Below are 115,343 nucleotides of genomic sequence, written 5' to 3' on the forward strand. Positions count from 1 at the left end.
CCGCGAGATCGGCATCGCCGACGAGCGCATCCATGTCGAACGCTTCGTGTCGGAATTCGGCGGCAAGCCGCGGGCGAAGGTCGTCGTTCCGGCCGGCGCGCCGCCGAAGGCGATTGCCGGGCTGATCATCGACGGCAAGCGCCGCGAGGTCCCGGTGGCCGACGGCGAGTCGATCCTCGACGCTGCGCTGCGGGCCGGCATGGACCTGCCGTTTGCCTGCAAGGGCGGCATGTGCTCGACCTGCCGCGCCAAGCTGGTCGAAGGCGAGGCGCCGATGGACCTGAACTATTCGCTGGAGCCGTGGGAGCTGAAGGCGGGGTTCATCCTCACCTGTCAGGCCAAGCCGTGCTCTGAGAAGGTCGTGGTCGACTACGACCACGTCTGAGATTGTCGTCATTCCGGGTTCGCTGCTGCGCATCGCCCCGGAATGACGGAAGTAGCGTTGACGCCTCGTGCGTCGCGCTTGAAATTGAAGTTCGGCACAAGAGGCCCTCCGCAACGGGCCCGCGCACAGGGAGTTCGATGTGAACGTGAAGGCCACGCTATCGCCCGAGGACGTTGCCCGCGCCTGCGCGGACGCGATGTGGAAGGAAGACGACGCCAGCAAGGGCCTCGGCATGGAGCTCGTCGAGATCAGGCCAGGGCAGGCGGTGATGGCGATGACGGTGCAGCCGCACATGGTCAACGGCCAGCGCATCTGTCATGGCGGCTACATCTTCACGCTGGCCGATTCAGCCTTCGCCTTTGCCTGCAACAGCCGCAACGATCGCGCGGTGGCGGCGCAGGGCAACGTCACTTTCATCCGGCCCGGCAAGCTTGGCGACCGCCTGGTGGCGACCGCGCGCGAGATCTCGCGCAATGGCCGCTCGGGAATCTACGACGTGAGCGTGACCTCCGGCGACAGCGTGATCGCCGAATTCCGCGGGCATTCGCGCGTGATAGCGGGCACCTGGCTGCCCGACACGGACATCAAGGCATAAAGGCTTCAGGGGAAACGTCGATGGCAACGGCAAAGCTCAAGGTCAAGGACAGCGGTTATCACGCCGAGCTCGATGCGGCCGAGCGCGCCTCGCGCGACGAGATCATGGCGCTGCAGACCAGGCGGCTGGCCTGGTCGCTCAAGCATGCCTATGACAATGTCGCGCACTACAGGAAGGCGTTCGATGCCGCCGGCGTGCAGCCGTCCGACTTCAGGCAGCTTCCCGATCTCGCCAAATTTCCGTTCACGGTGAAGACGGATCTGCGCGACAATTATCCCTTCAACATGTTCGCGGTGCCGCGCGAACAATTGGTGCGGGTCCATGCGTCCTCCGGCACGACCGGCAAGCCGATCGTGGTCGGCTATACCAAAGCCGATATTGACACCTGGGCGGACGTGATGGCGCGCTCGATCCGCGCCGCCGGCGGCCGCACCGGCATGCTGATGCACAATGCCTATGGCTATGGCCTGTTCACCGGCGGCCTCGGCGCGCATTACGGCGCCGAGCGGCTCGGCTGCACGGTGATCCCGATCTCCGGCGGCATGACCGAGCGGCAGGTGCAGCTCATCAACGACTTCCGGCCCGACATCATCACGGTGACGCCGAGCTACATGCTGGCGATCCTCGACGAGTTCAAGCGACAGGGCCTCGACCCGCGCAAATCGTCGCTCAAGTTCGGCATCTTCGGCGCCGAGCCCTGGACCAATGCGATGCGCGTCGAGATCGAGCAGGCGTTCGACATGGACGCCACCGACATCTATGGCTTGTCGGAGGTGATCGGTCCCGGCGTCGCGCAGGAATGCGTGGAGACCAAGGACGGCCTGCACATCTGGGAGGACCACTTCTATCCGGAGGTGATCGATCCCCTGACCGGCAAGGTGCTGCCCGACGGCGAGAAGGGCGAGTTGGTGTTCACCTCGCTGACTAAGGAAGCCTTTCCGATCATCCGCTACCGCACCCGCGACCTGACGCGGCTGTTGCACGGCACGGCGCGGCCCGGCATGCGGCGGATGGAGAAGGTGACCGGCCGCTCCGACGACATGATCATCCTGCGCGGCGTCAACGTGTTCCCGACCCAGATCGAGGAAGCGCTGCTGGCGACCGACTGGTGCGGCGGTCACTTTGTCATCGAGCTGACCCGTGAGGGCCGCATGGACGAGATGACGGTGCTCGCCGAAGCCCGGCCGGAGAGCTGGGACGGCGAGGGGCTGACTGCACACGCCGAGAAGGTCTCCGCCTTCATCAAGAACACGATCGGCATCTCCACCCGCGTCCGCGTCGTTGCGCCCGAGACGCTGGAGCGTTCGCTCGGCAAGGCGAAACGTGTTTACGACAAGCGGCCGAAAGAATAGCCTAATCCCTGCAATTCAACAGGGCGCAGGGTATGGCCGACACCAATGAAACGACCGCTGCGGAGATCCTGGCTGATATCCGCGCCGGCAAGGTAACGGCGGTCAGTGTCGTCGAGGCCGCGCTCGATCGTGCGGAGCGGCTCAAGCACCTCAACGCCTTCATCGTGCTGAACCGCGACGGCGCGCTGGCCGCGGCGCGCGAGGTCGATGCCGGGACGCGGACCGGCGTGCTGGCCGGGCTTCCGATCGTCGTGAAGGACAATATCAACACATCAGAACTGCCGACATCGGGCGGCACGCCGGCGCTGCAACACGCGCGGCCTGCGCGCAATGCGCCGTCGCTGCAAAAGCTGCTCGATGCGGGTGCCGTCGTCATCGGCAAGACCAATCTGCACGAGCTTGCCTTCGGCATCACCAGTACCAATCTCGCACCGTTCGCAGGACCGGTGCGGAATCCATACGACACCAGCCGGATCCCGGGCGGGTCGTCCGGCGGAACGTCGGCGGCGATCGCCGCGCGCATCGCCACCTGTGGCCTCGGATCGGACACCGGCGGCTCGACCCGCGTGCCCGCGGCGTTGACCGGGACCGTGGGCCTTCGGCCTTCAGTCGGCGATGGCGGCGCCGAGCGGCGTTATCACGATGACAACCAGGTGGTTCCGATCAGCCATACCCGCGACACCGTCGGCCCGATGGGACGCACCGTCGCCGATGTCGCGCTGCTCGATGCCGTGATGACAGGCACGCCGCTGGCAACGAGCATCCCGCTACGCGGCGTGCGTCTCGGCATTCCCGCCTGTTTCTGGAGCGGCCTCGATCGCGATGTCGAAGCCGTCGCCCGCGCAGCCTGCGCCCGGCTCTCGGCGGCCGGCGCGGTGCTGGTCGATGTCGACATGCCCGATCTGTTTGAGCAGAACGGCAAGGTGTCGTTTGTGGTCGCGTTGCACGAGCCGATCGCCGATATCCCGGCCTGGCTCGCCGCCTCCGGGATTGAAGGGATCACGCTGTCCGACATCGCGGCCGGCGTCGCCAGTCCTGATGTCGTCGGCGCATTCGGTGCCATCACTACGGACGCCTTCGGTGCCGCCTATGATGATGCAATCAAAGTGCAGCGGCCGGTGCTGCAGGCGATCTATGCCACCTACATCAGGGACAACGGGCTGGATGCGATCCTGTTTCCGACCACGATCGCGCCTGCACCGGTCATCGACGAAAACAACGGATCCGGCGAGATGTCGGTCAATGGCGGCGCGCAGGTGCCGACCTTCGGCACCTTGATCCGCAACACCGATCCCGGCAGCAATGCTGGCCTTCCCGGGCTGTCGCTCTATGCCGGCTGACGTCCGATGGCCTGCCGGTTGGGCTCGAGCTCGACGGTCCGGTCGGCAGCGATGCAAGGCTGCTCGGGCTCGGCCTGTCGATCGAGGCGATCCTGGGCACGGCCCCGCCGCCGAAGCTCTGACTCGGCCGGCCGCAACAAGCCCCTTGAATTGATCGGTCAGTCGATTAGTCATGGCCCGAGGCCATCCGGCCGCCACCATCCGCGTGCCTTGCGGCGCGCTCCATGACCGAGACTGGAACGCTGATGCCGCCGGCCCCGCAAGCAAACCGTCATCCTGTCGACGCGCGCTGCGTCCGCCTGCTGACGAAGGCGGAGAACGCGGCGGCGGTGGCGCCAGCGGTCGAGACCCTTGCGTTGTCGCGCGCGGCGGACGATCTGCTCATCGAGGTGAGGGCCGCCGCGGTCAATCCGTCCGACGTCAAGGCCGCGACCGGGCTGATGCCCTATGCCATATTCCCGCGTACCCCGGGCCGCGACTACGCCGGTGTCGTAATCGATGGTCCCGCTGAATTCATCGGGCGTGAGGTGTTCGGCTCGTCCGGCGACCTCGGCATCCGCCGCGACGGCACCCATGCCACGCATCTGGTGGTCGAGCGCGATGCCGTGGTGGAAAAACCCGCGGGCATTTCCTGGGACGAAGCCGCCGGGATCGGCGTGCCCTTCGTCACCGCGATGGAGGGCCTGCGCCGCGCCGGCCTGCCGAAGGCGGGCGAGACCGTGCTCGTGATGGGCGTCAACGGCAAGGTCGGGCAGGCCGCGGTGCAGATCGCGAGCTGGCACGGCGCGCGCGTGATCGGCGTGGTGCGCAAGAGCGAGCCCTATGAAGGCCACAGCAATTCGCCGGTCGAGGTGATCGACGCCTCGACCACCGACGTCGCCGCTCGCGTGCGCGAGCTGACCGGCGGCAAGGGCGCCAACATCGTCTACAACACGGTCGGCGATCCCTATTTCCAGGCCGCGCACAAGTCGCTGGCGCTGCGCGGCCGCCAGATCCTGATCGCGGCGGTCGACCGCATCGTGCAGTTCAACATCCTCGAATTCTACCGCGGCCAGCACACCTATGTCGGCATCGACACGCTTGCGCTGTCGTCGGTTGCGACCGGCGAGGTGTTGCGCGAGCTCGCGCCGGGCTTTGCCGGCGGACATCTGAAGCCATTCCCGATCAAGCCGAGCGCGATCTACCCGCTGGAACAGGCCAAGGCGGCGTTTGTTGCCGTGGCAGGCTCGTCGCGCGACCGCGTGATTTTGCGACCCTAGTTCACCGTCATTGCGAGGAGCGAAGCGACGAAGCAATCCATTTCTCTCCAGCGTGATAGTATGGATTGCTTCGCGTCGCTCGCAATGACGAACGTAATTGAAGGACTATTATGGACCCCGCCACGATCGTCATCATTGCCGCCCTGACCATCGGCCTCATCTATGGCTCGGTCGCGCTGCTCAGCGGCTTCTGCATGATGAGCGGCCTGCGCGGCTGGTGGGCGGAGGGCGACGGCCGCCTGGCGCGCACCTATGCGCTGGCGATGGGCGTCGCGATCGCGGCCTCGCAGCTGTTGGCGGCGGCAGGCCTCGTCGATCTCGGCAAGTCGATCTATCTGCAACCGTCCTTCTCGGCGCCGGTGATGTTCCTCGGCGGGCTCCTGTTCGGCTACGGTATGGTGCTGTCGAATGGCTGCGGCTCGCGGGCGCTGGTGCTGCTCGGGCGCGGCAATCTGCGCTCCTTCGTGGTCGTGATCGTGCTCGGCATTTTCGCCGAGATGACGCTGAAGGGCCTGATCGCCCCGGCGCGGATCGCGATGGTGCAGGCGTCACAGGCCACAGTGTCAGCCAATTCGGTGCCGGCGCTATTGGCGGACATCGGCCTCGGCGCGGTGCCGGCGCGGATGGTGGCGGCCTCGGTTCTCGCAGCCCTCTTGATTATTTTCGCCTTTGCCCATGCGCCATTCCGCAAGTCACCGGGCCAGATCGCGGCCGGCCTGATCGTCGGCCTGCTGGTGGCGGGGGGCTGGTACGCGACCGGCTATCTCGGCGCCGATGATTTCAATCCGGTGCCGGTGACGTCGCTGACCTTCATCGCGCCGATCGCCGACGCCCTGCAATACGTCATGCTGTCGACCGGCTCGACGCTCAATTTCGGCATCGTCACCGTGTTCGGCGTGTTCGCCGGCAGCCTGATCACGGCCATCGCCACCGGGCGCTTCCAGCTCGAAGGCTACCGGTCGCCGCAGCATATGCTGCGCTCGGCGAGCGGCGCCGCGTTGATGGGCGCGGGCGGCGTGATGGCGTTCGGCTGCTCGGTCGGGCAGGGGCTGACTGGGCTGTCGACGCTCTCGCTGTCGTCCCTCATCGCGATCGCCGGCATCATGCTCGGCACCGGCGCCGGCCTGCGCGGGAGCTTGCGGGTCAGGCCGCTTGCGACGGCCTAGGCGTGTACTCATAACCGTCGGCTTCCCGTCATAAAGCGGAAGTTGCCCGGTTCGGTAGTTATCGGCGGCTTATGGCCCCTCAGCAGACATTCCGTTCGTGCCGATGCTCCGTTTTGGAGATAATATGCAGCATTGCGACGCGAGGGAAGAGAATGAATGAAGATCAAACCATTCGAGCGGCTTTGGATCATCACTGGGCAGCCTCAGATGCAAATGACTTCGAGGCGGAGCATGAGATTTACCGTGATGATGCCGTGCTTGAGTACCCTCAATCCGGGGAGAGAATCCGCGGTCGACGCAATATTCAAGCGTCTCGTTTTGCGCAGCCGAACAAGAAGCGCTTTACGGTGCGACGCATACTCGGCGCTGCCGACCTTTGGGTTACTGAATTTGTCCTCACATACGACGGCTTGCCATCTTACACGGTGAGCATCATGGAATTCAGAGGCGGGAAGGTCGTTCGTGAAACCCAGTACTTCGGTGATCCCTTTGAGCCGGGGCCGTCGCGCGCCCAATGGATCGAGCCAATACGTTGAGATGTCTTTGCATTCAATCTCACCACCGCAGCGTGCTCCGGCTCATCATTCTCGTGCGTTGCCTGCCAATGCCGACGAGGTGATCGAGTAGGATGGTCATCGCACGCATGAGTCCGGGATGGCCCTAAGCTGATGGTCTGCATGATCCCCGAGAGGTTGGCTCTTCGAGGGTAACCGGAAGTCCCTCGCGCTTTTATCGAAGTTGAGTGCGGCTGCCTCTCACCCTACTCTCGCCCGGCCGGTTATCGGCGAGCTGGAGGAAATCATGAGAACTCAATACTTGATGGCATTGTCACTGCTCAGCGGCATCGCAATCGGCGGGTTCGCGTTCCAAGGTTTGCACGCTCAAACCAAGCTGAAGGCCTACAGTATCGGTGAGATCGAACCAATTGCTGGTGCAACTGTTTCGCCCGCTTATATCGAGGCAGCGAGAAGGGCACTGGCCGAGGCCGGTGGCCGCTCAATGGGGACTTTGAAAGGCAGAGTTTTCCACGCGGAGGGCGGGCCTGCTCCAATCAGTGTGGCCATGACCGAGTGGGATAGCGCAGATGCCGCCATAGCATTTTTCCAGTCCAAGGTCTGGCAGGACCTTGCACCTGAGGGCGCGAAAACCGCGAAAACGATACGGCGATACATCGTGGAAGTTGAGAAGTGACCACCAACTTTGGTCACATGACTAGGCCGCCTCAGTTGGCGGCCTAATTCATGTGTGCCGAGTATGAACGACAGCTTGGAGGTGGAAGTCCTCTATCCAGCCTGATGACGGCGAAGGATTAGCGAAGCGCAAGGGCGTCATCGCGAGGTGGGGTCTGAAGACAGCGTGGAGCAAAGCCGCGGCTCGATGGACAATTACCGGATAACGAGGCCTACCCGGCCGGACGAGCGAGCATGTGATCGCGAAGTCCATAGTCATCAAGGGTCGGGGTGGTAAATCCGGCGAGCGTGCGGTGAAGGCGGTCGGTCTTACCTCGGGAGGTCTGTGCTGTGTCCCGGTAACGGGACTGAGGTCGTCGTAAGGCGACTTGACCGCAGCGCAGAAGTCAGCAGCGGGCATAGTAGGCGGTGGCGTGCCGTCGAAGGCCCAAACGGTGGAAGTGGCCAGTAGAACGGTGATCTCGCGCGAGCCATGCGGCAGAAGAATCAGGTCGAGCTGAACTTGGGCACCGGAGCGAAGGGTGAAGCCCCGAACGCCGCCGCCCAAGAGTCCGAAGCGCGCGCGGCGGCCACCGCCCTCGAACGCCCGGCGGCCGCAGGGCCGTCGATGGAAGCGGTAATCGAGCGTGAGAACCTGAAGACGGCGTTGGCGCAAGTGACGCGCAACAAGGGCGCGGCGGGCGTCGATGGGATGACCGTCGATGAGTTGCCGGCCCACCTGAAGGAGCACTGGCTAGCGATCCGAGCCCAGTTGCTTGAGGGCACCTACAAGCCGCAGCCGGTGCGGCGGGTGGAGATACCGAAGACGTCGGGCGGCCTGCGGCCGCTCGGCATCCCGACGGTGCTCGACCGCTTGATCCAGCAGGCGGTGATGCAGGTGCTGCAGGCGGATTGGGACGGGACGTTCTCCGAGACCAGCTTCGGCTTCCGGCCGGGGCGCTCGGCGCATCAGGCGGTGGAACGGGCGCAGACGTACATTGCGGCCGGCCGCAGCTTCGTGGTGGACATCGACCTGGAGAAGTTCTTCGACCGGGTCAACCACGACATCCTGATGAGGCTCGTTGCCAAGCGGGTGACTGACAAGCGCCTCCTGAAGCTGATCCGCGGATTCCTGAATGCGGGTGTGCTGGAGAGAGGGCTGGTCAGTCCGACGGAAGAGGGTACGCCGCAGGGCGGTCCGCTCTCGCCGCTATTGTCGAACCTGATGCTGGATGTGCTGGACAGGGAACTGGAAAGACGCGGCCATCGCTTCGTGCGCTACGCCGATGACTGCAACATCTATGTGCGCAGTCGGAAGGCGGGCGAGCGGGTGCTGGCGGGCATCGAACGGTTCCTCGAAAAGCGCCTCAAGCTCAAGGTCAACAAAGCCAAGAGCGCGGTCGCCAAACCGAGCGTTCGCAAGTTCTTGGGCTTCAGCTTTATCGGTGGGAAAGAACCGCGTCGGCGCATCGCGCCGCAGGCACTTGCCCGCTTCAAGGCGAAGGTCCGAGGACTGACACGACGCACCTGCGGCCGAAGCCTCGCGCAGATTGCCAAGGAACTATCGCGCTATCTGATCGGATGGCGCGGCTACTTCGGCATCTGCCAAACCCCGTCGGTGTTGCGCACACTTGACGAATGGCTCAGGCGGCGGTTGCGCGCCATCGCCTGGAAACAATGGAAGCGCGGTGACACTCGCTTTGCCGAGCTGCGACGCTGCGGCGTCGGCCGGGATCTGGCGGCACAAACCGCCGGCAGCCCGCATGGCCCTTGGCGGCTCGCGAACAGCCCCGCGCTCACCATCGCCATGCCAATCGCGTTCTTCAGGGCACTCGGCTTGGCTTCCGTCGCGGCACAGCAGCCCGCATAATCCACCGAACCGCCGGATACGGACCCGTATGTCCGGTGGTGTGGGAGTTGCGCCTTGCAAGCGCGTTGAAGTCTGCCGTCTGAGATGACGGCCGCGGCAAAGCCTAGCGAGCAGCCGCGAACCGAGTCTTGCGTGGCGTCCGGTAACGGCCGTTGCGAAGCGTAGACAGGGAGGTTGTAGGCCGGAATGAAGTGAACGGGAAAATAGCCCCGAAATCGAACGTGATCGGAGTAGCCGACCCTGTCTCTCAAAGGGGAAGGCGGAACCGCAGGCCGCGACAACGCGAGCGGTCAGAGGTGCTCCCGGGGTTCGTACCGCCAGCATGCAATCAAAGGAAGCAGCGTGAACAAGGGAGATCCATCCGGTTCAAGCGCAAGCTTGTAAGACCTGCCAAGCCGCTGAGGTGAGAAGGGTCTGACGACCGGGTGGAAGTCAGACTGACCGATAGTACTCCGAGGACGGGAGAGCCGGCCACATGGGGAAGCGGTCAGCGGTAGTTGAATTGTTCTTGGGCGACATGGGCTCCATTCAACGGGAGTTACGGCCTTCTATGCAAAGAGAAGATCAGCTGACCATGGAAACGAAACTTGAACAAATAGCAGTGAAAGCTCGGCGCGAGACAAATCTTCGCTTCACCTCGTTGGCCCATCACATCACGCGCGACCGAGTGCAAAAGAATCTATTACAGATTCCGAAGCGCTCCGCCGCCGGGGTGGACGGACAGACGGTGGAGGCGGCGAAGGAGAGCTTCGAGGACTGGATAGGGCCAATGCTCCAATCCATCCATCGCCAGGGATATCGGGCGCCGAACATTCGGCGGGTCTATATCCCCAAGCCCGGTAAGACGGAGAAGCGCCCCCTCGGGGTTCCAACTGTCGCCGACCGGGCGCTCCAGCGCAGCACGGCTGAGGTGCTGGCCGCTATTTACGAGCAGGACTTCTTACCCTGCTCGTTCGGCGGCAGGCCGAAGCTCAGCGCCCATCATGCCTTGGCGACCCTCAATGAGGTGATCGCCGGCGGCATGATCAGCTGGGTGTTGGAGGCGGATTTGAAGAACTTCTTCGGGAGTCTCGATCATGATCGGGTCCTCCGGTTTGTCGAACATCGAGTCGGTGATCCGCGCCTGATCAGCTTGATCCGGCGCTGGTTGAAAGCGGGCATCCTGGAAGACGGAGCGGTGCACCCGAGCGAACAAGGAACGCCACAAGGCGGATCGATCAGTGTGCTTTTGAGCAACCTCTACCTTCATTACGTTCTCGACCTCTGGTTCGAACGCGTGGTGAAGGGTCGGTTGCGGGGCGAAGCCCGACTGGTGCGCTATATCGACGACTTTGTGATCTGCTTCCAATATCGATCGGACGCCACCCGCGTACAGGAGGCCTTGCGTCTTCGGTTGGGGAAGTTCGGCCTCACTCTAGAGCCGACCAAGACCAAGTTGGTCGAGTTTGGTCGGTTCGCGCAAAGACATGCGGGCAAACGCGGCAGAAACCGCCCGGAAACAATCTACTTTCTGGGGCTGACGCTCTATTGCACGCGAAACCAAAAAGGCAACTTCAAGGTTGGGATGCGCACCGAGAAATCTCGGCTAAAGCGCAGCCTTATGTCTCTGCAGGAGCTGATGCGGCAAATACGGCATTACAAGATCAGTGACCAGGCCGATGAAATCAACCTCGTCCTGCGCGGCCACTATGGCTATTACGGCGTCGCCGGAAATCTCCGGAGCCTCGTAAAAGTCTATCGGGCCGTGGAGCGTTACTGGCGCGGAATGCTGCGCAGCCGCAGCTGGGCAGGCCGACGCCTCACTTGGGACGCCTTCAACCAAATCAAAGAACGGACACCGTTGCTGAAGCCTAAGCTGCGCCTCCCTTATCGGGAGCTGCAAGCGCTTGCAGTGCTGTGAACCAACTGTCGAAGAGCGTCGGTGCGGGAAATCCGCACGCCACGTTCTGTGGGAACCGGGGGCGGGCGACCGCCTCCGGTGACCCGGTGGGAGAAGCCGCGAGGCTTCCCCCTATCCCGATTTCGATGTTGCCTGCTAGCCCTAAGCTGACGGTCTGCATGTCTAGCGCTCATTCCCTGCGATGTCGGTATGCGCCTCTTGGCGATGATGTTAAAGAAAGGGTGTTCGCGAAGCCCGCAAATACTCGCATTCTGCGGCATCGTCGGCGCACTGGTAAGGAGCCGCAGGATCACTTCTGCTCCCGCATGGTCGATGCGGCGCGCACACCTGAGGGCGTCTCGCCGAAGTGCCGGCGGAACGTGCGATTGAAATTAGAAACGTCACCAAAGCCGACTGCATACGCGATGTCGATGATGGCCAAATGCAGATGGTGCGGGTCAGTCAACATCGCGAAGGCACGCTCGAGCCGGCGTCCTGCAAGATGCTCGGTGAAAGACTTTCCGGTCCCCTCCTCGAGCAATTTTTGCACGTATCGCCGCGACATGCCGATCGCCCCAGCGACCTTGTTCAAATCGAAATTGGGATCGCTGTAGCGTCTCGCGACTTCCGCTAGGATCGCCTGCAGCTTTGCTGCCTTCACACCGCGCTCCGTAATGATGTCTGTTGCTTGGTCGGTCGGCCCGAGCGTCGCGGCGATAAGATCGAGGAGATGTACGCCGACGGTGGCGGCTAGCTCTGATGACGGAGGTTCTTTGAAGGATGCGAGCGACCGCAGGTAGCGGTTGAGAAGTCTCAGCGCCGGTCCGGAACGCGCTGGCCGGCCTGATAGGTCTTCCGGGTTGGCCACCAGAGACCTAAGGGCGGCAGCCTGCACGGTTACGAATTTGACGCTCCCCCCACGCGGCCCAAATACTCGCAGCGTCCTTCCCCGATCGACCAAACAAGCGGAGCCGACGTCATAGCCATACTCTTGGCCAGCATTTGCAAATTGGACCGGTCCAGCCTCGACGAGGTTCAGTCCGAATTGCTCACGGCTATCCTTGAGGTGGTGTTTGTGACGAATAAACTCCACCGGCGTCGTGACAAGGCTACAAACGCCAACCGCACCGAGCGACAAGCAGGTGACGTCGATACGTGGGCGGCCACCGCTGTGGTCTATCACGTCCAACGCGAGGTTCAGCCGCGCAAACTCCTCACGGAACGTGGAGAACCGCACGCGCTCCGGCAGCATCTCGGTCGACCATCGCAAAAGGTGAGATGACGTTGGCATCTCGACCTCCCGTTTTGGGGGCAGTCCCTCAAGTAATCATAATGGGCGGCGCTTCGCTACTGTGTGAAATGGCTTACAAAGGGAAGCCGGCTGCGCGACATTCGTCCTGTTGAGGACCGCTTGTGTGAAGGGTTTCGGATGCCGGCCGCATGACTGACGGCGCGGCACATTCGGGCGGTCGGCGTCCGAAAGCCTCCAAGGGAGATGCTATGGTGCGGGCGGCGGCGGTGAGGACGGTGAGGATATGGCATTCATCGGCGCTGATGTGAACCGATGGAGCACCCCATGCAGAAGTTGAACGACCTGAGCCGATCCCTCACACCCCTCAAACCGGACGGTACGCTGATCGCTGTGATCGAGATGAGCCTGTCGAGCTGGCTCGTTGCGGGGATTGTGCCTGGTGTCGAGCGCCAGCCGTCGAAGAAGCTTGAGGTCGACGAGAACGCCTTGCTGAAGCTGCTCAATCGCTGGCGAGAAGAGGCGCGGAAGGCAGGACACCGCATCGAACGCATCGCGGTCGCTTTCGAGGCCGGCCGTGACGGTTTCTGGCTGGCCCGCTGGCTCAGGGTGCGCGACATCGAGGCGCATGTCATTCACGCATCGAGCATAGCGGTATCGCGCGAGCACCGGCGCGCCAAGACCGATCGTCTCGACACCGAACTGCTGAAACGCTCTTTTCTCGGCTGGTTGCGGGGCGAGCGTGATCACTGCAAGATGGTCGCGATCCCGACAATCAAGGACGAAGATGCCAAGCGCCCCACCCGTGAGCGCGAGAGCCTTGTCGGAGAGCAAAGTCGGATCGTCAACCGAATGAAAGCAGCGTTGATACGGCTCGGCATCCGCGGCTTCAATCCCAAGCTGAAGAAAGCCGCCGAACGCCTTGACGGCTTGCGCACCCCCGAAGGAGAGCCGATCCCGCCCAACACCCTGGCTGAGCTGCGTCGCGACATGGCGCGCCGGCGGCTCGTCAGCGATCAGATACGGCAGATCGAGGAGGCTCGCCTGGAGCGTCTCAAGCAAACGCCCAGTGATGGACCACACGCAATGGAGCGCCTGTTGGCGCGGGTAATCGGGGTTGGTGTCGAGACCGGCGACATGCTGGTGCAGGAGGTACTATCGCGAAGCATGCGCGACCGAAGGGCGATAGCGCGTTATGCCGGCCTCACTGGCTCGCCTGACGAAAGCGGCAGAAAACGCCGGGAGAGAGGGCTGACCCGTTCCGGCAATGCCCGAGTGAGACGAGGCATGATCGAATTGGCGTGGCGATTTCTCAGATTCCAGAAGGACAGCGTCTTGGCGCAGTGGTTTCGAACTCGTACCGAGAATGCCCGCGGGACGCGCAAGACCATGATCGTGGCCTTGGCGCGCAAGCTCCTGATCGCTCTGTGGCGACTCGTGCGGGAGGGCGTAGTGCCGGACGGCGTCGTTCTGCGGCCGGCATCATGAACGGAGGAAGGACACCCCAACAGTTTCGGCCTTCCGTCCGCCTGTGACGGTGTCGCCGATGACGGTTCGAGGTGGCGGGGTCCCGACGTGTTTCCTTGGCTTCGATGCCGAAAGGGAGAATGGGTCCGCCGCTTCGGAGCTTCGCTGCCGATGCGCATGACTGCATCATGGTTCGGGGTCCTTGGACCCACCGGATACAAGGTTGTGGCGCGATTGATCGCGCCCGCAAGCGGGCTCCCCTCCGATCGTCATCCCGATCGCACCAAGCGATGCCGTCGTGCTCGAAGCTGTCAAGGTGTGGCCTGGCAACGGCGGAGCCTGTCGTACGATTCGTGCGGCGGCCAACCTTGACAGCTTCTGCGCGCGCCAGCGCAAGCGAAGTGCGGGTCGGGACGAAGAAACGGCCTCAGATCGAACAAAGAAACTGACGAAGGAAAAGATGCGCCGACCTATCGCCTATTTAAACGCCTCCCTTGACAAAGCCCATACAAGGAAACCGCGCATGGTGGGCAGGAAAGTGCGGCGGGCTCTATGGGGATTTGAGCTCTGCAGGCGACCTGGCCGATGGAGTTCGAACCGGTGCAGCGGTCGGCACGACGCTGTCGCTATCATTGAATGGGCGGTGGGCGGCGTCGAACGCGATCAATGATGGACGGATGGGCGACGACCGATGAGCGTTCAGGTGCGCTCCGCCGTGGCCGGTCGATGAGCGGCGGGCATGGCGAGCAGCTTTGCAGAATGACGGTTGCGCGCTCATGACGTATCGATCCTGATGGCGCGGGTTGGCGCGGTCTGTTGATGGCTGGGCGTTGCGCCTCGCTCAAAGACCTCGATGACGATCATGCGACCGCCGCAGCATGGGCACGGCGGCTTGCCGGCGGCGATGGTCTCGGTGGGCTCATTCTCACGATCGCTGACGGCGAGCAGTTCGCGCGCGCGTGCGATATTGTCGGCGCAGGGGCCCCGCGCCAGCAGGCCGTAGTGGCGGATGCGGTGCAAGCCCTTTGGCAACACGTGGATGAGGAAGCGGCGGATGAACTCGAAGGTGGCGAGCGTCATCCGCTTGTGACGATTGCGGCCATCGACCCGATAATCCTTCCATCTGAAGGTGACGCCTTGCTGGTCGAGGGCGATCAGGCGGCTGTTGGCGATGGCGACGCGGTGTATATAGCGCGACAGATAGGCCAGCACGGCCTGTGGCCCGCCGAACGGACGCTTGGCATAAACGACCCATTCCGTCTTGCGCGACGCTGCAAGCAATGCGGCGAATGATTGTGCTCCGGCGAGATGAGCGTCGTTACCGAAGAAGCTGAGGCGCCCGGCCTGGTGGAGGGCAGCAAGGCGACCCAGGAACAGGCGCCGGAACAGTCGTGAGAGCACGCGCACCGGCAGGAAGAAGCCCGGCCGGCAGGGTACCCAGCTCCGACCATCGAGGGAGATACCGCCGCCCGGCACGATCATGTGCACATGGGGGTGGTGGGTCATGGCCGAGCCCCAGGTGTGCAGCACCGACGTGATGCCGATCCTGGCCCCTAAATGCTTCGGGTCGGCGGCGATCGTCAGCATGGTCTCGGCCGAGACCTTGAACAGCAGGTCGTAGATGGCAGCCCTGTTGTGATAGGCGATGTCGGCGATCCGAGCCGGCAGCGTGAACACGACGTGATAATACGGCACCGGCAGCAGCTCGGCTTCGCGATCGGCGAGCCACTGCTTCGCCGCAGCGCCCTGGCACTTCGGGCAGTGCCGATTGCGGCATGAGTTGTAGGCGATCGACGTGTGGGCGCAGTCCTCACAGCGCGCGACATGGCCGCCGAGGGCTGCCGTGCGGCAGCGCTCGATCGCCGACATCACCTTCAACTGGTCGAGGCTGACGTGGCCGGCATGGGCCTTGCGCCACGCCGGACCATGGCTGCGGAGGATATCCGCAACCTCCAGAACCGGGCGGGACACGGGCGCCGTCAGCCGGGTGGCCGAGCCTCCTTCATCTTGATCGCGATGTGTTCCAGCGGACTCATCACTTCGCTGATCGTCTTGGTGGCGACCCGGGTATAGAGCGCCGTGGTGTCGAGCTTGGCGTGACCGAGCAGCACCTGGATCACGCGCACGTCGATGTTCTGCTCCAAGAGATGGGTGGCGAAGCTGTGCCTCAGGGTATGCAGCGACACGCGCTTGTTGATCTCCGCCATCTGCACGGCGGCATGACAGGCACGATTGAGCTGGCGCGTGGTCATCGGCTGCGCCGGATCGCGGCCGGGGAACAGCCAGCCCTGCGGCCGCGCCGCCTTCCACCAGGTCCGCAGCAGATCAAGCAGGTGCGGCGACAGCATGACGTTGCGGTCCTTGCCGCCCTTGCCCTGCTCGACGCGGATAATCATCCGCTTGCTGTCGATGTCGGCGACCTTGAGCGAGACCACCTCGGCGGCGCGCAGGCCGGCGCCGTAGGCCACGCTCAGCGCCGCCTTGTACTTCAGCCCCGGTGCCGCATCGAGCAGCCGCGCCACTTCCTCTGGGCTCAGCACCACCGGCAGCTTGCGCGGCTCGTGAATGACGTGGGTGTGCTCGACGATCTCGTGGCGCTTGAGCGTGACCCTGAAGAAGAACCGCAGCGTCGAGACGGTCTGGTTGATGGTCGGCACGCCAACGCCGCTCGATGCCAGATGCAGCTGGTAGCGCCGCACGTCCTCAAAACTCGCCGTATCAGGTGATCGTCCGAGAAACGCCGCGAAGTTCTTGACCCGTTGCACATAGTCATGTTGGGTCTTCGGCGCGAACTTCCGGATCGTCATGTCTTCGATCATGCGCCGGCGCAGCGGGCTCACTGCCTCGTCGGTCATGGGGATGCTCCTGTTTTGAGTGAAGGTTGCGAACCCCTCATCTCAAGACAGGACGCCTCGTTGCGCTATCCTCTCAGCCGTGCTGCCAGCCGTCGTGCCCTACCGCGCGAGCGGTTTAGTCCTTTGGCCCAAGGCCGACATGCAGCGCGTCGGTTTCGACGTCAGCTTCCGAGACCGAAGCGGACGTGACGAATCTATGAGCACAGGTCCTAATTACGCACGCGACGGCGCATCCGCGAGCGAGCTCAGCGCGATCCCACCGACGATCAGGGCCGCGGCAATCGCCAGCGAGAGATCGATCGGCTCGCCGAGCAAGAGGGCTGCGGTCACGATACCGACGATCGGCGTCGCCGTGGTGCCGAGCGAGGTGGTCAGTGCCGGCAGGCTCTTGTTGACCATGGACATCGCCCAATAGGCCAACGCCGTACCGATGAAGCCGGAATAGAGGAACAGCAGCAGGAGGTGTGGCGACCATTTCACCTCGGGCACGCCTTCGGTGACGAGCGCCGACATCGTCAGCACCAGCGTCGCGACCAGCACCTGCCACAGCAGCAATTGCAGCGGCGTCGCGATCCAGCGGTGCGAGCGGATATAGATGATGTTCGCGGCCCAGCAGATCGCGGCGATGATGATCATGCCGGCGCCGGCGAGGACATGCAGATTGCTCCAGTCCAGCGACGCCGGGTTGAGGATCACGCCGAGCCCGGCGAGTCCCAGCGCGACGCCGACAGGCTTGAGCGTCCCGAGCCGTTCGGTGCGCGCGGCGGCCGCGGCAAGCGCGACCCAGAGCGGCGTGGTGTAGCCGAGCACGACGCCCTTGCTGGCCGGGAGATAGCGCAGGCCGGCGGCGACCAGCGTCGAGAAAAACGTCATGTGCAGCAGCGCCACGCTGAGCACGACCGGGACATCGGCGATCCGCGGAATGATCAAATTGCCGCTGGCGCGCAGGATCACCAGCAGCGCGATCAGGGCGACCCAGCTGCGGATCGATGCGGTCCACAGCGGGGGCACCGCCTCGACCAGCGATTTCGTGACCGACCAGTTGATGCCCCAGGCCAGCACCACGACGATGAACAGGGCGGCGGCCTTGGCGGGGGAGAGTGACTGGTTCACGGCAGGATCCTTGCAGGCAATACCGCTTGTGAATAGGATCATGCTGGCTCTCTCGAAAGAGCCAGATTTGGTAGAATAGTGGAGCCAGATTGATCCTCGCCGAATTGCTCGCGCTGAAGCGATCGGACGATGCCGGGCTGGCCGCGCAGTTGACCCAGCAGCTGCGCGCGCTGATGGCGAGCGGCCGGATCAGGAGCGGCGCCATGCTGCCATCGAGCCGCAGCCTTGCGGCCGAGCTCGACGTGGCGCGCAACACCGTGACGCATGCCTATGAGCAGCTCGTCGCCGAAGGGTATCTGCGGGTCGCGGCGCGGCGGCGGCCGGTTGTGACCGACGATATCGAGGCGCGCTTCGCCAAGGCTCTGCCCGCGCCACGCCGTGATGCCGCCCGCAAGCCGCTGCTGTCGCCTTGGGCGTTGCAGCTCTCCGATACGGATTGGCCGCTGTCCTACCAGGCCGATTTCCGGCCGCTGCGTCCCGGGCTTGCGGATGCACGGGAGTTTCCGCACGAGATCTGGGCGCGCTGCCTGCGTCGCAGCGCATTGCGCCGCCGCTTCAATGACCAGACCGTGGTCAACCGGCCGAGCCTGCGCGAGGCCTTGCGCGATTATCTCGAAGTCAGCCGCGGCGTGCGCGCCGAGGCCGATCAGATCCTGGTGCTGCCGACGGCGCAGGCGGCGCTGACGCTGATCGCCGCGACCACCATCGTCGCCGGCGATGCGGTGTGGACCGAGGATCCCGGCTATCCCGGTGCGGCGGCGGCGTTTCGTGCCGCCGGTGCAAACGTCGTCGGTGTCAGCCTCGATCAATGGGGCATGATGCGGACGCGCGCGACGCGCGCGCCGAAGCTGATCTTCACCACGCCCTCGCATCAGCACCCCACAGGGCGCGTGATGCCGGTCGCGCGCCGCACCGAGCTGTTGGCTTCTGCCGAGCCCGGCAAGACCTGGATCGTCGAGGACGATTACGACGGCGAGTTTCACTATGACAGTCGCCCGATGCCGGCGCTGCAGGGGCTCGATCGCGAGGGACGCGTGCTCTATCTTGGCACCTTCGCCAAGGCGATGACCGCCGATATCCGCATCGGCTATCTGGTGGTGCCGCCATCACTGGCGCGGACGATGGAGATCGCGCAGCGCCATCTCGGGCTGATCGCCTCCGTGCATGTCCAGGAGGCGCTGGCCGGCTTCATGGCCGACGGGTATTTCCTGGCGCATGTCAGGCGGATGCGGCGGATCTATCGCGCGCGCCGCGATCACCTCGCGGCGGCGCTGGCGCGGCAGCTCGGCGAGGTGCTCACCGCCGAGGTGCCGCCGGGCGGCATGCAGCTGATTGCCCGTTTCAAGGATGGCCGTGCGGACCGGGATGCTGTGACGCGCCTGGTGGTCGCCGGCGTCGAGGTGCGCGCACTGTCGAGCCTTGCGCTGGAGCGGCCGCGCGACCACGGCCTGTTGCTCGGCTTCGCCGCCTGGCGCGAGAACGAGATCGGCGCCGCGGTGCGGATCATGGCGAACTGCCTGACCGGCAAGCGCGCGGCGCGCGGGCAAAGGGACGCTCGCACGATTTCGGAATAATGGAAGATATCCCTGAGTTGCCCGACGTGTCAAGTTGCCTTGTCGAGCGCCGGCGGCCGCCGGCACCTTTGCATGGGGTTGTTTTCGATATTTTTTAGCACGCCCCTGCGACGGCCCTCGTGCGGGAGAGGGACGCCGCCCAGATGCTGCTACGGCACGACCCGTCTCGCTGTGTCGCAGGCTTACTCCGCGGCCTTGGTGACGATCCGCACCTCCGACGTCAGCGTCTTGTGCACCGGGCACTTGTCGGCGATCTCCATCAGCCGCTTGCGCTGGTCGGCGTCGAGGTCGCCCTCGATCCTGATGACGCGGTCGATCTGGTCGAGCATGCCTTCGCGCGTCTCGCACTCCTCGCAATCCTTCGCGTAGATCTTGCTGTGCGTCAGCGTTACGGTGACGCGACCGAGCGGCAGCGACCTGCGGTCGGCATACATCCGCATCGTCATCGAGGTGCAGGCGCCTAGCCCGGCCAGCACGAAGTCGTACGGCCCGGGGCCGGAATCCTGACCGCCGACGGCGATCGGCTCGTCGGCCAGCATGCGATGCGGGCCTGCCGTGATGATCTGCTGAAACTTGCCGGCGCGGGTCTCCTGCACCACGACGTTGCGCGGCGCACTGCCGGTATCCGCCGCCGGCTGCGGCGCGATATCGATGTAGCGTTCGGCCCAGGCGCCGATCACGTCGGCGACATAGTCGGCATCCTGTTTGCCGCTCAAGAGATGGTCGGCCTCGGCCAGCGAGACGAAGCTCTTGGGGTGCCTGGCGGCGCTGAAGATGTGCGTGGCGTTGTCGATGCCGACGGTGTCGTCGGTCGGCGAATGCATGATCAGCAGCGCCTTGTGCAGCTGCTTCACCTGCGCCATCAACTTCTGCTCGGCGACGTCGTCGAGGAATTCGCGCTTGATGCGGAACGGGCGGCCCGCGAGCGAGACTTCGCCTTCGCCCTGCGTGCGAATGTCCTCGATCCGGTCTCTGAAGAAATGCGTGACATGGACGGGATCTGACGGCGCGGCGATGGTCGCGACCGCCTTGGCCTCGGGGATTTGACCCGCGGCGGCGAGGATCGCGGCGCCGCCCAGGCTGTGGCCGATCAGGATCGCGGGTGCTGTGCGCATCTCGCGCAGATGGTCGGCGGCGCGGACGAGATCGGCGACGTTCGACGAGAAGGTCGAGTTGGCGAACTCGCCCTCGCTGGAGCCGAGGCCGGTGAAGTCGAAGCGCAGCGTGGCGATGCCCTTGGCCGCGAGCGCGACCGCGATGCGCTTTGCGGCCAGCACGTCCTTGCCGCAGGTGAAGCAGTGCGCGAACAGCGCATAGGCCTTGATCGGCCCGTCGGGCGTGTCAAGCGCGGCGGCCAGCTGATGGCCGCCAACACCGGTGAATTGAAAGCGTTCGTGCGGCACGGGCAGGCTCCATCATTCTGTTGGTGTGTCAGTCGCCAGAATAGCGCTGTTCGGCCCAGGGATCACCGCGATTGTGATAGCCACGGACCTCCCAGAAGCCGGGCGCGTCCTCGGTGAGGAATTCGATGCGCTGCAGCCACTTCGCGCTCTTCCAGAAATAGAGGTGGGGCACCACGAGCCGCACCGGGCCGCCATGCTCCTGCTCCAGCGGCTTGCCCGACCAGCTATGGGCGAGCAGCGCGTCCTCGGCGGCAAAGTCTTCGAGCGGCAGGTTGGTCGTATAGCCGTCATAGGAATGCAGCGCGACGAAGCGCGCGTCCTCGCGCGGCTGGCAGGCGGCGAGCAGGTCGCTTGTGGCGAGCCCCTCCCACTGGTTGTCGTAGCGCGACCAGGTCGTGACGCAGTGAATGTCGGAGACGAATTGCGTTTGCGGCTGCGCCATGAAGTGCTGCCAGGTCCAGTAGATGGTCTGCTCGACCGCGCCGTAGACGTCGAGCCGCCAGCGCTCCTGGGAGATGTTCGGCATCAGCCCGAGATCGAGCACCGGCCAATCCGCCGTCAGATGCTGGCCCGGCGGCAGGCGCTGCTCCTCCGGGCGGGTGACCTTGCCGGTGAGGAATCTGCCTTCGCGTGCCCAGCGCTGCTTGCTGCGCGTCAGCTTGCTCTCGGGCGGTTCGTTATCGTCGGTCATGGCGTCGTGCGATCATTCGTGGCGATGCATCGCGGAGTCGCGCTTGGTATCGCGCATCGTCGAGTAGATCAGCAGCGACAGGAAAATCATGCCGCTGAGATAGTAGTAGAACCAGTCCTCATGCCCGATGCTCTTGAAATAGAGCGCGACCGCCGGCGCGGTGCCGCCGAAGATCGACACCGTGATGGCGTAGGGCAGGCCGACGCCGAGCGCGCGGACGTTGGTTGGAAACAGCTCGGCCTTCACGATCGCGTTGATCGAGGTGTAGCCGGCGACGAAGATCCAGGCGCCGCAGATCAGAAGGAAGGCCATGAACGGCGACTTGGTATCCTTCAGCGCGGTCAGGATCGGGATCGTGCCGAGCGTGCCGGCGATGCCGAAGAAGATCAGCAGCGGCTTGCGGCCGATCTTATCGGAGAGCCCGCCATAGATCGGTTGCAGGATGGTCGCGAAGATCAGCGAGCCGAAGATCACGAAGGTGGTCTGGTCCTCGGTGAGGCCGACCGACAGCTTCACGAAGGTCTGCATGTAGGTGGTGAAGGTATAGAACGCCGCGGTGCCGCCGGCGGTGAGGCCGACCACCAGCAGCAATTCGCGCGGATAGTTCAACAAGCCGACGATCGAGCCGGTCGGTTTGGAAACCTTCTTGGCCTCCTCGAAGGCCTCGGTCTCATGCAGGCTGCGGCGCATCACCGCCGCGACGATCGCGAGCATGGCGCCGATCACGAACGGAATCCGCCAGCCCCAGGCCTTCAGCTCGTCGGGCGTCAGGAACACCTTTTGCAGCAACAGCAGCACGATGATCGCGGTGAGCTGGCCGCCGATCAGCGTGACGTACTGGAAACTGGAATAAAAGCCGCGGTGCTTGGGATCGGCGACCTCGCTGAGATAGGTGGCGCTGGCGCCATATTCGCCGCCGAGGCTCAGGCCCTCGATCACGCGGGCCAGCGCCAGGATCGCCGGGGCCGCGATGCCGATCGAGGCATAGGTCGGCGTCACCGCGATGATCAGCGAGCCGAAGCACATGCAGACCACCGAGAGCGTCAACGACAGCCGCCGGCCATAGCGGTCGGCGATGAAGCCGAACAGCCAGCCGCCGAGCGGACGCATGAGGAAGGTCGCGGCAAACAGCACGGCGGCATTGAGCTGCTGCACCACCGGGTCGCTGTGCGGGAAGAACGCCGGCGCGAAATACAGCGCAAACGCCGTGTAGGCGTAGAAATCGTACCACTCGACGAGATTGCCGACCGAGCCGATGAAGATCGCCTTCACCCGCCGCTCGACGTCGTGGATGTCGAGATGATCGCTCGCGGGCTGAGCGGTTTGTTCGGTCATTGCATTGCTCCCGGACTCGTCGGTTCGATTCCGGGGCAAGCTACCTCATTGGGTGACGCGATGTAACCGCTGTCGGGTTCCTCAGGCGTTGTTGCCGAACAGAACGGGCAGTTGACGCGGGCCGCGGACCGTGCCTTCCGACCAGGTGACCTTGCCGGCCGGATCGAGCCGGAAATCAGGGATTCGCTTCAGCCATTCCTCGATCGCGACCTGCATCTCCATCCGCGCAAGGTTGGAACCGACGCAGCGGTGGATGCCGAGGCCGAAGGCGGCGTGGCGGTTCTCCTTGCGGTCGATCACCACCTTGTCGGCATCGGGGAACATGGCGGGATCGCGATTGGCGGCGGGGAAGGACAGCAGCACCATGTTGCCTGCCTTCACAGGGCAGCCGGAGATCGTGGTCTCCTTCATCACCTCGCGCGCCATCGTCACCGGCGAATACGCGCGCAGGAATTCCTCGATCGCGGTCGGGATCAGCGCCGGCTCCGCAATCAGGCGCTCGCGATCGGCCGGCGTCTTGGCGAGGTGCCAGAGCGAGGAGCCGATCGCGCACCAGGTGGTGTCGATGCCGGCGATCAAGAGCAGCCGCAGCGAGCCGAGCACATGCTCGTCGGTGAGCGGCTGGCCGCCGGGGCCCTTGGCCCGCAGCAGCTGCGAGATCAGATCGTCGCCCGGCTCGAGCTTGCGCTGCTCGAGATGGGCCACGAAGTAGCCGGTCATCTCGCGCACGCCGTTCATCAGCTCGTCTTCGTTCTTGATGCCGAGCTCGAGGATCTGGTGGATCCATTTGATGAACAGGTCGCCGTCCTTCTCGGGAATTCCCAGCATATGGGCGATGGCGCGCACCGGGATGTGCTTGGTGTAGCGCGCGGCGGCGTCGCAATGGCCATCGGCGATGAATTCGTCGATCAGCTCGTTGCAGATCGCGCGCACCCGCGGCTCCAGCCGCTTCATCGCGTCCGGCGTGAACGGCGGCAGCAGCACCTGCTTGGCGGGCTTGTGCTCCGGCGGATCGGAGGTGATCGGCGGCGCGCGAGCGGTGATCTCGGGGCGGATGTCGCGCACGATGACGCGGCGCGAGGAGAAGTGCTCGGTGTCGTAGGCGATCTCCTTCACCGCCTGATAGGTGGTCGGCATGTAGCAGCCGAGGAAGCGCTCGGTATGCACGACGGGCGAAGCCGCGCGCAGCGTCTCCCAGATCGGGAACGGGTCGTCGGTCCAGACCGGATCGGTATGGTCGAAATCATGGACCCAGTCGGAGACCGGGGGATGTTCGGGCAAATAGCTTGCGGACGGGGAATCGGACATCAGCTCGTTTCCTTCTCGTTCGATCAAACGCTGGTTGGCTCAACGGGCGGCGCACGGCCGTCCCCGGCTGGCCGTCATTCCTCGGTGACTTCGATCGCGATTTCCGGGCAATTGGTCTGCGCGAGCCAGGCCTTGTCCTCGAGCCCGGCCGGGACCGTCCCGTCGCCGACCTCATGGGCGTTGCCGTATTCGTCGAGCTCGAACAGTTCGGGGGCGAGTGATTTGCAGCGGGCGTGACCCTGGCACTTGTCCTGGTCGACGCGGATTCTGAGCTTGGACATGCAAGCACCTCCCTCGGCTCTGGCGCATTGTGGGTTGCGCCGGGTTCCTCATTCCGGTTTATGCAAGCCTTGTTTAGGCAAGTTCTTGTTTAGGCAAGCTCTTGGCTTGCTTGGGCGGCCGGCCCTCTTAACCGGATCGCCAAGTTATAGTATATTACATTATCGTCGCGCTTGCGCGTCAAGCGAAAATTCAGCGATCATTGCCGCAATGGGACAAATCGTTCGTAAGCCGTTCAAAACCTACCACCATGGCGACCTCCGCGAAGCCCTGATCCAGGCCGCGTTACGCGAGGTCGAGCTCGGTGGTCCCGAGGCGATCAGCATCAAGGCGCTGGCCAAGCAGCTCGGCGTCTCGCAGCCGGCGCCGTACCGGCATTTCGCCGACCGCGAGGCGCTGCTGGAGGCGGTGACCGCGGAAGCATTCCGGCAGTTCAACGTGATCATGCGCGAGGCGATCGAGCAGTCGAGCAAGGGCTCGAAGCTGTCGCGCTTTGCCCAGGCCGCGCTCGCCTTCGGGCTCGAGCGCCACGGCATCTACCGGCTGATGTTCGCGTCGCGCACCATGGCCTGCGCGCCCAAGGGCAGCGAGTTGCACACCGCGGCGATGGAAACGCTGGCACTGCTGATCGAGTCGTTCGAGGCGCCGGCGGTCGGGCTGCTGCGCGAGCGGCAGGCGCTGAAGATCTGGGCCGGGCTGCACGGCATCGTGATGCTCGCCGAGCAGGGCCTGCTGACCGGCGAGTCCGCGCAGATCAGCCGCGAGGAGTTGCTGGACGAAATCGTCGAGCAGACCAAGGCGGCACTCACTGTGGCGCTGCAGGCGATGGAGGATAAGGCGTAGGGCAGATCGTCTGCAGCCTATCCCTTCGTGCCATAGAGATAGATAGCCCTGTCATTGCGAGGAGCTCGCGACAAAATTGCAGAGCAATTTTGCGCTGAAGCGACGAAGCAATCCATCGTTCTGCGCGCTCGGTGACAGATTGCTTCGCTTCGCTCGCAATGACGAAATGGAGGGTATCGCCCGCCTCTCCACCATAAGGGTCAGGATCGCGGCGGCCGCGGATCGATCGGGGTGGTGCCGCGCACGCCCAGAATGTCCTCCAGCACTTTCGCGCCGGCCAGAAGCTGCGCCTCGGCGCGCGGCTTTGCGACCATCTGCAGGCCGACCGGCAGGCCCGAGGCGGTGAAGCCGCAGGGCAGCGACAGCGCCGGGCAGCAGGCCAGCGTGATCGCGTAGACGATGCCGAGCCATTCGACGTAGTTGTCGAACTTCTTGCCGTCGCACTCGGCGACATAGCGGTTCTCGACCGGGAACGGCGCCACGATGGTCGCGGGCGCCAGCAGCAGGTCGTACTTGTCGAAGAATTCGAGCGTACGCGCCGTCATCGCGACGCGCTGCGCCTCGGCGCGTTCGAGCTTCTCGACCGTGAGCTTCAACCCTTCCTCGATATTCCAGATCACCTCGGGCTTCAGCAGATCGCGTTTGGTGCGCAGCAGTTCGGCCTTGCTGATTGCGAAATCGAACGCGCGCAGCACGTGGAAGCATTCATGGGCTTCGCTGAAATCGGGATGCGCCTCCTCGACGATCGCACCGGCTGCCGCGAACCGCTCCGCCGCCTTGCGGGTCACCGCCTTGACCTCGGGATCGACCGGCGTGATGCCGAGATCGGGCGAATAGGCGATGCGCTTCGGCCTGCTGCCTGACCGCGCCGCCGACAGGAACGACGTCGGGAGTGCGGGCAGCGACAGCGGATCGGCGGCATGCTCGCCGCTCATCGCGTCGAGCAGCAGCGCGAGGTCCTCGACATTGCGTGCCATCGGTCCCTGCTGGCCGAGCGTGCGGTCGACGCCGAATTTCGGCGTCTGCGCGACGCGGCCGATCGACGGCCGGAGGCCGACGATGCCGCAGAAGCTCGCCGGGTTGCGCAGGCTGCCGCCCATGTCGGAGCCGTGCGCCAGCCACGCGGTGCCGCTCGCAAGTGCCGCCGCGGCGCCGCCGGAGGAGCCGGCGGCCGAGCGCGATGTGTCCCAGGGATTGCGGGTCGGGCCGAACACCTCGTTGAAGGTGTTGGCGCCGGCGCCGAATTCCGGCGTGTTCGACTTGGCGTAGATCACGCCGCCATTCTCTTCGAGACGCTCGACCAGGATGTCCGACTTCGCCGGGACGTTGTCCTTGAAGATCGGCGAGCCCAGCGTGGTCAGCACGCCGGAGACGGCGGTGAGGTCCTTGATCGGAACCGGAAGGCCCGCGAGCAGGCCGCGCTCGCTGACCGGTTTCTGCATCAGGGCCTTGGCGTGGGTGCGGGCGCGGTCGAAGCACAGCGTCGGCAGTGCGTTGACCTTGCCGTCCACCTCGGCGATGCGCGTCTCCAGCACGTCGAGCAGATCGAGCGGCGTAACGTCACCGGCCTTCAGCTTCTCGACGACGGCACACGCCGTTTCCTTCACCAAGCCCTGATCAGCCATGCGCCGTTGCTCCTATGCCTTCTGTTTGCTTGTGCTGTAGAACATTTCCTGCCGTCGTGGCAATGCGACGAGAACCGAAGGGACAGGGATGGCAGCGTTGTTTTCCGCGCTGGACTGGCGCGCGATGAGCCAGCAGGAGCGTGACCTCGGCTTGAACAACGGCGTTGCCGTCAAGGGCAGCGCCGAGATCGCCGCCGGCTGGGAGCAACGCTCGGCGGCACTGCGGCAAAAGCACGCCGGCCGTCTCGACCTCAGATACGGCTCGCGCGAGCGCAACCGGATCGACTTCCTGAAAGTTCGCGACGGCGCGCCGACGCTGCTGTTCATCCACGGCGGCTATTGGCAGACCCGTGCCAAGGAAGTGTTCACGACCTTCGCCGAGGGGCCGATGGTCCACGGCATCAATGTCGCGCTGATCGGCTATACGCTGGCGCCGGATGCGACGCTCGACGACATCGTCGCCGAGATCCATGCCGGCATCGACTTTCTGGCCGGGCAGTTGCCCGCGCTCGGGGCCGCTGCCGAGGGCATCGTGGTGTCGGGCTGGTCGGCCGGCGGACATCTGACATCGATGGCGCTGTCGAACGGCCATGTCCGGGCCGGCATGGCGATCTCGGGCATCTACGACCTCGAGCCGATCAGGCATTCCTACCTCAACGAAAAGCTGAGGCTCGACGAAGCGGCGTCGCGGCGCAACTCGCCGATGATGGCGGAGGGCGGCACGGCAAAGCCGCTGTCGCTGGTAGTCGGCAGCGCCGAATTGCCGCTGCTGCGCAAGCAGACCGCCGATTTCGCCGGCCATCGCGCCCGCTACGGCTTGCCGGTGACCTATGAGGAGATCGCCGGCGCCGATCATTTCTCTATCATGAACCAGATGCTGGCGCCGCAGGGCCGCATCACGACGCTGATCCGGCAGCTGTTCGAGCGGACGGCGTCGTCCTGAGGTGCGAGCCTCTTCGGCGAGCCTCGAAGGATGGCGCAGCCCGTGGCCCATCCTTCGAGACGCCGCGCTACGCGCGGCTCCTCAGGATGACGGCGGTACAAGCGAAGGGGCGATTTCTAACCCCATCCCGACGTCAGCCCGCCATCCACCGTGTAGATCACGCCCGACGTATAGCCCGCGCGGTCGGAGGCGAGGAACGCCATCAGGTCGCCGATCTCGCGTGCATGTGCGGGCCGGCCGAGCGGCAGGCCCTTCTGGAATTCCTTGTAGCGGTTCTCGTCGCCGAACTGGTTCTTGGCGCGGGTCTTGAGCAGCGTGACGTGGCGGTCGGTCCCGACCGGGCCGGGATTGATGCCGACGACGCGGATATTGTCGGCGAGGCTCTTGCCGCCGAGCGCGCGGGTGAACGCCATCAGCGCGGCATTGCCGGCGCTGCCGCAGATGTAATTGGCGTCGAACTTCTCGCCGGCCGCGCCGATGTCATTGACGATCACGCCTCCGCCGCGCGCCTTCATCTGGGCGTAGATCGCGCGCGTCAGATTGACGTAACCGAACACCTTGAGCTCCCACGCATGCCGCCAGGTCGCCTCGTCGATCTTGTCGATCGAGCCGCCGGGGATATCGCCAGCATTGTTGACAAGGATATCGATGCCGGCGGCCTCCCCGGCGAGGCGCGCGAGATCCTCGGACTTGCGCAGATCCACCACGCTGGTCGCGGCAGATATCTGGTGCGCGGAGCGCAGCCGCTCGGCGAGCGCCTTGAGCTGGTCGCCGTTGCGGGCGGCGAGCAGGAGGTTGGCGCCTTCCTCGGCAAAGGCTTCGGCGGCGGCCGCGCCAATGCCCTTGGAGGCGCCGGTGATCAGGACACGCTTGCCGCGCAGATGCAGATCCATGGGATGTCTCGCTTGGTATGAGGAGTGGGTGTCGGCGAATTTGGTGGGGCAGGGTCGCGCCGCCTTCAACACTGCACTGCAGCGTTGCGCTCGCGCAAAGTTTGGTCCATTGCAGGACCATCAGAATAGGCGGCATTGCCGGCCGGGCAAATCACAAGGGTGTTCTCGATGAGCAGCGCAAAGAAGCAGTATCGGATTGCGGTCATTCCCGGCGACGGCATCGGCAAGGAAGTGATGCCGGAGGGCCTGCGCGTCATCGAGGCGGCGGCCAAGAAGCACGGCGTCGACGTGAAGTTCGACCATTTCGACTTCGCTTCCTACGACTATTACGAGAAGCACGGCGAGATGATGCCGGCCGACTGGAAGAACCAGATCGGCAAGCATGATGCGATCTATTTCGGCGCGGTCGGCTGGCCGGCGAAAATACCCGACCATATCTCGTTGTGGGGATCGCTCATAAAATTCCGCCGCGAGTTCGACCAGTACGTCAATTTGCGCCCGGTGCGGCTGATGCCCGGCGTGCCGTCGCCGCTGGCGAACCGCAAGCCCGGCGACATCGATTTCTGGGTGGTGCGCGAGAACACCGAGGGCGAATACTCGTCCGTCGGCGGCCGCATGTTCCCGGACACCGACCGCGAATTCGTCACCCAGCAAACCGTGATGACCCGCACCGGCGTCGACCGCATCCTGAAATTTGCGTTCGATCTGGCGCAGTCGCGGCCGAAGAAGCATCTGACCTCGGCGACCAAGTCGAACGGCATCTCCATCACCATGCCCTATTGGGACGAGCGCGTGGAGGCGATGGCCAAGAAATATCCCGGCGTGAAGTGGGACAAATACCACATCGACATCCTGACCGCGAACTTCGTGCTGCATCCGGACTGGTTCGACGTCGTGGTCGGCTCCAACCTGTTCGGGGACATCCTCTCCGATCTCGGCCCGGCCTGCACCGGCACGATCGGCATCGCGCCGTCGGGCAACATCAATCCGGAAGGCGACTTCCCCTCGGTGTTCGAGCCGGTCCATGGCTCGGCGCCTGACATCGCCGGGCAGGGCATTGCCAACCCGATCGGCATGATCTGGTCGGGCGCGATGATGCTGGAGCATCTCGGCGAGAAGCAGGCGGCGGCTGCGATCGTCGGCGCGATCGAGCGCACGCTCGGCGAACGCACGCTGCGCACGCGCGATCTCGGCGGCAATGCCGACACCACGGCATGCGGCAAGGCCGTCGCGGAGATGGTGGATTAGGCTGCGCCGTCAAGCACGGGGTCGTCCTGGCGAAAGCCAGGACCCATTACCCCGAGTGCTTGTTGTGTTGCTGGGTCTGACCACCGCCCTGCGCGATGACGCAGGCCGGTGGTAATGGGTCTTGGATCGCGCTCGCTACGCTCGCTTGTCCAGGACGACGTCGTTATTGATTGCTTCGCAATCTGCGTAGGGCGGGTTAGCCACCCTACGGCCACTGTCGTCCATGCGAAAGCAGGGACCCATAACCACAGGGTCTCGTTGTTGGGGCTCGCTGTGCCCCCAGCCTTCGTGACAATGGGCAGTGATGGTTATGGGTCCCGGCTCGCGCGGAGCTTGTCATCGGGCGGCGCTTTGCGCCGACCCGTTGGCTTGGCCGGGACGACGGTGAAATTACCCCTTCACGATCCTTCGGCAGTGCTCCCACGCCGCGTGGATCAAATTCTCGCTCGCCTCGGGCGTGCGGAAGGCGGAGTGCGCCGACAGCGTCACGTTCGGGATCCTGGTCAGCGGGTGATCCTTCGGCAGCGGCTCGATGTTGTAGACGTCGAGGCCGGCGTGGCGGATGTGGCCCGAATTGAGCGCATCGATCATCGCCAGCTCGTCGACGATCGCGCCGCGCGCGGTGTTGATCAGCACCACACCCTTTTTCATCTTCGCGATCTTGTCGCGCGTGATCAGGCCGCGGGTCTCGTCATTCAGCAGCAGGTGGATCGAAACCACGTCGCTGCTCGCCAGCACGGTGTCGAGATCGACGAATTCGACACCCGGATGGCTCTTGGCCGACCGGTTCCAGGCGATCACCTTCATGCCGCTGCCGAGTGCGATGCGGGCGACCTCGGCGGCGATGCCGCCGAAGCCGACCAGGCCGAGTGTCTTGCCGGAGAGCTGCATGCCGTCCTCTCGCAGCCAGTTGCCGGCGCGCATCTCGCGGTCCATCTGCGCGATCACGCGCGCCGACGACCACATCAGCGCGATCGCTGACTCCGCGACCGCGGTGTCGCCATAGCCCTTGATCAGGTGCACGGAGATACCGAGCTCGGCAAGCTCTTCCGGGTTCATGTAGCTGCGCGCGCCGGTGCCGAGGAACACGACGTGCTTCAGGCCGGCGCACTTTTTCGCAATGTCGGTCGGCAGCGCGGTGTGGTCGACCACCGCGATCTCGGCGCCGTCGAGGAGCGCCGGATAGTCCTCGGACTTGATGTCCGGGTCGCGGTTGATCCGCATCCTGGGATCGCCGGGCTTTTCCAGGCGCTCCGTGATGACAGCAAGCGATTCATTGGCGTCGACAAACACTGCGCGCACGAAAGCCTCCATCGATGAGGAGAAAGGAAGATCAGGACGCGACGCCGGCGAGCGCCAGCACCGTATGCATCAGGACGTTGGCGCCGGCGGCGCAATCGGTCTGCGTGGCGTCTTCCAGCTCGTTATGGCTGATGCCGTCCTTGCAGGGCACGAACACCATCGCTGCCGGCATCACCGTGTTGAGGTTGCAGGCGTCGTGGCCGGCGCCCGAGGTGATGCGGCGGTGCGAATAGCCGAGCTGCTTGGCGGCGTTCTCGACCGCGTCGACCAGCTTCGGATCGAAGTGCGTCGGCGCCTTGCGCCAGACGAGATCGAGCTGCACCTCGACCTTGCGCTTTGCTGCGATCTCGCTCACAGCGGCACGCAGGTCGCGATCCAGCGCATCCATGATCCCAGCGTCGGCGCTGCGGCAATCCACCGTGAAGCTGATCTCGCCGGGGATGACGTTGCGCGAGGGCGCGGCGATCACGGCCTCGCCGATGGTGCCGACCGCCTTCGGGCCGTGCTTCTTCGCGATGCTCTCCATCGCCAGAACGATCTCGGACAGCGTCGCCAGCGCATCGCGGCGCAGCGGCATCGGGGTCGAGCCGGCGTGGCTCTCGAAGCCGGTGATCTTGCCGTCGTACCACAACACGCCCTGGCCGGAATCGACCACGCCGATGGTCTTGTTCTCGGCCTCCAGGATCGGACCCTGCTCGATATGCAGCTCGACGAAGCTGGTGAACTTCTGGCGGCCGACGGGGGCGTCGCCGCGATAACCGATCGTGTCCAGCGCCTGCGCCACCGTGACGCCCTCGGCGTCCTTGCGCGACAGGATGTCGTCGGTGGTGAAATCGCCGACATAGGCGGCCGAGGCCATCATCGCCGGCGCAAAGCGCGAGCCTTCCTCATTGGTCCAGTTGCAGATGCAGATCGGAAGCTCGGTCTCGATCCCGGCATCGTTCAGCGTGCGCACCATTTCGAGCGCCGCCAGCGTGCCGAGCACGCCGTCATATTTGCCGCCGGTCGGCTGGGTGTCGAGATGCGAGCCGACGCCGATCGGCGGCTTCGACATGTCCCGTCCTTTCCTCAACCCGAACATCGAGCCGAGCGCGTCGACCTGCACCTCGAGGCCGGCGTCCTCGCACGCCTTGCGGAACCAGTCGCGCACCTGTTTGTCTTCGGCGCTCAAGGTCAGCCGCCGCACACCGCCCTTGGGCGTTGCACCGAACTGCGCGGTTTCGTGGATAGTGCCCCAGAGGCGGGCGGAATCGATCTGCAGGTTGGTGGCGGCTCGGCTCATGCTGACATTCCATTTGTATTCGGTCATTCCGGGATGGTCCGAAGGACCAGACCCGGAATCTCGAGATTCCGGGTTCGATGCTCGCGCATCGCCCCGGAATGACAGTTCATCTCCGGCAATCGTTCAATGACGCGCCACTCTCGCGCCGTCAACCGCCACGCTCGTCTGCGCGATCTGCCTGGCGAGATTGGCGACGCGCTCGATGGCGACCGCATCGGGCGAGGCGAGCCAGCTCGCGGTGAAGGTGAGGGGCGGCAGCTTGAGGTCGGTGTCGAGCAGCAGCAAGCGCCCGTCGGCAAGCTCGTTCTCGACGATCGCCGCGGGGATCACCGCGATGCCAAGCCCTTCATTGGCCATGTGGATCACGGTCGCGAGCGAGGTCGAGGCGTGCAGCCGGATCGGCGGCAGATCGGGGGCGTTGAACAGCGCGCGTACGGTCTCGTAGGGCTGGGTCTTGCGCGGAAAGGTGATGATCGGAAACCGCGCCAGGTCCTGCCGCGCCACCGGGCCGTCGCCGAGGCCGAGCGCCGGGCTCGCCAGGAAACCGATCGGGTAATCGCACAGCACGTGGTTGTGCGCGCCGGACGCCGAGACCGGTCCAAGCACGAAGGCGAGCTCGATCTCCTGCGCCAGCAGCCGCTGCGTCAGATTGGGCGTGATGTCGACCTCGATCTCCAGCGACAGGTTCGGGTAGACCTCGTTGACGCTTTTGACGAGGCGCGGCAGCCAGGTGTGCACGATAGTCTCCGCGACACCGAGCCGCAGCGCGCCGCGCATCGCCGAACGGTCGCCGACCTCGGCCATCATCTCCGAACGCAGGCCGATCAGCTTCTCGGCATAGATCATCATCAGCCGCCCGCTCGGGGTGGGCGAGGCCACCCGGTGGTCGCGGTTGAGCAGCTTGACGCCCATTTCGCGCTCGAGCTGGGCAATGCGCTGGGAGATCGCCGGCTGGGTGGTGTTGAGCCGCTGGGCGGCGCCGCGGAAGCTGCCGAGCTTGACGACCCAGAGAAATGTCTCGATCGAGCGGAAGTCCGTCATTGGAAGCATTTTCCCGATCGATAAATCTGCTTTATCGATTTTGATTAGAAAGGACGATTAGACATTATATCACGCTTGGTGTTGGTTTGTCCTTGTCGAGATTATGGGCAGGAGAATCCCATGACTGTTTTTGCGGCAGTGCAGCGATCTCAGGGGGAGCCAGTGCTGGCGAGCGTCGAAGCGCGCCGCGCCTGCCGTGACGGCGTGGCCTCGGCCACCACAGCCGGCCTCGCCAACGGTTTCGTCCAGGGCAATCTCGCGATCCTGCCGGAAAAGCTCGCCGGCGCCTTCCACCGCTTCTGCCAGCTCAATCCGAAGCCGTGCCCGATCATCGGCATGTCTGACGTCGGCGATCCCCGCATTCCGGCCCTTGGTCTCGACCTCGACATCCGCACCGACGTGCCGCGCTACCGGGTCTGGCGCGACGGCGAGGTGGCGGACGAGCCGACCGACATCACCAAATACTGGCGCGACGATCTCGTCACCTTCGTGCTCGGCTGCTCCTACTCTTTCGAGGAGGCGCTGCTGGATGAGGGCCTGCCGATCCGTCACATTGAACGCAATCTGCGTGTGCCAATGTACCGCACCAATATCGCCTGCAGCCCGTCGGGACCGTTCGCGGGACCCATGGTGGTGTCGATGCGCCCGTTCAAGCCGGCGGATGCGATCCGCGCGGTGCAGATCACCTCGCGCTTCCCGTCGGTGCATGGCGCGCCGGTCCATCTCGGCCATCCGCATGCGATCGGCATCAAGGATATCGCCAAGCCCGATTACGGCGATGCGGTACCGGTCGCCGATGACGAGATCCCGGTGTTCTGGGCCTGTGGCGTCACGCCGCAATCGGTGATCGCAAGTGCGAAGCTGCCGTTCGCGATCACGCATTCGCCGGGCCTGATGCTGGTGACCGATCTCAGGAACAAGCAGCTCGCTGTGCTCTGAATAGGCAATTCGTGCAATTCATTGAGGCTTTACTGCGCGCTACAAGCGTCACATCGATAATAACAAGCTGACCAAGGGGAAATTTCGATGACGATCTCTCGCCGTAACGTGTTGCTGGGTGCCACTGCCGCTGCTGCGCTCGGTCCGATGGCCGCGCGCGCGCAGACCAGTGAAGTGGCAATCGGCGTGATCTATCCGCTCTCGGGCGCCAGCGCCCAGATCGGCGTCGATGCGCAGCGCGCGTTCGAGACCGCGGCAGACATCATCAACAAGAACTATGACTTCGCATTGCCGCTCGCCAAGGGCGAGGGCCTGTCCGGCCTCGGCGGCGCCAAGGTCAAGCTCGTGTTCGCCGACCACCAGGCCGATCCGCAAAAGGGCCGCGCCGAAGCCGAGCGCCTGATCACGCAGGAGAAGGTCTGCGCCGTGATCGGCACCTATCAGAGCGCGGTCGCCGTCACCGTCAGCCAGATCTGCGAGCGCTACGGCGTTCCGTTCCTCTCGGCGGACAATTCCTCGCCGAGCCTGCATCGCCGCGGCCTGAAATACTATTTCCGCGCCTCGCCGCATGACGAGATGTTCTCGACCGCGATGTTCGACTTCTTCGATGCGATGAAGAAGAAGGGCCAGAAGATCGAGACGCTGGCGCTGTTCCACGAAGACACCATCTTCGGCACCGATTCGGCGAACGCGCAGACCAAGCTCGCCGGCGAGCGCGGCTACAAGATCGTGGCCGACATCAAGTACCGCGCCAACTCGCCGTCGCTGACCGCGGAGGTGCAGCAGCTCAAGGCGGCGAATGCCGACGTGCTGATGCCGTCGAGCTACACCACCGACGCGATCCTCCTGGTGAAGACCATGGCCGAGCTCGGCTACAAGCCGAAGAACATCATGGCGCAGGACGCCGGCTTCTCCGAGAAGGCGACCTACGACGCGGTCGGCGACAAGCTCGAGGGCGTGATCTCGCGCGGCAGCTTCTCGCTCGACCTGGCGCAGAAGCGGCCGATGGTCGGTCTCATCAACGAGATGTACCGCGCCAAGTCGGGCAAGGACTTCAACGACTATTCGTCGCGCCAGTTCATGGGCCTGATCGTGATGGCGGACGCCATCAACCGCGCCAAGTCGACCGACGGCGACAAGATCCGCGAGGCGCTGGTCGCCACCGACATGCCGGGCGATCAGACCATCATGCCGTGGCGGCGCGTCAAGTTCGACGAGATGGGGCAGAACAACTTCGCCGATCCGGTGCTGTTGCAGTACTCCGCGAAGAACTTCGTGACGATCTTCCCGGAACAGGCCGCCGTCTCCGAGGCGATCTGGCCGATGAACAGCTGATCGGTCGGGCGCCAGAGCGTCCGTTCCGATCGTATCGGAGCGGAGCTCTGGATTCTTGTTGCGACGCGTTTTCCTAGCGCGAACCGGTATCCACTTCGCTCGAAAACGCTATTGAGGGGGCAGACGGCGGTGACAGCCGAAGACATCATTCAGAGTCTCGCATGTTCCGTCATTGCGAGCGAAGCGAAGCAATCCACGTCTCCGCGAAAAGGAAGCATGGATTGCTTCGTCGCTTCGCTCCTCGCAATGACGGGGGCTAAAGACAATGGTCGGAACATGGAGCGTCGACCGTGACAGCCGAGACCATTATCCAGAGTTTGGCGAGCGGCCTGTTGATGGGGCTGCTCTACGGACTGATCGCCGCAGGCCTCGCATTGATCTTCGGATTGATGGACGTCGTGAATTTCGCGCACGGCGAGTTCCTGATGATCGCGATGTACGCGACCTTCTTCCTGTTCGCGTTCTTCGCGATCGATCCCTTGCTCGCGGCGCCGCTGGTCGCCGCGGCGCTGTTCGTGTTCGGTGCGGTGGTCTATTTGTTGATCGTCCGCTTCGCGATGCGCGCCAAGGCCAATGCTGGCATGGTGCAGATCTTCTCGACCTTCGGCCTCGCGATCGTGATGCGGGGCCTCGCCCAGTTCTTCTTCACGCCCGACTACCGCAGCGTCACCAACTCCTGGGTCGGCGGCAAGACGGTGTCGATCGCCGGCATCTATCTGCCGGAGCCGCAGCTGATCGGCGCGATGCTGTCGATCGCGGCCTTCGTCGCGCTCTACTTCTTCATCAATCGCACCGATTTCGGCCGCGCGCTCGAGGCGACGCGCGAAGACGCCGGCGCGGTGGCGCTGGTCGGCATTGACAAGAACCGCGTGTTCGCGCTCGGCTGGGGCCTTGGTGCGGCGCTGGTCGGCCTCGCCGGCGCCATCATGGCGATCTTCTTCTACGTCTACCCCGACGTGGGCGCGTCGTTCGCCCTGATCGCCTACGTCACCGTGGCGCTCGGCGGCTTCGGCAGCGTGTTCGGCGCCTTTGCCGGCGGCATCATCGTCGGCCTGGTGGAAGCAACCACCGCGCTGATCCTGCCGCCGTCGCTGAAATCGGTCGGCATCTATGCCGTTTACCTGCTGGTCGTCTTCATCCGCCCGCGTGGCCTGTTCGGATCGATGTGATGGACACCCAGTTCGCCCAACGCCGCAGGCGTGACCTGATCGTGGCGGCCTGCCTCGCGGTGATCGCCGCGCTGGTGCCGCTGTTCGTCAAGGACGTCTACGTCCAGAACATCATGGTGCTGACGCTGATGTATGCGGCGCTGTCGCAGAGCTGGAACATCCTGTCCGGCTATTGCGGCCAGATCTCGCTCGGCCATGCGCTGTATTTCGGGCTCGGCGCCTATACCACCGCGCTCTTGTTCACCAAGTTCGGCGTGCTGCCGTGGTTCGGCATGCTGGCGGGCGGGGCGATCTCCGCATTGATCGCGTTGGCGCTCGGCTATCCCTGCTTCCGCCTGCGCGGGCATTATTTCGTGATCGCGACCATCGTGATCGCCGAGATCGCGCTGCTGTTGATCCAGAACTGGGATTGGGCCGGCGCCGCGCTCGGCATCGACATCCCGGTGCGCGGCGACAGCTGGCTGAAATTCCAGTTCACCCGCTCGAAGCTGCCTTACTTCTATTTCGCGCTGGCGCTGGCCTGCATCGCCTGGTTCGTCACCTGGTGGCTGGAGGATTCCAAATGGGGCTATTGGTGGCGCGCGGTGAAGGACAATCCCGATGCGGCCGAAAGCCTCGGCGTGGTCGTGTTCAACTCCAAGATGGGCGCGGCGGCGGTTTCGGCCTTCCTCGTTGCGGTCGGCGGCAGCTTCTACGCCCAGTTCGTCTCCTACATCGATCCTGAGAGCGTGATGGGCTTCCAGTTCTCGCTGCTGATGGCGCTGCCTGCGGTGCTTGGCGGCATCGGCACCTTGTGGGGCCCGGTGCTGGGCGCGGTCATCCTGATCCCGCTCACCGAGCTGACGCGCTCGTTCATCGGCGGCTCCGGGCGCGGCGTCGACCTCATCGTCTACGGCACGCTGATCGTCGTGATCTCGCTGGCGCTGCCGCGCGGACTGGTCAGCGTGTTCTCCCTGCGCAAGGGAGCTGCACGATGACGGCGCTGCTGGAAACGCGCGGAGTATGGCAGCGCTTCGGCGGCCTCGTCGCCAACAGCGATGTCTCGATCTCGGTCGGGCGCGGCGAGATCGTCGGCCTGATCGGCCCCAACGGCGCCGGCAAGTCGACGCTGTTCAACCTGATCGCGGGCGTGCTGCCGCCGACCCAGGGCTCGATCATCTTCGACGGCGAGGACGTGACCAAGCTGCCGGCGGCGGAACGCTGCCAGCGCGGCGTCGGGCGTACCTTCCAGGTCGTCAAGAGTTTTGAGACCATGACCGTGATCGACAACGTCATCGTCGGCGCGCTGATCCGCAACACCAAGATGCGCATCGCGCGGCAGAAGGCCTACGAGGTGCTGGAGTTCTGCGGCCTTGCGGCGCGCGCCGACAAGCTCGCCGCCGACCTCGTGCCGTCGGAGAAGCGCCGGCTCGAGGTGGCCCGCGCGCTCGCCACCGAGCCGAAGCTGCTGCTGCTCGACGAAGTCCTCACCGGACTGACGCCGGTCGAGGCACAGACCGGCGTCGAGCTGGTGCGCAAGGTCCGCGCCGCCGGCATCACCGTGCTGATGGTCGAGCATGTGATGGAGATCGTGATGCCGCTGGTCGATCGCGCCATCGTGCTGAATCTCGGCAAGGTGCTGGTCGAGGGCAAGCCGACTGAGGTCGTCCGCAATCCGGAAGTCATTTCTGCCTATCTCGGGGATCGTCATGCTGTCGGTGCGTGAAGTCACCACCGCCTATCAGGGCCTGGTCGCGATCTCCTCGGTGTCGATCGACGTCACCAAGGGCGAGATCGTCTGCGTCGCCGGCGCCAACGGAGCGGGCAAGTCGACGCTGTTGAAATCGATCGCCGGCGCCGAGCGGCCGCGCGCTGGCACCGTCACCTTCGACGGCAAGCGCGTCGACGGCCAGCCGCAGCACGTCATCACGTCAAGCGGCATTGCTTACGTGCCGGAGAACCGCCGGCTGTTTCCGCGGCTGTCGGTGCGCGACAATCTGCGCCTCGGCAGCTATCTCTATCGCAGCCAGTCCGACCGCGACGCGCCGCTCGATCTGGTGTTCAAGCTGTTTCCGCGACTCGGCGAACGGCTCGACCAGCGCGCCGAGACGCTGTCCGGCGGCGAGCAGCAGATGCTCGCGATTGGCCGTGCGCTGATGACGCGGCCGCGGCTTCTGATGCTCGACGAACCGTCGCAGGGCATCATGCCGAAACTGGTCGACGAGATCTTCCAGGCCGTGAAGCGCATCCGCGACGCCGGCATGACGGTCCTGATCGTCGAGCAGCGCATGGCCGAATGCCTCGAGATCGCCGACCGCGCCTACATCCTGCAGACCGGCCGCGTGCTGATGCAGGGCACCGCCGCCGAGATCAGCGGCAATCCCGACGTGCGCAAGGCGTATCTGGGGCTGTAGCGACGGAATCTCCACGCTCGTACCTCCAGCGACAAAGGCTTTGCCTTTGCGCGGGGATGACGCCAGTGCATGCGGTGCGCGCAATCCAGCCCGTAGCCCGGATGAGCGCAGCGACATCCGGGGCGTCCCGCATATCGCTGCGCTCATGCGGGCTACTGATCCAGCCCACGCAGCCTACTTGCTCTCGTCGATCTTCTCGACCTTGGCGGCGAGGTCCGGCACGCGGCTGACGCGATAGGTCGCGTTGCTGCAGGTCAGCGTCCAGGCCTCGTTGTCGGGCTTCGAGAGCTTGTCGTCCCGCTCGGCCTTGAGCGGCTTGTCGCAGGCATAGCCTTGCGCGCGCAGCTGGGTTGCCAGCATGCCTTGCAAGGTCTCTTCGGTCCGTCCGTCCGACGCCGCAAGGCCGACGGCGAACGGAATCGCTAACGCCAAGCCTGTGAACCTCATCATGACTGTCTTCCGCATATCGATCCTCCGCTTGATCTAGTGAGGGTGATCCGGCAGCACGAGCCCGAACGTCCTGGTCAAATCCGCCACCTGGTCGGGCGACAAATAGCGCGGGTTCAGGCCGCGCAGCAGCAGATAGAGCTTTGCGGTTTCCTCCAGCTCCTCGGTCGCGAACACCGCCGTTTCCAGCGTATCGCCCGACACGACGGGCCCATGATTGGCGAGCAGCACCGATGAATATTTCCCGGCCAGTCCCCGGATCGCGTCGGCAACGGCCGGATCGCCGGGGCGATAATAGGGCACCAGCGCGGTCTGGCCGCACTTCATGACGTAATAGGCGGTCATCGCCGGCAGCGCGGCGCGCGGGTCGATCTCGGGCAGCATCGAGAGCGCGACCGAATGAGTCGAGTGCAGGTGCACCACGGCGCCGGCGGAGGCGCGCGTCTGGTAGAGCGCGGTGTGCAGCGGCACTTCCTTGGTCGGGGCGTCGCCGGAGACGAGCCGGCCGTTGCCGTCGAGCCGCGACATTTTCGCCGGATCGAGGAAGCCGAGCGAGGCGTTGGTCGGCGTCACCAGCCAGCCGCCGTCCGCGAGCCGGACGCTGATATTGCCCGAGGAGCCCGGCGTCAGGCCGCGCTCGAACAGCGAGCGGCCGAAGCGGCAGATGTCCTCACGAAGCTTTGTTTCGCTCATCCGGTTTCGCTCGCCGCGCCATCTTTGGCGCTATCCGTTTTCCGCTTTGTCTCATGCTTTGGCAGCGCGGCCAAGCCGTGATAGGCAAGCAGCAACGAGCATGAACCGGGCCCGGAAGGCCGCGCTGGCGCAAAGTGGCAGCCGGTTTTCCGAAAAGGTCATGCTCAAACAACTAAAAATGTTCAGGGATCGCCAAATGTCCAGTTCCGCAACATCACGTGTCGCCGTCATCGGGCTGGGCTCGATGGGATACGGCATGGCGACCTCACTCAGGCGGGCCGGTTTCGAGGTGACCGGCTGCGACGTCACGGCCGATGCGGTGGCGCGCTTCGTCGCCGACGGCGGCAAGGGCGCCAAGTCGCCGGCCGAGGCGGCCCGGGATGCCGACATTGTCGTCAGCGTCGTCGTCAACGCGGCGCAGACTGAAGGGATCCTGTTCGGCAAGGACGGCGTCGCCGAGACCTTGGCCAAGGACGCGGTCTTCATCTCCTCGGCGACCATGGACCCTGATATCGCGCGGCGCCTCGCAAAGCAGCTCGAGGCGACCGGCCGGCACTATCTCGATGCCCCGATCTCCGGCGGCGCGCAGCGCGCGGCGCAGGGCGAATTGACGATTCTCGCCTCCGGCAGCGCCGCGGCATTTGCGAAGGCGCGGCCGGCGCTGGATGCGATGGCGGCAAAGCTCTACGAGCTCGGCGATGCCGCGGGGCAGGGCGCCGCGTTCAAGATGATCAACCAGCTGCTGGCCGGCGTGCATATCGCGGCCGCCTCCGAGGCGATCGCCTTCGCCGCCAAGCAGGGGCTCGACATCCGCAAGGTCTATGAGGTGATCACCGCCTCCGCCGGCAATTCCTGGATGTTCGAGAACCGCATGCCGCATGTGCTCGACGGCGACTATGCGCCGCGCAGCGCCGTCGAAATTTTTGTGAAGGACCTCGGGCATTATCCAGGACATGGCGCGCAATGCACGCTTCCCGGTGCCGGTCTCGGCCGCGGCCTTGCAGATGTTCCTGATGACCGCGGCCGCCGGCATGGGCCGCGACGACGATGCGTCGGTGGCGCGGATGTATGCGCAGGTTACCGGCACCAAGCTTCCAGGCGAGAAATAAGAGGATCCTGCAATGCCCCGTTTTGCCGCCAACCTCACCATGATGTTCAACGAGGTCCCGTTCCTCGACCGCTTCGAGGCGGCCGCGAAGGCGGGCTTCACCGCGGTCGAGTTCCTGTTTCCTTACGACCATCCGGCCGAGGAGGTCGGCAAGCGGCTGAATGGCAATGGGCTGACGCAGGCGCTGTTCAACCTGCCGCCGGGCGACTGGAACGCCGGCGAGAAGGGGTTTGCCGCGCTGCCGGACCGTTTCGCCGACCTCCAGCAAAGCCTGAAGACCGCGCTGCCCTATGTGCAGGCGACCGGCGTCAAGCGGGTGCATCTGATGGCGGGAATAGCCGACCGCAGCGATGCCAGGGCGGTCGCCGCGTTTCGCAAATCGGTCGCCCATGCCGCAGAGTTCTTCGCGCCGCACGGCCTCGACGTCGTGATCGAGCCGATCAATCCGCGCAACGTGCCCGGCTACTTCCTCAACGATTTCATCTTCGCGCGCGATCTGATCAACGAGCTTGGTATCGCGAACCTGAAGCTGCAGTTCGACATCTACCACTGCCAGATCATCCATGGCGACGTCACCATGCGGCTGCGTGAAATGATGCCGATCATCGGCCACGTCCAGATCGCGTCGATCCCCTCGCGCAACGAGCCCGACGGCGAGGAGCTGAACTATCCGTTCCTGTTCGGCGAGCTCGACCGGCTCGGCTACGGCGGCTTCGTCGGCTGCGAGTACAATCCGCGCGGCAAGACCACCGACGGTCTCGCCTGGTTCAAGCCCTATGCCGGAGTGAAGCCGTGACGCGAGCCGGAAAACTGTCTCTCGGTTGCATCGCCGACGACTATACCGGCGCCTCCGACCTCGCCAACACGCTGACCCGCGCCGGCCTGCGCACGGTGCAGACCATCGGCGTGCCTGCGGACGATCTCGCGCTGCCCGAGGTCGACGCCGTCGTGGTGTCGCTGAAGAGCCGTTCGATCGAGGCCGGCCTCGCCGTGACGCGTTCGCGCGCAGCGGAGGCCTGGCTGCGCGGCCGCGGTGCCAAACATATCCTGTTCAAGATCTGCTCGACCTTCGATTCAACCGATGCCGGCAACATCGGCCCCGTGATGGACGCGCTGCGCGCCGATTCCAGGGATGCCATCGTGCTGGTGACTCCGGCATTCCCGGAGACCGGCCGCACCGTCTACCAGGGCAATCTGTTCGTCGGCTCGGTGCCGCTGAACGAGAGTCCGCTGAAGGACCACCCGCTCAACCCGATGCATGATTCCAATCTGGTTCGCGTGCTGGCGCGGCAAAGCACGACCAAGGTCGGCCTGGTCGATCTGGCGACGCTGAGCCGTGGCGCGGACGCCGTCCGGGCAAAGCTCGCCGAGCTCACGCAAAGCGGCATCGGCGCCACCATCGTCGATGCGGTGTTCGACCGCGACCTCGAGACCATCGGGCAGGTCGCGCTGGATCACCGTCTTTCAGTCGGCGCTTCCGGGATCGGGCTTGGCCTGGCGCGGGCGCTGGTCGCCGCGAGCAAGGCCAAACCGGACAGCGCGGATGCGATGCTGGCGACGCCGGTCGGCGGCCCGGCGGCGTGCCTTGCCGGCAGTTGCTCGCAGGCGACCCTGCGCCAGATCGCAAACGCCGAGAAAGTGATGCCGGTCCTGCACCTCGATCCCGAGCAGGTGGTCGCCGGCAAGGACGAAACGCAGCGTGCGCTCGCCTGGGCCAGAGACCGGCTCGGGGCGGGGCCAATCCTGATTGCGAGCAGCTCGACCCCGGATCAGGTGGCAGCTGTGCAATCCCGTCATGGTCGCGATGCAGCCGGGCATGCCATCGAGCAGGCGATGGCCGACATCGCGGATGGTCTGGTGCAGTCGGGCGTGCACAGGCTGGTGGTCGCCGGTGGTGAAACTTCGGGCGCCGTGGTCGATCGCCTGCGCATTCCTGGATTCCTGGTCGGTGCGGAAATCGCCGCCGGCGTGCCGGTTCTGCGAGCGGTCGGCGCCGGGAGAGGCGAGATGGTGCTTGCCCTGAAATCAGGCAATTTCGGCGGGCCGGAGTTTTTCTCGGATGCGCTCGTGTTGATGCCTTGATGCGGCTGGCGCGCATCATGCCACGGTGTCGAAGAGCGCCTCCGTAGTTCAACGGGGAACCAAATTAACCCTACTTAAGGAGGGGGGCTGGCTTTGATGTCTGCGGCGTCCCGCCACGCCCCCAGCCATTCGATCGGGCTTCGCGAGCCCGATATCAAGAGACCCCCACGATGTTCGCCAAATTCTCGATCCGCGCCAAGATTATTGCCGTGGTTGCGTTCCTGCTTGTCGCGATGACGGGCATGGGCCTGCTCGCGGTCGTGAATTTACGGTCGATCAACGCCAACACTGTCGACATCACGACGAGCTGGCTGCCGAGCGTGCGTGCGCTCGGCGATCTGCGCGCCGGCGTCATCACCTATCGCAACGTGATCCGCGAGCACATGCTGTCCGAGACGCTAGAGGACAAGCTCGCGCAGGAGAAGACCCTGACCTCGGTGGTCGACGCCAACCTCAAGGTCCGCGCGATCTACGAGCCGCTGATCGCGACCCCCGCGGAGCGCGCGCTCTACGATCAATGGGTCGATGCCTGGACCCGTTACAAGAAGGGAACCGAGGAGGTGATGGCGCTGTCGCGCAGGGATGTCGGCAAGGCCCCGCACGATGCGCATGAGCTGAACGCCAAGACCGTCAACAAGATCGGCCTCGAGGCCGACGAGATCCTGCGCAAGGACATCGAGCTCAACAATGCCGGCGCCGACAAGGCGGCGCAGGAGGCGGCAAACAGCTACGCGTCGGCCGTCATGCTGCTTGCGATGATCCTTGGCGCCGCCATCATCGTCGGCGTCGGCGTCAGCTTCCTGATGATCCGCGACGTCTCGGCCGGCATCGCCTCGATCGTGAGCCCGATGCAGGCGCTGGGCCGCGGCGACCTGACCGCAAACGTCCCGCATCAGGGCGAGAAGACCGAGATCGGCGCGATGGCCGATACGCTGCAGGTGTTCAAGGAAGCCCTGGTCGCCAAGAAGGCGGCCGATGAAGCCGCGGCTGCCGACGCCGAAGCCAAGATCGAGCGCGGCCGCCGGGTCGACACCATCACCCGCAATTTCGAACAGATGATCGGCGAGATCGTGCAGACCGTGTCGTCGGCCTCGACCCAGCTCGAAGCCTCCGCCGGCACGCTGTCGTCGACCGCCCGGCGTTCGCAGGAGCTGACCACCTCGGTTGCCGCGGCGTCCGAGGAGGCCTCGACCAATGTCCAGTCGGTGGCGTCGGCGACCGAGGAGCTGTCGTCGTCGGTGACCGAGATCAGCCGCCAGGTGCAGGAGTCGGCACGGATGGCCGGCGATGCCGTCGGCCAGGCGCGCACCACCAACGATCGCGTCAGCGAGCTGTCGAAGGCCGCCGCGCGGATCGGCGACGTCGTCGAGCTGATCAACACCATTGCCGGCCAAACCAATTTGCTGGCGCTGAACGCCACCATCGAGGCGGCACGCGCCGGCGACGCCGGCCGCGGCTTCGCCGTGGTGGCGTCCGAGGTGAAGGCGCTGGCCGAGCAGACCGCCAAGGCGACCGGCGAGATCGGCCAGCAGATCGCCGGCATCCAGACCGCGACCCAGGAGTCGGTCGGCGCGATCAAGGAAATCTCCTCGACCATCGAACGGCTGTCGGAAATCTCGTCCACCATTGCGGCCGCGGTCGAAGAGCAGGGCGCGGCGACGCAGGAAATCTCCCGCAACGTGCAACAGGCGGCGCAGGGCACCCAGCAGGTCTCGGCCAACATCACCGACGTCCAGCATGGCGCCAACGAGACCGGCTCGGCGTCGAGCCAGGTGCTGTCGGCGGCCCAATCGCTCTCGGGCGACAGCAGCCGCCTCAAGCTCGAGGTCAGCAAGTTCCTCGACGCCGTCCGCGCCGCCTGATCCGGCGGCGCCGCTCGGGCGGCCGCTATCCTTCGCCTAACCGATGCCGACGTGGTGGGCTGACCCGGCCCACCACGTTTTACATTTTCGCAGAGCAGCGATGCGTTAACCTCGCGTCGGCCGAAATAGCATCCTCGGCCGGCTCGCATTCGCAGCAGAGCCGTCTCTTTTTGACGATGATCCGCACGCGATCGGCGGCACTGCGCCCGGCATGGTCGCTCGGAGCGCGCAGCCTCACGCACTATGCCGAGGAAGTGAAAGCCGCCGCGGCTCCGCGGGTTGGCGTTTTGCCCGGCATCGGGTAAATCGGCCGCTACGGAACGGCTTTTGCAATGTCGATTCCTCTGCCTGGGCGGGCTTCATTTCGGGAACGCTTGTTTTATGATCGCACTGGTCCGTATCGCGCTGAGCCGGCCATATACTTTCGTCGTGCTCGCGATCCTGCTGTTGATTATCGGACCGCTGGCGGCGTTGCGCACGCCGACCGACATCTTCCCAGACATCCGCATCCCCGTGATCGGCGTGGTCTGGCAGTACACCGGCCTGCCGCCGGACCAGATGTCCGGCCGCATCACCACGCCGTTCCAGCGCGCGCTGACCACGACCGTCAACGACATCGAGCACATCGTCGCCAATTCCTATAACGGCGTCGGCATCATCAAGATCTTCTTCCAGCCCAACGTCGACATCCGCACCGCCAATGCGCAGGTCACCGCGATCTCGCAAACCCTGCTCAAGCAGATGCCGCCGGGCGCAACGCCGCCGCTGATCCTGAACTACAGCGCCTCGACGGTTCCGATCATCCAGGTCGCGCTGTCGGGCGAGGGACTGACCGAGCAGAACCTCGCCGATATCGGCATCAACCAGCTGCGCACGCCGCTGGTCACGGTGCCTGGTGCGGCGATCCCGTATCCGTTCGGCGGCAAGCAGCGCCAGGTCCAGATCGATCTCAATTCGACCGCGCTGCAGGCGCGCGGCCTGTCGGGGCAGGACGTCGCCAACGCGCTCGCCGCGCAGAACCTGATCACGCCGGTCGGCACGCAGAAGATCGGCAATTTCGAATACACCATCAACCTCAACAACTCGCCGCTGCGGCTCGAGGAGCTCGGCGACCTGCCGATCAAGCAGGTCAACGGCGCGATGGTCTATGTGCGTGACGTCGCCTCGGTCCGCGACGGCAACCCGCCGCAAACCAACATCGTCCATGTCGACGGCAACCGCTCGGTCTTGATGATGGTGCTGAAGGCCGGCGCCACCTCGACGCTCGATATCATCTCCGGCATCAAGCAGAAGGTGATCGAGGTCAAGGACCAGATGCCGGATGCGCTCAAGATCGGCTTCATCGGCGACCAGTCGGTGTTCGTCCGCGGCGCGATCACCGGCGTCGCCTTCGAGGGCGTGATCGCCGCGCTGCTCACCAGCATCATGATCCTCTTGTTCCTCGGCAGCTGGCGCTCGACCGTCATCATCGCGGTGTCGATCCCGCTGTCGGTGCTCGGCGCCATCATCATGCTGTCCCTGATCGGCGAGACGCTGAACATCATGACGCTCGGCGGCCTCGCGCTCGCGGTCGGCATCCTGGTCGACGACGCCACGGTGACGATCGAGAACATCAATTATCACCTTGAGCAGGGCAAACCGGTCGAGCAGTCGATCCTCGACGGCGCCAACCAGATCGTGACGCCGGCCTTCGTCTCGCTGCTCTGTATCTGCATCGTGTTCGTGCCGATGTTCTTCCTCACCGGCGTGGCGCGCTTCCTGTTCGTGCCGATGGCCGAAGCGGTGATGTTCGCGATGATCTGGTCGTTCATCCTGTCGCGCACCCTGGTGCCGACCATGGCGAACTATCTGCTGCAGGCGCATGTGCATCACGATGGCGCGCCGCCGAAGTCGCGCAATCCCCTGGTCTGGTTCCAGCGCGGTTTCGAGGCGCGGTTCGAGCGCATCCGCGCCGGCTATCGCGGCCTGCTCGCGATGGCGCTCGGTCATCGCACGGTGTTCGTGAGCTGCTTTCTCGCAGTCGTCGCCGCGTCGTTCCTGCTGGTGCCGTTCCTCGGGCGCAACTTCTTCCCGTCGGTCGATGCCGGCAACATCCTGATGCATGTCCGCACCCAGGTCGGCACCCGCGTCGAGGAGACCGCCAACCAGCTCGCCGACATCCAGAAGGCGATCCGCAAGCTGGTGCCCGGCGAGATCGAGACCATGACCGACAACATCGGCATGCCGATCTCCGGCATCAACATGACCTACAACAACACCGGCGTGATCGGTCCGCAGGACGGCGACATCCAGATACGCCTCAAGGAAGGCCACAAGCCGACCGAACAGCATGTCCGCGCACTGCGTGAGCAATTGCCGCGGCTGTTCCCGGGCACCAGCTTCGCGTTCCTGCCGGCCGACATCGTCAGCCAGATCCTGAACTTCGGCGCGCCGGCGCCGATCGACCTGCAGATCCGCGGCGCCAATCTCGAGGCCAACTTCGCCTATGCCAACAAGCTGCTGGCCGGGATCAAGCGCATCCCCGGCATCGCCGATGCACGGATCCAGCAGTCGCCGAACAACCCGACCTTCAACATCGATGTCGACCGCACCCGCGCACAATATGTCGGCCTGACCGAGCGCGACGTCACCAACTCGCTGGTGGTCAACCTCGCCGGCTCCTCGCAGGTGGCGCCGACCTATTATCTCAATCCCGATAACGGCGTGTCGTATTCGATCGTGATGCAGACGCCGCAATACCAGATCGACTCGCTGAGCGCGCTGCAGACCCTGCCGATCACCGCGACCGGCAACACCCAGGCACCGATCCTCGGCGGCATCGCCGACATCAAGCGCGCGACCTCGAGTGCGGTGGTGTCGCAATATGACATCCAGTCGCTGGTGCAGATCTACGCCACGACGCAAGGCCGGGATCTCGGCGGCGTCGCGACCGACGTGCGCAAGCTGATCGCCGACACTGCCAAGGAGGTGCCGAAGGGCTCGTCCGTGGTGCTGCTCGGCCAGGTGCAGACCATGAACTCGGCCTTCACCGGCCTCTTGTTCGGCCTGCTCGGCGCCGTCGTGCTGATCTACTTCCTGATCGTCGTGAACTTCCAGTCCTGGTCGGACCCGTTCGTGATCATCACGGCGCTGCCCGCTGCGCTCGCCGGCATTGTCTGGATGCTGTTCACGACGGAGACCACGCTGTCGGTTCCGGCGCTCACCGGCGCCATCATGTGCATGGGTGTGGCGACGGCCAACAGCGTGCTCGTGATCAGCTTCGCCCGCGAGCGCTATGAGGAACTCGGCGATCCCGTCGCGGCGGCCCTGGAAGCCGGCTTCGTCCGGTTCCGCCCGGTGCTGATGACCGCGCTTGCCATGATCATCGGCATGGCGCCGATGGCGCTGGGGCTGGGCGAGGGCGGCGAGCAGAACGCGCCGTTGGGCCGGGCCGTGATCGGCGGCCTGATCTTCGCCACCTTCGCGACGCTGATGTTTGTTCCCGTGGTATTCAGTATGGTACACAAGAAGCAAGGCGCCAAAGCCGCCGCCTCATCGGAGATTCCGCATGCCGCCCACTGAAAAGCGCCCCCCGGTCTCACGCCGGAAGCTGGGCATCTTCGGCGTGGTGGCCCTGGTCGGGGCGGGCCTGATCGTCGGCACCGGGATCCGCGCCCGTGAGGAACAGGACACGCGGCTGAAGGAATGGACCGACGACCAGGCCATTCCGACCGTCGCGGTGGCGCTGCCCAATGCCAAGGCGCTGAGCCCCACGATCGACCTGCCGGGCCGGCTCGAGGCCTATTCCCGCGCGCCGATCTATGCCCGGGTGTCCGGCTATCTCAAGAACTGGGACGCCGACATCGGCGCCCGCGTCAAGGCCGGCCAGGTGATCGCCGAGATCGAGGCGCCCGACCTCGACCAGCAATTGCTGCAGGCGCGCGCCGATCTCGCCAGCGCCCAGGCCTCGGCCAAGCTCTCCGAGGCCACGTTGAACCGGCGCAAGACGCTGGTGGCCTCGAACTTCGTCTCCGCCCAGGAGATCGACGAGCGCACCGCCGACCTTTCCAACAAGAACGGTGCGGTCAAGGCCGGCCAGGCCAATGTCGAGCGGCTGGAAGCGCTCGCCGGATACAAGAAGATCACGGCGCCGTTCGACGGCGTGGTGACCTCGCGCGACACCGACGTCGGCGCGCTGATCAACGCCGGCGGCAACTCGGGCCCGGCGATGTTCACGATCTCGGACATCACCAAGCTGCGCGTCTATGTCAACGTGCCGCAGAACTACGTCCCGGCGATCAAGATCGGCGCCAAGGCGACGCTGGCGCTGCCGGATTACCCGAACCGCACCTTCCAGGCGACGGTGGAAGCCTCCTCGCAGGCGGTCGATGTCGCCTCCGGCACGACGCGGATGCAACTCGGGCTCGACAACTCCTCCGGCGAATTGATGCCGGGCAGCTATGCCAGCGTGAAGCTCAATCTGCAGCGCGAATCCACGCCGCTCAGCATTCCCGCCAGCGCGCTGATCTTCAACAGCAGTGGCCTGCGGGTCGCAACCGTCGGTCCTGACGACAAGGTGCTGTTCAAGACCGTGAAGATTGGCCGCGACCTCGGCAAGGAGATCGAGATCGCCACCGGCCTCGCGCCCGACGATCGCATCATCACTGCCCCGCCGGACGGCCTCGCCGACGGCGACCATGTCCGCGTCACTGGTGCCGGCGCCAAGGGCAAGCCGACCACGGCATCCGAAAAGCAGGACGTGAAGGGGTAGGGGAGGACAGGTAAGCTCGTTCCTGCCTCTCACCTCAAGCCGCTTGCTCTGCCGTCATCCTGAGGTGCGCGCCCTTCCGCGCCTCGAAGGATGGGATCACGACGGTGTTCGCAGCCCATCCTTCGAGGCTCGCTCCGCTCGCACCTCAGGATGACGGCGGATTTTGCGGCGTGGTAGGAATTGTCAGCCCACCCGCCATTCCAGCATGCCATCGCCGGCGGTGACGATGTCGCCGGTGGTACCGACCGGCGTGCGGTCCATGTCCTGCAGATAGGCCAGCGTCGCCGTGTCGCTCGCCGGGATGCGGCCGAGCGTGCGCCGGCCGTCCTCGGTGCGCAGCATGGTGACGCCATGCTCGACTTCGCCATTGGCGCGATAGATCACGGTGAAGGCCTCGATCTTGCCCTTTCCCGCAGCCTGGGCGGTGAAGTCGGGCACGTTGCGCCTGTTGCGGTCGGCCTCCGCCTGCACGGACGTGTCCTGCTTGAGCGCGACGTTCGGCGCCGCGCGCGACAGCACGAGGCCATGATGCTTGGTGACGAAGCCGCCCTGGCCATAGAGCAGGCCGAGCGTGCCGCCGCTTCGGAGCTTGCGCACCATCGCGCAGGCCGAGTGCGTCATGTAGGTGTTGAGCGGCGCGCCGAAGAACGTCAGACCACCCGTCACGGTCGGCTGCACGTCGGCACCGAGGCCGAGCGTCCGGCGCGCCATCTTGGGTACGCAGGGGAAGCAGCTATAGAGCTCGATCGCGTCGAACTTCTTGCCGTCGCCGCCGACGAGATCCATCACCGCCTTCAGCACCGCGGTCTGCGCGTGGCTTTCGACGAACTGATCGCGGATCAGATAGTCGCGCGGCTCTTCCGCCGAGGCGCCGCCGAGCGGATAGATCAGCTTGTCCTCCGGCACGCCGGCCGCGCGCGCCTTCGCGAGGCTGGTCAGGATCAGCGCGCCGCCCATGTTCACCGTCGGGTTCGCCACCATCAGCTTTGTATACGGCCAGGCGATCATCCGGTTGTCGGGCGTGGCCGTGGTGATCTCGTCGCCGGTGAACGTCTTCTTCAGCCACGAGTTCGGATTGTCGGCCGCGACGCGCGCATAGGTCGACCATAGCTCGCCCGATTCCTTCAGCGCGTCGCGCGGCGTCTGGCCCCAATGCGCCGATGTTGCGGATTCATAGAGCGGATAGACCGTGATCGGCCTGAACACGCCGAGGCTCACGGCCATCGGCTTCTGGAACGCGGCGCCGCGCTTCGGCTCCTCCACGTCGTGCGCGAACGGCGTCCACGGCAGCTCCACGCCGGCACGCTGCGCCTTGGTCGCCGTCGACTGCGCCTCCGCGCCACAGACCGCGGCGACGCTGCATTCGCCGCGCGCAATGCGTTGCGCAGCCTCGTGCAGATAGCGGATCGGACTCTCGCCGCCGACCGGGCCGTAATAGAGATGCGAAGGCTGAATGCCGAGCCGTGCGGCGAGCTGCTTCTCGGGATCGCGGTAGCGCCAGCTCAGGAAGTTGACGACGTCGAGCGACTGCACGTCGGACAGCAGCCTGGCGCCGCTGTCCGCCTCGGCGCGCTTCAGCGCCTCCTCAAGCAGCGTGAGCGGCTCGAGGCCGACGGCGATGTCCTTCGGACGATCGATGATCTCGCCGACGCCGACGATGACGGGAATGCGGTCTTCGGGGATGCTGTTCGACATTCTTGTTGGTTCACTCTGCGGTCTTGGACTCGATGGTTGTTATTGGCGTCATTGCGAGCGAAGCGAAGCAATCCATGTTCCGACACGGGGAAAGGTGGATTGCTTCGTCGCTTCGCTCCTCGCAATGACGGCGGGGAGGGATCGTCACTCCGCCACCAGCGCGTTCATGTGCTCGACGGCCTCGACGAACTCTTCCTTGAACTCCTGCACCACGGCGCCGGCCGACTTGACGCTGTCGACCAAGCCGACGCCCTGGCCGACGAAATAGCTGACGAGGTCGCGGGCCTTCTCGTTACCACCGGCGGCGGCGCGGTCGATGGCGTTGAAGGCGTCGCGGCTGATGATGCTTTGCAGCGGCATCGGCAGCGCGCCGGGGCTCTCCGGCGAGCGGTCCCAGGCGTCGGTCCAGACCGAGCGGAGCTGCCGCGCCGGCTTGCCGGTGCGGCCCTTGGAGCGCACCGCGTCGCGCGAGGAGGCCGCGATCATCTTCTCGCGGAAGATCTCCGAGGTCTCCGATTCCACCGTGGCCAGCCACACCGAGCCGGTCCAGGCGCCGGCCGCGCCCATCGCCATGCAGGCCGCCATCTGGCTGCCGGTCATGATGCCGCCGGCGGCGAGCACCGGCACGTCGCGGATCTTTTTGACCGCCTTGATCACCTCCGGCACCAGCACCATGGTCGAGACCTCGCCGCAATGGCCGCCGGCTTCGGTGCCCTGCGCGACCAGGATATCGACACCGGCCGCGACCTGGCGCAGCGCGTGCTCCTTGGAGCCGACCAACGCCGCCACCGGCACGCCGTGCTTGCGCCCCATCTCGATCATCGCCTTCGGCGGCACGCCGAGCGCATTCGCGATCAGCCGGATCGGATGCCGGAACGAGACTTCGAGCAGTTGCAGCGCGGTCTCGGCGTCGAACGGCTGCGGCTGGTTGTCGGCGACGTTGCGGCCGGTCAGCTCGATGTCGTATTTCTTCAAGAGATTGCGGGTGAAGTCGCGATGCTCCTGCGAGACCCGCGCCTCGAGGCTTTTCCAGGTGACGTTCTTCTCGCCGGCGGTCGAGATGTTTTCCGGGATCAGCACGTCGATGCCATAGGGCTTGCCGTCGACATGCGCGTCGATCCACTTCAACTCCTGCTCCAGCGTCTCCGGCGAATGCGCGGTCGCGCCGAGCACGCCGAAGCCGCCGGCGCGGCTGACCGCCGCCACCACGTCGCGGCAATGGCTGAAAGCGAGCAGGGGGAAGTCTATCCCCAGCATATCGCAGATCGGTGATTTCATGGACTGGTTCTCTCCCGGCGGCTGCTTCTTGTGCTTGTTGGCGTCAGCCGCTGCAACGCTAGCGCATCACGGTCCGCGAAGCCAAGCGGGTTTCGGCCACGGCGATCTTGCGTGCAGGCGCTGCTCCGGCTGCATCCCTCGCAGCGCATTCCGCTGGATAGAAAATGCGATCCGCGGGGTGGGCAAAGCGCAGCCCGCGCACCATCTAGTGCGGACATGGGGATGGGCACGGCGCCGCCGCGCCACCTGGCAAGAACATGAATCGGGAGCCAACGACGTGAATGACATTCCTGCCTACGAGCCGCCGAAAGTCTGGACCTGGAACAAGGAGAGCGGTGGGCGCTTCGCCAGCATCAACCGGCCAATTGCCGGTCCCACCCACGACAAGGAACTGCCGGTCGGCCGCCATCCGCTGCAACTCTACTCGCTGGCGACGCCGAACGGCGTCAAGGTCACCGTGATGCTGGAAGAGCTCCTGGCGGCGGGTCACAAGGGCGCGGAATACGACGCCTGGCTGATCAAGATCGACGGCAACCAGTTCGGCAGCGGCTTCGTCGCGGTCAATCCGAACTCGAAGATCCCGGCGCTGATGGACCGCAGCGGGAAGGAGCCGATCCGAGTGTTCGAGTCGGGCTCGATCCTGGTGTACCTCGCGGAAAAGTTCGGCGCGTTCCTGCCGACCGACGTCAAGACCCGTGCCGAAACCTTCTCATGGCTGTTCTGGCAGATGGGCGCCGCGCCCTATCTCGGCGGCGGCTTCGGGCATTTCTACGCCTATGCGCCGACCAAGATCGAATACGCCATCGACCGCTTCGCGATGGAAGTGAAGCGCCAGCTCGACGTGCTCGACCGACGGCTCGCCGACAACGAGTATCTCGCGGGCGATGTCTACACCATCGCCGACATGGCGGTGTGGCCCTGGTACGGCAGTCTCGCCAAGGGTCTGCTTTACGGCGGCGGCGAATTCCTCTCGGTGCAGGACTACAAGAACGTGCAGCGCTGGACCGATGCGATCGCGGCACGGCCGGCGGTGAAGCGCGGCCGCATGGTCAACCGCACCTGGGGCGAGCCGTCGAGCCAGCTCCATGAGCGCCACGACGCCAGCGATTTCGAAACGAAGACGCAGGACAAGATCGGCGAGCCGGTGGCGTCGTGACGAAACGCGTCATGGCCGGGACAAGCCCGGCCATGACGAAATGACAGCTTTGCCAACCCGCCCTGCGATCACCCCAACAGATCGTCATACTCCGGATGCTTCTTCATGAAGCCCTGGATGAATTCGCATTTCACGACGAGCTTGATGCCCTGCGCTCGGACGGCGTCGAGCGTGGCGCGTGCGAGCTTGGAGCCGATGCCGCGGCCGCCGAGCTCCGCCGGCACCTCGGTGTGAACCAGCGTGATCCTGTCTGGCGTCTTGCGGTAGACCACGAAAGCGGTTGAGCCGTCGACGGCGAGCTCGAACCGGCTCTGCGCTTCGTTGTCGCGGAATGTTTCGCTCATTGTCTGATCCTCTATTTCTTTGTGCCCTCGGCCGCGGGAAACACCACGCGGTCGTCGGTGCGGCAGTAGCGGTCGGCGAACATGCGGCCGATCGGGTGGTAGCGCTCCATGTGGACGCGCATCGCCTCGCGGTCCCACAATTCGTCGCGAATGTGGAAATGGATGCCTTCGCCCATGATCAGCTGGCGGTCGCCATTGACGTCGATCAGCTTCCAGGTCTTGCACTCCATCGCGAACGGCGCCTGGGCGAGGCGAGGGACTGCGATCTTGCTTGAGGGCGCGAGCTTGAGGCCGAGATAATCGGGCTCGCCGATCTCGGGCGGGAAGTCGCCGGAGGTCTCATGCATCGCGCGCGCCAGCGGCTCGTCGGTCAGGTTGACCACGAATTCGCCGAGACGCTGGATGTTGACCAGGGTGTCCTTCTCGCGGCCGTCGGGCCGGCGATTGACCGCAAACATGCAGAGCGGCGGATCCTCGCAGAACACATTGAAGAACGAGAACGGCGCCGCATTGACCACGCCGTCCGCGCTCGTGCTCGTCACCCAGGCGATCGGCCGCGGCAGCACGAAGGAGGTCAGCACCTTGTAGCGTTCGCGCTGGGTGAGGTCGCTTGGGGAATATTCCATGGGATGTCCGGAAGTTCGTAGGGCGGGTTAGCGAAGGGTAACCCGCCGCGAGCGGACCGCAAAGCAAAAGGCGGGTTACGCTCGCGCGAACCCGCCTTGCAGACTTGCTTGTTTGTTTTTGTTCCTTGGAGCGCTCTTCCCTTACCTCGCCCCGCCTGCGGGGAGAGGTCGGATCGCATCGTCAGATGCGATCCGGGTGAGGGGGATTCTCCGCGAGACTATCTCTCACCGTGCTTGCGGAGGCAGCCCCTCATCCCGGCCTTCTCCCCACAAGAGCGGGGAGAAGGAGAAGAAGCGACTACGGCATGCTCAGTTCGTGGCGGCCGACCACCATCCAGTGCACCTCGTCCGGACCGTCGGCGAAGCGGAGATGGCGGACGTCCTGGTACATTTCGCCGAGCGGCGACCACTGCGAGATGCCGGTGGCGCCGTGCATCTGGATCGCCTGGTCGATCACCTTGCAGGCGCGTTCGGGCACCATGGCCTTGACCATCGAAACCCAGACCCGGGCTTCCTTGTTGCCGAGTACGTCCATCGCCTTGGCCGCCTTCAGCACCATCAGCCGCATCGCCTCGATCTCGCAACGCGCCTGGGCGATGATCTGCATGTTGCCGCCGAGATGGGCGATCTTCTTGCCGAAGGCCTCGCGGGTCAGGCCGCGCTGCACCATCATGTCGAGCGCCTTCTCGGCCTTGCCGATGGTGCGCATGCAGTGATGGATGCGGCCCGGTCCGAGGCGGACCTGCGAGATCTCGAAGCCGCGGCCTTCGCCGAGCAGCATGTTTTCCTTCGGCACCTTGCAATTGTTGAAGCGCAGATGCATGTGGCCGCGCGGCGCGTGGTCGTGGCCGAACACATGCATGGGCCCGAGGATCTCGACGCCGGGGGTGTCGATCGGCACCAGGATCTGCGACTGCTGCTTGCTCGGCGCGGCATCGGGATTGGTCTTCACCATCACAATCATGATCTTGCAGCGCGGATCGCCGGCGCCGGAGATGTAATACTTCTCGCCGTTGATCACCCACTCGTCGCCGACGAGCTTTGCGGTGGTCGAGATGTTCTTGGCGTCGGAGGAGGCGACGTTCGGCTCGGTCATCGCATAGGCCGAGCGGATCTCGCCATTGAGCAGCGGCTTCAGCCACTTCTCCTTCTGCGCCTTGGTGCCGACGCGCTCCAGCACCTCCATGTTGCCGGTGTCGGGCGCCGAGCAGTTCATGGTCTCGGAGGCCAGCGGGCTCTTCCCGAGCTCGGCGGCGATGTAGGCGTAGTCGAGGTTGTTGAGGCCTTCGCCGGTTTCTGCATCGGGCAGGAAGAAGTTCCAGAGGCCGACTTCCTTGGCCTTGTCCTTGGCCTTCTGCAGGATCGCGAGCTGCTCGTCCGTGAAGCTCCAGCGGTTGGTCTTCTTCTCGCCGGCGCGATAGAACTCGACCGACATCGGGTCGACCGTGTCGCGGATGAACTGCTTCACATGGTCGTAGAGCGGGCGGACCTTGTCCGACATGCGCAGGTCATTGAGCTCGTCGCCCGGACTGAGCGTGTAGTTCGTGGTGCGCGGCACATAGGCATGTTTCACTGTCTTTTCTCCCTCGCGAAGGCGCGTTTCGCGGCGGACAATAGACGCGTGCGACGCCAAGCGCGAGTACCGATTTTCCGATCACCTCTACCGCATCGCGGAATTTAGCGACGGCGTTTCAAACGTTGTTTGAACGCCGCCGCGTGCAGCGTGAAAGATTCCGGCGGACGCCGGTTAGCTCATCCGGTGCATCGCGCAGATCTTGTTGCCGTCGAGGTCGCGCAGATAGGCGAGATAGAGCTTCACGCCAGAACCTTCCCGTACGCCCGGCGGGTCCTCGCAAGGCTTGCCGCCATTGGCGACGCCGGCCGCGTGCCAGGCATGGACCTGCTCCGGCGAAGAGCAGGCAAAGCCGATCGTGCCGCCATTGGCATGCGTCGCCGGTTCGCCGTTGATCGGCTTGGACACCATGAAAATGCCGGCCTTGGTGAGGTACATGATGCGGTGACCGTCAACCCGGGCCGGCCGGACATCGAGCGTGCCGAGCAGCGCATCATAGAACGCCTTGGCCTTGTCCAGATCGTTGGTGCCAACCATCACGTGTGAAAACATCTGAAATATCCTCCCTGCTTGTTAAAAGCCGCCTCATTGCGTCCCTTGCGGCTCAAACGCTAGCAGCAGTTTTGCCGCGACGGAAGCGACGCTGCGTCGCGCGTTGTTCTATCCGTCGCTCTCCGGCCGTCATTCCACGCCGCGCAACTGCGCCGCGAGGGTGCGGATGTATGACTCAACCGCGCGCCACATATTCAGCGTCGTCCCGTTGAAGGCCGGGACCCATAACTACCGATGTCATTTGTGGTGCGATGCTGGTACGACGAGTCCCGTTCACAACATCCGCCGCGGCGTATGGGTCCCGGCCTTCGCCAGGACGACGGCGTTGATGCGGCAAGAGCCGGGCTAGAACGCCGTGTACCCGCCGTCGATCACAAAACAATCCGCCGTATGATAGGACGACGCCTTGCTCATGATGTAGACGGCGATGCCGCCGAAATCGCTCGGCTCGCCGAAGCGGCGCAGGGGGATGCGCGGCATCACATTGGCGACGAACTTGTCGTTGGCCATGATGCCGGCGGTCATGTCGCTCTTGATCCAGCCGGGCAGGATCGCGTTCGCCGTGACGCCGTGGCGCGCGAGCTCGACGCCGAGTGCGCGGCACAGCGCGTTCAGCGCCGCCTTGGTGCCGGCATAGTGCTCGTTGCGCGCGGTGCCGAACAGCGAGGCGAGGCTCGAGGTCGCGACCAGCCGGCCGAACTTGTCGCCGGCCTCGGCGCGGTCGGTCATGTGGCGTGCCGCAGCCTGGAATACGTGAAATACGCCGTCGAGATTGGTCGCGAACATCTTGCGCCATTCCTCCTCGGTGCGGTCGATGAAGGCTCTACGTCCGCCGCCGCCGATGCCGGCGTTGGCGAAGCAGCCGTCGACGCGGCCGAAGGTGTCCAGGGTTGCCTTCATCGCGGTCTTGACCGAGCCGGGATCGCTGACGTCGCAGAATTGCGTCGCGACCTTGCCGGGGCCGGCCTTCATCGAGGCCGCGGCGTTGGCGTTTTTTTCCGCGTTGCGGCCCCAGATCGAGACGTTGCAGCCGGCGGCGTTCAGCGCCTGCGCGATGCCGAGGCCGATGCCGCCGTTGCCGCCGGTGATGACAGCGACGCGGCCGGTGAGATCGAAGATGCCACTCATTGGGGTTTCCATTTGGTTTGGTGCGCGCTAATCACGCGTTCACGGATGGGCTTGCCGCCGACCATGGACAAGCCCGGCACAAAAATCAAATATGGGTCGAAGCATCGACCTACCGCGGTACCCACCGCCGAAACAACGTGAAGAGGAAACCATGCAGTTCAAGCACGTCACGCTCGACTTCGACGGATCAGTCGCGATCCTCAAGCTCGACCACCAGGAAGTCATGAACGCGGTCTCGATCGACATGCTGGGCGGGCTTGCCGAGGCACTCGATGCGATCGACGACAAGCGCGACGAGGTGCGCTGCCTGGTGATCACGGGCGCGGGCCGTGCTTTCTGCACCGGCGCCAACCTGCAGGGCCGCAACCAGCAGAAGCCCGGCAAGAGCAATGCCGGCGCGGCGCTGGAAACCGCGTTCCATCCGTTCCTGCGTCGGTTGCGTAAGCTGCACTGTCCGATCGTGACGGCGGTGAACGGTCCGGCCGCCGGCGCCGGCATGAGCTTCGCGCTGATGGGCGACCTCATCCTGTGCGCGCGCTCGTCGTATTTCCTGCAGGCGTTCCGCCGCATCGGCCTGGTGCCGGATTGCGGCTCGACCTGGCTGTTGCCGCGGCTGATCGGCAAGGCGCGCTCGGTCGAGCTGTCGCTGCTCGGCGAGCGGCTGCCGGCCGAGAAGGCGCTGGAGTGGGGTCTCGTCAACCGCGTCTATGACGACGCCGCGCTGATGGAAGAAACCATGAAGCTCGCGCACGATCTCGCCAACGGCCCGACGGTGGCGTTGTCGCTGATCCGCAAGCTCTATTGGGACAGCCCGGAAAATACCCTCGAGGATCAGCTCAATCTGGAATTCGAGTCGCAGCGCCTTGCCGGTAGCGCCGAGGATTTCAAGGAAGGTGTCACCGCATTCCTCGAGAAGCGGCCGGCGAAGTTCAAGGGCAAATGATCGAGACCGAACTCACCCGCTGCGTCGCCTCGTTTCATCCGGGCGCGACCGGCGTCACCGGCGCCGCAAAGCTCTCCGGCGGCGCCAGCCAGGAGACCTGGACGTTCGACATCGTGCATCCGAACGGCACTGTCGGCGCGATCCTGCGCCGCGCGCCGCCGGGCTACGGTGCCGCGCCGGGCCGCGCCGCCGGCCTCGATGCCGAGGCGACGCTGATGCAGCTCGCGCATGACGCCGGCCTGCCGTCGCCGAAGGTGATGCATGTCTTGAGGCCGGAGGACGGCCTTGGCCGCGGCTTCATCATGGCGCGGGTCGAAGGCGAGACCATCGCGCGGAAAATTTTGCGCGACGAGGAATTTGCCGGCGCGCGGCCGATTCTCGCCCGCCAGCTCGGCCGTGTCATCGCCGGCATCCATGGCCTGCCGCAGGCCAAACTGCCGAAGCTGCGCAGCCTGACCGCGACCAGGGAGATCGAGGATCTCTCCCGCGAGTATCACAGCTTCAACTGGCCGCGGCCGGTGTTCGAATTGGCGCTGCGCTGGCTGCGCGATCACGATCCCGGTCCGTCGTCGGAGACGACGCTGGTGCATGGCGATTTCCGCCACGGTAATCTGATCATCGGTCCCGACGGGGTGCGCGCGGTGCTCGACTGGGAGCTCGCGCATACCGGCGATCCGATGGAGGATCTCGGATGGATCTGCGTCAACTCATGGCGCTTCGGCGAGATCGACAAGCCGGTCGGCGGTTTCGGCACGCGCGAAGATTTGTTCGCGGGTTATGAGGAAGCCGGCCGCAGGGCCGACCCCGAGCGCGTGATGTTCTGGGAAGTGATGGGCACGCTGCGCTGGGGCGTGATGTGTTGCGGCATGATGCAGCGCTTCCGAAGCGGCCCGGATCACTCGATGGAGCGCGCGATGATCGGGCGGCGCGCGTCGGAGACCGAGATCGATCTGCTGCGGTTGCTGGCGCCGCGCGCATGATCCCGGAACGTGGAGACCGGTCTTCGGAATCGATCATGCGCAAGAAAGAGAGCAAGTGACATGCAGGACGAACCGACACCCACCGAACTGATCAAGGCCGTCGCCGACTTCCTGCGCAGCGAGATCGCGCCCGCGATCAAGGGGCACAACGGCTTCAAGCTGCGCGTCGGCATCAACGCGCTCGACCTGGTGACGCGGCAGCTCGCGCTCGCCGAGGCCGGCGATGCGACCGAGGCCGCGCGGCTGAAGCAATTGCTGGGCACCGACGGGACGCTGATGGAGCTGAACCGCGTGCTGTCGGAGAAGATCGCAGGTGGCGAGGTCGATCTGAAAACGCCGGGGCTATCGGAGCATCTCTGGCAGACCACGATGGACAAGCTCGCCGTCGACCAGCCGAACTACGCGTCCTACAAGCGGGAGCTCGGAAAGTAGGATGGGTAGAGCGAAGCGAAACCCATCAGGACCACGCGCCAAGCCTCGATGGGTTTCGCTACGCTCTACCCATCCTACGTCGTCATGAGAGGATTGCCGTCATTCCGGGATGGTGCGTCAGCACCAGACCCGGAATGACGAGATTCCGGGTTCGATGCTTCGCATCGCCCCGGAATGACAGAAGGGACGTGCTACCGCCCCAGCCACTTCGGCGGCCGCTTCTCCGAAAACGCCTTCGGGCCCTCGATGTAATCCTGCGAGGCGGCCATCGCCTTCACCGCCGGATAGTCGCGCTGCTCGGCCAGTGCCTGCTCGAGCGAGACTTCGAGACCCTTCTGGATCGCCTGCTTGGAGGCGCGGATCGACATCGGCGAGTTCTTGGTGATCGTCTCGGCCCAGCGCTCGGCCGCTGCCAGCGCCTCGCCCTGCGGCACCACCTCGTTGACGAAGCCGAGTTCGAGGCCTTCCTTGGCGCTGACATGGCGGGCGGTCAGGATCATGCCCATGGCGCGCTTCAGCCCGATCTGGCGCGGCAGCCGGTGCAGGCCGCCGGCCAGCGCAGCGAGGCCGACGCGCGGCTCGGGCAGGGCGAAGGTCGCATTCTCGGAAGCGATGATCAGATCGCAGGCCAATGCGATCTCGAAGCCGCCGCCCATCGCGACGCCGTTGACTGCGGCGATGATCGGCTTGTCGCAGTCGAAGCGGGTGGTCAGGCCGGCGAAGCCGCCCTTGTCCCAGCCGCGCTTGCCTCCGGCAGCCTGCCATTTCAGGTCGTTGCCGGCGCAGAACGCCTTGTCGCCGGCGCCGGTGACGATCGCGACCCACTGCTCGGGATCGGCGGAGAACTCGTCGAACACCTTGTTGAGCTCGAAATGCGCGTCGATATGCAGCGCGTTGTAGACCTCGGGCCGCGACAGCGTCACGATGGTGATGGGACCCCTGCGCGTCACCTTGGAGAATTTCAGATCCATGTTTGCTCCCGTCGATTTTCTGCGGCGAAGAATATTGCTGATATCCTAGCGCCTGCGCGTCGTTCCGTGCCATCCAATTACGCAAGGCGACCGCGCGTGCAAGCCTCGCTCGCCTGCTTGACTTGGCGACAGGCTTCTCACCTTAATCGATCCGAACGCGGATGCGCGACAGCGTCTAGACGCAAAATCAGAATCAACAATATTTCCGGGAGAGACCGCCTTGGATTTCAACTTGCCGGCTGACCTGACAGCCTATCTCGCCGAGCTCGATCGCTTCATCGAACGCGAGATCAAGCCGCTGGAAGAGGCTGACGACAACATCCGCTTCTTCGACCATCGCCGTGAATGGGCGCGCACCGATTTCGACAAGGGCGGCCTGCCGCGCCATGAATGGGAGCTCTTGCTGCGCAAGGCCAAGAACCTGGCCGATGCCGCCGGCCATCTGCGCTTCGCGATCCCGAAGCGCTATGGCGGCAAGGACGGCTCCAACCTGTGGATGGCCGTGATCCGCGAACATTTTGCCTCAAAGGGTCTCGGTTTGCACAACGACCTGCAGAACGAACACTCGATCGTCGGCAATCTGCCGATCGTGACCATGCTCGACCGCTACGGAACCGACGAGCAGAAGGCGATGATCGACGGCTCGATCACCGGCAAGTACCGCATCACGTTCGGTCTGACGGAGCCCGAGCACGGCTCGGACGCCACCCATATGGAAACCAGAGCGGTTCAGGCCACGCGCGACAACGTCAAGGGCTGGATCATCAACGGCGAGAAGATGTGGACGACAGGCATGCATGTCGCCACCCACTGTGCGCTGTTTGCCCGCACCTCGGGCAATGACGGCGACGCGCGCGGCATCAGCTGCTTCCTGGTGCCGGCGAAATCGGCGGGGGTGAAGGTCGAAGAGTATATGTGGACCTTCAACATGCCGACCGACCATCCGCGGGTCAGCTTCACCGATGTGTTCGTGCCGGAGGATGCGCAGTTCGGCGAGGTCGGCCGCGGCCTGTCGCTGGCGCAATGCTTCGTGCACGAGAACCGCATCCGCCAGGCGGCGAGCTCGCTCGGCGCCGCGGTGTACTGCATCAATGAGAGCGTGAAATATGCTCGCGAGCGCAAGCCGTTCGGCAAGGCGCTGGCCGAGAACCAGGCGATCCAGTGGCCGCTGGTCGAGCTCGCGACCCAGGCCGAGATGCTGCGGCTGTTGATCCGCAAGACCGCCTGGGAGATGGATCAACTGACCCAGGCGCAGGTCGAGCACACGCTGTCCGACCGGGTCTCGATGTGCAATTTCTGGGCAAACCGTCTGTGCTGCGAAGCCGCCGACCGCGCGATGCAGGTGCATGGCGGCATGGGCTATTCGCGCCACAAGCCGTTCGAGCACATCTACCGCCATCACCGCCGCTATCGCATCACGGAAGGCAGCGAGGAGATCCAGAAGCGCAAGGTGGCGGGCTTCCTGTTCGGCTACATGGGAGCCGGCAAGCACTAACGCAGAGGAGGCGGCATGAGCATGGAAGGTGGATGCACCTGCAGAAACGTCCGCTACCGCCTGACCGGCAGGCCGCTGATCGTGCACGCCTGCCACTGCACCTGGTGCCAGCGCGAGACCGGCACCGTGCACGCGCTCAACGCGTTGTACGAGGCCGAGCGGGTCGAGCATATCGCGGCCGAGCCCGAGATCGTCGACACGCCCTCGGCGAGCGGCAAGGGACAGAAGATCGCGCGTTGCTCCATCTGCAAGGTCGCGGTGTGGAGCAACTATCCGGGCGCGGGACCGGCGGTACGCTTCGTCCGCGTCGGCACGCTGGATGATCCGAGCCAGTGCCCGCCGGATGCTCACATCTTCACCTCGTCGAAGCAGCCCTGGGTGACGTTCCCGCCGGGCGCGAAAGTGTTCGCCGAGTATTACGATCGGAAAGAGGTCTGGCCGAAAGAGGCGCAGGAGCGGTGGCGCGTCTTGCGGGAGAGGACGGGGAAGAAGTGAAGTGCGACACTCCCTCCACCGTCGTCCCTGCGAAAGCAGGGACCCATAACCACAGTCGGCAATTGGTTGAACGAGATGTGGCCCCAGCGTCGACAGACAATGAACAACGATGGTTATGGGTCCCGGCCTTCGCCGGGACGACAGCGAGGGCTAATTCACCTGCCGGTCCTTGCCCGCCCAATACGGTTCACGCAGGCTCCGCCGCAAAATCTTGCCCGACGGGTTGCGCGGCAGCGCCGGGATGAAGTCGACCGATTTCGGTGTCTTATAGCCGGCGATCCGCTCGCGCGTGAAGTTGATGATGTCGGCCGCGGTCGCGGCTTTTCCCGGCTTCATCACCACCACCGCCTTCACCGCCTCGCCCCATTTGTCGTCGGGGATGCCGATCACGGCGGCTTCCGCCACGTCCGGATGGTCGCACAGCGCGCTCTCGACCTCGGCCGGATAGATGTTCTCGCCGCCGGAGATGATCATGTCCTTGATGCGGTCGTGGATGTAGAGATAGCCGTCCTTGTCCATGTAGCCGGCGTCGCCGGTGCGCAGCCAGCCGTCGCTGTCGATGGTGCGCGCGGTGGCCTCGGGCAGATTCCAGTAGCCGGCCATGTTGGAGCCGGAGCGGGTGGCGATTTCGCCGACTTCGCCCGGCGGCAGCGGCTTGCCGTCCGGATCGAGAATCGCAAGCTCGATGCCGGGCAACGCCTTGCCGGCGGAGCGCATGCGGTCGAGCCCTTCGATATGGTCTTCCGGCGGCAGCGCGACGATGGTGCCGGTGGTCTCGGTCATGCCGTACATCTGCACGAAGCCGCATTTGAAGACCTCGATGCACTCCTTCAGCAGCGCCGCCGGAATCGGTGAGGCGCCATAGAGCATGTATTTCAGGCGGGAGAAGTCGACCTGCCGCGCGCGCGGCTGCCGCACCACGAACTGCATCGCCGCCGGCACCATGAACAGCTTTGTGATGCCGGACTGCTCGAAGAAGTCGAGCACCTTGGTCGGGTCGAACTCGCGCGCGATTACACCGCGGGCGCCGTGATAGAGGCCCATCACGCCCCAGCCGGAGCCGCCGATGTGGAAGATCGGCATCGCGACCAGCGAGACGTCGTCGGTGGTCCAGCGGTTCCACTCCGGCTTCTCGGCCTCGTTGCCGCTTTGCACGAGGTTGAGGAAATTGGCGTGTGACAGCATCGCGCCTTTCGGCTTGCCCGTCGTGCCCGAGGTGTAGAGCTGGATCGCGATGTCCTTCGGCTCGATCGCAATGCGCGGGTCGTCGCCGCCCTGCGCATCGCGCCAGGCGACGAAGTCGGGCCATTCCGGCGCGCCGCCCTCGGTCGTGATGATGGTGCGAACGCTCGGCAGCTTGTCGCGGATGTTGCGCGCCTGCGTGATGAATTCGGGGCCGACGAACAGGACGGGGGCATTGCAGTCGTCGACGATGAAGGCGACTTCGGGGCCTGCAAGGCGCCAGTTCACCGGCGCCATCACCACACCGGCCTTCATCGCGCCCATCAACAGCTCGAAATAGAAGTCACTGTTCTTGCCGAGATAGGCAATGCGCTCACCCTTCTCGACGCCCATCGCGATCAGCGCGTTGGCGACGCGGTTGGTCTTGATGTCGAACCCGGCGAAGCTGGTTTGCCGTCCCTCGAATTCATAGGCCAGCGCGTCGCCGCGGCTCTTGGCGCGCTCGCGCACCATGTCGGCAAGATTGGTTAGTTTCTGCGCGTCGGACATGTTCCCCCGTGACGTCTTGTTTTGGTTGCACGGAGTGTGGCGGCATCGCGCGGGAAAAACAATACGGAGGAATTGGCCGCGCTGTTTCAACATCGTCGTCCCGGCGAAGGCCGGGACCCATAACCACGAATCTGTATGTGGCGCGACGCTGGAGCCACAGCGAGCTCGACAACGCGCAGCGGTGGTTATGGGCCCTGCTTTCGCAGGGACGACAGTAGTGATTGAGGAGCAAGCGCGGGCCTCAGCCCCGCGCCGCGCGATCCTTCTCGTTCTGCGCCTTGATCGACTCGCGCGCCTTGGTCCAGTCGTCGTCGCTCCAGTCGCGGAGCTGATAGAAATTACCGCCCATCGCGAGCGCCTGCGCGCCGTCCATGGCGATGGTCTCGCCGTTGATCCAGTCGCAGCCGCCGGAGATCAGGAACACCGCGAGGTTCTGCAATTCCTCCATGGTGCCGACGCGGCCCATCGGGTTCATCGCCTTGGTGCGCGCACCGGCCTCGTCGCCGGGCTTGATGCGCTTGCTCATGCCCTCGGTCGGGATCTCGCCGGGCGCGATGGTGTTGAGGCGGATGCCGTGACGGCCCCATTCGATCGCAAGCGACATGGTCATGGCGTGGATCGCCGACTTGCTCATGGCCGACGGCACCACATAGGGCGAGCCGTTGCGCACCCAGGTCACGGTGATCGACACCACGTTGCCGCGATGGCCGCCGGCGATCCAGCGCCGGCCCACCGCGTGCGTCACGTAGAAGGTGCCGTGCATCACGATATTGGCGACCGCATCGAAGCCGCGCGGCGACAATTCTTCCGAGCGCGAGATGAAATTGCCGGCGGCGTTGTTGATGAGATCGGTGAGGGGGCCGCTGGTGGTCCAGATCGCCTCGATCATCTCGTCGACCGCCATGGCGTTGCGGATATCGACGCCGTGGCTGACCACGCGCCCGCCATGCTCGGCCATCAGCTCGGTGGCGGTTTCGTCGCACACGCTCTTGCGGCGGCCGCAGATATGCACCTCGGCCCCGAGCTGCAGGAACCGCGAGGCCATGGCCTTGCCGAGGCCGGTGCCACCACCGGTTACCAGTATGCGCCGCCCGGCAAGAAGCTGATCAGAGAACATCGTTTCCTCCACGGGGGTTGTCAGTTAATTGGTCGATTGACTAAAAGCGGACAACGGCCTTTCTGTAAAGCGCCAACAAGGAACAGCGGAGGAGATTTCAATGGAAGATCGCGTTTCGATATCGATTTCGGACGGTATCGCCGATGTCCGCCTGGTGCGGGCGGACAAGATGAACGCGCTCGACGCCGCGATGTTCGAGGCATTGGTGGCCGCAACCGACCGGCTTTCCAGGGAAAAAGCCGTTCGGGTGGTGGTGCTGTCCGGCGAGGGCCGGGCGTTCTGCGCCGGGCTCGACATGGGCCGTTTCGCCGCCATGAAGGATGGCGGTAACGGAGTGCCGGGCGGCGAGAAGCGCGATCTCACCGTCCGCACCCACGGCAAGGCCAATTTCCCGCAGCAGGCGGTCTGGGGCTGGCGCCAGCTTCCGGTGCCCGTGATCGCAGCGGTTCACGGTGTCGCGTTCGGCGGCGGCTTCCAGCTCGCGCTCGGCGCCGACATGCGCTTCCTCTCGCAGGATGCACGGATGTCGATCATGGAAATCAAATGGGGTCTTGTGCCCGACATGGCGGGCACGCCGATTCTGGCGAGCCTCGTGCGCGACGACATCCTGCGCGAGCTCACCTATACCGGCCGCATCTTCTCGGCGCAGGAGGCCCAAAGTTACGGCCTTGCCACCCGCGTCTGCGACGATCCGCGCGCCGCGGCGCTCGAGGTCGCGCGCGAAATCGCCGGCAAGAGCCCGGATGCGATCCGTGCCGCCAAGCGCATGCTCAACAATCTGTCGGTCGACCCGGCGGCCGCGCTGCTCGCGGAATCGGTCGAGCAGCAGAAATTGCTCGGCAGCCCGAACCAGACCGAATCCGTGCGCGCCAATCTGGAGAAGCGCGCGCCAAGGTTTGTGGATGCGGGGTAACGACCGCAGTCATTCCGCAGCGGTGCGCAGCATCGAACCATGGTGCGCAATTGCGCACCGGAGAATCTCGAGATTCCGCGTTCGCGCTCTGCGCGCCCCGGAATGACATTTAACCCGACGAAAGATCGGACAACGACAATGGAAACGTCCCAGCCCTTCCTCGGCATCGTCAGCGGCGGTCGCCGGCGCGATCACGCTGCAGTGGCCGAGCGCGCCGACCGTATTGCCAGCGGCCTCAACGAGCTCGGCGTCAAGCCGGGCGACAGCGTCTGCATGCTGATGCGCAACGACATCGCCTTCATCGAGGCTGCCTATGCCGCGATGCGGCTCGGCGCCTATGGCGTGCCGATCAACTGGCACTTCAAGCCGGAGGAGATCAACTACGTGCTGACGGATTCCGGCACGCGCGTCCTGATCGGTCATGCCGACATGCTGCATCCGCTGCGCGGCGCGATCCCGCCCGGCGTCATCGTGCTCAGCGTGCCGACGCCACCGGAAATCCTCGCCAACTACAAGATCAATCCCGATCATCTGGCGACACCGGATTTCGCGATCGATTTCGAAGCCTGGCTGGCGCAGTTCCCGCGCTATGACGGCCCGGTGGTGCCGCAGCCGCAGAACATGATCTACACCTCGGGCACCACAGGCCATCCCAAGGGCGTGCGCCGCTTCGCGCCGACGCCGGAGCAGACCGCCAATGCGGAAGCAATGCGCGCGATGATCTACGGCCTGAAGCCCGGTGCACGCGCGATCCTGCCCGGACCGCTCTACCATTCCGCGCCGAATTCCTTCGGCTTGCGCTCGGGCAAGCTCGGCGGCGCGCTGGTGCTGATGCCGCGCTTCGACGCGGAGGAGTTTCTGCAGTTGATCGCGCGCGAGCGGATCGACACCATCTTCATGGTGCCCACGATGTTCATCCGCCTGATGAAGCTGCCCGAGGAGGTGCGCCGCAAGTACGACATGTCATCGCTGCGTCACATCATCCATGCCGCCGCGCCCTGTCCGCCCGACGTCAAGCGCGCCATGATCGAATGGTGGGGGCCGGTGATCTATGAATTCTATGGCTCGACCGAGTCAGGCGCGGTGACCTTCGCCAATTCCGAGGACGCGCTGAAGAAGCCCGGCACGGTCGGAAAGATCTCGCCCGGTGCCGAGCTGTGCTTCATCGGCGACGACGGCAAGGAGGTGCCGCAGGGCCAGATCGGCGAGATCTATTCGCGGATCAAGGGCAATCCCGATTTCACCTATCACAACAAGGCCGAGAAGCGCGCCGAGATCGACCGGCAGGGATTCATCACCTCGGGCGACGTCGGCTATATCGATGCCGACGGCTACGTCTTCATCTGCGATCGCAAGCGCGACATGGTGATCTCGGGCGGCGTCAACATCTATCCGGCCGAGATCGAGGCGGTGCTGCATGCCGTCACCGGCGTGCACGACTGTGCGGTGTTCGGCATTCCCGATGCCGAGTTCGGCGAGGCGCTGATGGCGGTGGTCGAGCCGCAGCCCGGCGTCGCGCTCGACATCGCCTCCGTCCGCGCCCAGCTGAAGACCGCGCTCGCCGATTACAAGGTGCCCAAGCACATCGAGATCCAGACCAGCCTGCCGCGCGAGGATTCCGGAAAAATCTTCAAGCGCCGGCTGCGCGATCCCTATTGGGAGCGAGCGGGGCGGAGGATCTAGCGCCACAAAACTCGCCGTCGTCCACGGGCAAGCCAACGGGTCGGCGCGAAGCGCCGCCCGATGACAGGCTCCGCGCGACCCGGGACCCATAACCACCAATCTCCGTGTTGCGCGCTGCAGTAGCCCCAGCTTGCTTCGACCGCAGCCGCCGGTGGTTATGGGTCGGCTTTCGCCGGGACGGCGTTGGTGAGTGTGCACCGCCACCAAGTTCATCTTGCGCTGCGGCAAAAAAAGCGCACACTCGGGAGGAGCCGGGCAGGCTCCGGAGTAGCCGAGCCATGTCTCCCCAGGTAATGCCTCCCCAGACCATGCCGTCCGAGACCGAAATCCGCGCCAAGCGTGCCGCAGAGGCCAGCCTTCTGGAAGCGACTGCGCAGGAGGAGGATGCGCGGCTCCGGAACGACATCCGCCTTTTGGGGCGCGTCCTCGGCGACACCGTGCGCGACCAGGAAGGGGCCGATGTATTCGACCTAGTCGAGCGCATCCGCCAGACCTCGGTTCGCTTCCATCGCGACGAGGACAAGCTGGCGCGACGGGAACTGGAGAGCATCCTCGACGGCATGTCGATTGCCGAGACGCTGCAGATCGTCCGCGCCTTCAGCTATTTCTCCCATCTCGCCAACATCGCCGAGGACCAGAACAACATCCGCCAGATGCGCAGCCGCGGGCCGAGCGGGGCGCCGCGGCCGAGCACGCTGGAACAGACGCTGGTGCATGCCCGCCAGGCCGGCATCAGCCCGGCCGATTTGCGCAGCTTCTTCCGGAGCGCGCTCGTCAGCCCGGTATTAACCGCGCATCCGACCGAGGTCCGCCGCAAGAGCACGATGGATCGCGAGATGGAGATCGCGGATCTGCTCGACCGCCGCGAGCGGCTGCAGATGACGCCGGACGAAAGCGAGGCCAGCGACGAGCAGCTTCGCCGCGCCGTGGTGACGCTGTGGCAGACCAATCTGCTGCGCCGGACCAAATTGACCGTCCTCGACGAGGTCGCCAACGGCCTGTCGTTCTACGACTACACCTTCCTGCAGGAGGTGCCGCGGCTGCATTGCGCGCTGGAGGATCGCCTGAACAAGGAGGGTGGCGAGGCCGGCGAACTCGCTTCCTTCCTCAGGATGGGAAGCTGGATCGGCGGCGATCGCGACGGCAATCCCTTCGTCACCGCGGAGGTGATGCGCGGCACGCTGCGCCTGCAGTCGAGCCAGGCGCTCAACTTCTACCTCGAGGAGCTGCATGCGCTTGGCGCCGAATTGTCGCTGGCGGCGCATCTCGCCGACGTCTCGGACGAGCTGCGGAGCCTCGCCGGGCGTTCGCCCGACACCTCACCGCATCGCAGCGGCGAGCCGTATCGTCTGGCCGTATCGGGCATCTATGCGAGACTTGCGGCGACAGCCTCCCGGCTCGAGGTCGAGACCACGCGGCCGCCGGTCGGCAAGGCCGAGCCCTATGCGCGCGCCAGGGAATTCCAGGCCGATCTCGACGTGCTCAACCGCTCGCTGATTGCGAACAATTCCAGCGTGATCGCGCGCGGCCGGCTGCGGCTGTTGCGGCGGGCGGTGGATTGCTTCGGCTTCCATCTGGCGCGACTCGACATCCGCCAGAACTCGGCGGTGCACGAGCGCACCATCGCCGAACTGTTCGACACCGCCAATCCGGGGATGTCCTATCTGGCGCTCGGCGAGGACGCCCGCGTCAGCCTGCTGCTGGGCGAGCTGCGCAATGCACGGCCGATGGCCTCGCCCTTCGTGAAATATTCCGAGGAGACCCAGAGCGAGCTCGCCGTGTTCCGAGCCGCGGCCGAGGCGCATGCCAGGTTCGGGCCGGAGGTGATCTCCCAATGCATCATCTCGATGTGCCAGGGCATGTCCGACATGCTCGAGGTCGCGGTGCTGCTGAAGGAGGTCGGGCTCGTCAATCCGTCCGGCCGCAGCGCCGTCAACATCGTGCCGCTGTTCGAAACCATCGAGGATCTGCAGGCCTCCAGCGGCATCATGGACCGCATGCTGGTGCTGCACGATTATCGCAAGCTGGTCGACAGTCTCGGTAGCGTGCAGGAGGTGATGCTCGGCTATTCCGACAGCAACAAGGATGGCGGCTTCGTCACCTCGGGTTGGGAGCTCTACAAGGCAGAGATCGGCCTCGTCGAGGTGTTCGAGCGCCACGGCGTGCGGCTGCGCCTGTTCCACGGCCGCGGCGGTTCGGTCGGCCGCGGCGGCGGCCCGAGCTATGACGCGATCATCGCGCAGCCCGGCGGCGCGGTGAACGGCCAGATCCGCATCACGGAGCAGGGCGAGATCATCTCGTCGAAATATTCCAATGCCGAGGTCGGCCGCAGCAATCTGGAGATCCTCGCGGCTGCAACGCTGGAAACCAGCCTGCTGCAGCCTCGGCAGAGCGCGCCGCGCCCCGAATATCTCAAGGCGATGGAGGAGATTTCCGCGCTCGCCTTCAAGGCCTATCGCGGCCTCGTCTATGAGACCGAAGGCTTCGCCGATTATTTCTGGGGCTCGACCGTCATCAACGAGATCGCGACGCTGAACATCGGCAGCCGCCCGGCCTCGCGCAAGAAGACCCGCGAGATCGAGGACCTGCGCGCCATTCCGTGGGTGTTCTCCTGGGCGCAATGCCGGCTGATGCTGCCGGGATGGTATGGTTTCGGCAGCGCGGTCGAGAGCTGGATATCAGAGCATCCGGAGCAGGGCATGGCGTTCCTGCAGGAGCTCTATCGGGAATGGCCGTTCTTCCGCACGCTGCTCTCCAACATGGATATGGTGCTGGCGAAGAGCTCGATCGCGATCGCCTCGCGCTATGCCGAGCTGGTGCCTGACGTCGCGTTGCGCGAGAAGATTTTCGGCCAGATCCGCCGCGAATGGCACCTGTCGATCGAGACGCTGCTCGACATCATGGGGCATGACCGGCTCCTGCAGGGCAACCCGCTGCTGGAGCGCGGCATCCGCAACCGCTTCCCGTACATGGATCCGCTCAATCACGTGCAGGTCGAGCTGTTGAAGGAGTATCGCGCGCAGAACCCGGACGAGCAGGTGCTGCGCGGGATTCAGATCACGATCAACGGGATCTCGGCGGGGTTGCGGAATAGCGGCTAGCCACAGTGTCGTCCCGGCGAACGCCGGGACCCATAACCACGACCGGAGTGTCGTGAACGATGTGGGCCCCAGCTTTCTTCAACAACCAACTACAGTGGTAATGGGTCCCGGCCTTCGCCGGGACGACGGTTAGATCAACAGTTGTGCGCGCCCTTCGTCTCGACATAGACCGCGTAGAGCGACTGGCTTGCCGTCATGAACAGGCGGTTGCGCTTCTTGCCGCCGAAGGTGAGGTTGGCGCAGGTCTCCGGCAGCAGGATCTGGCCGATCCGCTGGCCGTCGGGCGCAAACACTTGCACGCCGTCGTAGCCCGGTCCGACCCAGCCGGCGCCGACCCAGATATTGCCGTCGACGTCGACACGCAGGCCGTCCGGGAAGCCTGACTTGCCGTCCAGCGTCATGTCGATCAGCGTGCGCGGGTTGGAGAGCTTGTCGCCGTTGAGGTCGTACTGCCAGACGATGTTCTTGGCATTCGGATAGTGCGTGATGCCGGTGTCGCAGACATAGACCTTCTTGTAGTCGTGGCTGAAGGCGATGCCGTTCGGCTTGAACGGCTCGTCGGCAACCTTGGTGATCTGACCGGTCGCAGCATCGATGCGATACACGGCTTCCTTCTGGTAGGGCTGCTTCGATCCCGTGTTGGCCAGTTGGCCCTCATAGATCGAGATCGCGCCATAGCCGGGATCGGTGAACCAGATCGACTTGTCGTTGGGATGCACGACCATGTCGTTCGGCCCGTTGAGCTGCCTGCCATTGGCCTGCTCCGCCAAGGGCGTGACGGTTCCGTCGTGCTCGTAGCGCACCAGCCGGGTGCGCTCGGCGGTGATCTGGCGACCCTCGAAATCGAAGGTCGAGCCGTTGGCCTCGTTCGACGGCTTGTGGAATTGCTCGGAGATGTGGCCGTCATCGTCGAGATAGCGCAACTGGCGGTTGGCCGGGATATCGCTCCAGACCAGATACTGGCCCTGCGCGTTCCAGGCCGGGCCCTCCGCCCACAGGCAGCCGGTGTAGAGCCGCTTGATCGCGGTGTTGCCGACCTTGGCCTTGAAGCGCTTGTCGTCGATCACGACGACGTCTGGATCGGGATAGCGCTGCGGCTCCGCGTTGGGGCCGAAGTCGCGCGCTGCGGCATCGGATGCGGCCATCGCGGTTGCAGCAAGCGCGGTTGCGCCGCGCAAGATTGTCCGACGGTCGAACGCCTTCGCACCGTCGCCCTCGTGTTTCTGAATGTTGCTTGGATTTGTCACGAAAGTCCTCCCAGGCTTTTTTGTTATCGGGAGGACGATCATACCCCCGCAATTCTGGCACAATGCGGGCACGCCATGATGAAACAACCAAAGAGTGTGTCGCCCCCGCCTAGCGCGCGATTGCGCGCGGAGTTCGCCGAGGCGACGATTTCATAAAACTGTCCAGATCGGATCGGAGGATCAGATCAAGTTCAGATCGGATCCCAGGTGAAGACGTCGGCCGAGCGGTCGAGCTTGGCGAACGATCCCTTCAGCGCCGGCATGCCGTGTTCGGCAATGGTCTCGGGCGTCCAGCCTTCGCCGCGATGAACCGAGCGCACCGGACGATGCTGGCCGAACAGGAAGATTTCGTTCATGCGCACGCCGAAGATCTGTCCGGTGACGTCCTTGGCCGCGTCCGAGAGCAGATAGGCGCAGACCGGCGCGATCTTCTCCGGGCCCATCTGCTTGATCTTCTCGACGCGCGCCTTCTCGGCGTCGGTCTCGGTCGGGATGGTGCCGATCATGCGGGTCCAGGCGAACGGCGACACGCAGTTCGAGCGCACGTTGAAGCGGCCCATGTCGAGCGCAATCGATTTCGACAGGCCGACGATGCCGAGCTTGGCGGCGGCGTAGTTGGCCTGGCCGTAATTGCCGATCAGGCCGGAGGTCGAGGTGAAGTGCACGAAGGAGCCCGACTCCTGCTCGCGATAGATCCGCGCCGCGGCGTGGCTGACATAGAACGAGCCCATCAGATGCACCTTGATGACGGCCTCGAACGCTTCCACGCTCATCTTGTGGAAGATCATGTCGCGCAGGATGCCGGCATTGTTGACGACGCCGTCGAGCCGGCCGAAATGATCGGTCGCGGTCTTCACGATCTTGCTGGCGGGAATGGCTTCCGCCACCGACTCGAAATTGGCGACCGCGGTGCCGCCGCGCTTCTTGATCTCCTCGACCACCTCCTCGGCGGGCGCGGCACTCGTGCCGGCGCCATCGGCGGCGCCGCCGGGATCGTTGACCACGACCTTGGCGCCCTCCGCCGCGCAGAGCAGCGCGATCTCGCGCCCGATGCCGCGGCCCGCGCCGGTGACGATGATGACCTTATCCTGCAGTGATTTTGCCATGTCGGTTCTCCTGGTTTGCTCTCCGTCATTCCGGGATGGTGCGAAGCACCAGACCCGGAATCTCGAGGTTCCGGGCTCGCGCTTCGCGCGCCCCGGAACGACGGAGTTGTTACTTCTCGTTCGTAAAGATGATCGTGCCACTTGCGGCGAACATGCCGCCGACGCCGTGGCAGACCGAGATCTTTGCGTTCGGCACCTGCGCCGGCGCGATACCGCGCATCTGCCGCACGCTCTCCTGCAGCGCGTACATGCCGTACATGCCGGAGTGCATGTAGCTGAGGCCGCCGCCATTGGTGTTGAGCGGCAGCTTGCCGCCGGGGCGGGTGTTGCCGTCGGCGATGAACTTGCCGGTCTCCTCATACGGCATGAAGCCGAGGTCGCCGAGGCCGTAGAGCGGCAGATGCGCGAATGCATCGTAGATCATCAGATGATCGACGTCCTTGTGGGTGATGCCGGCCTCCTTGAAGGCCAGCGGCCCTGCCACTTTGAAGGCGCGCGATGAGTCGAACGTCTTCATTTGGCTGACCATCGGCGTTTCCACGCTCTCGCCGGTGCCGAGGATGTAGACCGGCTTGTTCGGGAAATCCTTGGCGCGGTCGGCCGAGGTGAGGATCAGCGCGCCGCCGCCGTCGGTGACGAGGCAGCATTGCAGCAGCCGGAACGGATAGGCGATCATCCGCGAGTTCAGTACGTCGGCGACGGTGATCGGGTCCTTCATGGTCGCGCGCGGGTTCTTCCCCGCCCATTCGCGCTGCACCACCGCGACCATCGCGAGCTGCTCATGCGTGATGCCGTGGGTCTTCATGAACCGCAGCACGGGAATCGGAAACATGCTCGGCGGCCCGTAGACGCCGAACGGCGCCTCGAACTGGCCGTTGAGGCTGTCGGCCGGCGTGAAGCGCGGCTGCTTGCCGATCATCGACTTGCCGCTTTCGGCATGCGTGATCAGAACGGTCTTGCACAGGCCGGCCTCGATCGCCGCAGCGGCGTGGCGAACATGCAGCATGAAGGAGCAGCCGCCGACCGAGGTGCCGTCGACCCAGGTCGGCGTGATGCCGAGATAGTGCGCCATCTGCTGCGGGGTCTCGACCGCAGTAGCGAAGCCGTCGATGTCGCACAGCTTCAGGCCGGCGTCCGCGATCGCATTCAGCGCCGCGTCCGCGTGCAGCTGGATCTGCGAAATGTTCGGGATGACGCCGAGTTCGGTGGTTTCGGCCGCACCGACGACGGCAACCTGGTTCCTGCGCATCACATTACCCCTTTGCCGGACGGAACAAGGGAAGGGTGATCTTGTCGTCGAGCGCCTCGAAGGCGACCTCGAGCCGCATGTCGAGCTCGAGCGCTTCCGGCGTCTGCGGACAATCGATGATGTTGCTCATCATGCGCGGGCCCTCGTCGAGCTCGACGACCGCGATCGCATAAGGCGGCGTGAAGCCGGGCGCTGCGGGACGGTGGTTGATGACGTAGCTGTAGAGCTTGCCCTTGCCGCTGGCCTTGAAGATCGAGACCTTGCGCGAGGCGCAGGAGGGGCAGAACGGCCGCGGCGGAAAGTAGACATTGGCGCAGGCATCGCGCAGCGCTGCAGGCGCAGCTCGCCAGCCTTGGTGCCATCCCAGAAATGCTGGGTCTCCGGTGTCGGCTTTGGTTTCGCGCGCGCGGGCTCGGCCATGTCTGATGTCTCCTCCCGAAATCGTTACAGTCTTGATGCGACATTGAACCAAGGCCCGTCAACGGTCCATCCATGCTCCGCGCAGCGGCCTGTGTCCCGCGCATGCCGCATATTCCGCCCCTCGCACAATTGCTAAGGCCGCGCTGCTTGTGTCGCTCCGATCCGGCGCGTAGAAGGGCCGCGTCCAAGATACGTCCAAGACACGTTCAAGATAGCCGGGAGGAACATATGATGCTGAGGATCATCGGCGCGGCACTCGCTGCCAGCCTCGCATTCGCCACGCAGGCGATGGCCGCCGACGCACCGTTGGAGATCAAGATCGGCACGCTCTACGCATCCTCGGGGCGCTACGCCTCGATCTCGATGCCGGTCTACAGCTCGCTGAAATTGTGGGTCGAGCAGAAGAACGCCGAGGGCGGCGTCTTCGTGAAGGCGTTCGACAAGAAGATCCCGATCAAGCTCGTCTCCTATGACGACCAGAGCAACACCGCGACCGCCTCGACGCTTTATAATCAGCTCGTCACCCAGGATAAGGTCGATCTCCTGGTCGCCGATTCCGGATCGGTGCTGACGGCGCCCGCGGTTGCGATCGCGCGCGATCACAAGATGTTCCTGTTCGACCAGACCGGCACCGGCGCGAGCTTCTTCTCGAAGGACAATCCCTACATCGCGCTGATGGCCGATCCGGTGTCGACGGTGTGGCCGAAGCCGGTCGCCGACTTCATCAGCCATGACGGTCCTGGCCTCGGCATCAAGAAGGTCGCGATCCTCTATTCGACCAACGAGTTCACCGGCACCCAGGCCAACGCGTTCCGCAAGTTCGTCAAGGAGTCCGGCGCGCCGATCGAGATCGTCTATGACCAGGGCGTTCCGACCGAGACCACCAACTACAACGTCATCATCAACAACATCAGCAACGCCAATCCCGACGCGGTGATCCATTTCGGCTATGCGCCGAACGACATCGCCTTCCTGCGCAACGTCCAGGACGTCGGCACCAAGTTCAAGATGCTGTTCGCGATCTATGCCGGCCTCGAGACCGAGTTGCTCGAGAAGAACGTCGGCGCCAAGGGTCTCGAGCACATCTGGACCTATGTGCCGCCGTCCGAATTGGACTATCCCGTCAATTTCGGGATGAACATGAAGGATTTCCGCGCCGCCTGGACCAAAAAGTACAACGACGGCAAGATGGAGTTCGGCTTCAACGCGGTGGCCGGCTACACCACGGCGCTGGTGATCGAGAAGACGCTGTCGGTAGCGACCAGCCTCGACCAGATGGAGCTGCGCCGCGCGGTGTTCTCGCTCAGCGGCCAGCTCAAGACGCTGGACGGCACCTTCGCGCTGGATGAGACCGGCGGCCAGATCGGCGAACTCACGCCGCTCGGCCAGCTCACGGTCGACGAGCACGATCACATCAAGTTCGTCTCGATCTATCCGCACGAGACCGCCACCGGCAAGCCGATCTACCCGGCGCCGTGATGCAGGTGGGTGCGGCAGGCGTAACCGTCGGCGGCGAGCGGTAGCATGACCTATGCGCTCGTTGCCGGCGTGCTGTTCGGGCTGTATTTCAGCCTGGTCGGCATCGGTCTCAATCTCGTGTTCGGCGTCATGCGCATCGTCAACCTTGCGCATGGCGACATCCTGATGCTGGGCGCCTTCATCGCGCTCGGCGTGGTCGGCATCGCCGGCATCGACCCGCTGTTCGCGGTGCCCCTGGCCTTCGTAGTGTTCGTGCTGGTGGGCGTGCTGCTATACTGGGTGCTGGTGCCGCGGCTGCAGGGCTCGGCCAATCCGGAAATGCTGTCGATCATCCTGTTCTTCGGCCTGTCGCAGGTGATCGAGGCCGTCACCACGATCTTCGCCGGCACCAGCGAGCGCTCGATCCAGAGCCGGCTGCTCGGCACCGTGTTCACGACCATCAAGGTGAAATGGTTCGGCGGCAAGGCGGGCGGCGCAGGGCCGATCCAGATCTTCGGCCAGGGCTTTCCCGCGCCGTGGGTGATCGCGGCCATCACCAGTCTGATCGCGATCGCGCTGGTCTACCTCTATCTCTACCACACAAGGCTCGGTACCCTGACCCGCGCGGTGATGTCACGGCGCGACGAGGCCTTGGCGACCGGCATCGACGTCGATCGCGTCTCGGCGGCGGCGTTCGGCATCGGGCTCGGCATCGCGGCGGTCGCCGGCGTGTTCGCGCCCTTCATGTTCGGCTCGGTGACGCCGGCGTTCGGCGCCGACGCGACCGTGACGTCGTTTGCGATCGTCGTGCTGGGTTCGCTCGGCAATCCGCTCGGCACCGCGCTCGGCGGTGTCGTCTACGGTCTCTGCTACATGCTGGTGCAGACCTATCTCAGTTCCTGGGCCGACTTGCTGCCCTATGTGTTGTTGATCGTGATCCTGTTGTTGCGTCCGAGCGGTCTGCTCGGAAGGCGGGTGCGCGTTGCATAACGCCTCGAAACACCTGCTGTTCATCCTGGCGCCGCTGGTGGTGGTGTTCGCACTGCTGCCCGGCGTGTATCAAAACCATCTGCTGCTGTTCAACTTCGTGATCTTCCTGATCCTCGCGCAAGGCGTGAACATCATCTATGGCTTCACCGGCTATCTGCCGTTCGGCTATGTCGGCTTCTTCGGCGCCGGCGCCTATGGCTTCGCCATCATGGTGATGCATCTGCATACACCGGCGCCGCTGGCGGTGCTGGTCGGCGGCGTCGTGGCGGTGGCGCTCGGCCTGTTGCTGACACCGCTGCTGCGGCTGTCGGGTGCGTATTTCGCGATCGCCAATCTCGCGGCCTCGCTCGCGGTGCTGCACTTCGTCGCCAACCCGGCGCTGGAGGGGATCACCAAGGGTCCCTACGGCGTGTCGCTCACCGGCACGTTCAACCCGACCCATGCGTACTATGCCGCGGTCGTCGTGATGGCGCTGACGGTCGGTGCGGTGGTCTATCTGAAGAACTCGCCGTTCGGGCTGGCGCTGCAGGCCGTGCGCGAGGATGCGGTGTCGGCCTCGATGGCCGGCGTCAATATCGTGAAGATGCGGGTGATTGCCTGGCTCGCCTCGGCGCTGGTCGCCGGCCTCGCCGGCGGCATCTATGCCTGGTACGTCTCGGTGTTCTATCCGGACAACGTGTTCTCCGGCGAGTTCAGCATCTTCGCGATCGTGTTCGCGCTGTTCGGCGGCGTTGCCACCATCACCGGACCGATCGTCGGCGTGCTGATTCTCTACGGCATCTACAATCTGATCGGCTTCACCACGCCGCAATATTTCCAGCTGATCTATGGTCTCCTGATCATGGGCCTGGTGCTGTTCCTGCCCTCTGGACTGGTGTCGCTGGCAACCCGCAGGGGGTGGCATGTCCCCTGAGAAAAACCCGATCCTCAAGGTCTCGAAGCTGGTCAAGCGCTTCGGCGGTTTCCACGCGCTCGACGGCCTCAGCTTTCACGTCGTGCCGGGCGAGATCCTCGGTTTGGTCGGCCCGAACGGCTCCGGCAAGACCACGGCGATCAATGTGATCTCCGGTCTCTATGCGCCAGATGGCGGCGAGATCGTGTTCGACGGCGCGTCCGCCGGCGGCGTCGCCTCGCACAAGCTCGTTCACCGCGGCATCAACCGCACCTTCCAGGTGCCGAAGCCGTTCCTGTCGCTCACGGTACGCGAGAACATCCAGGTGGCGCTGGCCTATGGCGGCGCGACCGGTGCGCCGTCGATTGCCGAACTGCTTGAGGATTTCAGGCTGAAGGAGGTCGCCGACCGTCCGGCCGCCGATCTCAACAGCGCGCAGCAGAAGATGCTCGATCTGACCCGTGCGCTCGCCACGCGGCCGCGGCTGCTGCTGCTCGACGAACTCGCGGCCGGCCTCAACCCGGCGGAGCTCGACTGGATCGCCGGCCGCATCAAGGCCTTGGCCGCGACCGGCATGGCGATCATCGTGGTCGAGCATCTGATGGGCTTCATCGAACAGATCACCGACCGCGTCATCGTGCTCAATGCGGGCAAGGAGATCTTCGAGGGCACGCTGGCGACCGCGGTACGCGAGCCGCAGGTGATCGAGGTATTTTTGGGAGGCGAGCATGCCCACTGATGCGGTGTCGCTTCTGGACACGAGGGGCGTCGATGCCGGCTACGGCACCATGCAGGTGCTGTGGGGCGTCGATCTCGACGTCCGCCCCGGCGAGACCGTGCTGCTGCTCGGCGCCAACGGCGCGGGCAAGACCACGTTCCTGAAGTCGCTGGTCGGCCTGATCGAGGCCCGCAGCGGCCACATCAAGCTCGGCAGCGAGGACATCACCAGGATGCGCTCGTCGGACCGCATGAAGCGCGGCATGACCTACATGTCGGAGCTTGCGGTGTTTCCCGACCTGTCGATCGAGGAAAATATCCGCGTCGGCGCGCAGGCGCTGGGCCATGCCAATCCGGGGGCGCGGGTCGACGAACTGTACGGCCTGTTCCCGGTGCTGCGCGACAAGCGCCGCGATCCCGCGTCCAGCCTGTCCGGCGGTCAGCGAAAGATGCTCGGCATCGCCAAGGCGCTGTCGGCCGAGCCGAAGCTGCTGGTGATGGACGAGCCCTCGGCCGGGCTGTCGCCGCTGTTCGTCAAGGAGGTGCTGCGCGCCTTGTCGAGCCTGCAGGGCCGCGGACTGGCACTCTTGATCGCGGAGCAAAATATCGGTTTTCTCGAGATTGCCACCCGCGTATTCGTGCTGGAAGGCGGGCGGATCCGCTTCTCCGGCACGGTTGCCGAGATGAGCGGCAATGAAGAGCTGCACCGCGCCTATTTCGGGCTGAAGTGATGCGAGGTGAGGCGCCGGCGGGCTGGAAATCGGCCTCGGTTCGCGCGACAATCAACTGCAAGCCATGAAGTGCAAGCCGTGAAGTGAAAGCCATGCCCAAGAATCCGACACTCGCCTCCCTGGCCGCCGATCTCGCCGGCGGCGCGACCTCTGCCCGCAAGCTCGTCGAGCAGTGCATCGCCAAAATCGCTGATCCCTCAGGCGAGGGCCAACGCACCTTCATCCATGTCGACCGCGACGCCGCGCTGGAGGCCGCCGACGCCATGGACCGGCTGCGCAAGGCCAATGCCGCGCCGTCGCCATTTGCCGGCATTCCGGTTTCGATCAAGGACCTGTTCGACATCAAGGGGCAGGTGACGCGGGCGGGCTCGCGCGCGCTGGAGGATTCCGCGCCGGCGGATGCCGATGCACCTGTCGTGGCGCGGCTCAAGCGCGCCGGCTTCATCGTGATCGGCCGCACCAACATGACCGAGTTCGCCTATTCCGGCATCGGCATCAATCCGCATTACGGCACGCCGAAGAGCGCCTGGAACCGCAGCGCCGGCCACGTGCCGGGCGGCTCGTCCTCGGGGGCGGCGGTCTCGATCGCGGACGGCATGGCGTTCGGCGCGCTCGGTACCGATACCGGCGGCTCCTGCCGGATTCCCGCCGCCTTCAACGGCATCGTCGGCTACAAGCCGACGCAACGCCGGATTCCGCTCGATGGCGGCGTGCCGCTGTCGTTCACGCTCGACAGCTACGGCCCGCTGGCCAATTCGGTGGCCTGCTGCGCCGCGCTCGACGCGGTGCTGGCGGATCAACCGGTGACGCCGATCACGTCGCGCCCGGTGAAGGGCATGCGGCTCGCGGTGCCGACCACGGTCGCGCTCGACGACCTCGACGATGCCGTCGCAAAAACCTTCGAGCGCGCGCTTGCTTCGTTGTCGCGCGCAGGCGCCTTGATCGAGCGGATCGAGGTGCCCGAATTGCTCGATGTCGGCGTCATGAACGTCAAGGGCGGCTTTGCCGCCGCCGAAAGCTATGCCTGGCATCGCTTCCTGCTGGCCAGCAAGGGCGACATCTACGATCCGCGCGTCGCCGTGCGCATCCAGCGCGGCGAGGGCTTTCCGGCCGCCGACTATATCGATCTGCTCAACGCGCGCCGCTCCTTCATCGCCCGTACCGAGAAGCGGATCGCGCCCTATGATGCGATGGTGCTGCCGACCACGGCGAACCTGCCGCCTACGATCGCCAGCCTCGCCGACGACAAGGCGTTCGCCACCGAGAATTTGCGCGCGCTGCGCAATTGCACGCTGATCAATGTGCTCGACGGCTGCGCGATCTCGCTGCCCGCGCATCACGAGGGCGAGGCGCCGGTCGGCCTGATGCTCGCCGCCGCGGGTGGTTCGGATCGGCGCATTTTCGAGCTCGCTGCCGGAATGGAGACCGTGATCCGTGTTTGATCTCACCTTCAATGTCGACGACAAAGGCGTCGCCACTCCGCTCACACTGGAAATCAGGCAGGCCGTGATCGCCGGCTGGACCGGCCGCGATCCGGTGGCGCGCGACAAGCACATCGCCGAGCTCGAGGCACTCGGCATCGCACGGCCCGCGACCACGCCGATCTACTACCGCTGCTCGGCGCGCCGGCTCACCTTCGCCGATGCCATCGAAGTCTGCGGAGAGGACTCGAGCGGCGAGGTCGAGTTCGTGCTGATCGGCTGGCAGGGCCGCATTTTCGTCGGCTGCGGCTCCGACCACACCGACCGCAAGGTCGAGAGCTACAGCGTCACCGTGTCGAAGCAGATGTGCGACAAGCCGATGGCATCGGAGCTGTGGGAACTCGACGACGTGATCGGCCACTGGGACCAGCTGGTGCTGCGTTCCTGGGCCGTGATCGGCGGCCAGCGCGTGCTCTACCAGGAAGGCACGCTCGATCACATGCTGCCGGTGAAGGACCTGATCGCGCGCGGCTTCGACCAGGGCGCGCTGCCCGACGGCTGCGCCATGTTCGGCGGCACCTTCGCGGCCAAGGGCGGCATCCGCCCGGCCAGCCGGTTCGAGTTCGAGCTGGAAGACCCGGTGCTGAAGCGGAAGATCAGCCACGGCTACGACGTGGTGACGCTGCCGGTGAGGGGCTGATTGCTCGCCGCGTTGTTGTTGTGAGGGAGATGACCGACGCTTTCTCCACGTGCGTCGTCCCGGCGAAAGCCGGGACCCATAACCACAGAGTGTTGTGGTTGGCACGCTGTGGCCCCACCGATCTCAACAACTGACGACGGTGGCTATGGGTCCCGGCTTTCGCCCATAGGCGCTAAGATAGTTTGATCATAGTCTGATAGTGGCGCTTATGTCTGGGTGGCTCGCGTAGATGTCGCCGGAGAGCGTGACTGGCTCTGCAGAGTAGAGCGATTGCGGGCTGTGGAATGATCGCTTGCCGTAGCGAAGCGACGAGCTGGCGCAGCAGACGCCACGTCACTGGGTGGGTCAGGCGGCGTCGGCCAAGCGGGGAGAGTCTTCGAGTTCGTCGACGAGCGGCTCGAGCAATAGAATGATCAGCAGATGAGCGAGGATATGGGGTCTGGCGGACCGCTCGTCGGTTCCGGGAGGTCCCTTCAGGCCAATCAGGCTTTTCAGCCGCTTGAAGCCGAGCTCAATGCGCCATCGCAGCCGATAGAGGGCGAGGATATCTGCAGTCGTGAAGTCCTCTGGCCTGAGTGAGGTCACCAGGATCACCCAATCTGCGGCGTCAAGTGTTTGCCTGGAGAGCTGATGACCTCCCTTTTGTGCAGTCCGGCGCGCCTTGCGTCGCGCAGCCGCAGCAGCTTGCGCCGGCTTCTTCGCGGCAACCAGACGCACTGCGAGCGGCGGCGCACCTGACTTGCGCTTTATCCAAATCGGCCGATCGATCAGGCCACGCGCCGAGGCGTTGCGCAGTTCGGCAGTGAGGTCAACAAGATTACCTTCGGCATCGAGCCAGCGCGCGCTCTTCCAGCCGGCCCGGATCACGAAGTCTGCATCGGCATCGACGAGATGCGCCATGCGCTCCGGTTGCAGATAGGCGCGATCGGCAAGACGGATCTCACCGGCAACCGCCGGTATCCGATCCAGCGTCTCGCCCGCTCGCTGATCGGTCAGTTCGAAGTGACCAAAGCGCTCCTGCGGAAGATCGAACGCGCTATGGATACGCCACACTGCGTTCTTGTTCCTGCCGCTCGTCCCAGCCTTGGGGACCGTCGTGGCGTCAACAATACGGATCAGACGACCGCGGATCGCCTTCGGCGCCGCGTCGGCAAGCGCCTGCTCGACCAAGATTGCCAGCCAATCTCCGCACTGACGTAAGCGATACAACAGAGCCACGTTGGAGATATCGACAAGCCCAACCGACGTGGCCCATGCCGCCGTCAACCGCAGCCCTTTCTCACCAAGGCAATAAGCCAAGATCAGGCGCAGCAAGTCGACCGCATTGCTGATCTCCCGCGGACGGACAAACGCCTTCGTCTTGCGCGCGCTAATGTTCAGAGCCTCGGCTCCGCCAAGTCGGGCGACAACGCGCGCCCAATCTTTGTTCACAAGCGATTCGTGTGCCATTCCATCTTGGAATCACAAACGAATCCAAGGCGCAAATCCTATTTTAGCGCCTATGGGCTTTCGCCGGGACGACACCGTAATTGTGGTGACGTTCTCTGCATCTTTCGATCGGAAATCGGGTGGCGCGGGCCGCAATCAGGGGCCAGATTCCGTCCCATGACAGCAACAGCCAAAACCATCACCCGTCCACCCACCGGCATCCCGGCCCGCGTCGACGGGCTCGACTGGGACCGGATCACGACCGATCTCGATGGGCAGGGATGCGCCGTCCTCAACAGCCTGCTGACGCCTGAGGAATGCGATGCCATCGCCGCGCTGTATCCCGACGACAGCCAGTTCCGCAGCCGGATCGTGATGGGCCGTCACGGCTTCGGCCGCGGCGAGTACAAGTATTTCTCCTATCCGCTGCCGGACCTGATCGCTGAGCTGCGGCCGGCGCTCTATACGCGGCTGACCGCGGCAGCCAATCGTTGGAACGAGACGATGGGGATCGATATCCGATATCCTGCGTCGCATGCGGCGTTCCTGAAGCGCTGCCATGACGCCGAACAGACGCGGCCGACGCCGCTGCTGCTGCAATATGGCGAGGGCGACTACAACTGCCTGCACCAGGATCTCTATGGCGAGCATGTGTTCCCGATCCAGGTCGCGATCCTGCTGTCGCAGCCCGGGCGCGATTTTACGGGTGGCGAATTCGTGCTGACCGAGCAGCGGCCGCGGATGCAGTCGCGGCCCGAGGTGGTGCCGCTCACCAAGGGCGATGCGGTGGCCTTTGCCGTGCATCATCGCCCGGTGCAGGGGACGCGCGGACCGTATCGTGTCAATCTGCGCCACGGCGTCAGCAGGATTCGCTCCGGCCATCGCCACACCGTTGGTGTGATCTTCCACGACGCGAAGTGAGTGCGAGAGAGGCGTGGCCACCGATCTGTTCGAGACCATTGGCGATGCCCGGCCATCGCGCGAGACGATCGCGGATGGCGCGGTGCTGTTGCGCGGCTTTGTCCGGCCGTTCGAGGCCGAGCTGATCCCGGCCTTGCGTGCCATCGTCAAGCAGGCGCCGTTCCGGCATCTGATCACGCCGGGCGGCCACCGCATGTCGGTCGCGATGACCAATTGCGGCAGCGTCGGCTGGGTCTCCGATCCCAGCGGCTATCGCTATGATCCGATCGATCCCGTCTCGGGACAACCCTGGCCTGAAATGCCGGAGGTGTTGCGCAGGCTTGCCGCCGACGCCGCTGATGAAGCCGGCTTCAACGGCTTCGCGCCTGAGGCCTGCCTGATCAATCGCTACGTCCCCGGCGCAAAACTGTCGCTGCATCAGGACAAGGACGAGCTCGACTACCGCGCACCGATTGTGTCGATCTCGCTCGGGCTGCCGGCGATCTTCCTGTTCGGCGGCCTGCAGCGCAGCGACACGCCGCGCCGCTATCGACTCGAACATGGCGACGTTGCGGTGTGGGGCGGCTCGTCACGGCTATTTTATCACGGCGTGGCACCGCTCGCAGATGGCGAGCACAGCGTGCTCGGCCGCCAGCGCATCAATTTGACCTTCCGCAAGGTGCGCTGAACCGCCGGGTGGTCTAGACTTGGCGGATGACCACCAAGGCCGACCGCGCCGTCAACCGTACCGGCGTCTATCTCGCCGTGCTGCAGCTCGTCTTCACGCTGGGCTGGACCACTTATCTGATCTATCTGCCGAAGCTGTGCGCCGATGTCGGCATCGCGCCGTCGACCGTGATCCTGATCCTGATGATGGATCAAGGCATCTTCACCGTCACCGACACGGCGATGGGCATGGCCGCCGACAGGATATCGAGCCTGGTCGGCCGCCTTGGCTTGTTTGTCGGTATCCTTGCCGCGATCTCCTGCGCCGCCTTCGTCGCATTGCCTTACGTCGCCGGCACCGGGCCGGGCGCGAGGGTCTGGCTGATCGTGCTGATCGTGATCTGGGCCGTGACGTCGTCGGCCTTGCGGGCGCCGCCGCTGACGCTGCTCAGCAAGTATCGCGCGCAACCCTCGGTGCCGTTCCTCGCGGCGCTGGCGATGCTGGGTTATGGCATCGCGGGCGCGGTCTCGCCCTATCTTGGCGTCGTGCTGCGCAACCAGGATGCACGGCTGCCGTTCGTGCTGTCAGGCGCGGTGCTGCTACTGACCGCGCTCGCCTTCTCAGGCGTCGAGCGCCGCATCGCGGCAGAGGCGCAGCCGGCGCGGCTGGCGCCCCCGGCGAAGCGGCTCGGGGCGGTGCCGATGTTCCTGATCGGATCGATGGTGCTGCTGTCGCTCGGCTACCAGCTGCACTTCAACATCAACAGCGCGCCGTTCTATTTGCGCTTTGCCAAGGCGGACGAGCTGCAATGGCTGATGCCGGTATTCTGGATCGGCTTCAACATCGCGATGTTTCCGGCAAGCATCGTCGTCAAGCATCGCGGCGGCCTGATCGTGATGGGCGCGGCGGGACTGCTCGGTGCCTTTGCGATCATCGCCGCCGAGATCGCCGGCAGTCTCAACGTCCTGATCGTGGCGCAATTCATGGCGGGGGCCGCTTGGGGCTGCATGCTGATGAGCGCGGTGTCCGCGGCGCTCGCGATCGGGGAGACCGGCGCGGAAGGCAAGGTCACCGGCCTCGTGTTCTCGGCGCTGGCGCTTGCGACCTTTGCGCGGATGGCGGCGGTCGCGGGCGGCCTGCAGAAGATGCCGGACTATGCGCCGCTGGTGCATTGGGCGCCGGTCGCCTGCTGGTCGGTCGCCGGCGCCGGCCTGCTCGTGATCGCCGCGTCACGGCTGCAACACGGGGTGAAGAGCGCTTAGCGTTGTCATTCCGGGGGCGAAACGAACCCGGAATCTCGAGATTCCGGGTTCGATGCTGCGCATCGCCCCGGAATGACGAGCGTTTGGCTTAGTTATTCCGCGCCGGATGGATGAACGCCCAGGGCGAGACTTCCGAATCCGTCGGCACTTCCACCGAGATCACGTAAGGCCCGCCGTCGGCCAGCGCCTTCTCCAGCACGGGGCGGAAGTGATCCGGCGAGGTGACCCGCGCGGCGCCGACACCGAAGGATTCTGCAAGCTTCACGAAATCCGGATTCACCAGGTCGGAGGCGACGACGCGGCCGTCGAAGCGCTCGCGCTGGTCGCGGCGGACATTGCCATAGGCGTTGTTGTTGAACACCAGCGTCACCACGGCGATCTTGAACTGCACGGCGGTGGCAAGTTCCTGCACGCCGAACATGAAGCCGCCGTCGCCGGTGATCGCGACCACCGGCTTGTCCGGATTGGCGACCTTGGCGCCAAGCGCGGTCGGGAAACCCGAGCCGAGCGTGCCCTGATAGCCCGAGGTGACGAAGGTCCGCGGCTCGTAGATCGGAAAGCCGTACCAGGAGGTGAAACCGACCTGCGACAGCTCGTCGGTGACAATGGCGCTCGCCGGCAGCACCTCGCGCAGGATCTTCAGATAGGCCATCTGCGGCTGGATGCGCTGGATCTCCTGCTCGGTCGCGGCCGTCGCCTCGCGGATCGCGGCGCGGCGGCCGGAGGTCCTGCGGTAGCCCACCTTGCGCACAGCGGCGGCGAGATCGGCGGTGCCGGCCTTGGCGTCCGCAATCACGCCGGCATCGGCCGGCCAGCGCCGCAGCTCGACCGGATCGATGTCGATGCGCACGCATTTCAGTCCGGCGGGCTGGTAGGGCCAGCGCGACATCGTCGGCAGCTCGAGGCGCGTGCCGATGCCGATCATCAGGTCGGTCTTCGGCCAGAGCTTGTAGGCCGAAGCCATGGTGAGCCCGAGTTCATGCGCGTTGGAGACGATGCCGCGGCCGCTGCGGAAGGCGACGACAGGCGCGTCGATCATCTCGGCCAATTCGAGGATCTCCTCGCGCGCCTCGATGGCGCCGCTGCCGACGAAGATCATCGGCGCCTTGCTGCCGGCGATCAGGTCGGCGGCGGCCTTGATGCGGTCCGCATCGGGCTGCGGCGCCGGCAACGGATCGAACGGCTTGACGGGCGCGACCTGGGTGCGCTGGGTGAACACGTCCCACGGCATCTCCAGCGAGGCCGGGCCGCGCCGGCCCGACAGCATCTCCTGGAACGCGCGCGACACCAGCGCGGGGGCGTTATCAGGGTATTCGATCCGGTCGGCCCATTTCACGAAGGTGCGCAGCGTCGCGAGCTGGTCCGGCATCTCGTGCAGATGGCCGCGGCCCTTGCCGAGGAACTGCGTCGGCACCTGACCGGTCAGGCACAGCACCGGCTCGTTGCAGCCGAATGCGGTGAGCAGCGCCGCCGAGGCGTTGAGCACGCCCGGGCCGGGCACCACGCTGAACACGCCGGGCTTGCCGCTGGAGCGCGCATAGCCGAACGCCATGTAGCCGCAGGCCTGCTCATGCCGGGCGCCGATCACCTTGAGCTGGGCCTGGTGGAAGGCATCGAACAGGCCATAGATCTGCGCGCCGGGCAGGCCGAACACGGTGTCGACGCCGTGGGCGACGAGGCCGTTGACGATCGCTTCGCCGCCGGATGTAGAGGTCATGGCACTGTCCACTTTGCTGGTGAGGTTAGGTGGCTTCGTCGACGACGCTGTTGCGCAGGATGCCGACGCCTTCGGCCTCGACCTCGACGACATCGCCGGGCTTCAGATAGCGCGGCGGATCGAACCGCGCACCTGCACCGGTCGGGGTGCCCGTGACGATGATGTCGCCGGGAACCAGCGTCGTGAAGGTCGAGATGTAGTTGATGAGGTAGCGGAAGCCGAAGATCAAGCGCGAGGTGCGGTCGTCCTGGCGGGTCTCGCCGTTCACCCGCGTGGTCAGGCGGATATCGGCGATCTGCGCTTCACCGGTGTAGGGCACGATCCACGGGCCGAGGCTGCCGGTGGAATCGAAGTTCTTGCCCTGGGTGACGTTGAACTTGGCGTGGCGCACCCAGTCGCGGATGGTGCCTTCATTGCAGAGCGTGATCGCGGCGATGTGATCGAGCGCGGCGCTCTCCGCAATGTGCCGGCCGGCCTTGCCGATCACCAGAACCAGCTCGCCCTCATAGTCGAGCTGCGGCGAGATGCGCGGCCGCACCACCGGCGTGTTGTGGCCGACGAAGGAGCGCGGCACCCGCAGGAACATGCTCGGGTATTTCGGCGCGTCCGAGCCGTCCTTGTATTCGGCATTGCGGTCCGGGTAGTTGACGCCGATGCAGATGATCTTTTCCGGCGCCGGGATCGGAGGCTGCCAGTCGACTGCGTCGAGCGCGTGGTCGGGCGCGCGCCTGGCGGCGTCCTCCACGAGCCTGCTCAGCGCGCCGGCGGCGATCGCCTCGCGCAGCGTCGGATAGTCCTTGGCGAAGCGCGACGAGAGGTCGACGATGCCGGTGTCGGTGACGACGCCATAGCTGGTGGCGCCGTTGAAGGAATAGGTGGCGAGGCGAGGAGAGGGCATTAGTAGTCCCATAATTGGTGTCGTCCTGCGAAAGCAGGGACGACGTGAGGAGGAAGGCGCGCACTAGTCCGCGACCAGCACGTCGGCGACGAAGCGCGGCTCGCGCACCGCTTGGCCGGCGAAGGTCGAGCCTTCCTCGAACCAGGAGCGCGGCGCCGGCGCGCCCCACAGCGTCTGGCGGCGCGGATCGCGCAGCGACCAGCGCAGCGGCTCATGGTCGTGATCACCGGTGAAATAATCGCTGGTGTAGAGCTCGATGCGGTGGCCGTCGGGATCGCGGATGTACAGGAAGAAGGCGTTGGAGATGCCGTGCCGGCCAGGACCGCGCTCGATGTTCTTGAGGTAGCCGGAGGAGGCCATCACGTCGCAGAGATGCACGATGTTCATCGCGGTCGGTACCCAATAGGCGATGTGGTGCAGGCGCGGGCCGCGGCCGTTGGTGATGGCGAAGTCGTGGACATTGCCCTTGCGGTGCATCCAGGCGGCTGCGATGCGGCCGTTGTCCCCGTCCTCCTCGGCATATTCGGTGAGGCGGAAGCCGAGCCGGGCGTAGAAATCGACTGTGTCCTGCACCTCGGCGGCGAACACGTTGAAATGGTCGAGCCGCTGCGGATGGCAGCCCTTGTAGAGATCGTAGCGCCGCAAGAGATGGGGGCGCTTCTCCATCGTAGCGTAAAGCTCGATCTGGAAGCCGAACGGATCGGTGAATTGCAGGGTGCGGCCCTGGAACGGCTGGTCGACGAAAGCGTAGGCGATGCCGTTCTCGGAGAAGAAGGCGGCGGCCTTGTCGAGGTCGCCGTCGTTGCCGACCTTGAAGCCAAGCCGGTTGCAGGCCGCCTTCGGCGCCTTGCGCAGCACCACCGAGTGATGCTGGTGCTCCTCGCTGGCGCGCAGATACACCGACTTGTCGTCGCGGTTCTCGATGTGAAGGCCGACCGTCTTCTCGTAGAAGGCGGCGCTCTTGTCGAGATTCGTGACGTCGAGCACGGCATGGCTGCAGCGGATGATGTTGAACGGCGGATCGAAAACGTGCGTTGGAACGGGCATCGGTGTTTCCCCTCAATTCTATCGTCATTCCGGGGCTCGCGAAGCGAGAACCCGGAATCTCGAGGTTCCGGGTTCGATGCTGCGCATCGCCCCGGAACGACGGCTGGCTAAATTCCCAGTTTCTGAATCTTGTGCGTCCCGCGCGCGAGCGAGACGTGCTTGGTTTCCATGTAGAAGTCGAACGAGTAGTCGCCGCCGTCGCGGCCGATGCCTGACGACTTCATGCCGCCGAACGGGGTCGGCAGATGGCGGACGTTCTCCGAATTGAGCCAGATCATGCCGGCTTCCAGCGCATCCGCCACGCGCAGCGCGCGGCCCATGTCGCCGGTCCAGACATAGCCGGTCAGGCCGTACTGCACGCCGTTGGCGATCTCGATGGCGTCAGCTTCGTCCTTGAACGGGATCACGGTCAGGAACGGGCCGAACACCTCCTCCTGCGCGACGCGCATTTTTGCGTTCGCGCCGGTCACCAGCGTCGGCTGCACATAGTGGCCGCCGCCAGGACCGTCATGCGGCTTGCCGCCGACCGCGATCGTGGCGCCGTCCTTCTTGGCGACGTCGAAATAGCTGCACACCTTGGCGAGATGCCGCTCATGGATCAGCGGCCCGATCTCGGTGGCGGGATCGAGGGGGTGGCCAACCTTGAGCGCCTTTACGCGTTGGGTCAGCTTCTCGATGAACTTGCCGGCGACGCTCTCCTGAACCAGCAGCCGGCTCGACGACGTGCAGCGCTCGCCATTGAGCGAGTAGATCATGAACACGACGGCATCGAGCGCGCGATCGAGATCGGCATCATCGAATACGATCACCGGGTTCTTGCCGCCGAGCTCGAAATGCACCCGCTTCAAGGTCGGCGCGCCCTGCGCCATGATCGCTGAGCCCGTCGCGCTCTCGCCGACGAAGCCGATCGCCTTGATGGCGGGGTGCTCGGTCAGCGCCTTGCCGGCCTCTTCGCCGAAACCATGCACGGTGTTGAGCACGCCGTCGGGGATGCCGGCCTGTTTTACGAGTTTGACCAGCAGATCGGCGGTGACGGGCGACCATTCCGCCGGCTTGTGCACCACGGTGCAGCCGGCCCGCGAGCGCCGGCGCGATCTTCCAGGTCGAGAGCATGAACGGCGTATTCCACGGCGTGATCACGCCGACCGGGCCGATCGGCACGCGGGTCGAGATGTTCCAGTGCTCGTCCGAAGGCGTGTTGAGACCGTCGCGGGCCTCGCCGCATTTGTCGGCGAAGAAGCGGAAATTCTCCGCGGCGCGGATCGCGGCCTTGGCCATGAAGCGGTGCGCCTGGCCGGTGTCGATGCATTCGAGCACGGCGATGTCGTCGGCGCGCGCCTCGATCGCATCGGCGACGCGATGCAGCAGCTTGCGGCGCTGCGCCGCCGGCATGTCGCGCCAGGCCTTGAAGGCCTTGGACGCCGCGGTTGCGGCACGGTCGATATCCTCGGCATTGCCGCGTGCGACCGTCGCCAGCACCGTGCCGTCAATCGGCGATCTCGTCTCGAAGGTCTGGCCGGAGGCCGCCGGCACGATCTTGCCGTCGATCACATGGCCGATGCCTTCGGCTTTCAAGCTTGCAAGCAGCGGGCCGGCGCGATCGCGGTTGGCCTGGAACACGTCGGCTGGCGATTTCGCTGTCGCTTTATCCATTGACCGTCTCCACCTTCAGTGCGTCGTGGATGTTGTTGCGTTTCCAGCTGGTTTCCTTGTCGTTGATCTGCATGTCGAACGACAACGCGAATTTGCTGTTGGCGAAGACCGGATCGAGATGAGCCGATAGCGCCTTGAAGATGTACTCGCCGGCCTTCTTGCGGGTGGCGAGATCGCGGCCTTCGCCGAGCCGCAGCACCATGTCGAGGAAACCGTAATTCTTGCGGCCGTCGGCGATCGCGTAGTGCTCGCATCTGACGGCACGGACGCGGATGCCGCCGAGCGGGAAGATGCCGGTCTCGACCGCGGCCTTGCGGACCAGTTCGACCGTCGCGCCCATGTCGACCAGATCGTCGAGATTGGCAGAGTATTCAAGCGTGAAATGCGGCATGCAGCGCTCCTGCTGAAGGCGTCAGGCGAAGTAGCAGCTTACGGAACCATACGGTCCGTAGTCGGCCTGGATGGTGTCGCCCGTGCGGGTCTCGATCGGACGGATGAAGGAGCCCGCCAGCACGACCTGGCCGGCTTCCAACGCCAGCCCGTTCGGCGCGATCTTGTTGGCGAGCCACGCCACCGCGGTCGCCGGATGATTCAACACGCCGGCGGCCAGGCCGGTTTCCTCGAGCTGGCCATTTCGGAAGCACAGCGCGCCGATCCAGCGCAGGTCGGCGTCCAGCGGGCGGATCGGCCGGCCGCCGAGCACGATGCCGGCATTGGCGGCGTTGTCGGCGATGGTGTCGAAGATCTTGCGGGTCGCCTTGGTCTCGGGATCGACGCGCTCGACCCTGGTATCCAGGATCTCCAGCGCCGGTACCACGAAATCGGTCGCGTTCAGCACATCGAACAGTGTGCAGTTCGGCCCGGTCAGGCGATGCTTCATCACGAAGGCAAGCTCGGCCTCGACGCGGGTGGCGATGAAGCGGTCGGTCGGGACCAGGCCGCCATCGGCGAAGAACATGTCGTCGAGCAGGATTCCGGAATCGGGCTCGTCGATATTGAGCGCGCTCTGCATCGCCTTCGAGGTCAGGCCGATCTTGTGGCCCTTGACGACGCGGCCCTGCGTCACCTTCATCTCGACCCAGGCCTTCTGAATCGCGTAGGCGTCTTCGAGGGTGATGCGGGGGTATTCCAGCGAGAGCTGGCGGATTTGCTTGCGGGTCTTTTCCGCGCCGTCGAGCCGTTCGGCGGCAGCGCGGATATCGTCCTTGGAGAGGGCCATGCGTGCTACACAAAAGTGGATGTCGGGAGATGATTAACATGTTAAGTGAATTCCCGCAAACTGAATCAAGGCATGTTGCAACGCAAAATTTCGTTGCGCAGGATTAGGTAATGGCGCGCAAAAATTCGAACGACATTCGGCCGGGGCAGGGCGAGGACGTGGCGGCGCGACGGACACCGATGCGCGAGTTCTCGCGCTCGCTGCCGATGTCGCTGCTTCGCGCCCGCGAGGCGGTGATGCGGCAATTCCGTCCGTCGCTGCGCAATCACGGGCTGACCGAGCAGCAATGGCGGATCCTGCGCGCGCTCACCGCGGTCGACGAGATCGAGGTCACCGAACTCGCCCGCATGGCGTTTCTGCTCGGCCCGAGCCTGTCGCGAATCCTTCGCGATCTCGAGGGCCGCGCGTTGATCGAGCGCAAGGCAGCGGAGAACGACGCGCGGCGCGCAGTGGTTTCGATCTCCGCCAAGGGGTTGAAGCTGATCGAGGCGGTGGCGCCGACGTCGGAGACGATCTATGCCGAGATCACCCGGCGCTTCGGGGCGCGCAAGCTTGCCGAATTGCAGGAGATGCTGGGCGCGCTCGAAGCGAGCCTGGCCGGAATGGGCTCGTCCGATGACGCCGAGGTCGAGGCTGACGAGTAGCTTCGATCATGCGCGGCATTCGCGCTCAGGCCATGTAGGGCACGCGCGAAATCACGTTGATGGCGCGGAATTCGGCAATCCAGCCCGCGACCTTCGAGTGGGACCATTCGATATGGCGGCGCAAGATGGCTGCCGCCGCGTCGCCGTCACGCGTGCGCAAGGCTTCGATGATCACCAGATGCTCGTCCATGAAGGAATCGATCTGCGGCGCGGTCAGGGCGACCTGAATGTGCTTGCCGATCACGAAAGCGCAGTGGGTGCGCTTGAGGGCTTCGATCATCTCGCGATTGGCGCCGTAACCCAGGCAGCGGATATGGAGGTCGCCTTCGATCTCATCGAGTTCGCCGACGCCGACGCGGTCGCGGTGCTGGATCCCCTCGCGCAGCCGCTCCGCCATACGGTCGAGCAGGGCGGCAGGAATTGTCGCCGTCGCGGATTTGAGGAGCAGCGGCTCGAGCGTTGCGCGCACCTCGAAGATGTCGCGGAGGCGGTCCTCGTCCAACGGCACCACGTACCAGTGCGCCTTGGCGCCCTTCTCGAGGATGCCGATCGCCTGCGCGCGCAGCAGCAGGTTGCGCGCCACCGTGCGCCCCACCCGGAAATGCCGCGCCAATGCGAGCTCGCTGACGCGGAAGCGTCCGAACAGCGACCGGTAAATGATCTCACGTTCGAGCTTGTAGTAGAGCGTATCCCAAGCGTCGCTGCGCACGGCATCGACGGGGCCGTCGGTCAGCCCAAACATTTCCGGTGTGATCGGGACGCGCCGAGGGTCGACCTTGCGCTTGCCGGCGATGACGCCGCGACCGTCGAACCGCCGCACCAGGCCGATATGCTCGAGCTGTTCAAAAGCTTGCCGCACCGGAGAGCGGCTGGAGCCGAACAAGGTCGCGATCGCCGATTCGGAAAGGACCGTGCCAGGTGGCACGTGACCGGCGCGGATGTGCTTTGCCAATGCGCTCTTGATCAGCGCGTAGGCCGGCTGTTTTCGTCTGGTCTGCGATTTCGCTCGTGGAATCGACATGGAATGGCTGCCCGCTGGCCACACTATCACGTGATCGCGTCATGGTCGCTCGTAGCAGGCATTTACGCACCTCTGCCAGCGAACTTTTGACTATTGCGTGCAATGTGCAATCATGTTTAGCTGGGTCAAGCGCCAGATTGATGGTCGCCGTTGCACGGCTTGTGCGCTGCAGCGGTGCTCACGTTTGCTCGTCGCGCCGTTTGATGGCTGCGAACGGGCCAACAGATCGACGCGTCAGCTCGTCTCAACGCAGCCGACAGCAAGTTCGGCGCATCACAGGGAGGATGGAATGAAACTGACGAGACGTGAGTTTTCCGCTGGTTTGGCGGCAGGTCTCGCTGCACCCGCGCTGATGCGCAGCGCTTGGGCGCAGGGTGCGACGATCAAGATCGGCATGTGCGTGCCGGTGACCGGACCCGCGGCGGAGCAGGGGCTGTGGGCCCAGAACGGCGCCAAGCTGGCGCTGGCCGCGGTCAACAAGGCCGGCGGCGTGCTCGGCAAGCAGGTCGAACTCGTCATCGAGGACGATCAGACCACCAATCCGGGCATCGTGCTGGCATTCTCCAAGCTCGCCGCGCAATCCGACATCGTCGCCTTCCTCGGCTCGATCCGCTCGACCCAGGTGCAGGCGATGGCGCCCGACGTGATCAAGGTCGGCAAGCCGGTGATGATCGGCGGCACCAATCCCGACCTCACCCATTCCGGCAATCCCTGGCTGTTCCGCTTCCGTCCGAACGACAATTATTCCGGCCGCGTGATCGCCGACTTCGGCGTCAACACGCTCGGCAAGAAGAAATGGGCGATCGTGCATTCCACCGACGCCTTCGGCACCGCGGGCGGCAAGGCACTCTCGGAAGCGCTGACCAAGCTCGGCGCGCCGCCGGTGCTCGACCAGGGTTACGCCAACCAGAGCCAGGACTTCACGCCGGTCGTGCTGGCCGTGAAGCAGTCCGGCGCTGATGTGCTCGGCACCTACTTCACCTTCGAGAACGATCTGGGCATCTTTGCCCGCCAGCTGCGCCAGCTCGGCGTCAATATCCCCTGGGTCGGCTCGCCCTCGGTGGTGGCGGTCTCCTCGACCAAGCTCGCCGGCCCCGCGCTGTTCAACACCTACGGCGTCGCCGACTTCGCCGAGGATTCGAGCGATACCGCGAAGGCGTTCGGCAAGGCCTATCGCGATGCCTACAAGACCGCGCCCGACAACCAGAGCGCTTGGCCCTACGATGCGATCACCATCCTGTCGGCGGCAATCAACAAGGCCGGCTCGACCGATCCGAACAAGATCCGCGACGCCATCCTTGCGACGCAGAAGTTCGCCGGCGCCGAGGGTGAATACAATTTCGACAAGAACGGCGACGGTCTGCACGGCTACAATGTCGTGAAGAACGACAAGGGCAAGATCGTCTACGACAAGCATATCGACTTCAACGATTGATAGCGGTTCGGCCTCTCCGGGCCACCTCGGAGAGGCCGTTCGCCCGCGACACAATTCTCAGATCGAGCGCTCGTCATGGATCTCGTCCTCCAACTGCTCTTTACCGGCATCGGCATCGGCGCGGTCTACGCGCTGGTCGCGCTCGGTTTCGTGCTGATCTTCCGTGCCACCAACGTGGTGAACTTCGCGCAAGGCGAGTTCTCGATGGTCGCCGCCTATCTGATGGTGGTGTTCTCGGTCGATCTCGGCTGGCCTTACTGGCTGTCGTTCCTGATCGCGCTCGCCGGCATGGCGTTGTTCGGCGTCATCTTCAATCTCGGCGTCTATTATCCGCTGCGCAATCGCACCTATCTGCCCGTGATCATCGCCACCATCGGCGCCTCGATCCTGCTGTCGAACTCGGTGCTTGCGATCTACGGCCCGCAGCCGCAGGTGCTGCAGGGCTGGTTCGATACGCCCGGCATCCAGCTCGGCCCGGTCTATCTCGACAGCCAGTATCTTCTGATCATCGGCGTCACGATCCTTCTGGTGCTGTTCAATTTTTGGTTCTTCGAGAAGACGCTGCTCGGCAAGAAGTTGCAGGCGACCTCGCAGGATAAGGAAATGGCCTCGCTGCTCGGCATTTCCGTTTCCACCATGATCATGATCACCTTCATCTATTCGGCCGTGCTCGGCGGTCTCGCCGGCATCCTGGTGGCGCCGGTGCTGTTCGTCTCGATCCAGATGGGCTCGACGATTGCGCTGAAGGCGTTTGCCGCGACCATCATCGGTGGCTTCGGTGACGTCGCCGGCGCCATCGTCGGCGGCCTCGCGCTCGGTGTCATCGAGACGTTCGGTGCCGCCTATATTTCAGTGCCGTACAAAGACGGCTTTGCCTTCCTGGTGCTGATCGCTTTCCTGGTGTTCCGGCCGCAGGGCATCTTCGGCGAACGCGTCGCGGAGAAAGCATGAGCGCCACCGACAACATGATCCCCGCGCCGGCCGTGCGCTCGAAGCCGCTGATCATCCGTCATCTGCCGTATTTCATCGGCGCCGCGGTGCTGGTGGCGCTCGCCGCCGGCATGCGGTTCGACGGGTACATCCTCAACATCCTGCTGCAGGCCACGACCTTCTCGATCGCGGTGTTCGGGCTGTCGGTCGTGCTCGGCCTGTGCGGCCAGATCAACCTGGCGCAGGCCGCGTTCTTCGGCTTCGGCGCCTATGTGGTCGGGCTCGGCACCGCGGACCTGCACCTGAACTTCTGGCTCTGCCTGGTTGGCGCCTGCGCGATCACGCTGATCGCCGGCGCGTTCCTCGGCATGTCGACGCTGCGGCTCGGCGGGCACTACCTTGCGATGGTGACGATCTCGTTCCAGCAGATCGTGACGCTGGTGATGATCAATGCCATCGGCGTGACCCACGGGCCGGACGGCGTCGCCAACATTCGCCGGCCGGAGCTGTTCCAGTCCTCGCAGAGCTACCTGGCCTTCTGCGTCGCGATGCTCGCGATCGTCGGTTATCTGGTCTGGCATCTGCCTGATACCAAGCTCGGCCGCGCCATGCGCGCGGTGCGCGACAACGAGCTTGCGGCGGGCGTCAATGGCATCGACGTGTTCCGCACCAAGATCTACGCCTTCGGCCTGTGCGCGTTGCTCGGCGGTCTGGCCGGTGGCCTGTTCGCCGGCGGCTTCGCCTATGTCAGCCCGGACCAGTTCTCGTTCGCAGAATCGATCGTGTTCCTGACCATGTCGCTGCTCGGCGGCGTGGCCTCGCCGATTGGCTCGGTGATCGGTACGGGCCTCCTGATCCTGATCCCGGAATGGCTGCGCTTCCTCAAGAGCGTGCCGGGACTTTATCTGGCGATCTACGGCCTGTTCGTGATCCTGATCATCCGCTTCATGCCCGACGGTATCTGGGGTTTTGTGTCGGACGCATTCACGCGCTGGCGTGCGCACACCAAGGCGCCGCCGGCCGCGGCGGCCTTGCAGCTCAAGCCGGCGACGTCAGGCGGCGACATCGTGCTCGAAGTGACCGGGCTCTCGAAGCACTTTGGCGGCCTCAAGGCGGTCGACGGCGTCGATATCGCGGTGAAGCGCGGCAGCGTGCATGCGCTGATCGGGCCGAACGGCTCCGGCAAGACCACGACGCTGAACGTGCTGTCCGGGCTCTACAAGGCGACCGCGGGCAGGATCGTGCTCGACGGCACCGACATCACCAACATGGCGCCGCATCAGCGCACGGCGGCCGGCCTCGGACGCACCTTCCAGAACATCCGCCTGTTCCGTTCGATGACCGCGCTGGAGAATGTCGAGATCGGCGCCGAGCGGCCCGGCAACACCATGATCGGGAAGGGCGAGGACGCGCTGACGGAGCGCGCGATGGAGGCGCTGACCTTCGTCGGGCTCGGCAACCGCGCCAACGAATTGATCTCGAGCTTCTCCTACGGCCACCAGCGCCTGATCGAGATCGCGCGGGCGCTGGCGTCGAACCCGACGCTGCTGCTGCTCGACGAGCCGGCGGCCGGTCTCAACTCGACCGAGAAGCTGGAGCTGCATGAGCTGCTCAAGCGCATCGCAGCCCAGGGCCTCACCATCCTGATCATCGATCACGACATGACGCTGGTGTCCGGAAGCGGCCCAGCACATCACCGTGCTGAACTTCGGACGCCGCATCGCGGACGGCGAGTCGATGGCGGTGCTGCGCCATCCCGACGTCGTCTCCGCCTATCTCGGGAGCGAATGATGCCGCTGCTCGAAATCCGTAATCTCGTGGTCCGCTACGGCGAGATCGAGGCGCTGCGCGGCGTCACCATCGCCGTGGAGCAGGGCCAGGTGGTCACGCTGCTCGGCGCCAACGGCGCCGGCAAGTCGACCACGCTGCGCGCGATCTCAGGCCTCGCCAAGCCCGCCTCCGGCGACATTATGTTCGACGGCCACTCGATCGCGGGCCTCGGGCCCGAAGCGATCGTCCGGCTCGGCATCTCGCACGTGCCGGAAGGCCGCCGCGTGTTTCCGGGCCTCACCGTGAAAGAGAACATCATGCTCGGCGCATCGAACCGGAAGGTGCCGGCGTCGCAGATCTCGCGCGAGGCCGACGCGATGTTCGATCTGTTCCCGGACATCCGCGCCTTTTCCAACGCGCTCGGCTGGACGCTGTCCGGCGGCCAGCTGCAGATGGTCGCGGTGGCGCGCGGCCTGATGGCCAAGCCGCGGCTGCTGCTGCTCGACGAACCGTCGCTCGGGCTGGCGCCTGTGATCGTGCAGGCGGTGTTCCGCATCATTTCGCAGATCAGGAAGGACACCACGGTCTTGCTCGTCGAGCAAAATGCGCGCATGGGACTTTCGGTCGCCGATCATGGCTTTGTCCTGGAAACGGGGCGGATCGTGCTGGGCGGCAAGCCCGACGAATTGTGGGGCAATGAGGCTATCGCCGCGGCCTATCTCGGCGGCCACGCCAAAACCCACGCCTGACAACGTCCCGTGCTTTACTGAGCGAGCTGGTTTTTCATGGTCACCATCAAGGTCGATAACCTCATCAACTTCGTGTCCGAGGTGTTTTCCCATTCGGAGTCCTCTCCGGAAGAGGCGAAGCGCATCGCGACCTATCTGACGACCGCGAATCTTACAGGTCATGACAGCCACGGCGTGATCCGCGTGCCGGTTTATGTCAGGTGGAAGAAGATGGGCTCGATCGTGCCGAACCAGACTCCCGAGGTGGTGGTCGACACGCCATCGCTCGCGGTGGTCGACGGCAAGTTCGGCTATGGCCAGACCGTCACGCCGGTTGCGGTCAGACTCGGCATCGAGAAGTGCAAGAAGGCGGGGCTCGCCGCGGTCGCGCTGCGCAACTCCGGTCATCTCGGCCGCGTCGGCGACTGGGCCGAGATGGCCGCCGCCGAAGGTCTTGTTTCAATTCATTTCGTGACCGCGGCCGGCTCGCTGCTGGTTGCGCCTTACGGCGGCGTCGAGAAGCGCCTGTCCACGGCGCCGTATTGCGTCGGCATTCCGCGTCAGGGCCAGGATCCGATCGTGCTCGATTTTGCGACCTCGGTTGTCGCCGAGGGCAAGTGCCTGGTGGCAAGCCGCGGCGGCAAGAAGCTGCCGACCGGCGCGCTCGTCGATGCCGACGGCACGCTGAGCGAGGATCCCCACGTGCTGTATGGGCCGTACACGCCGGACGGACCGCGCGACCACACCAAGGGAACTGGCGCGATCCGCGCCTTCGGCGATCACAAGGGCTCGGGTCTCGCCTTCATCTGCGAACTGCTGGGCGGCGCGCTGACCGGCACCGGCGCGACGTCGTCGGACCGGCGCTTCGCCAACGGCATGATGGCGTTCTACATCGACCCCAAGGTGATCGACACCAGCAATTTCTTCGATGGAGAAATCACCCGCTACACCGATTTCATCCGCGCCACCAAGCCGATCGCGGGCACGGATTCCGTGCTGGTTCCAGGCGATCCGGAGCGGAAAACCCGTGCCGATCGCACCAGGAATGGCATCCCCTTGCCTGACGACACGTGGGCGGCGATAGTGAATACCGCGCGCGAAGTCGGCGTCAGCGAAGTTTCTATCCAGCGGGCGACCAGCTGAAGGCTCGTCCCCCAATAAACCGCAAAGGGAAACGCGATCAATGGCAAACAAGGTCAAGCAAGTCTGGGCATCGGGCAAAGCGGTGGTGAACGCGTGGCTCGCGATCCCCTCGGGATTCTCGGCCGAAGTGATCGCGCAATGCGGCTTCGACAGCGTCACCGTCGACATGCAGCACGGTGTGCAGGATTATCAATCGATGGTGCAGTGCTTCCAGTCGATGCACGCCCATCCGGTCACTCCGATGGTCCGCGTACCCTGGAATGAGCCCGGCATCATCGGCAAGGTGCTGGACGGCGGCGCCTATGGCGTGATCTGCCCGATGGTCAACACACCGCAGGAAGCCAAGAACCTCGTCTCCTACGCAAAATATCCGCCGAAGGGCGTGCGCTCCAACGGCCCGATCCGCGCCGGCATGTACGGCTCGGCCGGCACCTATCAGCAGACCGCCAACGACGAGATCGTGCTGCTGCCGATGATGGAGACCAAGACCGCGGTCGAGAACATGGAAGCGATCCTCGATGTCGAAGGCATCGATGGCGTCTATATCGGCCCGTCCGATCTCGGCTTCTCCTACGGCCTGGTGCCGAAGCTCGATCGCGATGAGCCGGAGATCCTCAAGATCTACGAGAAGATCATCAAGGAATGCGGCAAGCGCGGTCTCAATCCGGGCATCCACTGCTCGGGCGCCGAAGGCGCGGTGCGCGCGATCAACATGGGCTTCAAGCTCGTGACGCTATCGAACGAGGTCGGCCTGATGCAGGTCTACGCCAAGATGCAGGTCAACGCGACCCGCGAAAAGTCCGGCGGCAAGGCGTAAGCTCTGTCCGCGATGTTAGCTCTGCTCCCTCGCCCTGCTTTTGCGGGGAGAGGGTTGGGGTGAGGGGCTCTATCCGGCTAGCACCGTCTTTTTAATTGGCAACGTGCGTCGCCCCTCACCCGAATTGTCGCTGTGCGAGAATTCGACCTCTCCCCGTAAAGGACGGGGAGAGGTGACTAACTCCAAAGGAGAACTCCGATGGCCTCGGCACAAGTGATCCGCCTGCACGCCGACGACAGCGTCCTGATCGCGCGCGCGAGCCTGCCGCCGGGGCTTGAGGTGACTGAGGGCGTCACGACGGTCGATCGGATCCCCGCGGGCCACAAGGTCGCGATCAAGCCGATCGCGCAAGGCGAGCCGATCCGGCGCTACGGCCAGATCATCGGCTTTGCGACCCAGCCGATCGCGCCCGGCCAGCACGTACATACGCAGAACTGCGGCATGGGTGATTTCGCCAAGGACTATGCCTATGGCGTCGACGTCAAGCCGGTGCCGAACTTCGATCTGCCGGCGACGTTCGAAGGCATCCGCCGCGCCGACGGCCGCGTCGCGACCCGCAACTATATCGGCATCCTCACCTCGGTGAACTGCAGTGCCCATGTCGCCGGCATCGTGGCCGACATGTTCAAGAAGAATCCGTTCACCGGCGACAATCCGCTCGCCGATTACCCGAATGTCGACGGCGTCGTCGCGCTGACCCACAAGACCGGCTGCGGCATGACCCAGGACGAGCCCTTGGCGCTGCTCCGCCGCACGCTCGGCGGCTATGCGCGGCACGTCAATTTCTCCAACGTCATCGTGCTCGGCCTCGGCTGCGAGGTGAACCAGATCGGCGGCCTGATGCAGGAGCAGAAGCTCGCCGGCCGCCTCCGCGCGATGGACATCCAGGAGGTCGGCGGCACCCGCAAGACGGTGGAAGCCGGCGTTGCCTTCGTGAAGGAGGCGCTCGCCGATGCCAACAAGGTCAAGCGCGAGGCGGTGCCGGCGTGCGAACTCACCGTGGCGCTGCAATGCGGTGGCTCGGATGGTTACTCCGGCGTATCTGCCAATCCGGCGCTCGGCGCGGCGAGCGATTTGCTGGTCCGTCACGGCGGCACCGTGATCCTCTCGGAGACGCCCGAGACCTATGGCGCGGAGCATCTTCTGACTCGCCGCGCCGTCAGCCGCGAGGTCGGCGAGAAGCTGGTCGGCCTGATGCGCTGGTGGGAGGAGTACACCCAGCGTGAGGGCGCCGAAATGAACGCCAATCCGAGCCCGGGCAACAAGGCCGGCGGTCTCACCACCATCCTTGAGAAGTCGCTGGGCGCGATGGCCAAGGCCGGCAGCACCAACCTCGTCGACGTCCTCAACTACGCCGAGCCCGTCACCAAGAAGGGCTTTGTGTTCATGGACACGCCCGGCTACGACCCGGTCGCCGCGACCGGGCAGGTCGCGGGCGGCGCCAACCTCGTCTGCTTCACCACCGGCCGCGGCAGCGTGTTCGGCTGCAAGCCGGCACCGTCGATCAAGCTCGCCACCAACACGCCGATGTTCAAGCGGATGGAAGACGACATGGACGTCAATTGCGGCACCATCCTCGATGGCGAGGAGAGCGTGCAGGAATGCGGCCAGCGCATCTTCGACCTCATCCTCAAGACCGCCTCGGGCCAGCTGACCAAGAGCGAGAGCTTTGACTTCGGCGGCGCTGAATTCGCGCCGTGGGTACTGGGCGCGACGATGTAGTTTGAGCCACGATCTAGCCTTTCACTCCGCCGTCGTCCCTGCGAAAGCTGGAACCCATAACCACCGGCCGTAGTGATGTGCGAGGCGTCTGCCATCGTCTTTCATCATTAGGACCACGCGGTCTGGGTCCCTGCTTTCGTGTTCGGTCCCGTGTGATTGGCGAGGGCCTGGATTGGCGCCAGGTAGCCGAGGCATTTGAGGCGGGTCCGATTGTAGTCGTGGACGAACTTGGCGAATGAAGCTTCCCGGACTACGCTGCGCTCCATCCGGGCTACGGAGGGGACGGAGGAAGCATGCGCGCGCGTTGGTTGGGAATTGTTGGATGCATTGCATTTCTCGCCGCTTTGAGCCTCGGCGCCGCTTCGGCTGACGCCGCAACCATAGTCGCGCTTGGCGCGAGCAATACCTACGGCAAGGGCGTGGCGCGCAACCAGGCCTATCCCGCGCAGCTCGAAGCGATCTTGCGGGCGAAGGGATTGAGCGTCCGCATCGTGAACGCCGGCATCAACGGCGACACCACGGAAGGGATGCTGCAACGCCTCGACCGCGCCGTCCCGAACGGGACCCGTGCGGTTATTTTGCAGCCAGGCGGCAATGACCGGCGCAAGGGCAGCCCTGACCGGACCGCGGATATCCAAAGTCATCTCAGCGCCCGTGGCATCGCGGTGATCATGCTCCCTAACGGGATGCTGGGTGGACTCCCCCATCAGCCCGATGGTGTGCATTTGACCCCCGAGGGCTATCATATGCTCGCCGAGCAGCTTGCTTCGCAGGTATCCGGCGCAATCGGCCGCTAGCAATCGCGTAGCCCGGATGAAGCCAACGGGTCGCGCGAATGCGCGCCCGATGACAGGCTCCGCGCAATCCGGGACTCTTCCTGCGGATGAAGGCCCCGGATTTCGCTTTCGCTCCATCAGGGCTACGGATCGCGCCCTTACCTTGGGCACCCCGTGCCCGTTGTTAGTGCTTGATGTCGACCGGCAGCAGTGTTCTGCTCAAAAAAGCTGCTGGAGCCCTCGGTCCGTGTCGATATCAGTCGCACTGCATCACGTCACGCACTACAAATACGACCGGCCGATCGATCTCGGGCCTCAGACCATTCGGCTTCGGCCCGCGCCGCATACGCGCATGCCGATCACGAGCTATTCGCTCAAGGTCACGCCCGCCAATCACTTCGTGAACTGGCAGCAAGACCCGCAGGGCAACTGGCTGGCGCGCTACGTCTTTCCAGAGAAGACCACCGAGCTCAAGGTCGAGGTCGATTTCACCGCTGACATGACGGTGGTCAATCCGTTCGACTTCTTCGTCGAGCCCTTTGCCAACAGCTTTCCGTTCGAATATCCCGGCGATCTCAAGACCGAGCTCGCGCCCTATCTCGAGACCGATGAGGCCGAGCCGCTGCTCGCGGCTTACCTGAAGGAGATTCCGCGCCAGGCTGACAGCACCGTCAACTTCCTGGTCGAGCTGAACGCGCAGCTGCAGAAGAAGATCAGCTACGTCATCCGCATGGAGGCCGGCATCCAGACGCCGGAGGAGACGCTTGCCGCGGGCTCCGGCTCCTGCCGCGACTCGGCGTGGCTCTTGATCCAGACGCTGCGCCACCTCGGGCTCGCCGCGCGTTTCGTCTCCGGATATCTCATTCAGCTGCGGCCGGACATCGATCCGCTCGAGGGGCCGCGCGAGGTCGAGAGCGATTTCACCGATCTGCACGCCTGGGCCGAGGTCTATCTGCCGGGGGCGGGCTGGATCGGTTTCGACGTCACCTCCGGCATGCTGACGGGCGAGGGCCACATCCCGGTCTGCGCCACGCCACACTATCGTTCGGCCGCGCCGGTGACCGGCACCGCGGGCGTTGCCAATGTCGAGTTCGGCTTCGAGATGAGCGTCAAGCGCATCGGCGAGGCGCCGCGCATCACCAAACCATTCTCCGATGAATCCTGGGCGCGGCTCGACCAGCTCGGCGAGCAGGTCGATGCCGACCTGAGGAAAGACGATGTGCGCCTGACCATGGGCGGCGAGCCGACCTTCGTTTCTGTCGACGATCTGGAATCGCCGGAGTGGAATGTCGCCGCGGTCGGCCCGACCAAGCGCGCGCTCGCCGACGAATTGATCCGCAAGCTGCGCACGCGGTTCGCGCCGGGCGGCCTGCTGCATTACGGCCAGGGCAAATGGTATCCCGGCGAGAGCCTGCCGCGCTGGGCGTTCGGTCTCTACTGGCGCAAGGACGGCAAGCCGATCTGGAAGAATGCCGAGCTGATCGCCGGCATTGAGAATTCGCGCAGGGCCGAGATCGCGGAGGCCCAGCGTTTCGTCGAAGTAACAGCAACCAAGCTTGGTCTCGGCGCCGACTATGCCATGCCGGCTTATGAAGACCCCGCCTTCTGGCTGCAGCGTGAGGCCGGCCTGCCGGCCAATGTCAGCCCGGCGAATTCCAAGCTGACCGATCCGGAAGAGCGCGCCCGGATGGCGCGGGTGTTCGACGAGGGGTTGACCACGCCGAAAGGTTACGTGCTGCCGATCCAGCGCTGGAGCCCGCTCGGTGATCGCGTGCCGGCACGCTGGCGCAGCGAGCGCTGGAAGATCCGACGCAGCCATCTGTTCCTGTCGCCCGGCGACTCGCCGCTGGGCTTGCGGCTTCCGATCGCCTCGCTCGAATATGTGCCGCCGGACGATTATCCCTACGTCGTCGAGCGCGATCCGATGGCGCCGCGCGATGCGCTTTCCGAAGAGCTGCGGCAGGCGCTGAGGGAGATTCCCGAGCCGCTGCCGGTGCGTACCGCGATGTCGATCGAGGTTCGCGACGGCGTGCTGTGCGCCTTCATGCCGCCAGTCGAGAAGGTCGAGGATTATCTCGACCTGATCGCAGCGATCGAAGCCGCCGCCGAAGAGTTGCAGCTGCAGGTCCACGTCGAGGGTTACGCGCCGCCCTTCGATCCGCGCATCGAGGTGATCAAGGTGACGCCGGATCCCGGCGTGATCGAGATCAACGTGCAGCCGGCGCAGAGTTGGCGCGAGGCCGTCGACATCACGCTCGGCCTCTATGAGGACTCCGCCAAGACGCGGTTAGGGGCCAACCGTTTCCTGATCGACGGCCGCCACACGGGCACCGGCGGCGGCAACCACATCGTGGTCGGCGGCAGCAGGCCGGAGGATTCACCGTTCCTGCGCCGGCCCGATCTGTTGAAGAGCCTCGTGCTGTACTGGCAGCGGCATCCGTCGCTGTCCTACCTGTTTTCCGGGATGTTCATCGGCCCGACCAGCCAGGCGCCGCGCATCGACGAGGCGCGGCATGACGGGCTCTATGAGCTGGAGATTGCGCTGTCGCACGTGCCGCCGCCGGGCATGGATGCGCCGCTGTGGCTGGTCGATCGCCTGTTCCGGCATATCCTGGTCGACATCACCGGCAACACCCACCGCGCCGAGATCTGCATCGACAAGCTGTATTCGCCCGACGGCCCGACCGGCCGGCTCGGCCTGGTCGAATTCCGCGCGCTCGAAATGCCGCCCGACCCGCGGATGTCGCTGGCGCAGCAACTGTTGATCCGCGCGCTGATCGCAAAGCTGTGGCGTGAGCCGCAGCAGGGCAGGTTCGTGCGCTGGGGCACCGCGCTGCATGACCGCTTCATGCTGCCGCATTTCCTCTGGGAGGATTTCCTCGGCGTGCTCGCCGAGCTCAAGCAATCCGGTTACGACGTCGAGCCGGAATGGTACCAGGCACAGCTCGAATTCCGCTTCCCCGCCTTCGGCCGCGTTCATCACGGCGGCGTCGGTCTCGAACTGCGGCAGGCGCTCGAGCCATGGCACGTGCTGGGCGAGGAGGGCACCTCCGGCGGCACCGTGCGCTATGTCGATTCGTCGGTCGAGCGGCTGCAGGTAAAGGCGACCGGATTCGTCGATGGGCGCCATGTCATCACCTGCAACGGCAGACGGATGCCGATGACCGAGACCGGCCGTGCCGGCGAGGCGGTCGCCGGTGTCCGCTTCAAGGCCTGGCAGCCGGCCTCCGGCCTGCATCCGACCATTCCCGTGCATGCGCCGCTGACGTTTGACCTGATCGACACCTGGAACGGACGCTCGTTCGGCGGCTGCGTCTATCATGTCGCCCATCCCGGCGGCCGCAACTACGAGACCAAGCCGGTCAATTCCTACGAGGCCGAGGCGCGGCGGCTGGCGCGCTTCCAGGAGCACGGCCATACCCCCGGCAAGATCGAGACGCCGCCTGAGGAACGCACAATTGAGTTTCCCTTGACCCTCGACTTGCGGACGCCGCTCCTGCACTAATTGTGTCAAGGGGAAGTGGAATGTCCGCATCGGGTGGCAATAGTCCAGGCAGCAGTCAGGAGAGCAGGGCCCGTCCCGGTCAGCGCCGGATGGCGCAGTGGACCCGCGACTATGTCCGGCTGCCCGGCATTCCCGACGAGTATATTGCAGACAACGGCGCGCCGCGGCCGGTCTGGGCCCGCTTCTTCGACGCCTTTGCCGCGCTGTCGCCGGCCGATATCGAGCGCCGCTTCGCCTCCGCCGATCGCCATCTGCATGAAGCCGGCGTCACCTATCGCGCGCCGGGCGACACTTCCGACCGGATCTGGCCGCTCAGCCATCTGCCGCTGATCATCGACGCGGCGGACTGGCGCCAGCTCGCCGCCGGTGTCGCGCAACGCGCGCAGCTGCTGGAGATGGTGCTGGCCGACCTCTACGGCGAAGGCCGCCTCGTTGCGGACGGCGCCATCCCTGCCGCGGCGATCGCCGGCAGCAGCGAGTATCTGCGCGCGGTCAGCGGCATCAAGCCGCCGGGGGGCCGCTATCTGCATCTCTATGCCGCCGACATCGGCCGCGGGCCTGACGGCCGCTGGTGGGTGCTCGGCGATCGCACGCAGGCACCGTCGGGCGCGGGCTATGCGCTGGAAAACCGCCTGGTGCTGTCGCGCGCCTTTTCCAATCTCTACAAGTCGATGAATGTCGAGCGCGTCGCGCCGTTCTTCGAGGCGTTCCGCGATTCGCTGCGCGCCAGCGCCGATCGCGACGAGCCGCGGATCGGCCTGCTGACGCCCGGCGCGTTCAGCGAGACCTACTTCGAGCACGCCACGCTGGCGCGCTATCTCGGTTTCCTGCTGGTCGAGGGCGACGATCTCGCGGTCTCAGGCGATCGCGTCCACATCCGCACCGTCGCCGGGCTGAAGCGGCTCGACGTGCTGCTGCGCCGGGTCGATTCCAACATGCTCGATCCGCTCGAGCTCGACGCGTCCTCCTATCTCGGCGTGCCCGGGCTTGTCGAGGTTCTGCGCAAGGGCGGCGTCGTGGTCGCCAACATGCCGGGCTCCGGCGTGATGGAGGCGAGGGCGCTGCTCGGCTTCCTGCCCAATCTGTGCCGGCGCCTGCTCTCTGAAGACCTGATGATGCCGCACATCGCGACCTGGTGGTGCGGCCAGAAATCCGCCCGCGAAGAGGTGCTGTCGCGGCTCGACGAGTTCGCGATCGAAGGCGCCTATGGCCGCGGCGTTGCGGATTTTCCCGGCAACGGACCGGTGCTCCCGGGCGAATTGTCGGCAGCGGACCGCGACCGCCTGAAGGATGCCATCAGCCATCGCGGCATCGATTATGTCGGTCAGGAGCTCGTGCGGCTGTCGACCACGCCGGTATGGGAGAACGGTCGCATCGCGCCGCGTCCGTTCGTGTTGCGGGTGTTCGCGGCGGCGACGCCGAGCGGCTGGACTGTGCTGCCCGGCGGCTTCTGCCGGATTGCCGATCGGGCCGATGCGCGCGCGGTGTCGATGGGCGATGGCGCGGTGTCCGCCGATGTCTGGGTGGTTTCCGACAAGGCGGTTGAGACCTCGACCCTGCTGCCAGCAGTCGACACCGTCCGCATCCGCCGCATCGCCGGCGTGCTGCCGAGCCGCGCCGCCGACAATCTGTTCTGGCTCGGCCGCTATCTGGAGCGCGCCGAGGCCACCATCCGGCTGATCCGCGCGCTGTGCACGCCGTTGCGCGATCCCGCGCGCGCGAATTCGAACGGCTCGGCGCCGGCGATGCATTCGGCCGAGCGCATCCAGCGCATGCTGGTCGCCTGGGGCGCGGCCTCGCAGACCGCGCGCGCCAATCTCGCCAAGGTCGCGCTCGAAGCGTTGCAGAGCGAGGAGAAATTCGGCTCGGCGCTGTCGCTGGTGCGATCCGCGCAGCGCACGGCGACCTCGCTCCGCGAGCGGCTGTCGCCGGACGCCTGGCAGGTCATCACCGAGATGGCTGATCGGCTGGCCATCGAGGTTCATGACGATGACGGCGTCGTCAGCGCCGCCGAGCTGACCTTGCAGGAGCTCGCAAGCTTTGCCGGCCTCGCGCAGGAAAACATGAACCGCGCCGCCGGCTGGCGTTTCCTCGAGATGGGCCGCCGCGCCGAGCGCGCCGTCAACACCACGCGCTTTGCCCGTCAGTTCGCCTATGACGAAGCCGGTGACGAGGACCTCGACGTTCTGCTCACGCTGGTCGACTGCCAGATCACTTATCGCTCGCGCTATCTGGTGCAGCCGCTGCTCGCACCGGTGCGCGATCTGGCGGTGCTCGACCCCTACAATCCGCGCTCGGTCGCATTCCAGGTCGCGGCGCTGAACGAGCATATTGCCGCGCTGCCGAGCCTGAAGGAGCATGGCCTGATCGAGCGGCCGCAGCGTCTTGCCGTCGCGGTCGAGGCAATGCTCACAACGGCTGAAGCCTCGAGCCTCGACGTCAAGACGCTGTTCGCGCTGGAGCAGCATCTGCTCAACCTCGCCGACGCGATCGGGCTGCATTATTTCCCGCACGGACCGAATGCCAGCCGGCCGGAGAAGCTCACGGGGCTGGCGTGATCTACGACATCCGTCACGTCACGACCTACAGCTACGAGACCCAGGTCAGCTTCGCGCGCTGCTCGCTGCGGCTGGAGCCGGTCACTGGCGACGGGCAGCAGTTGATCTCGCATTCGGTCGAGATCCGTCCGAGGCCCGCGGAACGCACCGCAAGGCGCGACTTCTTCGGCACGCTCACTGAAAGCGTCCTGATCGAGACCGCGCATCGCATTCTGCGCATCGATGCCCGCTCGCGGGTCTCGGTGGCGCGACAGCCGCCGGCGTGCGACGCCGCCAGTCCGCCCTGGGAGGACGTGCGTGACAACGCGTTCGAGGCATTGAGCCTCGATGCGGCCTCGCCGGTCGGCTACGTCTTTGCCAGCGCACTGGTGCCGGTGCTACGGCCCGTGACGGCCTACGCTTCCGCGAGCTTTTTGCCCGGCGGCGGCATCCTCACCGGGGCGGCCGACCTGATGCGCCGCATCCGCAACGACTTCAAATACGATCCCAAGGCGACCGTGATCTCGACACCGCTTCGCGACGTGTTCGAGAAGCGCCACGGCGTGTGCCAGGACTTTGCCCATGTGATGATCGCGGGGCTGCGCGGCCTCGGCCTGCCCGCGGCCTATGTCAGCGGCTATTTGCGCACCATTCCGCCGCCGGGCCAGCCGCGGCTGCAGGGCGCCGACGCCACCCATGCCTGGGTCTCGGTCTGGTGCGGCAGCGCGCTCGGCTGGGTCGGGTTCGACCCGACCAACGATCTGATGGTCGGGAGCGACCACATCATTCTCGCCATCGGCCGCGACTTCGCCGACGTCTCGCCGGTCGATGGCGTCATCGTCGGCGCGCGCAAGCAAAAGCTCGCCGTTGCGGTTGACGTGCTGCCGGTGGAGTGAGCGAGACGGGCGGGCGGCGCGTTCGACCGCGCCAATGCGGTCGCGATCAGGCGACGTGCCGCTTGCCCGATTTATCCCACCCGATCGGGCTGACGATGACGCGGTCGCGGCCTTCACGCTTGGCTTGATAGAGCGCAAGGTCCGCGGCCTTGAGCAGATCGCGCGACGTGCGCTCGTGGTCCGGGACGAGGCAGGACAATCCGATGCTGACGGTCGGCAACTCAGGCTCGGATTCCCGCGCGGCCGCCAGCTTGGCGCGGATCCGTTCGGCAATTTCCAGGGCGCCCGCCTTGCCGATGCCGGGCAGCAACACCGAAAACTCCTCGCCGCCATAGCGGGCGCCGAGATCAGTTGCACGCTTGGCGCTGCCTGCGATGCACCGTCCCACGGTGGTGAGCACGGCGTCGCCGGCCTGATGCCCGTACGTGTCGTTGTAGATCTTGAAATGATCGACGTCGATCATCAGAAGCGAGACCGGCGCCTTTGCACGCATGCCACGGCGCCATTCGACGTCAAGGGTATCGTCGAGGCGGCGACGATTGGCGAGGCCCGTCAGTGCATCCGTGCTCGCGAGGTGCGCGAGCCGGTCTTCCGCGGCGGCCCGCCGTTTGAGAGCGGCCACCAGGTAGAACATCAGCACGATCGAGAAGCCGCAGAGCGCTGCCACCACGCTGCCGATCAGCCAGAGCTGCTGCCACCAGTCGGCATAGATGCCGTCGAGCGCAAGACCCTCGGCGATGAGCAGGCGATTGTGTCCGACCGCCTGGAAAACATAGAGCCGGCTGACATGATCGACGATCGATTTCGTGATGTAGGAGCCGGATTGTCGTGCCGGAAATTGCTTGAAGACCAGAGAGTCCTTGATGCTTTGCCCGATCTTGCTGATGTCGAACGGGGCGCGCATCAGTATGACGCCATCGCTGTTGAACAGCGCCATGCTGTCGCCGAAGCCGAAATTCAGCTTGCGAAACAGATTGTGGAAATAGCTGAGCCGCATGCTGCCCGCGACCACGCCGGCAAAGGAACCGTCGTCATTGTTGATGCGGCGGCTGAGGCTGATCAGATATTCGCCGTCAGAGGTAATCCACGGAGCGCTGATGAACAGCCCGCCGTCGGCTCGCGTCTGATGTGCCCGGAAGAAGTCTCGATCGGCGAAATTTGCGGCCCGCGGCGTCAACGTCCTGGAATCGAGCGTGACGTCCCCCGCCGCATTCAGCACAAGGATCGAGCCGAGATCCTTGGCCGTGGCGGCGCGGTCGAACAGCACGACCTGGCGAAGCTCCGGGCTGATCTTGCCGAGTTCCTGCAGCTTGACGCCGTCGGCGACCGCCTGGAGCGAGAGGTCGTAGAGGTCGATGTTGCGGTCGATCTCGCTGGCGATGGAGGCGACGAGGTTGGTCGCACCTTGCTTCGCATGCTGATAGTCCTTGCCCGCCATCTCCCAGAGGATGGATGCGCAGATCGCCGAAAAGCAGAGAACGAGGCCGATCCCGAGCGCAAGGAGCCGTTTGGTCGGCACTGCCTTCGGCTTTGGCAAAAGCCCGTTCATTGCTCGGTTCCACTTCCCCGCGCCCTCGCGCAGCGACGCTTTTCTATGGAGGCATCAAATTGAGAAATGCGACCCGAAGCGGAGGCAATTTGTGTCCGTGCGTTGGGAGAGTCTTAACCATCCGGATTGCCGGGGCCCTGTCGCAGGCCCCGCCAGATCGCCGCTCAGGTTCCGGTCCGCTGCAGGCCGTCGGCCACGTCGCCGCGCAGGTTGCGGAAGAACTGCTCGACCTCGCGCGACAGCGTCTCGGCAGTTGTGATCAGATCGTTCGAGGCCGCGAGCACCGATTCCGCCGCCTTGCTGGTTTGGTCCATGTCATCGCGGAGCGAGCCGACATTAGTGACCAGGGTCTCGTTGCCCTGGGCGGCCATCTGGGCATTGGCGGAGATTTCGCGCGTCGCCGCGTCCTGCTGGCCGACCGCGCTCGCGATGTTCGCGGTGACGTTGCTGATCTCGCGCACCGCCTGACCGATCTCGCGCACGGCGGCCACGGAGTTGCGGGTCGAGGCCTGGATCAGGCCCACATTCTCGCTGATCTCGGCGGTTGCCTTCGCGGTCTGGCCGGCCAGCGCCTTGACCTCATGCGCGACGACGGCGAAGCCACGGCCGGCATCGCCGGCGCGGGCGGCTTCGATGGTGGCGTTGAGGGCGAGCAGGTTGGTCTGCTCGGCGATCGCCTGGATCAGGCTCAGCACCCCGTCGATGCGCTGGGTGGTGGCGGCAAGGCCCTCGATCTCGGTGATCGAGCGGTCGGTGCGCGCACCGGCCTGATCGACTGCGCCGGACGACTGCTTGACCTGGCGGCCGATCTCCTCGACCGAGGCGGAGAGTTCTTCGGCTGCGCCCGCCACCGCGGAGACGTTGCTCGAAGCCTGTTCGGTGGCGCCTGCCGCCGCCACGGCGCGACCGTTGGCGTCCGACGCGACGGTTGCGATGGTCTGCGCGGTTTGGCGCATCGTCGCGGCGTTGTCATGCACCGCGCGGACCACCTCGCCGATCGTGCCACGGAACGCTTCGACGAAGGTCTCGATATGCCGGCCGCGCGCGTCGCGCGCCTCGGACTCCTGTACGACCTGCGCGTTGAGGCTGCGATTGCGGTCCATCGCCTCCTGGAACACCTTGATGGCGCGTGCCAGTGCGCCGATCTCGTCGCTGCGCCCGACATGCGGTACTTCGACATGGTCGGTGCCCTCGGCGACGCGCTTGATCGTCGTGGTGATCTGCGACAGCGGCCGGGCCACCGAGCGGGCGATGATCAGCACGCCGAGTACCACCACAATCAAGGCCGCGGCGCCGAGGCCGGTCAGCACCAGCGCCATCGTGCGGTTGGTGTCGGTCTCCCGCGCCAGCTTCTTGCTGCGCTCGGCATAGACCTTGGAGAGCGCCTCGAGATCCTTGTTCAGCGCGGTGCGCACGTCGCGGTTGGCGTCGTTGTCGCCCCACTCCCGCCCGGCTGCGGCGCCGATCTCGATGCCGCGGCGTACCAGCTCCTTGCGGAAATCGATGAACTGCTCGATGCGCTTCTTGAACACCGCGAACTGGGCGGCGTCGTCGGCCTGCACCAGCGTTTCCCAGTTCTTGACCACGCCGAGAATGCGTTCGTTGAACGCCAGCAGCCCGTCGCCGTATTTCTTCACCGCTGCCGGATCGGTCGACATGTAGATGCCGCGGGATTCCATCACCACGGCGTA

93 protein-coding genes and 5 pseudogenes (2 of these 98 only partly in view) are annotated in these 115,343 nt (G+C 65.0%); 58 read left to right on the forward strand and 40 right to left on the reverse strand.

From position 1 onward, the window contains the following. From paaE to ltrA (ACVMDN_RS09175), 10 genes are all read left to right on the forward strand, one after another. Positions 1-385 carry the 3' end of a 1,2-phenylacetyl-CoA epoxidase subunit PaaE gene (paaE, locus tag ACVMDN_RS09130; protein ID WP_057017627.1) on the forward strand. Its footprint begins 692 nt before the window's first position, so only the last 385 of its 1,077 coding nucleotides appear in the window; its start codon lies off the left edge, out of view; its stop codon occupies positions 383-385. A 139-nt stretch (positions 386-524) separates the two neighbouring features. Further along, on the forward strand, positions 525-980 hold the full coding sequence (gene paaI / locus ACVMDN_RS09135) for a hydroxyphenylacetyl-CoA thioesterase PaaI (RefSeq protein WP_057017660.1): 456 nt from the start codon (positions 525-527) through the stop codon (positions 978-980). 20 nt (positions 981-1,000) lie between these two features. Beyond that, positions 1,001-2,332, forward strand: a complete 1,332-nt coding sequence (gene paaK / locus ACVMDN_RS09140; RefSeq protein WP_057017628.1) for a phenylacetate--CoA ligase PaaK — start codon at positions 1,001-1,003, stop codon at positions 2,330-2,332. A 32-nt stretch (positions 2,333-2,364) separates the two neighbouring features. Then, complete coding sequence (locus ACVMDN_RS09145) at positions 2,365-3,672, forward strand: amidase family protein (RefSeq protein ID WP_456835306.1); 1,308 nt, start codon at positions 2,365-2,367, stop codon at positions 3,670-3,672. 224 nt (positions 3,673-3,896) lie between these two features. Continuing rightward, the gene (locus ACVMDN_RS09150; protein WP_410469807.1) at positions 3,897-4,931 is read left to right on the forward strand and encodes a quinone oxidoreductase family protein; all 1,035 of its coding nucleotides are present in this window, start codon (positions 3,897-3,899) and stop codon (positions 4,929-4,931) included. 110 nt (positions 4,932-5,041) lie between these two features. Continuing rightward, positions 5,042-6,097: a YeeE/YedE family protein gene (locus ACVMDN_RS09155; RefSeq protein ID WP_057017630.1), complete on the forward strand. Its 1,056-nt coding sequence runs from the start codon at positions 5,042-5,044 to the stop codon at positions 6,095-6,097. Between the two features lie 152 nt (positions 6,098-6,249). After that, positions 6,250-6,633 carry a nuclear transport factor 2 family protein gene (locus ACVMDN_RS09160; protein WP_057017631.1) on the forward strand — a complete coding sequence of 128 codons (384 nt, stop codon included), beginning with the start codon at positions 6,250-6,252 and terminating at the stop codon, positions 6,631-6,633. Between the two features lie 265 nt (positions 6,634-6,898). Next, on the forward strand, positions 6,899-7,288 hold the full coding sequence (locus tag ACVMDN_RS09165; protein ID WP_156436242.1) for a DUF1330 domain-containing protein: 390 nt from the start codon (positions 6,899-6,901) through the stop codon (positions 7,286-7,288). Between the two features lie 471 nt (positions 7,289-7,759). Beyond that, positions 7,760-9,136 carry a group II intron reverse transcriptase/maturase gene (gene ltrA, locus ACVMDN_RS09170; RefSeq protein ID WP_456835305.1) on the forward strand — a complete coding sequence of 459 codons (1,377 nt, stop codon included), beginning with the start codon at positions 7,760-7,762 and terminating at the stop codon, positions 9,134-9,136. A gap of 517 nt (positions 9,137-9,653) precedes the next feature. After that, positions 9,654-11,036, forward strand: coding sequence for a group II intron reverse transcriptase/maturase (ltrA, locus tag ACVMDN_RS09175; RefSeq protein ID WP_456835857.1), 1,383 nt, complete (start codon positions 9,654-9,656; stop codon positions 11,034-11,036). A gap of 289 nt (positions 11,037-11,325) precedes the next feature. Here the strand turns inward: ltrA (ACVMDN_RS09175) and ACVMDN_RS09180 are convergent, their stop codons facing one another. Continuing rightward, a complete protein-coding gene (locus tag ACVMDN_RS09180) occupies positions 11,326-12,306 on the reverse strand; it encodes an AraC family transcriptional regulator (RefSeq protein ID WP_456835304.1) in 981 nt (326 codons plus the stop codon). Positions 12,307-12,591: 285 nt separating this feature from the next. Between ACVMDN_RS09180 and ACVMDN_RS09185 the strand changes: the two genes are divergently transcribed. Beyond that, positions 12,592-13,752, forward strand: coding sequence for an IS110 family RNA-guided transposase (locus ACVMDN_RS09185; RefSeq protein ID WP_083715145.1), 1,161 nt, complete (start codon positions 12,592-12,594; stop codon positions 13,750-13,752). Positions 13,753-14,505: 753 nt separating this feature from the next. Here ACVMDN_RS09185 and ACVMDN_RS09190 read toward each other — a convergent pair. The 3 genes from ACVMDN_RS09190 to ACVMDN_RS09200 all read right to left on the reverse strand — a co-directional run bounded on the left by ACVMDN_RS09190 (position 14,506) and on the right by ACVMDN_RS09200 (position 17,741). Beyond that, positions 14,506-15,702: an IS91 family transposase gene (locus tag ACVMDN_RS09190; protein ID WP_456835303.1), complete on the reverse strand. Its 1,197-nt coding sequence runs from the start codon at positions 15,700-15,702 to the stop codon at positions 14,506-14,508. Between the two features lie 8 nt (positions 15,703-15,710). Then, positions 15,711-16,586: a tyrosine-type recombinase/integrase gene (locus ACVMDN_RS09195; protein WP_253587431.1), complete on the reverse strand. Its 876-nt coding sequence runs from the start codon at positions 16,584-16,586 to the stop codon at positions 15,711-15,713. 213 nt (positions 16,587-16,799) lie between these two features. Further along, positions 16,800-17,741 (reverse strand): DMT family transporter, encoded by a 942-nt coding sequence (locus ACVMDN_RS09200; protein ID WP_057017634.1) that lies wholly within the window; start codon positions 17,739-17,741, stop codon positions 16,800-16,802. 47 nt (positions 17,742-17,788) lie between these two features. Between ACVMDN_RS09200 and pdxR the strand changes: the two genes are divergently transcribed. Continuing rightward, complete coding sequence (gene pdxR, locus ACVMDN_RS09205; RefSeq protein WP_082653809.1) at positions 17,789-19,273, forward strand: MocR-like pyridoxine biosynthesis transcription factor PdxR; 1,485 nt, start codon at positions 17,789-17,791, stop codon at positions 19,271-19,273. Positions 19,274-19,455: 182 nt separating this feature from the next. On the opposite strand, the gene ACVMDN_RS09210 is transcribed toward pdxR, so the two are convergent. From ACVMDN_RS09210 to ACVMDN_RS09230, 5 genes are all read right to left on the reverse strand, one after another. Next, positions 19,456-20,676, reverse strand: coding sequence for a bifunctional alpha/beta hydrolase/OsmC family protein (locus ACVMDN_RS09210; protein WP_456835300.1), 1,221 nt, complete (start codon positions 20,674-20,676; stop codon positions 19,456-19,458). A 28-nt stretch (positions 20,677-20,704) separates the two neighbouring features. Next, positions 20,705-21,367, reverse strand: a complete 663-nt coding sequence (locus tag ACVMDN_RS09215) for a sulfite oxidase-like oxidoreductase (RefSeq protein ID WP_456835299.1) — start codon at positions 21,365-21,367, stop codon at positions 20,705-20,707. 12 nt (positions 21,368-21,379) lie between these two features. After that, complete coding sequence (locus ACVMDN_RS09220) at positions 21,380-22,702, reverse strand: MFS transporter (protein ID WP_076827170.1); 1,323 nt, start codon at positions 22,700-22,702, stop codon at positions 21,380-21,382. Between the two features lie 81 nt (positions 22,703-22,783). Further along, entirely contained in the window at positions 22,784-24,010 is a 1,227-nt protein-coding gene (locus ACVMDN_RS09225) for a cytochrome P450 (protein WP_456835298.1), read from the reverse strand. A gap of 74 nt (positions 24,011-24,084) precedes the next feature. Then, on the reverse strand, positions 24,085-24,291 hold the full coding sequence (locus ACVMDN_RS09230) for a ferredoxin (RefSeq protein WP_016842874.1): 207 nt from the start codon (positions 24,289-24,291) through the stop codon (positions 24,085-24,087). 208 nt (positions 24,292-24,499) lie between these two features. Between ACVMDN_RS09230 and ACVMDN_RS09235 the strand changes: the two genes are divergently transcribed. Continuing rightward, positions 24,500-25,132 (forward strand): TetR/AcrR family transcriptional regulator, encoded by a 633-nt coding sequence (locus ACVMDN_RS09235; RefSeq protein WP_057017639.1) that lies wholly within the window; start codon positions 24,500-24,502, stop codon positions 25,130-25,132. A gap of 200 nt (positions 25,133-25,332) precedes the next feature. Here ACVMDN_RS09235 and ACVMDN_RS09240 read toward each other — a convergent pair whose 3' ends face one another. Then, positions 25,333-26,757: an amidase gene (locus ACVMDN_RS09240; protein ID WP_141340862.1), complete on the reverse strand. Its 1,425-nt coding sequence runs from the start codon at positions 26,755-26,757 to the stop codon at positions 25,333-25,335. A gap of 88 nt (positions 26,758-26,845) precedes the next feature. Here ACVMDN_RS09240 and ACVMDN_RS09245 point away from each other — a divergent pair, with 88 nt between their 5' ends. After that, positions 26,846-27,700: an alpha/beta hydrolase gene (locus ACVMDN_RS09245; protein ID WP_229190443.1), complete on the forward strand. Its 855-nt coding sequence runs from the start codon at positions 26,846-26,848 to the stop codon at positions 27,698-27,700. A gap of 116 nt (positions 27,701-27,816) precedes the next feature. On the opposite strand, the gene ACVMDN_RS09250 is transcribed toward ACVMDN_RS09245, so the two are convergent. Then, positions 27,817-28,593: an SDR family oxidoreductase gene (locus ACVMDN_RS09250; protein WP_456835297.1), complete on the reverse strand. Its 777-nt coding sequence runs from the start codon at positions 28,591-28,593 to the stop codon at positions 27,817-27,819. Positions 28,594-28,761: 168 nt separating this feature from the next. On the opposite strand from ACVMDN_RS09250, the gene ACVMDN_RS09255 reads away from it, so the two are divergent. Beyond that, on the forward strand, positions 28,762-29,841 hold the full coding sequence (locus tag ACVMDN_RS09255; protein ID WP_057017663.1) for a tartrate dehydrogenase: 1,080 nt from the start codon (positions 28,762-28,764) through the stop codon (positions 29,839-29,841). 390 nt (positions 29,842-30,231) lie between these two features. Here ACVMDN_RS09255 and ACVMDN_RS09260 read toward each other — a convergent pair whose 3' ends face one another. The 3 genes from ACVMDN_RS09260 to ACVMDN_RS09270 form a co-directional block, all read right to left on the reverse strand. Next, a complete protein-coding gene (locus ACVMDN_RS09260; protein ID WP_456835296.1) occupies positions 30,232-31,143 on the reverse strand; it encodes an NAD(P)-dependent oxidoreductase in 912 nt (303 codons plus the stop codon). Positions 31,144-31,174: 31 nt separating this feature from the next. Next, entirely contained in the window at positions 31,175-32,425 is a 1,251-nt protein-coding gene (locus ACVMDN_RS09265; protein WP_456835295.1) for an allantoate amidohydrolase, read from the reverse strand. Positions 32,426-32,548: 123 nt separating this feature from the next. Beyond that, positions 32,549-33,466 carry a LysR family transcriptional regulator gene (locus ACVMDN_RS09270; protein ID WP_057017643.1) on the reverse strand — a complete coding sequence of 306 codons (918 nt, stop codon included), beginning with the start codon at positions 33,464-33,466 and terminating at the stop codon, positions 32,549-32,551. Between the two features lie 120 nt (positions 33,467-33,586). Between ACVMDN_RS09270 and ACVMDN_RS09275 the strand changes: the two genes are divergently transcribed. The 6 genes from ACVMDN_RS09275 (at position 33,587) to ACVMDN_RS09300 (ending at position 39,302) form a co-directional block, all read left to right on the forward strand. Then, positions 33,587-34,405 carry a putative hydro-lyase gene (locus tag ACVMDN_RS09275; RefSeq protein ID WP_168857528.1) on the forward strand — a complete coding sequence of 273 codons (819 nt, stop codon included), beginning with the start codon at positions 33,587-33,589 and terminating at the stop codon, positions 34,403-34,405. 87 nt (positions 34,406-34,492) lie between these two features. Then, positions 34,493-35,740 (forward strand): ABC transporter substrate-binding protein, encoded by a 1,248-nt coding sequence (locus ACVMDN_RS09280; protein WP_076827180.1) that lies wholly within the window; start codon positions 34,493-34,495, stop codon positions 35,738-35,740. Positions 35,741-36,030: 290 nt separating this feature from the next. Further along, the gene (locus tag ACVMDN_RS09285) at positions 36,031-36,909 is read left to right on the forward strand and encodes a branched-chain amino acid ABC transporter permease (RefSeq protein ID WP_076827182.1); all 879 of its coding nucleotides are present in this window, start codon (positions 36,031-36,033) and stop codon (positions 36,907-36,909) included. Next, a complete protein-coding gene (locus ACVMDN_RS09290) occupies positions 36,909-37,886 on the forward strand; it encodes a branched-chain amino acid ABC transporter permease (protein WP_076827183.1) in 978 nt (325 codons plus the stop codon). Before ACVMDN_RS09285 ends, ACVMDN_RS09290 begins: the two co-directional genes overlap by 1 nt. Beyond that, the gene (locus ACVMDN_RS09295; protein ID WP_016842862.1) at positions 37,883-38,614 is read left to right on the forward strand and encodes an ABC transporter ATP-binding protein; all 732 of its coding nucleotides are present in this window, start codon (positions 37,883-37,885) and stop codon (positions 38,612-38,614) included. The genes ACVMDN_RS09290 and ACVMDN_RS09295 overlap by 4 nt, the downstream gene beginning before the upstream one ends. Next, positions 38,598-39,302, forward strand: a complete 705-nt coding sequence (locus ACVMDN_RS09300; protein ID WP_076827185.1) for an ABC transporter ATP-binding protein — start codon at positions 38,598-38,600, stop codon at positions 39,300-39,302. The genes ACVMDN_RS09295 and ACVMDN_RS09300 overlap by 17 nt, the downstream gene beginning before the upstream one ends. Before the next feature lie 174 nt (positions 39,303-39,476). On the opposite strand, the gene ACVMDN_RS09305 is transcribed toward ACVMDN_RS09300, so the two are convergent. Both ACVMDN_RS09305 and otnC read right to left on the reverse strand, forming a co-directional pair. Next, positions 39,477-39,752: a hypothetical protein gene (locus ACVMDN_RS09305; RefSeq protein WP_057017646.1), complete on the reverse strand. Its 276-nt coding sequence runs from the start codon at positions 39,750-39,752 to the stop codon at positions 39,477-39,479. 33 nt (positions 39,753-39,785) lie between these two features. Continuing rightward, on the reverse strand, positions 39,786-40,442 hold the full coding sequence (otnC, locus tag ACVMDN_RS09310; protein ID WP_057017647.1) for a 3-oxo-tetronate 4-phosphate decarboxylase: 657 nt from the start codon (positions 40,440-40,442) through the stop codon (positions 39,786-39,788). A gap of 196 nt (positions 40,443-40,638) precedes the next feature. Here otnC and ltnD point away from each other — a divergent pair. The 6 genes and pseudogenes from ltnD (at position 40,639) to ACVMDN_RS09340 (ending at position 50,244) form a co-directional block, all read left to right on the forward strand. Then, positions 40,639-41,551 (forward strand): annotated as a pseudogene (ltnD, locus tag ACVMDN_RS09315) (L-threonate dehydrogenase). A gap of 12 nt (positions 41,552-41,563) precedes the next feature. After that, on the forward strand, positions 41,564-42,346 hold the full coding sequence (gene otnI / locus ACVMDN_RS09320) for a 2-oxo-tetronate isomerase (RefSeq protein WP_057017649.1): 783 nt from the start codon (positions 41,564-41,566) through the stop codon (positions 42,344-42,346). Next, positions 42,343-43,632, forward strand: coding sequence for a 3-oxo-tetronate kinase (otnK, locus tag ACVMDN_RS09325; protein ID WP_057017650.1), 1,290 nt, complete (start codon positions 42,343-42,345; stop codon positions 43,630-43,632). The genes otnI and otnK overlap by 4 nt, the downstream gene beginning before the upstream one ends. A 170-nt stretch (positions 43,633-43,802) precedes the next feature. Then, positions 43,803-45,494, forward strand: a complete 1,692-nt coding sequence (locus ACVMDN_RS09330; RefSeq protein ID WP_057017651.1) for a methyl-accepting chemotaxis protein — start codon at positions 43,803-43,805, stop codon at positions 45,492-45,494. A gap of 381 nt (positions 45,495-45,875) precedes the next feature. Beyond that, positions 45,876-49,055 carry an efflux RND transporter permease subunit gene (locus ACVMDN_RS09335; RefSeq protein ID WP_456835294.1) on the forward strand — a complete coding sequence of 1,060 codons (3,180 nt, stop codon included), beginning with the start codon at positions 45,876-45,878 and terminating at the stop codon, positions 49,053-49,055. Continuing rightward, entirely contained in the window at positions 49,042-50,244 is a 1,203-nt protein-coding gene (locus ACVMDN_RS09340) for an efflux RND transporter periplasmic adaptor subunit (RefSeq protein ID WP_057017653.1), read from the forward strand. Before ACVMDN_RS09335 ends, ACVMDN_RS09340 begins: the two co-directional genes overlap by 14 nt. 183 nt (positions 50,245-50,427) lie before the next feature. On the opposite strand, the gene ACVMDN_RS09345 is transcribed toward ACVMDN_RS09340, so the two are convergent. Together ACVMDN_RS09345 and ACVMDN_RS09350 are read right to left on the reverse strand one after the other, a co-directional pair. Then, positions 50,428-51,939 (reverse strand): acetyl-CoA acetyltransferase, encoded by a 1,512-nt coding sequence (locus ACVMDN_RS09345; RefSeq protein WP_076827188.1) that lies wholly within the window; start codon positions 51,937-51,939, stop codon positions 50,428-50,430. Between the two features lie 144 nt (positions 51,940-52,083). Continuing rightward, entirely contained in the window at positions 52,084-53,217 is a 1,134-nt protein-coding gene (locus ACVMDN_RS09350; protein ID WP_168857531.1) for a nitronate monooxygenase, read from the reverse strand. Between the two features lie 277 nt (positions 53,218-53,494). Between ACVMDN_RS09350 and yghU the strand changes: the two genes are divergently transcribed. Then, the gene (yghU, locus tag ACVMDN_RS09355; RefSeq protein WP_076827192.1) at positions 53,495-54,373 is read left to right on the forward strand and encodes a glutathione-dependent disulfide-bond oxidoreductase; all 879 of its coding nucleotides are present in this window, start codon (positions 53,495-53,497) and stop codon (positions 54,371-54,373) included. 68 nt (positions 54,374-54,441) lie between these two features. Here the strand turns inward: yghU and ACVMDN_RS09360 are convergent, their stop codons facing one another. The 5 genes from ACVMDN_RS09360 to ACVMDN_RS09380 all read right to left on the reverse strand — a co-directional run bounded on the left by ACVMDN_RS09360 (position 54,442) and on the right by ACVMDN_RS09380 (position 58,596). Further along, positions 54,442-54,717, reverse strand: coding sequence for a GNAT family N-acetyltransferase (locus ACVMDN_RS09360; protein ID WP_076827194.1), 276 nt, complete (start codon positions 54,715-54,717; stop codon positions 54,442-54,444). Between the two features lie 11 nt (positions 54,718-54,728). Further along, entirely contained in the window at positions 54,729-55,343 is a 615-nt protein-coding gene (locus ACVMDN_RS09365; protein ID WP_057015743.1) for a flavin reductase family protein, read from the reverse strand. Positions 55,344-55,641: 298 nt separating this feature from the next. Next, positions 55,642-56,916, reverse strand: coding sequence for an acyl-CoA dehydrogenase family protein (locus ACVMDN_RS09370; RefSeq protein WP_076827195.1), 1,275 nt, complete (start codon positions 56,914-56,916; stop codon positions 55,642-55,644). A 174-nt stretch (positions 56,917-57,090) separates the two neighbouring features. Continuing rightward, positions 57,091-57,468: a VOC family protein gene (locus tag ACVMDN_RS09375; RefSeq protein ID WP_057015741.1), complete on the reverse strand. Its 378-nt coding sequence runs from the start codon at positions 57,466-57,468 to the stop codon at positions 57,091-57,093. Between the two features lie 345 nt (positions 57,469-57,813). Further along, positions 57,814-58,596, reverse strand: a complete 783-nt coding sequence (locus ACVMDN_RS09380; RefSeq protein ID WP_016845858.1) for an SDR family NAD(P)-dependent oxidoreductase — start codon at positions 58,594-58,596, stop codon at positions 57,814-57,816. Between the two features lie 151 nt (positions 58,597-58,747). Here ACVMDN_RS09380 and ACVMDN_RS09385 point away from each other — a divergent pair, with 151 nt between their 5' ends. From ACVMDN_RS09385 to ACVMDN_RS09395, 3 genes are read left to right on the forward strand one after another with little or no spacing between them, the layout of a single operon-like run. Beyond that, positions 58,748-59,539 carry an enoyl-CoA hydratase/isomerase gene (locus tag ACVMDN_RS09385; protein ID WP_092083353.1) on the forward strand — a complete coding sequence of 264 codons (792 nt, stop codon included), beginning with the start codon at positions 58,748-58,750 and terminating at the stop codon, positions 59,537-59,539. Beyond that, positions 59,536-60,519 (forward strand): phosphotransferase family protein, encoded by a 984-nt coding sequence (locus ACVMDN_RS09390; RefSeq protein WP_076827199.1) that lies wholly within the window; start codon positions 59,536-59,538, stop codon positions 60,517-60,519. Before ACVMDN_RS09385 ends, ACVMDN_RS09390 begins: the two co-directional genes overlap by 4 nt. A 60-nt stretch (positions 60,520-60,579) precedes the next feature. Next, entirely contained in the window at positions 60,580-60,951 is a 372-nt protein-coding gene (locus ACVMDN_RS09395) for a DUF6285 domain-containing protein (RefSeq protein ID WP_076827200.1), read from the forward strand. Positions 60,952-61,142: 191 nt separating this feature from the next. Here ACVMDN_RS09395 and ACVMDN_RS09400 read toward each other — a convergent pair whose 3' ends face one another. Beyond that, entirely contained in the window at positions 61,143-61,922 is a 780-nt protein-coding gene (locus ACVMDN_RS09400) for an enoyl-CoA hydratase-related protein (RefSeq protein WP_076827202.1), read from the reverse strand. Between the two features lie 220 nt (positions 61,923-62,142). Between ACVMDN_RS09400 and ACVMDN_RS09405 the strand changes: the two genes are divergently transcribed. Together ACVMDN_RS09405 and ACVMDN_RS09410 are read left to right on the forward strand one after the other, a co-directional pair. Continuing rightward, entirely contained in the window at positions 62,143-63,417 is a 1,275-nt protein-coding gene (locus ACVMDN_RS09405) for an acyl-CoA dehydrogenase family protein (protein WP_076827204.1), read from the forward strand. Between the two features lie 15 nt (positions 63,418-63,432). Further along, a complete protein-coding gene (locus ACVMDN_RS09410; protein WP_076827205.1) occupies positions 63,433-63,912 on the forward strand; it encodes a GFA family protein in 480 nt (159 codons plus the stop codon). A gap of 150 nt (positions 63,913-64,062) precedes the next feature. Here the strand turns inward: ACVMDN_RS09410 and ACVMDN_RS09415 are convergent, their stop codons facing one another. Both ACVMDN_RS09415 and ACVMDN_RS09420 read right to left on the reverse strand, forming a co-directional pair. Continuing rightward, positions 64,063-65,643: a fatty acid--CoA ligase gene (locus tag ACVMDN_RS09415; protein ID WP_456835293.1), complete on the reverse strand. Its 1,581-nt coding sequence runs from the start codon at positions 65,641-65,643 to the stop codon at positions 64,063-64,065. 241 nt (positions 65,644-65,884) lie between these two features. Next, positions 65,885-66,760, reverse strand: a complete 876-nt coding sequence (locus tag ACVMDN_RS09420) for an SDR family oxidoreductase (RefSeq protein ID WP_057015759.1) — start codon at positions 66,758-66,760, stop codon at positions 65,885-65,887. Positions 66,761-66,860: 100 nt separating this feature from the next. Here ACVMDN_RS09420 and ACVMDN_RS09425 point away from each other — a divergent pair, with 100 nt between their 5' ends. The 3 genes from ACVMDN_RS09425 (at position 66,861) to ppc (ending at position 72,457) form a co-directional block, all read left to right on the forward strand. Then, the gene (locus tag ACVMDN_RS09425) at positions 66,861-67,673 is read left to right on the forward strand and encodes a crotonase/enoyl-CoA hydratase family protein (RefSeq protein WP_076832960.1); all 813 of its coding nucleotides are present in this window, start codon (positions 66,861-66,863) and stop codon (positions 67,671-67,673) included. Positions 67,674-67,811: 138 nt separating this feature from the next. After that, positions 67,812-69,356, forward strand: a complete 1,545-nt coding sequence (locus ACVMDN_RS09430; RefSeq protein WP_076832964.1) for an acyl-CoA synthetase — start codon at positions 67,812-67,814, stop codon at positions 69,354-69,356. Positions 69,357-69,649: 293 nt separating this feature from the next. Beyond that, on the forward strand, positions 69,650-72,457 hold the full coding sequence (gene ppc, locus ACVMDN_RS09435) for a phosphoenolpyruvate carboxylase (protein WP_076832967.1): 2,808 nt from the start codon (positions 69,650-69,652) through the stop codon (positions 72,455-72,457). Between the two features lie 134 nt (positions 72,458-72,591). Here the strand turns inward: ppc and ACVMDN_RS09440 are convergent, their stop codons facing one another. From ACVMDN_RS09440 to ACVMDN_RS09455, 4 genes and pseudogenes are all read right to left on the reverse strand, one after another. Then, positions 72,592-73,704, reverse strand: coding sequence for an SMP-30/gluconolactonase/LRE family protein (locus ACVMDN_RS09440; protein ID WP_143271172.1), 1,113 nt, complete (start codon positions 73,702-73,704; stop codon positions 72,592-72,594). A 191-nt stretch (positions 73,705-73,895) separates the two neighbouring features. Continuing rightward, a complete protein-coding gene (locus ACVMDN_RS09445; RefSeq protein WP_018270553.1) occupies positions 73,896-74,810 on the reverse strand; it encodes an SDR family oxidoreductase in 915 nt (304 codons plus the stop codon). Between the two features lie 109 nt (positions 74,811-74,919). After that, complete coding sequence (locus ACVMDN_RS09450) at positions 74,920-76,059, reverse strand: thiolase C-terminal domain-containing protein (protein WP_076833558.1); 1,140 nt, start codon at positions 76,057-76,059, stop codon at positions 74,920-74,922. Between the two features lie 4 nt (positions 76,060-76,063). Then, positions 76,064-76,479 (reverse strand): annotated as a pseudogene (locus ACVMDN_RS09455) (Zn-ribbon domain-containing OB-fold protein). A 228-nt stretch (positions 76,480-76,707) separates the two neighbouring features. Here ACVMDN_RS09455 and ACVMDN_RS09460 point away from each other — a divergent pair. The 7 genes from ACVMDN_RS09460 to ACVMDN_RS09490 all read left to right on the forward strand — a co-directional run bounded on the left by ACVMDN_RS09460 (position 76,708) and on the right by ACVMDN_RS09490 (position 83,388). Next, positions 76,708-77,958, forward strand: a complete 1,251-nt coding sequence (locus tag ACVMDN_RS09460; protein ID WP_233475624.1) for an amino acid ABC transporter substrate-binding protein — start codon at positions 76,708-76,710, stop codon at positions 77,956-77,958. A 45-nt stretch (positions 77,959-78,003) separates the two neighbouring features. After that, positions 78,004-78,927 (forward strand): branched-chain amino acid ABC transporter permease, encoded by a 924-nt coding sequence (locus tag ACVMDN_RS09465; RefSeq protein WP_028338731.1) that lies wholly within the window; start codon positions 78,004-78,006, stop codon positions 78,925-78,927. After that, the gene (locus ACVMDN_RS09470; protein ID WP_057015729.1) at positions 78,920-79,840 is read left to right on the forward strand and encodes a branched-chain amino acid ABC transporter permease; all 921 of its coding nucleotides are present in this window, start codon (positions 78,920-78,922) and stop codon (positions 79,838-79,840) included. The genes ACVMDN_RS09465 and ACVMDN_RS09470 overlap by 8 nt, the downstream gene beginning before the upstream one ends. Further along, positions 79,830-80,558, forward strand: a complete 729-nt coding sequence (locus ACVMDN_RS09475) for an ABC transporter ATP-binding protein (protein WP_076832970.1) — start codon at positions 79,830-79,832, stop codon at positions 80,556-80,558. The genes ACVMDN_RS09470 and ACVMDN_RS09475 overlap by 11 nt, the downstream gene beginning before the upstream one ends. After that, complete coding sequence (locus ACVMDN_RS09480; protein WP_076832973.1) at positions 80,548-81,267, forward strand: ABC transporter ATP-binding protein; 720 nt, start codon at positions 80,548-80,550, stop codon at positions 81,265-81,267. Before ACVMDN_RS09475 ends, ACVMDN_RS09480 begins: the two co-directional genes overlap by 11 nt. A 92-nt stretch (positions 81,268-81,359) precedes the next feature. Then, positions 81,360-82,709: an amidase gene (locus tag ACVMDN_RS09485; RefSeq protein ID WP_076833562.1), complete on the forward strand. Its 1,350-nt coding sequence runs from the start codon at positions 81,360-81,362 to the stop codon at positions 82,707-82,709. Next, positions 82,702-83,388 (forward strand): DUF2848 domain-containing protein, encoded by a 687-nt coding sequence (locus ACVMDN_RS09490; RefSeq protein WP_076832975.1) that lies wholly within the window; start codon positions 82,702-82,704, stop codon positions 83,386-83,388. Before ACVMDN_RS09485 ends, ACVMDN_RS09490 begins: the two co-directional genes overlap by 8 nt. Before the next feature lie 345 nt (positions 83,389-83,733). Here the strand turns inward: ACVMDN_RS09490 and ACVMDN_RS09495 are convergent, their stop codons facing one another. Further along, entirely contained in the window at positions 83,734-84,819 is a 1,086-nt protein-coding gene (locus ACVMDN_RS09495; RefSeq protein WP_253587271.1) for an IS4 family transposase, read from the reverse strand. A gap of 174 nt (positions 84,820-84,993) precedes the next feature. Here ACVMDN_RS09495 and ACVMDN_RS09500 point away from each other — a divergent pair, with 174 nt between their 5' ends. Genes ACVMDN_RS09500 through ACVMDN_RS09510 form a run of 3 tightly spaced genes read left to right on the forward strand, consistent with a single transcriptional unit; the run spans position 84,994 to position 87,645 of the window. Next, positions 84,994-85,737 (forward strand): 2OG-Fe(II) oxygenase, encoded by a 744-nt coding sequence (locus ACVMDN_RS09500; protein WP_076832978.1) that lies wholly within the window; start codon positions 84,994-84,996, stop codon positions 85,735-85,737. A 13-nt stretch (positions 85,738-85,750) separates the two neighbouring features. Further along, positions 85,751-86,404, forward strand: a complete 654-nt coding sequence (alkB, locus tag ACVMDN_RS09505; protein WP_057015725.1) for a DNA oxidative demethylase AlkB — start codon at positions 85,751-85,753, stop codon at positions 86,402-86,404. A 26-nt stretch (positions 86,405-86,430) separates the two neighbouring features. Further along, the gene (locus ACVMDN_RS09510; protein WP_076832981.1) at positions 86,431-87,645 is read left to right on the forward strand and encodes an MFS transporter; all 1,215 of its coding nucleotides are present in this window, start codon (positions 86,431-86,433) and stop codon (positions 87,643-87,645) included. A gap of 88 nt (positions 87,646-87,733) precedes the next feature. Here ACVMDN_RS09510 and ACVMDN_RS09515 read toward each other — a convergent pair whose 3' ends face one another. From ACVMDN_RS09515 to hpaH, 6 genes and pseudogenes are all read right to left on the reverse strand, one after another. After that, positions 87,734-89,362 carry a thiamine pyrophosphate-dependent enzyme gene (locus ACVMDN_RS09515; RefSeq protein WP_057015723.1) on the reverse strand — a complete coding sequence of 543 codons (1,629 nt, stop codon included), beginning with the start codon at positions 89,360-89,362 and terminating at the stop codon, positions 87,734-87,736. A gap of 25 nt (positions 89,363-89,387) precedes the next feature. After that, a complete protein-coding gene (locus ACVMDN_RS09520; protein WP_057015722.1) occupies positions 89,388-90,260 on the reverse strand; it encodes a fumarylacetoacetate hydrolase family protein in 873 nt (290 codons plus the stop codon). A 63-nt stretch (positions 90,261-90,323) separates the two neighbouring features. Then, positions 90,324-91,307, reverse strand: a complete 984-nt coding sequence (hpaD, locus tag ACVMDN_RS09525) for a 3,4-dihydroxyphenylacetate 2,3-dioxygenase (RefSeq protein WP_057015721.1) — start codon at positions 91,305-91,307, stop codon at positions 90,324-90,326. Positions 91,308-91,414: 107 nt separating this feature from the next. Beyond that, positions 91,415-92,960 (reverse strand): annotated as a pseudogene (gene hpaE, locus ACVMDN_RS09530) (5-carboxymethyl-2-hydroxymuconate semialdehyde dehydrogenase). After that, positions 92,953-93,351: a 5-carboxymethyl-2-hydroxymuconate Delta-isomerase gene (locus ACVMDN_RS09535; protein ID WP_076832987.1), complete on the reverse strand. Its 399-nt coding sequence runs from the start codon at positions 93,349-93,351 to the stop codon at positions 92,953-92,955. The pseudogene hpaE and the gene ACVMDN_RS09535 overlap by 8 nt, the downstream one beginning before the upstream one ends. 21 nt (positions 93,352-93,372) lie before the next feature. Further along, positions 93,373-94,179 carry a 2-oxo-hept-4-ene-1,7-dioate hydratase gene (gene hpaH, locus ACVMDN_RS09540; protein ID WP_456835291.1) on the reverse strand — a complete coding sequence of 269 codons (807 nt, stop codon included), beginning with the start codon at positions 94,177-94,179 and terminating at the stop codon, positions 93,373-93,375. Between the two features lie 110 nt (positions 94,180-94,289). On the opposite strand from hpaH, the gene hpaR reads away from it, so the two are divergent. After that, positions 94,290-94,823: a homoprotocatechuate degradation operon regulator HpaR gene (gene hpaR, locus ACVMDN_RS09545; RefSeq protein ID WP_057015717.1), complete on the forward strand. Its 534-nt coding sequence runs from the start codon at positions 94,290-94,292 to the stop codon at positions 94,821-94,823. 25 nt (positions 94,824-94,848) lie between these two features. Here hpaR and ACVMDN_RS09550 read toward each other — a convergent pair whose 3' ends face one another. Next, positions 94,849-95,844: a GntR family transcriptional regulator gene (locus ACVMDN_RS09550; RefSeq protein ID WP_076832993.1), complete on the reverse strand. Its 996-nt coding sequence runs from the start codon at positions 95,842-95,844 to the stop codon at positions 94,849-94,851. Between the two features lie 289 nt (positions 95,845-96,133). Here ACVMDN_RS09550 and ACVMDN_RS09555 point away from each other — a divergent pair, with 289 nt between their 5' ends. From ACVMDN_RS09555 to ACVMDN_RS09605, 11 genes and pseudogenes are all read left to right on the forward strand, one after another. Beyond that, complete coding sequence (locus tag ACVMDN_RS09555; protein ID WP_076832996.1) at positions 96,134-97,279, forward strand: ABC transporter substrate-binding protein; 1,146 nt, start codon at positions 96,134-96,136, stop codon at positions 97,277-97,279. A 75-nt stretch (positions 97,280-97,354) separates the two neighbouring features. After that, entirely contained in the window at positions 97,355-98,230 is an 876-nt protein-coding gene (locus tag ACVMDN_RS09560; protein ID WP_016841141.1) for a branched-chain amino acid ABC transporter permease, read from the forward strand. Beyond that, a pseudogene (locus ACVMDN_RS09565) lies at positions 98,227-100,000 on the forward strand (branched-chain amino acid ABC transporter ATP-binding protein/permease). Before ACVMDN_RS09560 ends, ACVMDN_RS09565 begins: the two are co-directional and overlap by 4 nt. Before the next feature lie 65 nt (positions 100,001-100,065). Then, positions 100,066-100,728, forward strand: a pseudogene (locus ACVMDN_RS09570) (ABC transporter ATP-binding protein); the annotation flags it as partial. Between the two features lie 36 nt (positions 100,729-100,764). Continuing rightward, positions 100,765-101,850 carry a malate/lactate/ureidoglycolate dehydrogenase gene (locus tag ACVMDN_RS09575; RefSeq protein WP_076833002.1) on the forward strand — a complete coding sequence of 362 codons (1,086 nt, stop codon included), beginning with the start codon at positions 100,765-100,767 and terminating at the stop codon, positions 101,848-101,850. A gap of 40 nt (positions 101,851-101,890) precedes the next feature. Beyond that, positions 101,891-102,667 carry an HpcH/HpaI aldolase family protein gene (locus ACVMDN_RS09580; protein WP_018270573.1) on the forward strand — a complete coding sequence of 259 codons (777 nt, stop codon included), beginning with the start codon at positions 101,891-101,893 and terminating at the stop codon, positions 102,665-102,667. A gap of 198 nt (positions 102,668-102,865) precedes the next feature. Then, complete coding sequence (locus ACVMDN_RS09585) at positions 102,866-104,389, forward strand: UxaA family hydrolase (protein ID WP_076833008.1); 1,524 nt, start codon at positions 102,866-102,868, stop codon at positions 104,387-104,389. A 293-nt stretch (positions 104,390-104,682) separates the two neighbouring features. Then, positions 104,683-105,186, forward strand: coding sequence for a GDSL-type esterase/lipase family protein (locus ACVMDN_RS09590; RefSeq protein ID WP_076833011.1), 504 nt, complete (start codon positions 104,683-104,685; stop codon positions 105,184-105,186). 226 nt (positions 105,187-105,412) lie between these two features. Beyond that, on the forward strand, positions 105,413-108,670 hold the full coding sequence (locus ACVMDN_RS09595) for a transglutaminase family protein (RefSeq protein WP_076833014.1): 3,258 nt from the start codon (positions 105,413-105,415) through the stop codon (positions 108,668-108,670). Between the two features lie 20 nt (positions 108,671-108,690). Then, positions 108,691-111,228, forward strand: coding sequence for a circularly permuted type 2 ATP-grasp protein (locus ACVMDN_RS09600; protein ID WP_253624110.1), 2,538 nt, complete (start codon positions 108,691-108,693; stop codon positions 111,226-111,228). Beyond that, positions 111,225-112,103, forward strand: a complete 879-nt coding sequence (locus tag ACVMDN_RS09605; protein ID WP_076833019.1) for a transglutaminase family protein — start codon at positions 111,225-111,227, stop codon at positions 112,101-112,103. Before ACVMDN_RS09600 ends, ACVMDN_RS09605 begins: the two co-directional genes overlap by 4 nt. Positions 112,104-112,149: 46 nt before the next feature. On the opposite strand, the gene ACVMDN_RS09610 is transcribed toward ACVMDN_RS09605, so the two are convergent. Next, entirely contained in the window at positions 112,150-113,652 is a 1,503-nt protein-coding gene (locus ACVMDN_RS09610) for a sensor domain-containing diguanylate cyclase (RefSeq protein WP_229189439.1), read from the reverse strand. 164 nt (positions 113,653-113,816) lie between these two features. Further along, a protein-coding gene (locus tag ACVMDN_RS09615) for a methyl-accepting chemotaxis protein (RefSeq protein WP_456815852.1) crosses the window boundary here: on the reverse strand, positions 113,817-115,343 show its 3' portion. It continues 180 nt past the right edge of the window; 1,527 of the gene's 1,707 nt are visible here — the last part of the coding sequence; its start codon lies beyond the right edge, outside the window — the gene reads right to left on this strand; it ends in the stop codon at positions 113,817-113,819.

The organism is Bradyrhizobium sp. USDA 4510, from assembly GCF_054059095.1.

Excerpts from the sequence above, each read along its gene's own strand:
- paaK (WP_057017628.1), top strand. The coding sequence starts at position 1,001 with ATGGCAACGGCAAAGCTCAAGGTCAAGGACAGCGGTTATCACGCCGAG.
- ACVMDN_RS09145 (WP_456835306.1), top strand. The coding sequence starts at position 2,365 with ATGGCCGACACCAATGAAACGACCGCTGCGGAGATCCTGGCTGATATC.
- ACVMDN_RS09150 (WP_410469807.1), top strand. The coding sequence starts at position 3,897 with ATGACCGAGACTGGAACGCTGATGCCGCCGGCCCCGCAAGCAAACCGT.
- ACVMDN_RS09155 (WP_057017630.1), top strand. The coding sequence starts at position 5,042 with ATGGACCCCGCCACGATCGTCATCATTGCCGCCCTGACCATCGGCCTC.
- ACVMDN_RS09160 (WP_057017631.1), top strand. The coding sequence starts at position 6,250 with ATGAATGAAGATCAAACCATTCGAGCGGCTTTGGATCATCACTGGGCA.
- ACVMDN_RS09165 (WP_156436242.1), top strand. The coding sequence starts at position 6,899 with ATGAGAACTCAATACTTGATGGCATTGTCACTGCTCAGCGGCATCGCA.
- ltrA (WP_456835305.1), top strand. The coding sequence starts at position 7,760 with ATGCGGCAGAAGAATCAGGTCGAGCTGAACTTGGGCACCGGAGCGAAG.
- ltrA (WP_456835857.1), top strand. The coding sequence starts at position 9,654 with ATGGGCTCCATTCAACGGGAGTTACGGCCTTCTATGCAAAGAGAAGAT.
- ACVMDN_RS09180 (WP_456835304.1), bottom strand. The coding sequence starts at position 12,306 with ATGCCAACGTCATCTCACCTTTTGCGATGGTCGACCGAGATGCTGCCG.
- ACVMDN_RS09185 (WP_083715145.1), top strand. The coding sequence starts at position 12,592 with ATGCAGAAGTTGAACGACCTGAGCCGATCCCTCACACCCCTCAAACCG.
- ACVMDN_RS09195 (WP_253587431.1), bottom strand. The coding sequence starts at position 16,586 with ATGACCGACGAGGCAGTGAGCCCGCTGCGCCGGCGCATGATCGAAGAC.
- ACVMDN_RS09200 (WP_057017634.1), bottom strand. The coding sequence starts at position 17,741 with ATGATCCTATTCACAAGCGGTATTGCCTGCAAGGATCCTGCCGTGAAC.
- ACVMDN_RS09215 (WP_456835299.1), bottom strand. The coding sequence starts at position 21,367 with ATGACCGACGATAACGAACCGCCCGAGAGCAAGCTGACGCGCAGCAAG.
- ACVMDN_RS09220 (WP_076827170.1), bottom strand. The coding sequence starts at position 22,702 with ATGACCGAACAAACCGCTCAGCCCGCGAGCGATCATCTCGACATCCAC.
- ACVMDN_RS09225 (WP_456835298.1), bottom strand. The coding sequence starts at position 24,010 with ATGTCCGATTCCCCGTCCGCAAGCTATTTGCCCGAACATCCCCCGGTC.
- ACVMDN_RS09230 (WP_016842874.1), bottom strand. The coding sequence starts at position 24,291 with ATGTCCAAGCTCAGAATCCGCGTCGACCAGGACAAGTGCCAGGGTCAC.
- ACVMDN_RS09235 (WP_057017639.1), top strand. The coding sequence starts at position 24,500 with ATGGGACAAATCGTTCGTAAGCCGTTCAAAACCTACCACCATGGCGAC.
- ACVMDN_RS09240 (WP_141340862.1), bottom strand. The coding sequence starts at position 26,757 with ATGGCTGATCAGGGCTTGGTGAAGGAAACGGCGTGTGCCGTCGTCGAG.
- ACVMDN_RS09245 (WP_229190443.1), top strand. The coding sequence starts at position 26,846 with ATGGCAGCGTTGTTTTCCGCGCTGGACTGGCGCGCGATGAGCCAGCAG.
- ACVMDN_RS09250 (WP_456835297.1), bottom strand. The coding sequence starts at position 28,593 with ATGGATCTGCATCTGCGCGGCAAGCGTGTCCTGATCACCGGCGCCTCC.
- ACVMDN_RS09255 (WP_057017663.1), top strand. The coding sequence starts at position 28,762 with ATGAGCAGCGCAAAGAAGCAGTATCGGATTGCGGTCATTCCCGGCGAC.
- ACVMDN_RS09265 (WP_456835295.1), bottom strand. The coding sequence starts at position 32,425 with ATGAGCCGAGCCGCCACCAACCTGCAGATCGATTCCGCCCGCCTCTGG.
- ACVMDN_RS09270 (WP_057017643.1), bottom strand. The coding sequence starts at position 33,466 with ATGACGGACTTCCGCTCGATCGAGACATTTCTCTGGGTCGTCAAGCTC.
- ACVMDN_RS09275 (WP_168857528.1), top strand. The coding sequence starts at position 33,587 with ATGACTGTTTTTGCGGCAGTGCAGCGATCTCAGGGGGAGCCAGTGCTG.
- ACVMDN_RS09280 (WP_076827180.1), top strand. The coding sequence starts at position 34,493 with ATGACGATCTCTCGCCGTAACGTGTTGCTGGGTGCCACTGCCGCTGCT.
- ACVMDN_RS09290 (WP_076827183.1), top strand. The coding sequence starts at position 36,909 with ATGGACACCCAGTTCGCCCAACGCCGCAGGCGTGACCTGATCGTGGCG.
- ACVMDN_RS09295 (WP_016842862.1), top strand. The coding sequence starts at position 37,883 with ATGACGGCGCTGCTGGAAACGCGCGGAGTATGGCAGCGCTTCGGCGGC.
- ACVMDN_RS09300 (WP_076827185.1), top strand. The coding sequence starts at position 38,598 with ATGCTGTCGGTGCGTGAAGTCACCACCGCCTATCAGGGCCTGGTCGCG.
- ACVMDN_RS09305 (WP_057017646.1), bottom strand. The coding sequence starts at position 39,752 with ATGATGAGGTTCACAGGCTTGGCGTTAGCGATTCCGTTCGCCGTCGGC.
- otnC (WP_057017647.1), bottom strand. The coding sequence starts at position 40,442 with ATGAGCGAAACAAAGCTTCGTGAGGACATCTGCCGCTTCGGCCGCTCG.
- otnI (WP_057017649.1), top strand. The coding sequence starts at position 41,564 with ATGCCCCGTTTTGCCGCCAACCTCACCATGATGTTCAACGAGGTCCCG.
- ACVMDN_RS09330 (WP_057017651.1), top strand. The coding sequence starts at position 43,803 with ATGTTCGCCAAATTCTCGATCCGCGCCAAGATTATTGCCGTGGTTGCG.
- ACVMDN_RS09335 (WP_456835294.1), top strand. The coding sequence starts at position 45,876 with ATGATCGCACTGGTCCGTATCGCGCTGAGCCGGCCATATACTTTCGTC.
- ACVMDN_RS09340 (WP_057017653.1), top strand. The coding sequence starts at position 49,042 with ATGCCGCCCACTGAAAAGCGCCCCCCGGTCTCACGCCGGAAGCTGGGC.
- ACVMDN_RS09345 (WP_076827188.1), bottom strand. The coding sequence starts at position 51,939 with ATGTCGAACAGCATCCCCGAAGACCGCATTCCCGTCATCGTCGGCGTC.
- ACVMDN_RS09350 (WP_168857531.1), bottom strand. The coding sequence starts at position 53,217 with ATGAAATCACCGATCTGCGATATGCTGGGGATAGACTTCCCCCTGCTC.
- ACVMDN_RS09360 (WP_076827194.1), bottom strand. The coding sequence starts at position 54,717 with ATGAGCGAAACATTCCGCGACAACGAAGCGCAGAGCCGGTTCGAGCTC.
- ACVMDN_RS09365 (WP_057015743.1), bottom strand. The coding sequence starts at position 55,343 with ATGGAATATTCCCCAAGCGACCTCACCCAGCGCGAACGCTACAAGGTG.
- ACVMDN_RS09375 (WP_057015741.1), bottom strand. The coding sequence starts at position 57,468 with ATGTTTTCACACGTGATGGTTGGCACCAACGATCTGGACAAGGCCAAG.
- ACVMDN_RS09380 (WP_016845858.1), bottom strand. The coding sequence starts at position 58,596 with ATGAGTGGCATCTTCGATCTCACCGGCCGCGTCGCTGTCATCACCGGC.
- ACVMDN_RS09385 (WP_092083353.1), top strand. The coding sequence starts at position 58,748 with ATGCAGTTCAAGCACGTCACGCTCGACTTCGACGGATCAGTCGCGATC.
- ACVMDN_RS09390 (WP_076827199.1), top strand. The coding sequence starts at position 59,536 with ATGATCGAGACCGAACTCACCCGCTGCGTCGCCTCGTTTCATCCGGGC.
- ACVMDN_RS09395 (WP_076827200.1), top strand. The coding sequence starts at position 60,580 with ATGCAGGACGAACCGACACCCACCGAACTGATCAAGGCCGTCGCCGAC.
- ACVMDN_RS09400 (WP_076827202.1), bottom strand. The coding sequence starts at position 61,922 with ATGGATCTGAAATTCTCCAAGGTGACGCGCAGGGGTCCCATCACCATC.
- ACVMDN_RS09410 (WP_076827205.1), top strand. The coding sequence starts at position 63,433 with ATGAGCATGGAAGGTGGATGCACCTGCAGAAACGTCCGCTACCGCCTG.
- ACVMDN_RS09415 (WP_456835293.1), bottom strand. The coding sequence starts at position 65,643 with ATGTCCGACGCGCAGAAACTAACCAATCTTGCCGACATGGTGCGCGAG.
- ACVMDN_RS09420 (WP_057015759.1), bottom strand. The coding sequence starts at position 66,760 with ATGTTCTCTGATCAGCTTCTTGCCGGGCGGCGCATACTGGTAACCGGT.
- ACVMDN_RS09425 (WP_076832960.1), top strand. The coding sequence starts at position 66,861 with ATGGAAGATCGCGTTTCGATATCGATTTCGGACGGTATCGCCGATGTC.
- ACVMDN_RS09430 (WP_076832964.1), top strand. The coding sequence starts at position 67,812 with ATGGAAACGTCCCAGCCCTTCCTCGGCATCGTCAGCGGCGGTCGCCGG.
- ppc (WP_076832967.1), top strand. The coding sequence starts at position 69,650 with ATGCCTCCCCAGACCATGCCGTCCGAGACCGAAATCCGCGCCAAGCGT.
- ACVMDN_RS09445 (WP_018270553.1), bottom strand. The coding sequence starts at position 74,810 with ATGGCAAAATCACTGCAGGATAAGGTCATCATCGTCACCGGCGCGGGC.
- ACVMDN_RS09450 (WP_076833558.1), bottom strand. The coding sequence starts at position 76,059 with ATGCGCAGGAACCAGGTTGCCGTCGTCGGTGCGGCCGAAACCACCGAA.
- ACVMDN_RS09460 (WP_233475624.1), top strand. The coding sequence starts at position 76,708 with ATGATGCTGAGGATCATCGGCGCGGCACTCGCTGCCAGCCTCGCATTC.
- ACVMDN_RS09465 (WP_028338731.1), top strand. The coding sequence starts at position 78,004 with ATGACCTATGCGCTCGTTGCCGGCGTGCTGTTCGGGCTGTATTTCAGC.
- ACVMDN_RS09475 (WP_076832970.1), top strand. The coding sequence starts at position 79,830 with ATGTCCCCTGAGAAAAACCCGATCCTCAAGGTCTCGAAGCTGGTCAAG.
- ACVMDN_RS09480 (WP_076832973.1), top strand. The coding sequence starts at position 80,548 with ATGCCCACTGATGCGGTGTCGCTTCTGGACACGAGGGGCGTCGATGCC.
- ACVMDN_RS09485 (WP_076833562.1), top strand. The coding sequence starts at position 81,360 with ATGCCCAAGAATCCGACACTCGCCTCCCTGGCCGCCGATCTCGCCGGC.
- ACVMDN_RS09500 (WP_076832978.1), top strand. The coding sequence starts at position 84,994 with ATGACAGCAACAGCCAAAACCATCACCCGTCCACCCACCGGCATCCCG.
- ACVMDN_RS09510 (WP_076832981.1), top strand. The coding sequence starts at position 86,431 with ATGACCACCAAGGCCGACCGCGCCGTCAACCGTACCGGCGTCTATCTC.
- ACVMDN_RS09515 (WP_057015723.1), bottom strand. The coding sequence starts at position 89,362 with ATGACCTCTACATCCGGCGGCGAAGCGATCGTCAACGGCCTCGTCGCC.
- ACVMDN_RS09520 (WP_057015722.1), bottom strand. The coding sequence starts at position 90,260 with ATGCCCTCTCCTCGCCTCGCCACCTATTCCTTCAACGGCGCCACCAGC.
- hpaD (WP_057015721.1), bottom strand. The coding sequence starts at position 91,307 with ATGCCCGTTCCAACGCACGTTTTCGATCCGCCGTTCAACATCATCCGC.
- ACVMDN_RS09535 (WP_076832987.1), bottom strand. The coding sequence starts at position 93,351 with ATGCCGCATTTCACGCTTGAATACTCTGCCAATCTCGACGATCTGGTC.
- hpaH (WP_456835291.1), bottom strand. The coding sequence starts at position 94,179 with ATGGCCCTCTCCAAGGACGATATCCGCGCTGCCGCCGAACGGCTCGAC.
- hpaR (WP_057015717.1), top strand. The coding sequence starts at position 94,290 with ATGGCGCGCAAAAATTCGAACGACATTCGGCCGGGGCAGGGCGAGGAC.
- ACVMDN_RS09550 (WP_076832993.1), bottom strand. The coding sequence starts at position 95,844 with ATGTCGATTCCACGAGCGAAATCGCAGACCAGACGAAAACAGCCGGCC.
- ACVMDN_RS09555 (WP_076832996.1), top strand. The coding sequence starts at position 96,134 with ATGAAACTGACGAGACGTGAGTTTTCCGCTGGTTTGGCGGCAGGTCTC.
- ACVMDN_RS09560 (WP_016841141.1), top strand. The coding sequence starts at position 97,355 with ATGGATCTCGTCCTCCAACTGCTCTTTACCGGCATCGGCATCGGCGCG.
- ACVMDN_RS09575 (WP_076833002.1), top strand. The coding sequence starts at position 100,765 with ATGGTCACCATCAAGGTCGATAACCTCATCAACTTCGTGTCCGAGGTG.
- ACVMDN_RS09580 (WP_018270573.1), top strand. The coding sequence starts at position 101,891 with ATGGCAAACAAGGTCAAGCAAGTCTGGGCATCGGGCAAAGCGGTGGTG.
- ACVMDN_RS09585 (WP_076833008.1), top strand. The coding sequence starts at position 102,866 with ATGGCCTCGGCACAAGTGATCCGCCTGCACGCCGACGACAGCGTCCTG.
- ACVMDN_RS09590 (WP_076833011.1), top strand. The coding sequence starts at position 104,683 with ATGCGCGCGCGTTGGTTGGGAATTGTTGGATGCATTGCATTTCTCGCC.
- ACVMDN_RS09600 (WP_253624110.1), top strand. The coding sequence starts at position 108,691 with ATGTCCGCATCGGGTGGCAATAGTCCAGGCAGCAGTCAGGAGAGCAGG.
- ACVMDN_RS09610 (WP_229189439.1), bottom strand. The coding sequence starts at position 113,652 with ATGAACGGGCTTTTGCCAAAGCCGAAGGCAGTGCCGACCAAACGGCTC.